We start from the raw sequence: 115,343 nt of genomic DNA on the forward strand, positions 1-115,343 counted from the left end.
TTGCTTTTAAAAAGCCCAAATTATAATAAGCGTGGCACAGCAGATTATCGTCATTTACCTGCTGGGTTTTCCTGATGATTTCTATGAAAAGCTGTTCAGCCTCATCATAGCGCTCTTGATCAATATAGTTTACAGCGAGGAGCAGTTTGCAGCTGATCACCTTTTTGACATAGCCGAATTGATGCAAGTAGATATTTAATGCTTTTTCAACATATTGGATGGAAAGCGGCGGTGATTTCATCAAGTAATAGGCGCCGGCGGTTTGATAATAAAAGTCGGCGGCTTCAAATGCGTTTTGAATCGCGTGCAGGTATTGTTCAGCTTTTTTAAAGCCATTCACCGCATGCTTCGGAGCGGTTTTGACCATTTCGTATAATCCTGAGAAAAAATGCAGATAATATTTCAATTCATCATCCATTTTGTCTTCTTGTTCATATAACTCATGGAATAATGAATCCATCCCGTCCTGGTTTTCAAAAAGGAGCTGGTGGCGTGCGAAGAACAATTGATAACGCATCCAAAGTTTTGTGTTCTTTTTAAGTTTCGGAAGGTGCTGGTCGATTTTCTCTTTCAGTGCTGCTGCGTCATCCATTTTACGTTTGCCAATAGCGGTATACCACTCGTCTAACATTTTTTGAATTCTTTTTTCAATAAACTTCGAAATCATTTTCCTACCTCTTTATGATGGTAAAATCTATAATTATCATATCACAACTTTTGACGGCTCTCATTGACAGTTGGTTACACTTTGGGCGCCGGTTGAAAAAGAGGTTCATTCATAATATACTTTTCAAATGTACAGATTAGATCATACATGATTGCTATACATACTAACGCAGATGAAGGAGATGTCAAGAGAATGCTTGATACTCAGCAAATTAAAGAAATTATTCCTCACCGCTATCCGTTTTTGCTCGTAGATCGGATTACGGAAGTTGAAGAGGGCAAACGGGCAAAAGGCTATAAAAATGTAACTGCTAATGAAGAGTTCTTTAACGGACATTTTCCACAGTATCCGGTAATGCCCGGCGTATTAATTGTAGAAGCGCTTGCTCAAGTCGGGGCTGTTGCTATGCTGATTAAAGAAGAAAACCGCGGCAGATTGGCGTTTTTTGCAGGCATTGACAATTGCCGATTTAAAAAACAAGTGAAACCTGGTGACCAGCTTCACCTTGAGGTGGAAATCACTCGTGCGAGAGGCACAATCGGGCGCGGAAAAGGCGTGGCTCAAGTTGACGGCGAAGTGGTTTGCGAAGTTGATCTGACTTTTGCCCTCGGCGAGTAAGTGAAAAGAGACAGATGGGCAGCGGCACATTTGTCTTTTTTTCTTTCAAAACAAAAAAAGCAGGTGATTGTATGTGGAAAGAGTTTAAGACCTTTGCCATGCGCGGGAACATTGTTGACCTTGCGATTGGTGTTGTAATAGGAGGAGCGTTCGGTAAGATCGTCACATCGCTCGTTAATGATATCATTATGCCTTTAGTTGGCTTGCTTCTGGGCGGGCTTGATTTTTCGGGGCTGTCCTTTACATTCGGTGATGCGGTCGTCAAATACGGCAGCTTCATTCAAACCATTGTAAATTTCTTAATCATATCGTTCTCTATTTTTATCGTGATTCGGACTTTGAATCAATTGAAGCGCAAGAAAGAAGCGGAAGAAGAGACTGAGGCGGAAGCGGCGGATGCGCAAGAAGAGCTGCTGAAAGAGATCAGAGATCTGCTGAAGCAGCAAACAAGGTCATCGGAATAAAAAAAAGACTGCCGTCTGAGACGGCGGTCTTTTTTGATAGGCCAAGGTATTGCGTATTGTTTATTGTCCCTCTGCATCCGGAGACGAGCCTATGAATTTAGGAGAATCTGCGGTTTCATTAATGTGTATCACCATCGAGACAGCTGTGCCGGCATCCGGAGTGCTGCGGATGTTCAATTCACTGCCGCAGAAATGCTTGAGCCGCTGGTTGATATTTTTCAGTCCGACGCTGCGATCGAAGTCTTCAGACAGGATATCTTTTTGTTTTTCCGGCGCAATGCCAACACCGTTATCTTCAACTTGGACGTAATATTCGTTGCTGCTTTGTTTTTTTGCTGTCAGCTTAACCCATCCTCCGCCTCTTTTTTTGCTGATGCCGTGATGGACGGCGTTTTCCATCAGCGGCTGAATCATTAAAGGCGGAAGTATAAAGTCAATGTCTTCATCAATATCGAAAAGGGTGTTCAGCCGGTCGCCAAAGCGTGTCTTTTCTATAGATAGATAGGAACTGATGAGAGAAAGCTCATTTCTGAACGAACTGATGGCCGATGTGTTTCGGAAATCAAAACTCATCCGTAAGTAGTTGGTGAATTCAGCCGTTACTTCACGCGCTTTTTCAATATCCAAATGACTAAGAGCAATAATCGTGTTTAACACATTGTAAAGAAAGTGTGGCTTGATTTGCGATTGCAAAAATGCCATCTCCATATTTGTCGCCTGGTTTGCTGTATGTTTCATCATAATCAGGTTTTTAATACGCGCCATAAATTCAGAGTAATGATAAGGTTTTTGCAAAATGTCATTGGCCCCGGCATGAAAAGCTTTGTACTTGTCATGGCCGATAATGGCTGCTGTAACGATCAGGACAGGAAGGTCAACCATGCTGAATCGTTCCCGAATGGTCATGCAGACTTCGAAACCAGTCATATCCGGCATCATCAGATCCAATATTACCAAATCAAGCTTAGATCGGGATACTACTTCTAACGCCTCTTTTCCGTTTTTTGCTGCAATTACGTTATAAGGAACACCTTGGAGCATATCGTTTAAAATTTTTAAGCTTTCGATATTATCATCGACAATCAAAATCGTTGCAGCATCAATTTTCTCAGAGTAAAAAGGCGTACTCAAAGAGATATCTGACATATCTCTTCCGGACGGCAATTCAGGCAGCCAATCTTTTATTTCAGGCACAACATTACCTTGAACGGCAGGCAATGTGAAATGGAATGCCGATCCTTTCCCCGCTTCTGATTCTACCCAAATGTCTCCGTTTTGGAGTTTTACCAGCTGTTTCACAATGCTGAGGCCCAGGCCGGCCCCGTTGTCTTTATTCATCTCAGCCTGCTGAAAAGATTCAAATATGGTTTGGCGATCGTTCTCTGGAATGCCGATTCCGGTATCCGCTACTGTCATCTTGATCGTTCTATCATTGAGTCTGACAGCGGAGAGTGTGATTTGTCCCTCAGGTGTATACTTTATAGCATTGTCTACAAGGTTGGTTAAGATTTGCCGAAAACGGTTTTCATCCGCAAGTACCATAGGAAGGCCGGCTGGTACATGGTTCACAATGTTGAGTTTTTTATGTTTAGACAAAAGCCGGTAAAAGTTCATTTCGGAACAAATCACAGTATGAATGTCAACGGGAACCGGATGAATCTGCAGCATGTCTTGCTTTATTTTTTCTAGATCGAGGATGTCATTCACCAGATTGGAGAGCCTGTAGCCCATGCGGATGACAAGCTGCATATTATCTTTCTCTTCTTCTATCGTTCTTTTTCTTCTGCCGGCCAGCAGGGTCTGGCATATATTAATAATGCTGTTCAGCGGCGTTTTAAATTCATGCGACGTTTTGGCAATGAACTCATCCTTTAGCCTGTCAATATTGAGCAATTTCCGTGTCAGGACTTCATTTTCGCGGAAAGCGCCGGCGAATTGCTGCGCCATCAAAAGAACAATCGCCAGCAAAGCGATGACTGTGGGCACTGAATAAATCGAATTAAATGAAAAAGCCGTTTTGCCGCTGTAAGCGGAAATGGTGGTTAAAATGACAAAAGAGCTCATGGATATAGATGCAATTGTAAGATATAAGCTTCCTTCCATCTTGCGGATCGCAGCAATTGTAAAAATATACGTAATATAAATCAGAGTCGAAACGGCTAATACAGAATGTAATATGTATGAGACATGGTCTATAAAACGCCCGGATAAAAAGTCTGTGGCCAGAATGATTCCAGAGACAACAGTCGCTGCGAGTATAAATCTTTTTGAAACAATCTCCCTGTAAGCAAAATAGAGGTAAAGAAAAACAGCAATGCTGACAAGCACCGTAGTAACTGCCGTCAAAGATTTATACAATACAAATGAAATTGAGGGGCAGAGAAGATACAGGACCCGTTCTTTTCCGATCAAAAGAATAATGAACGAAAAAAGAAGACACATCACAGCAAAAAACAATAAATGCTTATCCTTTTTTCTTTGCAGGAAAAAACCGAGAAAATATAATCCGGTGATGAAAAAAGCCGTAATCATAACAGAATCATTAAGAAAGGAAATCTTATTTTCACGTAATATTTGCTCCTGGGTTCCAAAAGTGATCGGCTTTGCAATCCCCCATCCCGGTGATTTTCCGAAATTTGAGTATTGTAAAATGAGTTCATTTTCGCCCTTATGTATCTTAAAATAGGTCGTATACGGTCTGTTTTGCGCCGTAAAATCTGGTTTGTTTGCAGGGCTGCCGCTTTGGCCAATTAACTCTCCATTAAGATAGATACGATTTGAACTGTAAATAAAAGACGTGCTGATTCCGAACATCTGATTGTCTTGATTCGAGCGGATGATTAGCTTATATGTGCCATAATCCACATTGATACCTTGTTTCACGATTTCTACATTGCTGGGGACATCGACAAATATTGGGTCCTTCCCTTTGGCTGAATGGATATCTTTTGGCGACAGCAGCTGATTTGGATATAATGTCCACTTTCCGTTCAGCTGTATGTTTCCATCCTTCTGAAAATTCCAATTCTCCAGATGAATAACCCCATCTCTCGCTTCAGGAAGGGTTGTTCCAGACAGGTGATTCATAACCGTAAATAAAATAAAGAAAGCTGCATAACCTGTAATAATCGAAATAAATATATATTTCTTTTTCAACATTAAGTCCCCTTTTCAAATAGGATCATTCCTATTCCCATTTCTTTGTAAATATTGTAATCTCAAGCTATCAAAAACTACAATAGAAAGAAAAATAATTCAAATAAAGGGTCTATTTGGCATGATATAATAGAATTATTTACTGATATTTCGATTTGCATATAGGGTGGGATGTGTTTTTGAACGCGTTAATTGTTGATGATGAGCATCTGGCATTGCTTCATTTTAAGAATATGCTTGAACGGACAAACGCTTTTCAAACCATTATGGCATTTCAAGATCCGCTTGAAGCTCTGGAGCATGCGGCGATCTCTGCTGTAGATGCAGTGTTTCTTGATATTGAAATGCCCGGAATAAATGGCATTGAGCTTGCTGAAACAATTCAATCGCTGAATGAAAACGTCCAAGTCGTTTTTATCACGGCTTATAATGAATTTGCTATAAAAGCGTTTGAATTGAATGCCATTGATTACTTGCTGAAGCCTGTAAATGACAAGCGGCTGGAGACAACCGTTGAACGTATCAGAACGAATAACATGCTTAGAACACCAGCAGAAAATACCGAGGCGCATTTTTTCATTCAATGTTTTGGAAGCCTGCAGTTTCATCAAACCTTAAAGGGTGTCAAAATAAATATTCCAGTCAAGTGGAGAACGTCCAAGGCGCGTGAAATCTATGCTTTTTTACTTCATAATCAAGGACGTGTAGTCAGTAAAGACGTGTTAATCGACCTTTTTTGGCCCAATTATGATGTTTCAAAAGCAAGCACCCAGCTTTACTCAACCATTTACCAAATACGGAAATTAATCGGACAGGTTCCTTTCAGCCAATCAATCGAGAAGACCGACACAGGATATATTCTTCGATTTTCAGGCGTGAAAATTGATGTTGTTGAATGGGAAAAATCACTGAAAGAGGCTCCGCCGCTTAATACAACTACATTAAACCAGCACATAGATATGTTAATGTCATACGAAAATCATTACTTTATGGAGCACGGCTACTTGTGGGCAGAACCGGAGAAAACGCGTCTTGCCCAACTGTGGATAGGCAAGGCTTATGAACTGATTGATTTTTTCATGCATGAAATGAACTACAGTCATGCGTTGGACATTTGCCTGCAGGTTGAGAAAATTGAACCTTTCGATCATAAAATTATGCAATACAAAATGCAGGTATTTAACAAAAACGGGAAGGTAGAAGAGGCGATAAAGGAATATCAGCGTTACAAACAAATAAAAGATCAGATTAATTAAATAAGCAAAAAATATATCTAAACCAGTGCGTGTCGATTGCCTTTCGATACACACTGGTTTTTTTTGTACATGTCATCTAAAGGGAAGGCCCTCGTCATATGTCGAAACTTCAAATCCTCAATTTACTTGATTCACTTTTTTGATGTACAGAATTTGTATAGTTCCATTTCATACAATGTAGTTTGGTTCGGATGGCAAATCTTCGTTTTGAAACTCATTCGGCATTAGCAGTTCATTTTGGGGGATGAGACATGATTTTATGGTCTCGCGTATCAATCGGCAAGTGAAAAATAGATATGAAAGGGAGGAATGAAAAGGTGAGAACGAGGAGTTTTCCCTTAGGGCTGAAAAAAAGCGGGCGGATCGTTATGATCATAAGCCTTGCGATCTTTTTCTTCTTCAGCCAGATCGCCAGCTATACTCTTACCGCACAGGCTGTGGATGTAACGTCAAGTGACAGCCGCTTTTTCGATTCAGTGACGGTCAAGGACGGTAAGAATCAGATTGTTGACGGGTCAAAAGGAAACGAACCGGCATTAACGCCGGGGGATGAAGTGACACTGACATATGAATGGTCATTGAAAAAAGATAAAGAAGCAGACAGCGAACAGGGTATCAATGTGGAGATACCTGAGAGCTTTACATTTGATAAAGGTGCAGAAGGTCAGATCAAATCAGCTGATCAGGTCATCGGCAGCTATCAAGTGCCGGCGGGCAGCAGCACCATGACGGTAAAATTAACAACTGCATCCGCGGATTCCCCTGATGCCCAGGGGACCATTACACTGTCAGCTAAATTTACTGCAGATGTAAAAGATGATGAACATACAGCAGCCCTTTTTCATCTGGGGGGAGGCAAAACCCAGCAGGTGATCATCCCTGTTAAGAAAGAGGAGACACCAGATGCCGAGGCGGAAGAGCCAAAAAGCGACTCTTCTGATACTGCGGGTGATCAGGAAGGGACAGATGACAAATCTGCACCTTCAGTCAGCAAGGATCAAAAAGAGAAAGAACAGCAGCCGTCAGATGACTCTAAGAGCGGCGAATCCTCGAAGAGTGATGATTCAAAAAAAATGTCATCCGCAAGTCAATCAGCTTTCAAAAGCTTGCAAACTGAAGAAAAACAAATCACACAACATATTTTAACCGGCGTGACATTGACGGACGCAAACGGCGAGCCATATGACAAGGGCAATCGCGCCGATACGAATTCTCCGGTGAAAATTTCAATTGATTGGGCCATTCCTGACGATTTAGGAAAAACAATCAACGCCGGCGATAAATATGAATTTGATTTGCCTAAAGAATTTGTTATGCATAATGACATTGTGAACCTGCCGTTAAGCGCCGGCGACACCACCTACGGGACATTTTCTATTGATACGAACGGACATGTGGTGATGACATTTAACGGCGAGGTAAAAGACAGTTCTAATGTCAAAGGCACATTGGTTATCAATACGCAGTTCAACGAGAAAAAAATAACGGGATCGACAACACAAAAGATTCCATTCCCTGTAAATTCCGATACTCCTGAAACAACGGTTTATTTTAAGCCAAATGTGAGTAAAACCATTGATAAATCAGGTGTACTGGATAAAGGGATCAACCCCGGTAAAGTAACATGGACGGTCGATGTCAATAAAAAGTTGGATCAAGTCAAGAATGCCAAACTCACGGAAAGCCTTCCAGATGGCGTAATCTACCGTTCAGTTAAAGTGTATGAACTCAATGTGAACATTGATGGTTCTGTCAGCAAAGGAAATGAAGTTTCTTCCGGCTACAGCGTTGATTCTAAAGGAAATGTCACATTTGACGGGACAATTGATTCAGCCTACCGACTTGTATACGAAACCGACATTGACAATAGTGCAAAGCCGAGTGAAGGCGGAAATCTAACGCTGACGAACAAGGCAGCATTCAGCGGAGACAACCTGGAACCCATTTCTGCCGACGCCACTGTTGCGGCCAAATATGGAAAAATGATCGCGAAATCATCAACAGGCTATGATGGAGAATCTCAAACATTCAGCTGGGCTCTTGCATATAACTACGGTGAGAAACAGATCGATCAATCCAAGGCCAGCATTAAGGATTCTTTTGGAACTAGCGATTTGCACCTCGTGAAAGACTCTTTGAAGGTTATTCCTATTACCTTTGGACAGAACGGGAGCGAGCAAGCGGGAACGCCTTTAAAGGAAGGCGAGGACTACACGCTGACCGATAATGGAAACGGATTTGAAATCAAATTTAATAAAACCGTTACCAGCGCTTACAAAATCACATATCAAACAAAGGTCAACAGCGGAGTGATCATTGATAAATCGACAACGTACACCAATAGCGTTGTGACCGGAACAGGGGATTCAAAAGAAGCTTCCGGCATAGCCATTCAGCAGAATCTCATCAAAGGATATTCAAACGTAGATTATGAGAAGAAGACGGTTGATTGGACGATCACAGTTAATAAAAACCGCTATACAATGAACAATTGGACTTTAGATGATCAATTCGACAGCGGCGGGCTGGCGTTAATTGACGGGTCATTCAAGATTCAAGACACAACCAATAACAAAACTTTGCAGGAAGGCAAAGACTACACCTTCACAAAAAAACCGGATCATAAAGGCTTTACTTTGGCATTGATCGGGGATTACGCAAAAACAGACAGTCAATTTAAGATCATTTACAAAACAACATTCAATGCCGATTATTCTAACGAAAGTGTTAAGAATACAGCTCAGTCGACATGGACTGATCAAAACGGCAATGAGCGCACGAATAAGGTATCAAGCGGTTTTACGCCGAATCATCAGACTTCAAATAATGGTTTCAAAAACGGTTCATACAACGCGGTTTCAAAGGAAATCACATGGAAAATCGGCGTCAATTATAATGGCGAGCCGACGAAAAACCCTTATATCAAAGATGCCATAACAGATCCGCAGCAATTTGTGCCAGGTTCCGTTGTGGTTAAGAGTTATACGATCAATAAAAACGGTTCCATCACAGAAGGAGACGCGCTTGACCCTTCCAAGTATGATATCGAAGAGCCTTCTTCGAATAATGAACGCACTCTGACGGTACACCTTAAAACAGGTGATTCTGTACCATATCTGATTGAGTTTAAGACATCACTCAAAGGACAGGTCATTGATCAGAACCAGTACACAAACAAGGCAACATACTATAATAACGGTCATGCAGACCGCACGTTGACGGGTTCTGTTTCGGTTGCGAACGGAGGAAACCTGGTTTTCAAAGGCGGCAAACAAAATGGCAGCTACATTGATTGGAATATCAACGTCAACTCCAGCCAATCAACGCTGGATGACGTGAAAGTTATTGACACGCCGGATGATAATCAAATACTAGATGCAGATTCTTTTAAAGTGTATCAAGCAAAATATGATGAAAACGGAGTGGTCAAAGACAGCAGCGGAAATCTGACCGCGGGCGATGTCGAGCTCCAAAAAGACAAAGACTACACGGTAGACATCAAAACCGACAATACAACAGGTGAACAATCGTTTGCCCTGCAATTCATAGGCAGCTATAAACAAATTGACCGTGCCTATGTGATCAAATACCGGTCTCTGATTAACATAGCCGGCACGAGCGGGCACGTTAAAAATAAGGTGTCCATTTCTGGAACAAATGTGAAGGAGCAGACTCAAGAAACCAGCAGCTCGATCTTTGTTGCCATTTCAAGCGGCGACGGTTCCGGCTCTGGAGAAAAAGGAAGCCTGACGATTTTAAAGACAGGAGAGAACGATAAAGCGCTTGGAGGAGCAGAGTTTCAGTTATGGTCTGAAGACGCCAAGCAGCTCCTGCGCAACGGCACAACAGGTGCCGATGGTAAGCTTACATTCGGAAATATTCGCTACGGCTCTTATGTATTAAAAGAAGTAAAAGCGCCTGACGGATATACCATCAGCGATGCTTATGCAAAAGGAGTCTCTGTTAAGATAGACAGCAACTCATCCAAGACAGGAGCGCTGTACAAAGTCGTAAATCAACAGAACAAGGTGACGCTTATCAAAAAAGATGAACAAAAAAATCCTTTAGCTGGTGCTGTTTTCAAGCTGGAGAAAAAGGCGAGCAACGGCACCTATACTTTGATAGAAACGGATATCAAAAGCGATAAAAACGGAAAAATCGAAATGAATGGTTTGCCGGCGGGCTATTACCGCCTGACAGAAACGAAAGCCCCTGCTGGCTTTATCGTAAATACGAAGGCGATTCATTTCTCAATCGCAAAGAATGATAAGAATCAAGTGTCTGACGTAGAATTGGGAGAAATGGTCAATTATCAAGGAAGGGCCTATTTAGCGAAGGAAGATGCCAAAGGACAGAAACTTGAAGGGGCCGTCTTCAAGATTATTGATGACGAAGGCCATACAGTTCAAGAAGAGCTGACTTCGGATAAAGACGGTAAAGTAGAGGCTTCGGGCCTTGCGCCGGGACGATACGCCTTTGTCGAAACGAAAGCCCCGAACGGATATGTATTAAACACCGAGAAACGAGAATTTATCATCTCTGAATCAGCAGAAGGAAAGCCGGAATCAACTGATGCCGGGATAGCCGTTAACGATAAAGGCTCCGCTCAGCTGGTGAAGGAGAATGCCGAAGGGCAGAAACTTGAAGGAGCCGTCTTCAAGATTGTCGATGACGAGGGCCATACGGTTCAAGAAGGGCTGACCTCGGATAAAGACGGAAAGATCATAGCTTCAGGCCTCGCACCGGGACGATACGCTTTTGTTGAAACGAAAGCGCCTGAGGGTTATGTACTGAACACGGAGAGAAAAGAGTTCACCATCTCTGAATCAGCAGAAGGAAAGCCGGAATCAACTGATGCCGGGATAGCCGTTAACGATAAAGGCTCCGCTCAGCTGGTGAAGGAGAATGCCGAAGGGCAGAAACTTGAAGGGGCCGTCTTCAAGATTGTTGATCATGAAGGGCATACGGTTCAAGAAGAGCTGACCTCGGATAAAGACGGAAAAGTCACAGCTTCAGGCCTCGCACCTGGGCGCTACGCCTTTGTCGAAACGAAAGCGCCTGAGGGATATGTGCTGAATACAGAGAGAAAAGAGTTCACCATCTCTGAATCAGCAGAAGGAAAGCCAGAACCAGCAGATGCCGGGATAGCCGTTAACGATAAAGGTTCTGTTCAGTTGACGAAAGTAGATCAAGGCGAAAAAGGATTAGCGGGTGCAGTTTTCAAAATTGTTGATCACAACGGAAACACGGTAAGAGCTGACCTTGTCTCAAAAGAAGGCGGTAAAATTAAGGTTGCAGGTTTGGCTCCGGGAAGTTATCAATTTGTTGAAGAACAGGCGCCAGACGGCTATCTCCTATCCGAAAGCCCGGTGCCGTTCACCATTAAGGCTGAACATGGCGGCCAACCAGAACAAGTTGAAGTAACAGCTGTTAACACCGAGAACCGTGTCGTTCTCACAAAAGTGGATCAACATGATAAAGAGAAAGTTCTTCAAGGAGCGGAGTTTAATCTGACTGATGCCAACGGCAAAGTTTTGAAATCCGGTCTCACCACTGATGACAAAGGACAGATTAGCGTACACGGTCTCAAAGCAGGCAAGTATCAGTTTGTCGAAACAAAAGCGCCAGTGAATTACAGTTTGGATAAAACGCCAATACCGTTCAAGATCACCAATACTGAAACAAAGCCAGTTGAAATCACCGCAGAGAACATACTGGCACCAGGCGACGTGAAACTGACAAAAGTGGATCAAGACGATAAAAAAGCCGTTTTAGAGGGTGCTGAATTCAAGTTATTGGACGCCAACGGCAAGCCTGTAAAAACTGATGGCTACGGCAAAGGCAACTCTAAATTATGGAAAACTAATGCAAATGGACAATTCACTATTAAAGGCCTTGCACCGGGGCGCTACCAGCTTATCGAAACGAAGGCGCCCGATGGCTATAAACTGGATGACACACCAATTGTGTTCACAATTGAAAAAGGACAGTCAAACCCTGTTGAGGTTGTCGCTTTTAATCAAAAATTAAAAACGCCAACGCCGAGCAAGGATACACCGGATAAAAATATGAAGGGAGATGGACAGCATCCAAAAACCGATGGTACAGATGGTCATGTGAAAACAGACAATTCACATCCAAAAGCCGATGATACAGCTGGCCACACAAAAACAGACAATTCTCTTCCAAAAACCGGTGATACAGACAGTACGGTGCCAGTTATGATCGGCATTCTTCTGCTCTTAGCAGGCGGAACTTTGGCTCATGTCTCAAGAAAGAAACAAAGAAAGGCATAAATGTGATGGCACCTGATCATTGAAGATTCGATCAGGTGCTTTTTTAAACAGATCATCCCTCATAGCATGACACATAAGAAAGGAATGTACTGCATGTATAAAAAGATAATCATTGCGGTGTTTATTCTTTCCGGCCTGCTGCTTATCTTTTCTCCTTTCATAAAAGGAAGTCTCATCGCCTACCTTAGCAAAAATCAGTATGAGTCGGAATTGACTGTGAAACAGCTGCAAGAAAATAATGAGAAAGAAGCAGAATTTGATTTCGATTCTATACAGCCGCCCACGCTATCGGAAGCTATAAATGCGGGCTTCAATCGTGATCCGAAGACAATAATCGGCAGGATCACCATTGAAAGTGTGGATCTGGAGCTCCCCATATTAAAAGGCACCACCAATGAAAACCTGTTGATCGGAGCGGCAACAATGCGCCCGGATCAGAATATGGGCGAGGGAAACTATCCATTGGCAGGCCATCACCTGAAGCAGAAGAGCCTTTTATTCGGACCTCTGGCCAACATAAAAAAAGGCGCCAAAATTGTAATCACAGATTTCAAAAAAGATTATATGTACTCTGTGACATCAATAAAAATGATTTCTGAAATAGATGCAGATGTGATTCAGGATACAAAAGAAAAGGAAATTACATTAATCACATGCGACAAAGCTGTGGAAACCGAAGGACGTCTCGCAGTGAAAGGAAAATTGATTGAGACTGTCGGTCATACAAATGACAAATCGATTAGCGGAATGTGATGATGTGTGTGTATGAGCAATTTTCCAAAACGGCTGCAAATCGTTCTTTTGATTATAGGAGAATGGGAAAGCCTGCCTTGTGATAAAAGGCAGGCCCGACAATAGTCAGATTCTTTGCTTTGATGAGGAGCGGGTTCTACACTAAAGCCTATTCTTTTACACTCAATAATTTCCCCTGTTTACAAGAAACCAGAACAGCGGCCGCTACAAAGCGTTCTACAAAAACAAACACCCCATAAGCGAAGCTTTAGGGGTGTGTTCTTATGAGGGTTTATTTTAAAACAAATATTTTTTTAAATACAGACAGAATAGTCGGCCATAGTTTCTTTTCATTGTTTTTCTTTTCTAAAGGAATGTCATTATAGTCGATTCTTTTGTCATTCTGAATTTCAATCTGATTGTCGGGGTTCTTGACTTGATCATTGTTAGCAACACTCTTCACTACTTCTTTTTTATCAATCTTCAAATCCTTCTTAGGTTCCTGAACTGAAGATTTCGAAATTTGAGGTTGGTTAAATGGCTTTAAATGACTTAATATCGTTTCGGGATCCACTTTCTTTTTTGATAAAAGAAACCCATTGTCCACAATTTGATTTCGTTCCACATCCATAAACAAATGAAAAGCAACAAAGTTGTTATGACGCTTTGCTTTCTCTATCTTAAAGAAAGCGGAAGGAAGGATCGGTTTTAATTCAACAAAGAGATTTTTACTCTTGCTGTACCCGTATCCATAATACAGATTTTTCTTGCTATATATTGAGTCTTTTCCTAATTGACACAAAAATAACGACTCATTATTGTCTCTCCGTATCACGTTGTTAAACTTAAAATCCATTTTCACAGGAAAGAAGCTATATTCACAAACGATTTTTGTCTTAGGCGATTTTTTGCCGGAGCACTTTTGGATAAATCCTTTATTATCCATCACAAATAGAGAATCTAAACGAAGCATCTCCACTAATTCATAAGGGATCTGTTTTCGCTTTTTCTCAGTGTGAAATTGTTTGTATCCAAATCTTTGGATGTGGAAGATCCAAAGCACAGGATGACCAAGTTTATTGTAATCCTGAGTTCGCTCTTTGACTTCTTGGAATTCTATTTTAGACGCTTGGAACTCAACAACAAGAGTATGAGACTGACCACGAATAATCATATCAGCTCTTCTATTTGGAACCAGACATGACTCCAATTCAATTTTTAGATTAGGATATTTCTTTTTCAAAAAATCATAAAATCGCTTTTTCATTTCGTAGTGCTCTTTACTTTCGTTCTCTCCAGAAAAAGGGCAGTCCGCTAAAGTTTTATGAGCAAAATGCGGGTGGTTAATTTCACCCTTCCTATATCTCATTTCATTGTTGCAATGCGGGCAATAATAAGTTTCTCCTTTGGATAACTCTTCCCATGCATTTACAACCTCTCCAGCTACATTTAGCGCTTTAATTTGCAGTGTTTTTCCCTTCCTTTCTGCTAACGGGCAATGCAATAGCAACTTATCCGCTCTAGAATAGTAATCTTCTTTCTCTTTAATATATCACCAAGTAGGAAATCGCTCTATGCCGCCTCATAGCAATACAGAACAGCGGCCGCTATCCCCTTTAAGGCCGATCCTACTTTGTGCCTGTTGTTTCTCTGAATTTTTAGATACTATAACTAGTGAAACAAAGTAACTAATAACCATTGAGGCATACACCCAAAATAAATAATTTATTTGTGAAAACATCAGTGAATCAGCCAGCTTTAAGACTAATACAACCACCATTGAAAAGGTCAACGCTATATATGAAGATATCATCTTAGCTAACTTGAAACGTTCTTTGTTTTTTGTTTCTTTATACACAAAATAAATCAGAAGGGAATAACAGACAATATCAGTGTGTAGCTTTCGACCGATTTGCTTAAAACCACGTCTATCAAACTTATTACTAAAAGCAAAAAACCAACGACCAGACAGTGTACTTCTCTCAATATTCCCCCACCTTTTAAGAACTAGCTCCTCACTGTATCAGCTGTTCAAGTCATGCTGATAATTATGTAAGAAATCGTAGAGATGAGTACTAATGTAATAATAACAGTGAGAGCTATTTGCTTGATAAATGATTTGTTTGGTGTCCCTTCATTATTGTTTATTCTCATTTTCCTTATCCAAGTGACAACCAAAAATAAAATTATAAAAATTGGCAGAGTGTAGCTTACAATAAATTCCCTCATCAGTGCATCCCTCAAGCCGTTATTTGACATATGAACTTAAAAAGAGGGTTAAGTTAACTCAACCCTCTCCCAATTTATTTCATATTCCTCACCATTAATATATACACCGGAGACTTTCTATGACCTTATTTTTTCGGCTTTTACAAAGAATCTCCAGAGCGTATATGTACCTAAAGACAATAAACCAACACCAAACAAAAAGGTTAAAACCAGACCGCCAAAGAAATAAAATCCACCCATGAATCCCACTCCTTTTTAGCGTCAGTTAATGCAGAACATATTTCTTCAAAATATCCATTGTCATGCTTTTCGCTTCTGTGCCGGTACCGTCAATGTTCGTCACGAAACTGTACACTCCGTTTTCGGTTTTGACAAAGCCTGCATACCAGCCGATGCCTGAGCCTGAACCGGTTTTTCCATAAAGCGTATAATGATCCTCATCTTCCTGAATCATCATCCGCTTCACCGTCTTCATTACGCTTTTATCAAATGGCAGTTTTTCTTTGTATAAGGCTTCCATAAAGTCCGTTTGTTCCAGAGGAGAAATCTTAAGCGTGCTGCTCAGCCAAAATTGGTCAATGCCGCCGCTGATATCTTGATTGCCGTACGCTATTTTATCAATCCATTCCTTCATTCGCTCTTCTCCGATGTCTCGTGCCATCGCTTGATAATACCAAACAACAGAGTATCTCATGGCAGATCCTAGCGTGTGATCCAGATTCCATACATCGAGCTCACGTTTTACACCGTCCCAGTATTTGATGTCATATTCATCTTTAACGGCGCCTGTTTGTAATCCAATGAGCGCGTTTGGGACTTTAAAAGTCGATTGCGGCGCAAATCTTTGTGTCGCGCGTTGATCGCCGTAAACGAATGTTTTTTCGTTTTTCAGATCACGTAAGATAAAAGTTCCGTCGTGATCAGTGAAAAACTCATCGACATTCATTTTCTTTAGGTTGGGACTCTTCCCGGCAGCAACAGCTTCTCTAGGTGTTTGCAAACTTGATGTCAAAAGGACAGCTGCGCCGATAAGTGATAAAACAACCGTTTGAATTTTTCGCTTATTCATACGTGCCACCTCAGCAAATGTAAAATAAGAGAGGGGATGATTTCCACTCTCTTTTATATCTTCTGCTTAAACGCCTCGATCAGCTTCGCTCCTGTATAGCCCTCTTTTACAAGAGATTCCAGGATGGTTTCAGTGCCTTGCTGTTTTCTTGTCACCATTTGTCCGTAAATTAAAACCGAGATGCTTTCTTCCAGTTCAGCAATATTCTTCACAGCTGCAGTCAGCTGGGCGGGGCGGTTGCTTTTTTTCGTAATCGTCACAAACACTTTGACTTCAGTTTGTTTTTTTTGAAGCTGGTCAAAAAAAGACAAGTGCTCCTTCGGAACAAGCGCTTCAATCAGCCAGTGATTTTCGCCGTCTTCTTTATTGATAATCAGTCCGTCAATAAGGGGAAACTGTTCAATTGACTTTTCTTCCTTGTCCACTCGTTCCACGTTCAGGTCAACCAGTTTAAAGGTTTTCATTTTTATCTCACCCCATTTACTTACAAAGAATTCTTAAAATGAATTATAACACATATTCATTTTTCCGTGAAAACGCTGTAATGTTGGGGACAATTTATTTTGTACTTGCACAACATTTAATAATTTCTATTTTTTCATTATACTGTAACTGACTATGGATTACGGAGAGGTGTGTATGAATCGATTTCATTTAAAGGAAATTTATATTGACGGCACTCCGGCGGATCAGCGTTTGATTCAAACGAACGAAGCTTATATGTTAAGCCGTAAAGATATTTTTGAGGTTCATCTATATAGGAAAGAGAGGATGATATTTTTATACGAAACTTATGATGGGATGGAACAGTACAAAATCCAGCTGTCGCTCCCGGAAAGGAAGCTCAGCTTTCAGTGGTTTGCATGGGACGGCTCCTCTTATGTCTGTATGAATACGCAGCATTGGCTGACATCTAAATTGTTTTTCCGGTTTTTAAAAAATACATATTTCTTTAGAGGGAAAAAACAAAAGCTGTTTTTAGCTGAGGGAAAAATGAAAACGAAAGATAAAAACAGAGGCTGAAATGCGATTTTGAGCGTTTTTCTTTACTCGTTGCATCGTCTACAATATGTGTAACCGCAAGGAGAGGGGGAATCGCAATGTTCAATCAGGTCATGCTTGTCGGACGTTTAACAAAAGACCCTGAGCTTCGGTACACTTCCGCAGGCGCGGCAGTCACACACATTACGATTGCAGTTAACCGCAGCTTCAAAAATGCTTCAGGAGAAGTTGAAGCGGATTACGTCAATTGCACGCTTTGGAGAAAAACGGCCGAAAACACGGCGTTATATTGCCAAAAAGGCTCTCTCGTCGGCCTAAGCGGACGTATTCAGACAAGGAGCTATGAAAATGCGGAAGGTGTCAAAGTGTATGTAACTGAAGTGATGGCTGATATTGTTCGTTTTATGGACCCTAAACCTCGGGAAAAAGCTGCCGATTGACATCTCCCTGTTCCTCCCGCTTTAAATCCCATTCACGATTACTTTTCTTCGCATCATCCCCTCAGAATTGACCAGTCGACCAGACTGGTTTTTTCTTTCTGTTTGAGATAGGAAAAATTGGTTCTTGTGATGCATTTTTACTTAATTTCACTTAATAATATTGATTATTGATATATAAAAACTTATAATCGCTTAAAGAGTACGTCATATGAAAAGGAATGAGGGCGTGTACCAAGAAGAAAGATTAGTAGCGATTGTGGATCATCTAAAGGAGCATAACCGCATTACAACCGAGCAGATCTGTACGCTCCTTCAGGTGTCCAGAGATACAGCACGGCGAGATCTTGTGAAGCTGGAGGAACAGAATGCCATTATTCGCACAAGAGGCGGCGCCATTCTGCCGTCTGTGCACCAGAAAATTCAGGGGTATTCCGGCCGGCTGAAAACAGTGTCCGAGGAAAAAAACAAGATTGGCAAACTCGCCGCATCACTGATCCAAAATGGCGACCGGGTTATTTTAGACGCGTCTACAACCGTTCAGGCGTGCGCCAAGCACTTGAATGCAGACGACTGTACGGTTATCACCAACTCCATCAATCTCGCGGAAGTGCTCTCAGACAAAGAGGGTATTGAGATCTATCTTCTCGGAGGCAAGCTTGAAAAGGAGCACCGTTTCTTGTACGGCGCCTCTGTAATTGAAAAGCTTTCAAGCTATCACGTCGATAAAGCGCTGATCGGTGTTGTCGGTATTTCGGAACACGGCATTACGATCGCGCATGAAGAAGATGGGCTGGTGAAGCGAAAAATGATTCAGCAGGCGAAGCAGGTGATCGCCCTTGCGGATTATTCGAAGCTGGGAAGCACCAGTTTTTATCAGTACGCTGAGCTGAGTGAAATTGATCTCTTGATTACAGACCGGCTGCCCGATCAGGCGTTTTGCGACTTGCTTGATCTTAATGGCGTCGAACTTCTCGTGACAGAGCAGGATGAAAGAAAGGGCTGATAAACGTGAAATTGATTGCGATCGACTTAGACGGAACCTTGCTGAACAGCAAGCATCAAGTAAGCTCAGAAAATGAAAATGCTCTGCGGCAGGCGCAGCGTGACGGGATTGAGGTTGTTGTATCAACGGGACGCGCTTATTTTGATGTCGTGTCAATTTTTGAACCGCTCGGGATCAAAACGTGGGTCATCAGTGCGAACGGCGCTGTCATTCACGACCCTGACGGCAGGCTTTATCATTCGGAAACAATCGGTAAAAAACGGGCGTATGACATCCTCTCGTGGCTTGAGTCAGAAAACTATTATTATGAGGTTTTTACAGACTCAGCTATTTATACGCCGCAAAACGGCAGGCAGCTCCTTGATGTTGAGCTTGACCGGGTCAAAAGTGCGAATCCAGAGGCTGACCTTTCTGTTCTGATGCAGGCAGCCGAGGTGCAATACAGTCAATCGGGCTTCGCTTATATCGACACGTTTCAAGAGCTCTTTGAGGAGGATAAACAGATTGATTTTTACAACATTCTTGGCTTTTCTTTCTTCAAAGAAAAGCTGGAGGCCGGCTGGCAGAGATACCAGGAGGATAAAGGTCTGACACTTGTCAGCTCTGCTGATCATAACTTTGAGCTTTCCTCCAAAAAGGCATCCAAGGGGCAGGCGCTGGAAAGGCTGGCAAAGCGGCTTAACATCCCAATGAAGGAAACAGCAGCCGTGGGCGACAGCTTAAATGACAGGTCTATGCTGGAGGCTTCCGGAAAAGGCGTAGCGATGGGCAATGCGCGGGAGGACATCAAAGCGATAGCCGACGCTGTAACCCTGACCAATGATGAACATGGCGTTGCCCATATGATTCGGCACTTGCTGTAAGGTTTATCTTTTGAAAAAAAGTGCATGCTGAACATAACCGGCGTAACGGATTCTGTGAAATTCGGCGTGACGGCGATGAACGGAAAAAAGCTGGCTCTTTTTAGGAGACAGCTTTTTTGTGATTATTGTGCCTGCGCTGAGGCGCTTAATGTAAATAATTCTTCGAGCTCATCTGTGGACAGCTCGGTAATCCAGTTTTCGCTTTGGATAATTTGGTCGTTCAGCGTTTGCTTCGTTTCAAGCATCATATCAATTTTTTCTTCAATTGTACCCGTTGTAATCATTTTATGAACGTGGACAAACCGCTCCTGCCCGATGCGGTATGCCCGGTCAGTGGCTTGGTTTTCAACAGCCGGATTCCACCATCTGTCATAATGAATGACATGGTTGGCGGCTGTCAGATTGAGACCGGTGCCGCCCGCTTTCAGCGAAAGAATCAGTGTCGGGTATTCTTTCTTTTGAAATTTCTCAACGAGTGCATCGCGGTCTTGCTTAGAAAGACTCCCGTTCAAAAACTGCACAGGTTCGCCGAAGGTTTTTTCAAGCAATCGCTTCATCATGTTCCCCATTTGAATATATTGCGTGAAAATGAGACAGCTTTCGTTTTGGGCGCGGATCGCTGTCATCAGCTCAAGCAATTTTTCAAGCTTGACCGAACGTCCGGCCAGCAGTTCGGTTTGATCTTCCTTCAAATAAAGCGCGGGATGATCGCATATTTGTTTAAGCCGTCCGAGCATGCTGAGGATCAGTGCTTTTCGCTGCATGCCTGTCAGTGACGTCATATGTTCAAAAGTGTCTTTCACCAGCTGCTCATAGAGAGACGCCTGTTCGGCTGACAGCGGAATAAATTCTTTTTGCTCCAGCTTGTCGGGAAGGTTTAATGCGACGTCCTCATCCCGTTTTGTCCGCCGCAGCAGAAACGGCCGGATTAATTGCTGAAGCTGTCCGATTCTTTTTTCGTCCCGGTCCTTTTCGATCGGCAATACATAGCGTTTATGGAAACCGGTCAGACTGCCAAGGTAGCCTTTATTCATGAAGTCGAAAATCGACCATAGCTCAGTCAAGCGGTTTTCCATCGGAGTTCCGCTCAGCGCGATATGGTGAATGCCCTTCAGCTTTCTGATTGCGCGTGATTGCTTCGTGTGCGCGTTTTTAATATTTTGTGCTTCGTCAAGACAAATTGTGTTCCATGTCACCGAAGAAAGCTCTTCAGAATCGGCATGCGACAGCCCGTAGGAGGTTAAGACAACGTCCGCGTTTCCGTAATAGCCGGCGAAGTCTTCCCCTTTCGGACGGCGCGGGCCGTAATGGAGAGCGACCGACAGATTGGGCGCGAAGGTTTGAAGCTCCCGCTGCCAATTGCCGAGTACGGATGTCGGCGCGATGATCAGATTCGGCGTGTTTTGCCGTCCGCTTTCCTTCACATGAAGAAAATATGCGATCATCTGAATGGTTTTCCCAAGCCCCATGTCATCGGCCAGACAGGCGCCAAAACCGCTTTGCCGCAGAAACAGCAGCCAGTTCATGCCATATTTCTGATACGGGCGGAGCGTGCCTTGAAAGGAGGGGCTGACCTCATGCTCCGGCAGATTTTCCGCTGTTGTCAGCTTTCGAATCAGTGATCTGAGCTGTTTTGACAGGTCGAATTGAATCCCGGCAAAAGCGGATGTATCCATGATGTCTGAGTCCTCAAGCCCGCCTTCCTGCTGATCCATCAGCTCTCGTGCCAGAATGTCAGACATATGGAGCCCTTCTGATTCCGCCTTCTCCATCAGCCGTTTCATCTGTTTGATAAACTGCGGATCTATTTTCACCCATTGCCCGCGAATATTGACGAGGCGCCTGTTGCTCGCGACAAGCTCGTTAAATTCATCCTCTGTCAGCTCAATGCCGTTTGTCGCAAACCGCCAGTTAAAGTCAAGCAGCGCATTCATGCCGACAAATGATTCGCCGCGGGGGGCGGAAGATACTTTTGCTTTAAGCATCATGCTGCTGTCTCTGACAATCTGCCACCAGGATGGCAGGAGGATTTCAACGCCCATATCGACAAGCGTCTCACTTGCCTCTGACAGGAAAATCCAGGCTTCTTCCTCTGAAATCAGCGTGGTGCCGGAATCAAATGACAGCCACGGAACCGTTCGATGAAAGCGGTCCTGCTCGCGTGCGATTTTATCGCTGTAGGCCTGCCACGATTTTTTGAGGCTCTTCAGCCCGTCAAAAAATACAACAGCGCCGCTCTTTTTATCGCGTAAAAACATTTCGATTTTCCAGTCATCGCCGTCAAAGTCTGGTTCGTTCAAGCGGAGGCCAACCGTAAACGGGGTTTGATCGTCAACCCAGCCGATGCCTTCGAGAAAATCCTCTTCATCCAGAAAATGTCCGCGAAATGTTGTGACCGCAGGTGATTTTTCTTTGATATTTTCCCATTTTTCACGCAGTTCGTCGTCATATTGAATATAATCATGCACCGCGGCTGAAAACCATTCCGCAGTAAAGCCATCCAGTATGCCGTCCCGATCCTTCCAGCGGAAAACACCGTTTGTCCATGCTTCGTAGTCAGGCAGGAAATCTCCGTCCGCGATAAATTCGTAAATGGTGGACGCTGCCTCAATCAGCGGTTCCGTTTCTTCTGTGAGCTGCACGGAGCTGAATGAGTTGAACGAGTTTTTGCCGAGAAGCTCTACAGTCATCCATGGAGAAAGCAAAACCGCGGTTGTCCCGATGAAGCTGACATCCTCAAGGAAGGTTCCGTAAAATGAGGATTCGTGCCATTGAAACAAATGCTTTTTCATGTGGCTGTAGGGAAGGGGCTGCTCATTCTCATCAAAGGCTGAGAGCGTGAATGACCCGTCTTCCATTTGTTCGACGTGAATAAGTATTTCTTTAAGACTCGCCATCAATCAACTTTCCTTTCTGCAGTTCTTCTTGAAGGGCGCGCAGGCGCTTGTAATGTGAGCTCAGCTGCTGAATATAGCGTTCCCATACCTTCAGTTTTTTCGCTTTTTTGTAGAGCGTCCGCAGTTTTTTCAAATACCGGGCCGCTTCCTTGTAAGAGCTGCGGTTTTTCTGGTCGATAAAAAAGGCCACTTCTCTGTGGTAAGCGGGTATAAGGGCCTCGGGATCGCTCGCCGCGATTTCTTTGAGCATCGTTTTATCTATTTCATAAATTGAAAAGCCAACAAGGCTGTGGATTTCGATCCACTCGGCGTAACGCTTTTTCTCATACAAATGATGGCTGTATTCTGTGAAAGTATAAGGCAGACAGCCTGCCGCATAGCGTTCAAACAGCGCCTGATCATTGGTTTGCTTCACATACGCGTTCAGCAGAAGAAACAGCTCGCCAATTACGTCGCGAATTTCTTTAAACGGCTTATCCAGCTTCGTATAACCAATCGCAATCGATTCAATCCGGAGGTACCATTCCTTGAGCCGTTTCCAATCCTTTTTCGCGGTGATTTCACTCAGCCATTGGAACGTATACGGCAGCGCTTCCGGCGGAAATTGGTCGGTTTCCGCAAAAATCGCGTCATCATGTTTCTGCAAAAATTCTAAATGAAGACGCCCGAATTGCAATTCAGGAGAAAACCGCCGCCCGGCTTCTTTTTGCAGGATCTCTTGCTCACGCGCCACCCATTTCGTCCGCGGCAGCAGCGCGCTCCAAATTTCACCGAAAATGCGGATGCGTTCATATTGAAAAATATCTTCCTTCAATAAGAGATCCCGAATGACATCCGGCGTTTTCTCCAGAAAGGGATCGAGTGCAAACGACAGCGCGTACGTTTTTAATTTATCAATTGAGCTGTAGATCGTGTCCATCAGCTGTTCGACATAAGGATTGAGGGAATAAAAATCATGCTCGGGGTCCAGTTTTCCATCTTCAATCAATGTAAACATGCGAAGCCACACCGCGATCGCTGAATGAATCTGATACAGGCTTTTCAGCTCCGGCTTGTTGGGGGCATGCTTTTTCAAAGCGGACAGATAGCCGTAATAGAGGCCCTGCATGTTTTGGCTGCCTTCAGCCGTGCGTGCCTGCCAAAGAGAAAACTCTGAATCGAAAAAAACAAGCCAGCTTGAAAGCGACTCTTCATTAGGCAGCACCTTCTCTTGGAATTGACGCCGGACGAGCTCTTTGCTTTCTTCGAGCTTTTCCCTCTCCAGCCAGTGTTCTGTAAAAGTTCCCACTCGTTCAAACATTGCATATACATATAAAAAAACAGCCAGCTTATGGCGGCAGATTCTCCCAGACGGACATGAACAGCCGCTTTTGGCTATGACAAATAAGTTCAATGTGACCCGCACAGGCACAACATCCTGCACGTAAGCCGTAACTTCCGTCGGACTCACTGCTTGTAAACGATAGACTGAATCCTGCCGATATAAAATAAGGGCTTTTTTGATCAGCTGAACATTTTCCTCGCTGTAAGGAAGAAGCTCTTTTAATTGTTCAGCCGATGCCAGCACATCGTCTTTAGAAATCATATTCTGAAGCATGATTATCGCTCCTAACCGAGTCACGTAATAAAAAGATCCAATTTCTCTATTATATCGCAACACAGCGGCATGAAAAAGTTTTTCCTAAAATAGGACATAAAAAATGGGATGTGTCGAATGATGTATTAGAGATTGCAAAACGAGAGCCAGCATCATATAATAATCGTGTTTTCAACTTAATGGAAGCTGAAAGGAATAAAATAATGAGTGAAAAGAAATTGAATCAAGAAGAATTTCTGAAAATTTTGATGCATGCACATGATATTGGTGAGCAGTCATCTGAGATGACCACAAAGGAAATGCTTGAAAATTTGATTTCTCATATTAAAAATGGATACGCAACATAAAAATCCCGCAGGTTTTTGGCGGGATTTTTTTCTGAATAATGACCGGAAGGGGAAAAAGATTCAGCTCTGGCAAGACAATAAATAGAGCGCTTACATGATAGAAGCTGAAAAACTATTTTTGTAAATTTTTGTCGAATATTGTCACGTGAAAAGATGGAGAAATGCTGTTTTAACGTTGTATAATCGTATGGAAAAGGATGTTATAAGCTGATTTGGAGGTATCATGGGAGAATCTACTAGTTTAAAAGACATACTATCAACGTTAAGGAAACGCATACTTATGATTATGATTGTCACCGCAGCTGCGACTGCTGCCGGCGGATTCATCAGTTTCTTCGCACTTACACCCATCTATGAAAATTCAACTCAGATCTTGGTCAATCAATCGAAAAACGACCAAAAAGAAGTCCAATTTAACGATGTCCAAACCAATCTTCAATTAATCAATACGTACAATGTCATCATTAAGAGCCCTGCTATCTTAGACGAAGTGATTAAAGAGATGGGCTTGTCGATGACATCCCAAGAGCTGAATGAAAAAATTACTGTTTCCAGCGAGCAGGATTCCCAAGTGGTCAATATTTCTGTCAGAGACGGGAGCGCGGAAACAGCGGCTCACATTGCCAACACTGTCGCATCTGTCTTTAAAGACAAAATCACTTCGATTATGAATGTTGATAACGTAAGCATTCTGTCAAAAGCTGAGGTTTCTGGACATCCGTCGCCTGTATCGCCAAAACCGCTGCTCAACATCGCCATCGCGTTTGCGGCAGGATTGGCAGGAAGCATCGGACTGGCCTTCCTGCTTGAGCATTTGGATAATACGATCAAATCGGAAGAGCAGCTCGAAACGTTGCTGGACATACCGGTATTAGGGACGGTTTCCACCATTGCGAATGAACAGAAAACAGCGAAGAGCTTAAAAGGCATTCAATCTGATAAAGCGGGGAGTGGACATTTTGGCGCTTAGAAAAAGCAAGGGCTCATGGAGTCGCAAAAATGTCATTGCGCTGACAGAGCCGAAATCCTTAAATTCAGAACAATATCGAACGATTCGAACAAATATAGAGTTTTCTTCAGTGGACCGCCAAATGAAATCTGTGATGATCACTTCGGCGTGCCCTGAAGAAGGGAAGTCTACCACAGCTGCTAACCTTGCTGTTGTATTTGCACAGCAGGGAAAAAAGGTTTTGCTCATCGATGCAGATTTGCGAAAACCTACAGTACATACCACGTTTCAACTAGAAAATATGACAGGCTTAACATCCGTTTTACTGAAAAAATCCTCACTGAAACAGGCTGTGCAAACGTCTCAGGAACAAAATCTTGATGTGTTGACGAGCGGCCCGATCCCGCCGAATCCGGCCGAGCTGCTTTCCTCCAAGTGGATGGAGGAGCTTGCGGATGAAGCGTGTGCGGCCTATGACATGGTGATTTTCGATACGCCGCCTATTCTCCCTGTAGCAGACGCGCAAATTTTAGGGAACGTCGCAGACGGTTCCGTTTTGGTTATTTCAAGCGGAAAGACGGAAAAAGAAAAAGCCGCAAAAGCAAAAGAGGCGCTCGATTCGTGCAACAGCAAGCTCCTCGGAGCCATTATGAACGGCAAGAAACGCTCGAAGCACTCTGACTACGGATACTACGGACATGAAGACAATTTCATACAAAGATAAATAACGTGCATACTGCCCGTTATTTATTTTTGCGAAAAAAGGAGGCTTAGAAATGATTGATATTCACTGCCACATCCTCCCGTCAATGGATGACGGGGCAAGGCACTTGGACGACAGCATCGAAATGGCCAGGGCGGCTGTTCGTGAGGGAATCAGAACCATCATTGCAACCCCGCATCATAAGAATGGTTCATATGAAAACGAGCAAATCGCTGTCAGAGAAGCGGCAGACCTGTTAAACAAACGTTTAATGAAAGAGGAAATCCCGCTCACCGTACTGCCGGGACAGGAAATCAGAATCTACGGGGACTTGAAACGGGATTTGGATGAAGGGCTGCTGCTGTCACTGAATGACACGAAATATATCCTGATTGAGTTTCCGTTTGATCATGTTCCGCGATATGCCGAGCAGCTCTTTTATGATTTGCAGCTGAAAGGATACGTTCCGGTTGTCGCGCATCCCGAACGCAATAGCGAAATTCGCGAAAATCCGTCCTTGCTGTATCATCTTATAGAAAAAGGAGCGGCATCTCAGTTGACAACCGGAAGCCTCGCAGGAGTTTTCGGGAAACAGATGAAAGCATTTTCGCTGCGGCTGGCTGAAGCCAATCTGATACACTTCTTAGCCTCAGATGCTCATAATCTGAAAACAAGAGACTTTCGCTATCAGGAGGCTCTCCGTGTTCTTGAGAAAAAATTCGGTACGGAATATTCTTATATGCTGACAGAAAATGCTGAGCTTCTTCTGCAAAATCATGCGATTTACAGGCAGGCACCGAAGCCGGTCAAAAGAAGAAAACGATTCGGGCTCTTTTGATCTGCAATTCTCATTTCCCCACTTTCTTTGTGAGAACGATATAATAGTATATTGTATGATTGAATCATATTTCAGAAATCTGTACAGGCTGTTTCCGGGAGATCATCCGCATTCATGTCAGGATATTCTCATACGATAATACGGAAGCTGTAAAGCAGCAATTTAACTGTTGGAGGGAAACAATGAATATAACAGTCATCGGAACAGGCTATGTCGGTCTTGTGACAGGTGTTTCTCTTTCTGAGATTGGCCATCATGTAACTTGCATTGATATTAACGCTCACAAGATTGAAGAAATGAGAAAAGGGATTTCCCCTATATTTGAGCCGGGTCTTGAAGAGCTGATGAGAAAAAATATAGCTGATGGGCGGCTGAGCTTTGAAACGAGCTACGAGAAAGGCTTAGACCAGGCAGAGATTATTTTTATAGCGGTCGGCACACCGCAAAAAAACGACGGACATGCGAATCTGGAGCATATTACAGATGTGGCCAAGCGTATTGCCCGGCACGTGACGCGAGATGCGATCGTCGTAACGAAAAGCACAGTGCCTGTCGGAACAAATGATTGGATTTACGAGCTGATTACCAAACATCTTGCGGAGCCTGTCAGTATATCGATCGCATCCAACCCGGAATTTTTACGTGAAGGGTCAGCCATCCATGACACGTTTCATGGAGACAGGATTGTGATCGGAACAGGCGATCAGGACACCGCCAGAAAACTGGAAGAGCTCTTTCTTCCGCTCGATATCCCGGTTTACCAAACGGATATCAGAAGCGCCGAGATGATCAAATATGCCTCAAATGCCTTTCTGGCCACTAAGATCAGTTTTATAAATGAAATTTCAAATATATGTGAAAAGGTCGGCGCTGATATTGAATCTGTCGCGTACGGCATGGGACAGGATAAGCGGATCGGGAGCCAGTTTTTAAAAGCGGGCATTGGCTACGGCGGCTCTTGTTTCCCAAAGGATACGAACGCCCTCGTGCAAATTGCGGGCAATGTCGAGCATGATTTTGAGCTGCTGAAATCGGTCATCAGGGTCAACAACAATCAGCAGGCGATGCTGGTTGATAAAGCGCTGAACAGGCTTGGCGGAGTGACGGGAAAAACGATCACCCTTTTGGGGCTGTCATTTAAACCGAACACGGACGATATGAGAGACGCGCCGTCGATTGTCATCGCTAACCGCCTCGCCGCACTAGACGCCCATATCAAAGCCTTCGATCCCATTGCCGTCAGCCATGCGAAGCATATTTTGCCGCAGGATGTGGAATACAAAAAAACGATTGCGGAAGCCGTTAAGGGGGCAGACGCCGTCATGATTTTAACGGACTGGGATGAGATTAAACAATTTTCATTAGCAGATTATCAAGATTTGATGGAGCAGCCGCTGATTTTTGACGGCCGAAATTGCTACTCATTAGAAGAGGCCGCCGCCGCCGGAGTGGAATACTATTCTGTAGGCCGGAAAGCGGTTGTTCCGGCAGGTGCGATGTCATAGATGTAAAGGAAAGACTGGCGGGATGCCGGTCTTTTTTTGTATCCATCTTTTATTGTATACGATGGATATATTCGCTGAGGTTTATCTATTGTTTGAAACTAGAGGGTGCTGCCTACAGATTTTCAGTTTGAGCAATACGCGGGCATGGGGAAAAAAGAATTCTTTGATTATTTCGGTTGGGATACGCGTATAAAGAACATCCCATCATGCTTTTATAAATTGATATAGACGATGATATTGATTTGTTGTGGGGTGACGTGGGCATCGCAAATTTTTTCAACACACCTGATGATTTAAGGAGAAAAGACTCTTCAAACGTTCTGTACAATGGGGACTGCAGCTAATACAAGCTTTTGATCCAAAGGGTCACCACAGCCGCCAATAGCGTCAGAAGCGGAAATGAAATAAGCCAAACAATAAAATCAGGCGCGGCTGAGTCAATACAGAACATAAATATGACCAATAAGCAGAGCACTGTAAGAGGCATTGACCAAAGCCGTGTTTTCTAAACAATAAAGTGCCTGCCATTCCAAATACAAAGAAGGACAGAAAAGGAAAAACCACGAAACATAACATCATCGGACTGAAAAAACTCATTGTCATCCCTCCGTTTCACCTCTTGATCTTACAAGATTTTACCACATGAGAAAATGAACAGATCATCAAAATCTGCCTCTTTCAAGTGTCTTTTTGACTAAGACTTTAGAATTTCTCACCATATAAAACGCTCACATTGATCTTATAACGAACAAAAAAGAGACTTTAGACCTCCGTATTCAGAGCATTATAAGCCTAAATTAAGCCGTTTACCCTATTTAAGCCGCCTTCCGGCTATTTTAAAATATAATATATGGAAATAAAGTATGGAAAAGTCTATCTTCATCAGCCCCTCCATACGACTTTTTGAGTATTAAGAGGTGATACAGATGGGTTATGAAAGTATGCTGGCGGATATCAAAAGTTCGCTCAACGGAAAAATTTCCGACGTGGAAGACAAGATCGAAAAGCTGAAAAAAGCAAAAAAGGACATAGACACACTGCAAGAAGAGGCAATCACTGAAATCAAAGAAATTGTGAAACCGGAATTGGGCAAGCATTGGACAGGAACAAAAGCGGATGATTTCGACAAGGGAAGAGAAGAGGCGAAATCGGAAGCATCTAAGATTGTGAATGATAAATATAACGAGTATATGGCTTCGATTAACGGAAAAATTTTTGATCTTGAATGGGATAAAGCTAAATATGCATCGGAATTGTTTGTAGCAAATGGTGCAGCAGATCTTCTTAAAAAGGGAGAAGAGTTCGCGGAAGAAGTCGGAAATACAATTAGTAAACTAAAATGGTGGTGATCTTTTTTTATGTCAGAAATTAAGCTGAAGTACGACACAGTCATCAAAACATTAGATTCTGTCAAAGATGCGCTTGCTGACGTATCAATCGGCGCCGCGGGGTCCAATGGGAAAAACAAACTCGATTATACCAAAAAATATCATGAGCGTGAGGAGAACATCAAAACCATGCTCGGAGACTATAAAAAAGCGGTACAGAAAAATATCGAGGATACAAAGGATAATGTTGATTCACTCAAAGAGCAGGACGAGGCGATCGCGGTAAAATAGAACAGAAAGGGCAGTGCGATGAGTAAAGTATTTGAATCAAAATCTTTAATCGAAGAAGCGAAGAGCAGAAAAAAGCAATATGAGACGCTTGAAGAGCAGCTGAACACGCTGAAAAAAGCGTTTCAGGAAGTGGCGGATTTAGGCGACAATTTTAAAGGAAAAGGCGCGGACAATATCAAAGATTTTTTTCAGGGACAGGCAGAAATCGTTGAAAGCTGGCTGACGCTTGTCTCTGCTCAAATTGCGTTTTTAAACGGCATTTCGGGAGATATTAAAGATCAAGAACTCAGTGATTCATATGTGGAGACTTCATTTTTGGATCATGAGCTGCCCAATGGAGACCTGAAAGCCTCAGAGATAGTCTCCGCTCATAAAGCAGAAATCGATACTATTTTGTCAGGCATCAGCGATATTATGGATCTCGACATGTACACGCTTGACGACTATGCAGATAAGATGGGCGATGCCCAAAAAATCAGGCGTGACACGATCACGGCGGTTGATAAGCTGGATGAATCCCTGACCACTGAATATCAAAATTTAGAATCTCTGGACAACGCAGTGCTCAGCAAATATTCTGTTCTTATGCAGGCCACCAGCAACGGGAAAAGCGCATCCCCTATGTACTATGACAAAAAAGCCTTCCACAGCAATGAAGTCTACAAAAGCGCCATTGAAGTGGAAAAACAGGGAACAACATATATCGATGCAAAGACCCAGCAAGCAGAAGCAAGGCGGCTTCAGGAAAAAGCCGAGGAAGAAGCTAACAAACCGTGGTACGAAAAAACATGGGATGGAGTTTGCACCTTTACTGGAGAAGTCACTGGCTATTATGATTATAAAAGGGCAACCGAAGGCGTTGATCCGGTTACCGGAGAAAAACTCTCCGCCGCAGAACGTGTGACAGCAGGAGCTATGGCCGCAGCCGGATTCATCCCAGTCGTCGGCTGGGCAGGCCGCGCCTTCAAAGGCGGAAAAGCGATCTACAAAACCGGAAAAGCAGCTATCGCGGCCGAACACGCTTTAGATGCCTACAAAACAGGCAAGTCTTTAGACATTCTCAAAATGTCAGAAATGGGCGCATACGGTCTTGTTGCTTCTAACGGATTCTCAGAAGCTGTTACTGGACGAGATATGTTTGGTACCGAAGTGTCTGAGGAGAAGCGGAAGCAGGGGGCGTTGGAAGCGGCTTTGAGTTTAGTTGGTGCAGGGGCACTGGCGAAACATGTAGATAAAGGCATACCGCTTGCAACTCATTCAAAAGTTCAAAAAGCTAACAAGACACTAGAAAAAGTAAAACAATTCAAAGTCCCAACCAACGTCCGCGTGTATGCAGAACGCCCTGTAACTCCGGATGGCTTCACGTTCGGAATTCCGACAGTTCGTGTAGATGTGGAAAAGATGGCTGTGAAGGATCTTGGAATTGTGAAGATGGCTAGTAGTGGTAAAGGTATTAAGGGTATTGTTAAACCTGTTTCAAATATGAATGAGTTTTTTGATATGGAATTTGGAAAAAAAATAAGTAATTCCTTATCAAAATCAAAAGTAAAGTACGATGGACAATCAATTTATAAGGTGGAAAAGAAAACTGATAACCAATATCTGAAAAAGGGTTATGGAGTTTATCTTGACGCATTACACAAAGACCATTTAGAAGTAATAGATAAGACGGGAAATGTGAAATACGTATTGAATTTAGATGGTACTTTAAACCCTGACAAGACTAAGAAAGCACTTGGACGAGTAGTTAAGGGATGGAAATAAAAGTGGAGGAATTTATATGGATAAAAAGTTAGAAGGAATATTGGACATACTAGATAAACTTAATTCAAGTATTAATATTGTAAATAAAGAAGATTTAGATGAACAGTACGAGAACCTTGAGGATTTTAGGGTGTTAACTAGAGATTTAGATATTATATTAAACAATTTTGGTTCATTGGATAAGAATGATGGTGATGAAATAGAGAAAATGTTATTTGAACTTCATAGAATTCTAACGACGTTTGAATGGCATTTCTCAGAAATCAGTGATTTAAACACAACAATTTTAAAAGTTTATAAAGACAAAGTCAATAACCTCTAGTAATGAAAAGCCTTAAAAGATTTTTATTTTCTTTTAAGGCTTTTTTAGTGGGGGTGAGTGCCGAATAAACTGTTTTCTATTTCCTGATGCAGACAAAAAAACCTTGATTGGCTAGATGCCATTCAAGGTTTTTTGGCTTTAAGAACTTTATTAGTTAAAAAATATAACTTTTAGAATCAAAAACTCATGATGGTTAACAGAATTACAACCACACTTACTACTCGATTTAAAATTACACACGAGAACGACAACGCTCGTAGCGATTACGGAAATTAATTTATGTAACGGGAGGGCAGAACGCCCTGTAACTTCGGATGGCTCGACATTCGGAATCCCGATAGTCCGTGTAGATGTGAAAAAAACGGCTGTGAAGGATCTTGGGATTGTGAAGAAGCTAGTGGTGGTATAGGTAGTAAGGGTACGGTGTAGAAGTTCCACCTGCTTTTAGGCAATCTGAATTTGCTAGTTAGTATGAATCTAGGATTAATCAAACACCTTCATAGATTTAATCCAAAGATATTGAATTTGAAGGGGTTAGGGGAGAATCTTTAAGCACGCTTAAACCTCCACCAGACCCTAAATTGAAAAGCATATTAGATGAGGATGGTATAAAAGGTATTCAATAGCAAAGCACAAGTTGAAATCAATGCTTGGAGGAAAAGGGACTTATGGGGGGAAAGCCAGACAAGCTAATTTTGTTCAATCAGATCAAAAATTAGATAACCATATTAATGACTCATCTGAGTTAGCAAGTCAATTTGGGATGGAATCTGGTAAAATTAGTGCAAGAGATATAAAAAAATATCGAGAAAAAAATAAATTAACATGGCATGAATTAAATGATGTTAGAATAATGCAACTTGTGCCAACAAAAATAAATAGTGAATTCGGACACCTTGGTGGTGTAGGAGAAATAAACGCAGGAGCTTTTAAACCTGGAGGGTTTGCTAATAAACCAAAAGAGGAGATATAAAATGGCTATAAACGATCCAATTTTTGGTGAACTTGAATATGAGTATGGTTGGGTTAAGGATACCATTATTCGTTTTTTTGGAAAAGAATCTGAGATCTCTTTGATGATAGATGGTGAAGAAGATGGAGAGTTTGAAGAAGAACAGTATATGGCATATCAAGCATTAATGCAGAATTGGGAGGATTTACAGCCGAATTTATTGCAATCAATATTAGACTATTACAAACAGAAGCGACATGAACTGGGTTATGATATTGAATTAAATGAAAATTATCCATTAATTGAAACACCTGATCAAATACTAGAAATGATAACTTTAGATGGAATTGTTATTCCATATGCGGATATTTTTGAAGGACGAGATGTTGGAATTACATTTAACTGTTCATGGGATACAGAAAATGGATTAGGGCTTCGTCTATTAAATGAAAAAATAATTGAAGTAGGTTATCAGGATGTTGCGATTTAAAATAGGCTGCTAAAAGTAAAAACTCCATGATGGTTGTACCATCATGGAGTACTGTGTGCAATGATAGAATAGAAAACGTATGGGAAAAAGATAAATACGTTAATTTAGGAAAGGGCATGTTCATGTTGTTTCATCTGGATTTGATTTCTTTTTTGATGATTTAAAGGATAATGATTTTATGAATGATGAATTAATGTGGGAACCTTATCCTGAAGCTAGTAGAATATACGGTAAACCTGATTATGACGAATGTTTCGGATACACTCCTTTACTAGGTTTAGGTGGATCTGAAATAGTAGAGAATCTAGAAAAAAATTAAGAGAACATATTCTTATTATTACTGAATTTATTGGGCCAATTGAATAGGATTGGTGTTAAGACAAGCACTTGATTTGCACTTAAGGCATCAAGTGCTTCTTTGTATGTAACAGGAATAGCTGAACAAAAAATAAATGTTTGCTTTCCAAGGAGGTAAAAAAAGTATATGTCTGAATTTGAATTTATAAATCATTTAGAAAATAAAACATATAAGGTACCTGAAGAGGATATATTAAAAGCTGAACAAAGAATGAACGTAGATATTCCCAATGATTTAAAACAATTATATTTAGAAGTCGGTTATGGTTTTATTAAAGGTGAAAGTGATAATGCAATTAATAGGATATTGGGGCCAGGGGCAGTAGCCGACATTAGACTAAGAGAAGGAATTTTTGAGTTTGACCCAGATTTAGATGAACTTTATGATGATGAAAATAAACTTATTTTTTTTGAAGTAAATGAGGGTGTTTATATTTCTATAGATTTAAAATTGGAAAATAATTTAATATTTTATTTTGACACTCAAATAGCTGAATCGTTAGAGGATTTTTTTAAAAAGTTCCTCAATGAAAACGAATATTATATTGATTTAATTGAGGATTAGACTTAAAAATGGGATAGTTAGAAGAATTAATTGACCTTGATTAGCTAGTGAAGCCTTTCAAGGTTTTTTTCCAAATGAATTGTTATTTTCTGTTTAAGATGACTTAAATGTCTGTGGGGCTATGAACCTGTCACAGGAGAAAAACTCTCCACCGCAAAACGCGTCACAGCAGGAGTGTGAACCGGTGAGAAAAAAAGGCGATAAGTATGATGCTCACCATATTATCGAAAACAGTTTTGAGGGAGAACATGAGTGGTGGAATATTCACCCAGCTAAGTTTCCTAATGAGCATCAATCTGGTATTCATGGGACGGGTTCACCTGCTAATGAACTATTCAAAGGAGGTAATAATTGTGAAATATGATTTTGTTAAAAATTACAAAGAAAATATATTATATCCAGTAAACGAGAATGAAATTATAGAAATGGAAAATAAGTTAGGTTTAAGGTTACCTTATGATTTGAGACAATTTCTTCTGAGGTTGGCTACGGCTTTCTGAAAAAATCAGAATATAAATTAATCGCATTCTTGGACCTGCTTCAATTAGAGACGCAAGATTAAAAGTTAATGACTTTGAATTTTATCCAGATATTGAAGTTTATGAGGAACTTGAAGAAGATAAAGTGATTTTTTTTGAGGCAAATGAAAGTGCTTTGTTACTAATTGAATTAGGCAATGAACAAAACAATTCAATATATTATGATGATATAAAAGTTGCAGATTCATTAGAAGAGTTTTTAAAAGAGCTTATGAAAAATGATAAGTATTATATGGATTTAATAGAGGATTAGACTTATAAGAGAAAATGGTTAGAAGAATAAAAAACCTTGATTGGCTACTGAAGTCTTTCAAGGTTTTTTTATAAATGAATTGTTTATTCTGTTTTATTATTTCTAATAACTTGTTTGACTTTACTACGACCCTGTCACACGAGAAAAACTCTCCAAAGCCGAACGCGTCACAGCCGGCGCCACGTCAGCCGCGGGATTCATCCCAGTCGTTGGTTGGGCAGGCCGCGCCTTCAAAGGCGGAAAAGCGATCTACAAAACCGGAAAAGCAGCTATCGCGGCCGAACACGCTTTAGATGCCTACAAAACAGGCAAGTCTTTAGACATTCTCAAAATGTCAGAAATGGGCGCATATGGCTTTGTTGCTTCTAACGGATTCTCAGAAGCTGTCACAGGAAGAAATATGTTTGGTAACGAAGTGTCTGAGGAGAAGCGGAAGCAAGGGGCGCTGGAAGCTGCACTAAGCTTAGTTGGAGCAGGCGCATTGGCGAAAAATATTGATAAAGGCATCCCGCTTGCAACCCATTCAAAAGTCCAAAAAGCAAACAAGACACTCGAAAAAGTAAAACAATTCAAAGTCCCAACCAACGTCCGCGTGTATGCAGAACGCCCTGTAACTCCGGATGGCTTCACGTTCGGAATTCCGACAGTTCGTGTAGATGTGGAAAAGACGGCTGTGAAGGATCTTGGAATTGTGAAGATGGCTAGTAGTGGTAAAGGTATTAAGGGTACGGGTGAAACGCTTAAGAAGATAGGTGATATTAATAATCCTATTAGAACATATCGTGGTGCTGAGTTAAGTAAGCTAGAGGCTAAATATACTGCAGATCCTCGGTTAACTGTTGAGATGCCCTATGTTGGTAAAGGGCAAAAAAACACCAATGCAGAGGGTTGGTTACGCGATAAAGATTTTTATTGGAAAGAGATGTTAGAGAAGTACCCAGAAGCGTTTAATAGGTCAAATAGGCAAAAAATAGAATTAGGATTCTCACCTACAAACAATCCAACGTTTAGAAAACATTTTCCTCAATATGATTTAAAAGAATTATATAATGACACTTTAATACATCATCACATTGGTGGTGGAGGTCAAGCTGTGGCTGTACCCTCAAAACTACATCCAGGTTTAGGAGGGATACATAATGCTGAGAAAAACGCAGGAGTTTGGGGAAATGACCAAAAATATGCTGAACTATTAGAAAAATTCTTAGAAAAGTAAGGGTGATTATTTTGGTAATGAAGGATGTTATGAGAAAATATTTTAATTTAAGAAAAGAATACTTTGATAAAGGATTAGATTTTTTATTTAAAACGCCATATAATGAAGAAGTTGATTCATTTATATATCAGGGTGAAATGGATGAAGAAGAAGAAATTTCATGGAAGCCTATTGAAAAAAATAATAAGAATGATTTAACGACGATTGAAGAAAGATTTGGAATTAAACTACACACTTCGATTGATGACTATTTTAATTCTTTTTGGTTTGCTGAATTAGATGGATTTATTGGTAATCATTATATTAGGTTAGAACCTGTATTACCAAATATTGAATTGGATTCCTTCGAAAGTAATTTAGAAGGATATAAAAATAATCATAATAAGGTTGATAAGATTCCCATAGGTGTAGAGGGGAACGGTTTGATAGTTGTTTTAAATAATGTAAGTGGTAAAGTTGAGTTGGAGGATTTTGAACGAGGTTCGTTTGAAGAGATTTCGAATAGTCTAGATGAGTTAATTTCTAGTTTAAAGTTACAAAAGTAATATACTAAGAACATTTATATTAAAAAATGTCTGGTATGAAGTGTAGCTCGAATGTTAGATACAATTGGACTCCAGTTTTTTATAGACAGATGTATATATGGTAGCATAAAGTCAAGCTAAGACCTACAAAATTTACGCTGCTTAAAAACATATAATTTAAAGCACTTGATTGTCTATGAAAGGCAACAAGTGCTTTTTTGCGTTTTGATGTGTAAGTTTAAAAGAGGACAATAATTTTATAAGTGCATGCATTAATTATTAAATTTTATAGATTGTAATGACTATGAACAGCTTAAACATGGGAAGTGAGCACCATCAGGAAAGTATATGGCTTAATTTGAATTAATTAATCATTTAGAAAATAAAACATATAAGATATCTGAAGAGGCTATATTCAAAGCTGAACAAAGAATGAATATGGGTATTCCCAATGATTTAAAACAATCATATTTAGAAGTCGGTTATGGTTTTATTAAAGGTAATAGTGATAATGCAATAAATAGAATATTGGGACCTGGGGCTGTAGCTCAAATCAGACTAAGAGAAGGAGTTTTGAATTCGACCTAGATTTAGATGAACTTTATGATGATGAAAATAAACTTATTTTTTTAAAAAGTAAACGAAGGTGTTTATATTTCTATTGAATTGGAATTAATCAACAGTCCAGTATTTTATTTTGATACTCAAATAGCTGAATCATTAAAGGATTTTTTTAAAAAGTTTCTCAATGATAATGATATTATTTTGATTTAATTGAGGATTAGACCTATTAGCCGAAAAACAAGTAACAGCAAGGAGTTAAAGTGTCAATATGCTATTACCTAAAGAATTTAATCGAAACTGGGATATTAATAAAAATGGTCCGTTATTAAAGTTTTCATATGATGATCTAATAGAGATTCCTTTTTCGGAGGATTTTAAACAATTTTTATCTTTGGGAGGCTTACCTGAAACACCTCCTCCATATTTAGATTTTATTTCCTCTCAAGCATCATTTACACCAATTACAAGTATTTTTGATATGCCTGAAGCATTCCGATAATATTGGTTGTTAGGCTCCACCGGTTCTGAAGATCCAGTATGTATCATTGAAAATAACGAGAGCATCGTTTATTTAGATAAGGGTAATGAATATAAAGAAGTATTTATTAACTCTTCAATAAATCAATTTGCAGAATGTATATTACTTTTCTCAGAAATGATTGACAAGGCTATTCAAATGAATGGTGAGGATGCCTTTATCGACAACGATATTCCCGAAAATGTAATTGAATGGTTGAAAAAAGAATTGAAAAGGATAGACTCCAACTGTATAAAGGATGGAAACTTTTGGAGAATTGAAACGGAAAGTTTATATGAATAATGAATTATTACTTTAAAAGGAGGAGACCTAGTCAACTAATGAACAATATAAAAAAAGTTGACCTATCTAATTTAAAGGATATTATTACACCTAATATAGTTAAAGTAGACGATTGCTTTATTCTAGATCTAGAGGATGAGTTTACTGATAGTTCAACTATAAATTGGAATAGAATTTTAAAAATGTATGGGGATAAAACGGGGTATGAAGCATCATGTAATGAGCTCCGGATTAACGATTATTTAGACTACAATGATTTGTCCGATGAAGAAATATTACTTTATGCGCTTCAGGTAATGGATGGTTGGGAACACCATTTAAAAGAAAAATTCCCTGAACATAAATTTGTTGTGATTATAAGTATTGATGAAGGTTTTGCGACCCTTAGATTTTATAAATATAGAGAAGAGGAAAGCAGTTGGCTAAAGCCGGACATTGAAGAGTACAGAACCGAAGCTATCCTTGTAAAAGAAATTAACTTTGTTACGGAGGAGGAGCTACAAAGGAATTATAGGAAAGGTGGTTAAATAAATGAGTACTTACGGTAAATATAGCGATTTAGTGGAAGAGGTAATTGACTATATTAAGCACGGAGAATTATTTAAGAATAATAATCGGAATTTATCGGATATTACACTTATAGAAGATTTTGAGGTAGCGCAACAATTAGCATGGTCTCAAGATACAGATGAAGTTGAACTAATTTGGCAAGATGTAAAATCAAATGAAAGCGGACAGTTGCTTGATATAATTTTTAGTAATGATCATTTAAAAACAATAGATGAAGAATTGTCGAATATTTTCAATTCTGACGATAACTATTCTGAAGATTTCATTCCTATGGATTTTTGGGATATTGCTGAAGAAGTAGAGTCAGATCTGTATAAATGTGCAATCAATCGTCTAGTAAACGGTACTAAAGACAATCTTTTTGAGAAGATGTTTCAAGTGTATAAATCAGGCGGATGGTCTTGTGGATGGAAAGGTACATATCCTGAAGGTCAATTAGTCGCTTTTATACCCCCTAAAGATATGATTGATTAGTGTATTTATTTGGGTTGTACCCAGGAGGAAATTTAAACCGGAAGTTATAGCATTGAACCTTATAAATATAGATTAGGAAATTAATAGTTACTAACAGAGGTCTTCATGGTAAGAAAACATATTAAATTAGATGTTCCAAAAGCTAATATACATCCCCTAAGAATAACACAAGGTTGGAAAGTGAATTATAATCATTTTGTTGAAATAGATCCAAGAACTTTAGAACCGAATGATGATTCCTGGTTTTTGTTCACAGACAGTTTGTTGCAGCTTTATCATGAACAATCCTCAATAACGCTTGATTTAGGCTGGGTTCCTGACATTTCTCCTGAAGGTAACTATCTGGTTTTAATAGTCAAAAATAATGATTGGGAGGAGTCTATTAAAGAATTTTCATCAGACGACTATAAAAAAGTGATTTTATATATTGAATATCATTTAAAACAAGTAACAACTACTTGGTGGAAGTAGTTAAATAACAAATGGATTAATGGATGGAATGGTTACTATTATGGAACATGGAATCAGATTTATTAATGAATATCCTGAAATTGGTGAGTTGCTTCATCGTCTATTTATGAATAGGGAATTAGACGAATGGTATAAGAACAAATGTGAAGAGAAAATAAAAGTGCCTGATGAATTTAATCAAATAAAAGGTTTGAAAAAAATTGAAGTTAGAGTTTTAAACAATCCTTCAGGAGAAGTCAATATCCATTTGCAAGATCTTTCTGGGGAAAATGGATTTCATCTAGAACAGCAAATCAATATGAAAGTATCTAAATTGGTGCCTGTTTATGTACTGAATTATAGCTATTCCCTTAGACACGAATTAATTGACGGCGCTTATGATATTGAAGGAACCGCTGAATCTTTAGAATTCATTCAGGGAACGAACTATATCAATAAAATAATGCATGAGAAAGGGTTTATCGAACTCAGTTATTTGTATGATTACTACGATACTGTGTATGAGTGGAGTGAATTGCCACATATACAGCCTTTCAACAGGAGATTAACATTAGGAGATGCCTTGTTTACTGATGTATTAGAGTTGCTATAGTTAAAAACTTGCCGTGTTGTCATAGGCAAGTTTTTTTACAATAATGAGGCTTTTTAAAGATAGGCCAACGAAGTACAAGGAGAAGCGGGATGGACAGAGATCATATTTCTCAATTACAGCCATTAAAAATCTGTGATGGCTGGTCTGTAGTACTGAACAATTTAAATTCAGAAAAAATAATGGAAGAAAAATGTGAATTACTAATACTGCAAAATGAAAAACGTAACGCCTTAATTAAGGTAATTTATGAAAGTGATCAATATCATATCAAAATTGTAGCTTAAAAAAGGATAAGATTTATGAAGAAGACTCTTTTGATGAAATAGAACAATTATTAGAAGAGTTAGAATATCAAATCTGGAGTGTGGGAAGCGGGGGTTTAGAGGATTTGAAGCCACTAACCCAACAGATTCCCAATTTCTTAAGGCTAAAGATACCAGCTGGTTGGACTGTTGATTATATTACAGTAAAAGATACTGATCCTGAGTCTCTAGAAGCAAATGATGATGCTTGGTTATTTGACTTTAATCAAGATCTCTTACAGATTTCTCATAAGACAAAAAATTTGCTGCTTGACGTAGGGTGGTACCCAGAAGGGGATCCAACCGGAAGCTATGGCATTGAACTTATAAAAAATGAAGATTGGGACAATCCACTAGAGGATGTAAGGTGCAGTAAAATCATTGAGTTAAGCTTCATTTTGGAATCTATTTTTGTTAAAGAAATTAACAACAAATATTAAAACAAAGTTGCTAGTATCGGAAAAAATGGTTGATATACAAACTGGTTCTTTTTATTCGACCAGATTAAAAAGTGATTCCCTGAAAACAGGATTATTAATGAAAAGGTGTTTAATTGATGAAAGTTTATTATTGTGATGAATGGTCGGACATCAAAAAACAGCCGTGGAATATTCTTGATGAACGTACCGCATATTTGCATCATCAAAATCATGAACCATATACTGCGGTGTTAATCGAAGATGAAAAACCTAAGTATATTGTAAATGTAACAAACGAATGGGTTTCGGTTGGTTTTTATGATGACCTGAATCGTAAGTATCTGAATTATGATTTTGAAGTTATAAGCCACGGTAAGATCTTCTTAAGAACAGCAATGTATTGGGAATATGATGATGCAACTGAGATTGAAATCAGCAGTTTGATTTTAGGCTTCCGTGAAGATGGTCATATAGTAATGGAGAAGACAGATTTTAAGACTGGTTCAGTCGAAGAACGTGATACTAGCGACAGTCTAGAGAATAACTGGGATGTGTTCCCTGAGTTTGGTGAATACATCCCCTTGTGCAGAAAGGAAAGATAATGTGGGATACGGGGCAACACATGTCCTCGTAATGGTGAAATCAGCTAACATTGAGAAAAAAGAAGAACATCATGTTATACATCTTTCCTATGCTCAAGATATATTTAGGAGTCATTTTCAAACAAGTCATTCAATGGTATGTGACTGATAAGGAACTATGATTTTTAGATACTGAAAAGTTGGAAAGAGCTTTTTTTATATTTCATCAGATACATAGATAATGAAAGAGCAGGCAGAAAAGGTTACAGGATGATTGAACAGAGAAGACTATTTTAGGAAGTAAAGAGAGGAAAACAAGTGAAATGAAAGTACATCAAATTCACGATTTTCATTTAAAAGATGAATCGGATTTTGTTCAAACACAACAATCCCTTATACATAAAATCAACCTATCACCCTCCATCACCCCAGACTCGATCAAAACCTGCGCAGGCGTCGACCTTGCCTATTGGGAACAGGACGGAGAACCGTATGGAGTGTGCAGTATCATCGTCATTGACGCTGATACAAAAGAAGTCATTGAAAAAGTGCACAGCATGGGGAAAATCAGTGTGCCGTATGTGTCTGGTTTCCTTGCGTTTCGCGAGCTGCCGCTGATCATCGAGGCGGCCAAAAAGCTGGAGACAGAACCGGATGTGTTTTTGTTTGATGGCAACGGGTATCTGCATTACAACCATATGGGCGTTGCCACCCATGCGGCTTTTTTTCTCAATAAGCCGACAATTGGGATTGCGAAAACCTATCTCAAAATCAGAAGCTGTGATTTCGTCATGCCTGAAAATGGAGTCGGTTCATACACAGATATTATCATTGACGGCGAGGTGTATGGCCGGGCACTGCGGACGCGGCGGGATGTGAAGCCTATCTTCTTGTCTTGCGGAAATAACATTGATTTAGAAAGCAGCTATCAAATCACGATGAGCCTGCTTAATAAAGAAAGCAGGCTGCCGATTCCTGTCCGCCTGGCTGACCTTGAAACACATGTCTTACGAACGTTTTATCAGAAAAATTACGGGTAACACTTGGGGCTCTAAGCCATCAAGTGTTTTTTGTATGCTGTGTGCTTTCCTGTTTTATCAAAAACCTTGTCGTCCTTGCAGAGAGGTTTTATTTGTATGTTTTCCGCGTCAAATCGATAAAAGCCTTTAATGGTGCAGACATCCACTTGTCCTTATGCCATGCTAGTTGAGTAAAAACGGGGCAGTCGTTTTGCCAGTGGAGTTCTTTCATCCGGCCTTCGGCAATATCGTCTTTTACTGTCATTTCAGGCAATAGTCCAATTCCAAGTCCGGCCATCACGCATTGTTTGATGGCTTCTATGCTGACAAATTCTAATTTGTTAGGGTAGACACCGGCGTCGTGTAAGGCGTCCTCAAAGAGCGTGCGGTATGAGCAGCCGTCTTCTGTCAGGAGAAGGGTTTCGTTTTGAAGATCCTTCAATGTTACTGGTGAGTCTGCTGGAAAAGGATGGTCATTGGCGGCTACCATTTTGATCTCATCCTGAATCAGAGATTCAACGTGCAGTGCGTCTTCCATCCGGTTCACATCCAAAATGAAGGTAATATCAAGCTGGCCCTGTAAGAGCTGTTCTTTCGCTTGTTCGTTGGAAATATACGGTTTGAATATGAGCTTTACTTGAGGAAAAGTCTGTTTAAATTCTTTTATGATAGGGGGAAGGCGATATGTGCACTGGCTTTCCGTCGCCCCGATTTTCAAGGTTCCGGTTGTTTCTCTTACTTGATTTGCGGCCATTTTTGCTTCTTCTGTTAACGCAATAATCTTTTCCGCATAGGATTTGAATGTTTTGCCGGCTTCTGTCAGGATGAGCCGCTTGCCGAGCCGTTCAAATAAAGGAGTCCCGATTTCTTCTTCAAGTGATTTGATCTGAGAGGTAACGCTTGATTGTGCATAGTTAAGCATCTTGGCGGTAAGGGTGAAGTTTACATGTTCTGCTGCCGTAATAAATGTGATCAGCTGTTTCAATTCCATTTGTTTTCGTCCTTTCTAAATCGGTTTTATCGATTGGAATAATCGAAATAATCATCTGTATTGATTGATGAATCCATTATATGATGGAGAAAATCATTCGTAAACAAAGGAGCAGATGCATCATGAAAATTGCGGTCATTAATGGCGGAACGAGGCCTGGCGGAAATACGGATATTCTTGCGGAGAAGGCTGTTCAAGGATTCGGTGCGGAGCACATTCATTTGCGGAAATATCAGATCCAGCCGATTGAGGATCTGCGTCACGCTCAAGGCGGCTTTCGTCCTGTTCAAGATGACTGCGATTCTATCATTGAGCGGGTATTGCTGTGCGATATTCTTGTATTCGCCACCCCCATTTATTGGTTCAGCATGTCAGGAACGTTAAAGCTGTTCATTGATCGCTGGTCACAGACGATGAGAGATCCGCGATTTCCTGATTTTAAAGAGCAAATGTCGGCAAAACAGGCATATGTGATAGCAGCCGGAGGAGATAATCCAAAGATAAAGGGGCTGCCGCTGATAGAACAGTTTGGTCACATTTTTGATTTTATGGGAATGTCATTTGAAGGCTATGTGCTGGGAGAAGGCAATCGTCCCGGCGATATTATATTTGATCAGCAGGCAATAGAAACTGCGGGCAGGCTATTGAAAAGAAGTGATGCCGTGTGAAGCTGCTGTTGTCCGTCATTGTTGGAATGCTTATTCTAGGATTCTATTTATCTTGGAAAATGCCGCGATCTGAGGAATGGATACACGTCAAAACAAACTCGTCTCAAGAGAAGCAATTTGCCAGAATGTCAGGAAACACGCTGCAAATCAAAAACGTGATCAAAAATGATGCAGGCAAAGAAACAATTTATATGACAAATGGCATTTCTGGCCCAAAATAAAAGCACCCTTTGAGGGTGCTGTTTTCTATAAATGAGGAACTACAAGCCCTCCATATAAAAATGCGGCGATAATCAGGAAAGCCGGATGCAGTTTGAATTTTGTCATGCAAAGGAGGGAAATGCCCGCAATCACTAAGGATTGAATCCAGCCGATGGCTTTGATGCCGTCTGCGCCGATTTGCCAAGTGAGAATAAGCATCATGACAGCGATAACAGGCTGAACAGACAGCGTCATGCCTTTGATCACGGGGGATTGGCGAAAGCGCTGAATGATGCGCAGCAGGACGATCAGCGCGAACGCGGACGGCACAACAGTCGCGATCAGCGCAATCAGAAAGCCGGACCAGCCGCCTGCGCTGTAGCCGACATAAGCGGCGATTTTGGTTGCGATCGGGCCCGGCAATGCATTCGCAAGTGCGAGCATGTTAGAGAATTGGTCGTTTGACAGCCAGCCGTATCTGTTTACGACTTCTTCAAACATCAGCGGGATAGAGGCTGGGCCGCCGCCATATCCCAGAACGTTTGCGATAAAAAATGCTGTGAATAAAAACATAATGATCATGAGGCGGACATTCCTTTATCTTTTGAATGTTTATTTGTGATTTTGTCTTTCAGTTTAAAATGAAATGCTCCGTAGGCTAAGAATATGATAATGACAATGCCGGGGTTGATCTGTAACAATTGCAGTCCGATAAAAGCGATGATAAAAAACAGGATTCCGGTGACCCAGCCAAATCCTTTGAGCGCTTTTTGTCCAAACTCATATGCCATAATACCGAGCATAACGGCGATAACCGGCGTCACGGCGCCAATCATGCCGGCGACAACCGCCGAGTGGCTTAAGACGTTTACAGCCGCAAATAAGGCAACCATCGCAAGGCATGTAGGCAGAATGTGGGCAAGAGTAGCGACAATTGCGCCTAGCGTGCCTTTTAGTTTGAATCCCAGATATGCCGCCATCTTGGTGGCGATCGGTCCGGGGAGTGCATTGGCGATGGCTAATATTTCTCCAAATTCATCATCATCTATCCATTTATATTTATTCACCGCTTCATGGCGGATCAGCGGAATCACCGATGGCCCGCCCCCGAAGCCTAAGATTCCGGTGCGCACCATTGCGGCCGTCATATCCCGATAAGGGTGGTTTTTCATTAGTTTCTCTCCTTTACAGCTTCATTCCCATACGGCTTTTGTACCGTTTGATCAGCATTTGGCAATCAACGCTGACGACACCCTGAAGCGGATACAGCCGTTTCGTTAAAAACTCTTCCATTTCCTGATCATTCGCGAAGATTCCGTGCATGTGCAGCTTGCTCGGGCCAGTCATGTGATAAAGGCTTGTGACCGCGGGTTCTTCTTCAAGCTTTAGAGCGACTTCTTCCAGGAATTGCGGCTCTACCTCGACATTAAAAAACACGGATACATGAATGCCGATTTTAGCTGGATTGATCACCGCTGTGAATTTTTCAATAACGCCTGCTTCAATCAGCTGATTAATACGTGATTGAACTGCAACACGTGATAAATCGACTCTTTTGCCAAGATCCGTATAAGAAATCCTTCCTTCCTCATGCAAAATGGTAAGGATCTGTTTGTCTATCTCATCAAGAACAAGGTTGGGGATTTGATATTCATTGCCCATTTGTTCCACCTGCTTTCGTTTGACTTTTAGTCAATATTTTATCATATAAGTTTCATTTCGTAAGACATAATTTAAATTTATTTTCACAATGAACGAGAAAATATTTTTATGTTTACGAAAAGGAGAAAGTTCGTCAGCTTTTCTTCCGGGTCAGTAGATGCGAAAACTCAGGCTCTCTATACTGAAGAAAATCTCTTGCAAAGGAGACTTGTGATGAACAGATCTATTATCGGCACTAAGCAAATGGTCGTCAGTCCGCATTACCTCGCATCACAAGCGGGAAACCGCATTCTGGAGAAGGGAGGAAACGCATTTGACGCCGCTGTCGCCGTGAGCGCTTGTCTGGCGGTTGTCTATCCGCATATGACGGGGCTTGGAGGAGATTCCTTTTGGCTGACCTTTCATCAAAAAACAAAGGCGGTAAGAGTGTACAATGGCAGCGGCCGTTCAGGAAAAAATGTGACGAGAGATGTGTATAAGGAGAAAAATGAGATCCCGCTGCGGGGGATCGACAGCGCAATTACCGTGCCGGGAATGGTCGATAGCTGGGATGCCGTCCTGAAGACATACGGACGGATGTCGCTTTCTGACGTATTGGAGCCTGCGCTCAATTATGCTGAAAATGGTTTTCCTGTATCAGCAGATCAGTGCCGGCATACAGCGGCGAATCTTGAACTGCTGGCGTCAACACCACACACCGCTGATATCTTCACCAATAACGGCAAAGCACCGGTCCCCGGTGAACGGTTTGTGCAAAAAGAGCTTGGGAACAGCCTGAACATGATTGCTGAAAGAGGAAGAAGCGCATTTTATGAAGGTGATATCGCTCAGCGGATTGTCTCGTATTTACAGCATAATGGCAGCTATATGACGCTTGATGACTTTACAGCACACAGGGGTGAGTGGATGGAGCCTATATCCTGTGATTACCGGGGGTGCACCGTCTATCAGGCGCCCCCAAATTCTCAAGGTTTTACGGGTTTACTGACGCTGAATATTCTGGAAAACTATGATTTCAGCCAAATTGAACATGGTTCATTTACCTACTATCATGTGCTCGTGGAGGCACTGAAAAAGAGTTTTCTGGATCGGAATGCTGTTCTGACTGATCCGGTGTTTGCTGATATTCCGCTGGAAAGGCTTTTGGACAAAAGCTACGCCAAGCAGCTGGCGGAAGAAATCGGTTATATAGCTGAACCGGCGGAAAGCAGACCGATAGGCAGTGATACCGCCTATGCTGCGGTGATGGATTCGGATGGCAACGCGGTGTCATTCATTCAAAGCCTTTACTTTGAATTTGGCTCGGCTGTTACTGCCGGAGATACAGGTATTCTCATGCAGAATCGCGGCTCATTTTTCTCATTAGATGAAAATCATGTCAACACACTTGAGCCGAGAAAGCGCAGTTTCCATACGCTGATGCCGGCTATGGTCTGTAAGAACGGGAAACCGAAGATTCTGTACGGTACGCAAGGGGGCGAAGGCCAGCCGCAGACTCAGACCGCGATTATCACCCGAATGCTGGACTATGGAATGCATCCTCAGCAGGCAATCAGCGAACCGCGCTGGGTATGGGGCAGAACGTGGGGCGAGGATTATGAAGGTCTCAGAGTTGAGAACAGAATCGCAGAGGAGACGGTCGACATGCTAAAAGAAAGCGGCCATCTCGTGGAGACAGTCAGTGAATATGACCCGCTGATGGGTCACGCCGCAGCAATCGCAGTGGATGAGGAGGGCTTTCTCCAAGGAGGAGCCGATCCAAGGGGAGATGGAGCGGCTGTTGGGATTTAAGATACGAAGAAGAACATACTCATATAAATAAAAATGACCAGAAACAGTGCCGCACCAAATAATGAGTGTACATATTGTTTTTCTTCACGCTCATATTTCCATTCCATAAGAGCGCGTAAACAATTAATGACCAAAAGATATAAAATGAGCATATACTCAGGCGGAAAACGCAAAAGAGAAAATCCCAGTAAAATGAGCAGAACGATTTCCAGCACCCCTTGTATACTGTTCACCGGTTTATACCACCAACGGGGTTTGGGAATGCCGCGTTTACTGGCGAAAATATAAAAAGATGTACTGAAAGCAGCTGTGATCAGTATTAAAATTAAAAAATGAGTGCCTGTCATACGAATCCCTCCTAAACTCATCTCTTTATACGTTCGTGGGAGAAAAATGTTTCATAGAAAAACACCCGGGGATTACTCCGGGTGTTGCATTTTTATAGGATGTGTCTGCTGTTGAAAAATGTTTTTCATTTTATCCCATGCGATTTCTGTGTTTTCATCGAGATCAAAGAGGCCTGAATTGCCGATGATAAAAATGTCATTCCCAGCTTCCGCGAGCATGCGGAAGGTTTTTTCATTACAGGAGCCGTCAACTTCAATGGCATACGTATAATGATTTGTTTCTCTCCACTCTTTAGCCGCACGGATTTTTCCAGTCATTTCTGCGATAAACGGCTGCCCGGCAAAACCCGGATCAACGGTCATAATCGTCAGTTTATCAATCAAATGCACATAAGGGCTGATCCACTCTAGCGGAGTGGCCGGGTTCAATACAATCCCGACCTTTGAACCATGATCTTTGATGTTGTGTATTAGCCGAAATGCCGAACGGTTAATGGTTTCGGCATGCACGCTAATGTAATCAGCACCGGCCTCTGCTGTCATATCGATAAAATCCTCCGGCCTTTCAACCATCAGGTGGGCATCAATCGGGAGAGCTGTCATCGTTCTGAGCTGGCTGATGAAAAATGGAGACAGCGTAATGTTTTTGACAAAATGGCCGTCCATGATGTCAACATGATACATATCGGCACGGCTGTTTAGAATGGTGATCTGCTCGTTGAATTTTGTTAAATCCATACACATCAGAGAAGGTGAAAATAAATGGTTCATGACGCATACCTCACTTTAATTGAAGAATTGTATGATCCAGCCAAGAAGAATCCCGATAATGCCAAAGTCTGAATCGCCGTAAGTCGTGCCTTCAAATCCGAGCGAGCCAAGAACCGGCAGCAGAAGCGCAGGCAGAAAAGAAATGAGAATGCCATTGGCAAACGCACCGAGTACAGCCCCCCGCACTCCGCCGGTTGCATTTCCGTAAACTCCCGCCGCCGCTCCTGTAAAGAAATGCGGTACAAGTCCCGGAACAATAACACTGAGACTGAAGACTGGAAGAAGAAAAATGGACACAATACCCGCCAGGAAGCTGGATAAAAATCCGATAATCACAGCGTTGGGCGCAAAAGGAAAAACCGTCGGACAGTCAAGGGCGGGTTTGGCGCCTTTCGCTAGCTTCTCAGCGATGCCTTTAAAAGCAGGGACAATTTCCGCGATTACCATCCGAACCCCCGCCAAGATGACATATACCCCAGCAGCGAACGTAATGGCCTGCATAAAGGAATAAACGAGAAAATGGCTTCCGCCGCTCAACGATGATTCAATATACTCCTTTCCGGCGAAAGGAGCGACAATAAAGAAAAGGAGTGCCATCGTTAAAGAAATGGAGACTGACGTATCCCGCAGAAATCCTAATGATTTCGGAACTTTGATATCCTCAGTCGAATGAGATGGATTGCCCGCATGTTTACCGATGAATCCAGCAATAAAATAGCCGGCAGAACCGAAATGGCCGAGTGCGAGATCATCGCTTCCTGTAATTTTTTTTGTATACGGCTGAAGGATGGCGGGTGACAGCACCATCAGCCCCCCAAGAATAATGGCGCCCGCAGCAATGAGAGGAACACCGCTGATGCCGCCGGTAATCAGCACGGCGGAGATCAATGAAGCCATGTAGAGAATATGATGGCCGGTTAAGAAAATATATTTAAATGGCGTAAGACGCGCCAGCAATATGTTAACAATCATTCCGAAAATCATAATGAGTGCTGTTTCCGTACCAAACGTTTTTTGAGCAATGGCTGATATTGCATCTGTATTTGGTACGACGCCTTTAATGTGGAATGCTTTTTCGAACATGCTGCCGAACACGGCTAGTGAATCTGAGACAATCGCCGCCCCGGCGCTGAGAATGACGAATCCCATTGCCGTTTTCAGTGTGCCCGATACGGTATCCGCAGCGTTTTTCTTTTGCAGAAGCAGACCGGCTAAGGCAAAAAGTCCAATTAAAATAGCAGGAGTTCCCAGGAAATCGTTAATCAAAAAATCAAGCATCAGATGCACCCCCGTCGTCTATGTTTTTGTGTGTTACAAGTTGGTAAGGATGGCTTCTTTGATTTCTTTCTGGTCCAGCAGGTTTTTGAGTCCGACAACGTTACGAGTCCCATCGTCAAGACCTGACACAATATCGGCTGATCCTAGATACAGATCCGCTTGCTCCGTTTTGCTTGAAGTGAGGTCTGTATGTGTAACATCAGCGCTGATGTTCAGTTCATCAATGATTTTTTTCACATTCATTTCAACAATAAAGCTTGATCCGAGTCCGTTTCCGCAAACAATTAAGATTTTTTTCATTCGAATCACTCCTAGTTTGAGTATTTTTGAATCATTGGCAGCACATCTTCTGCCGATTGAGCGTTAATCAGCAATTGAATGTTTTCCGGTTCACCCAGCATATTCGTGAGCTGGGAGAGGGCTTTCAAATGGGTGTCATTGTCGATTGCCGCGAGCACGATAATCAGCTGGACTGAATGCTCGGGCCGGTCTGAAAAGGAAACGGCTTGGTTCAGTCTCAGAAAGCTCATGCCGATTTGATTCACGCCGTCTTCAGGCCTTGCGTGCGGGATGGCTACATTCGGCGTAATGACGATATATGGGCCCAGTGTCTGAATCGTGGCAATCATGGCATCGACGTATGGCGGGGTAACAGACCCGTCATCCAAAAGCGGCTTTGCCGCCATGCGGACGGCATCCTCCCAACAGGGGGCAGAGTCGGCCAGCGTTATATGGTTAGGTGTCATTAATTAAGCAAGCATTGGTTTGCGGTTCGCCTCCTTTTCATGTTTGTGCGGCTGTCCTAAATACTCGGTCAGTTCTTGCATCAGCGCTGTTTTATGAATGTTGCCTTCTGCATGCTTTTCGATGATGCTCATGATGTCATGAACACTTGGATGGAAATGGGGAGCGCTGTTTGAGAGCGCATCTACTTTTTTCAGCAGGCTGATCTTTTCCTTGCTGTTCAGTATGGGATTAACGATGAGCACAGGCACCCCTCTGTCTGGGAGCGGAACAGTTGAGATCAGGACATCCGTTTCAAGCGTCATTGTTTCGTAGACACGGCTTGACACGGTCTTCAGAATATCGACATTCGGGAGAAGATCTTCAATTTGGCTCTGCAAAATTTTTGAAGTACCGATGCCGCCCGGACAGACAATAACCGCTGTTTTTCTATGTGAGGGCGCGACCCCTTCACGTTTCATCCAGCCTCCGAAATGCATGGCGATAAAAGCTGTTTCTTCACTGCTGACAGGTTTTCTTAATTCTTTTTGAAGGTGATGAACGACTTTTTTCGTTAAGCAGAAAATATCACTGTATTTCGTTTTGATGGAGGCAGCTACATCACTCTCATGAGGAGTGATATCATATTTAATCCTGTAATAAGCTGATTTCAAATGAAGCACCAGATGTTTTTTTAGATGTTCCGGGTCCTGAAAAAGCACGCAGGCGTAACGCTGGAAATCGACAATCATTTGGTCCGTGATATCATGTATTGCATCCAGCCCACCTGCAATGAGACTTGAAGCGGGGAACTGACTGATTTTAGCCCCTAACAGATGGATCGTGAAGTAGCACATCTCTTGATCAGAAATAAAGGCATTTTCCGGCAGTTCTGCAGCCGCCGCCCGAACGGCCGCTTCATATTCCTTCGTTTGCCTGATGGCGGATTGCTCTTCTTGTTCTAGAGTGATTTCTTTTCCCGCCTTTAATCTGATTAGAAATAACGTAAAGTGCACACTTAAGCCCGCGAGAACATGATCAGCAAATTTCATGTGAAGAAGCTTTTCGAAAGTCAGCAGCATAGACCGCATGGTTTGGATCTGCTGTTCACAAGCAGCCGGATCGGGACAAAGATCGGTAACGGCCGCAGTGCTGCTGCTTTTTTGCATGAGCTGATTTGCGTATTCTGCCAGCAGTTTTCGCTTTTGCTGCTCTATTCCTGAGAAGAAATACCCTTTTTCTTTGGTAAAGGAAAGAACGATGCCGAATGTCTTCAGCTTATCGCGAATATGCTTCATATCCTGAATGGCGGTGTTGCGGCTGACATGATTTTCGTCAATGAAGTTCTGCAAGAGTAACCGTCTGTTTCTCGTTAAAATGCGCAGGATCACTCTTGCCTGCCTTTCTGAGGGAGAAAATTCATAGCTAGAATTTGTCAGCGTTTTCATTTCTGATGTCAGCATTTTTTTCGTTTGGTCTTCTAAATAAAATCCTGCTGAACGTCTTCTTTTGATCGGTGTCAGTCCGGTCTCTTTCAGCCAGCCGTTAATTTTTTCAATGTCATAATACAGTGTTCTCCTTGAAATTTTTAATTGCTCTGTTAATTCGCCGCAAGTAACATAGCTGGTTGTGTTGAGAACCTGATGAAGAATGGCTGATCTTCTTTGGTCTAAAGGCATGCCCATCAGCTCCTTATGTGCAGGTGATATCAGTCTGCCGTCCTTCTCTTCGTGCGGGCCTATATCAATTGTAATGGGGAGTATCTGAATTGATAAGACCAAATCAGTGCAAACGGTTTGTGCAAATATGATTCTTACAAACAAAAAAAGCCAAGCACATGCTGTGCCGGCTTTTTTAAATAACGGTGTCTTTTTGACTAGTTTCTTCTATATAAATAGTCCTTTTATGAACTCGGACGAATCAATGTAAATTCTTCACCGAGTTTTGCATAATGGTTTCCGGCTAATCTGGAAGCCGGCTTTAATTCGTCCGTCAAGATATACCCTTTTTCTGCGTCATACACCTTCTCATCGAGGTGAAAACAGACAACTCTGCCAATAAGCAGATCAGCAGCGGTCACACCATGATCATTGTCGAAGGTGATATGCCGTTCGAGCTTGCATTCAAAACGAATGCGGGCTTCTTGAATGCCGGGCACCGAAACAGTCGTGCTCTCTACAGAATGGAGAGAGGTGCGTGTCATTTCACTTTCGTCCGGCCCTAAACTTGCCGCCGTTTCATTGATGTCTTCAATGATGGCTTCATCACTGACATGGACGACAAATTCACCGTTTTCTATCGCGTTTCTGGCTGTGTCTTTTTGCCGGCCTTCTGATCGGTTAACAGAAATACTGAGTAGCGGAGGATCTGAGCTGACCACGTTATAGAAACTGAAAGGTGCCGCATTGATTGCCCCTCCTGAAGAAAGTGTTGTGACAAATGCGATCGGGCGCGGAATGACGGCTCCTGACAGCAGCTTATACGTCTCTTTGGCACTAAGCTCTTCTGCTTGAAATATGTACACAACAACACCGCCTTTATTGTAAGAGTACCATGATTATAACGAAATCCATTCAAGGAAACCAAATGATGCGGGTTGCATATGCTATGTCATGACATATAACTGATATTGGGGAATTAGAAAATAGGCTTCCGTACGTATGCCGGAGCCTATGATGACAGTTTCATTATCTATATTTCTTTTTGACTACCCAGCAATTGCCGTCTTTCCAGAACTCTTTTTTGCTGTCGTAATCATCTTTTTTGCGGTGATGGTCATTTTTGCAGTGTTTTTTGTAAGGCTTTTTCTTAAAAGAACAATAAGATTTTTTGTGAGAACGGTACGACTTTTTGTAGCTGCGTGATCTTTTCTTGTGAGAACAGAATGATTTTTTGTAGCTGCGTGATCTTTTCTTGTGAGAACAGAATGATTTTTTGTAGCTGCGAGATTTCTTGTGTGAGCAGTATGATTTTTTGTAGCTGCGAGATTTCTTGTGAGAACAGTAAGATTTTTTGTAGCTGCGAGATTTCTTGTGAGAACAGTAAGATTTTTTGTAGCTGCGAGATTTCTTGTGAGAACAGTAAGATTTTTTATGGCTGCGAGATTTCTTGTGAGAGCAGTAAGATTTTTTATGGCTGCGAGATTTTTTGTGAGAGCGGTACGACTTTTTATGGCTGCGAGATTTCTTGTGAGAGCGGTGCGACTTTTTATGACTGCGTTTTTTTCCACGAGGCTCTTGGTATAAATAAGTTTTTAAACCTTCTTTTTTTGCGGATTTCACCGCTTCTTTGATATCAGAATGGGAATAGTGGCCCAATTGAAATCCTCCTTTTTTTAATTGTTTTTAAGGATGAAGATCCTTACTACACACATAGTACGCAGGATTGTAAAAAGTGTATAAGTGTTCCGCTGAGATCTCACAAAAATAAAAGCCTAATTTTGAAGGGGGACTACGGATGAAGAATCAATCAAATTTGCCTCTGTATCAGCTGTTTATTCATCCAAAAGACTTACGGGAATTAAAAAAGGATATATGGGACGATGAACCGGTTCCGGCTGTGCTGAAAGTGAATCAGAAAAGGTTTGATATCGACATCGCTTATCGCGGATCTCATATTAGAGATTTCAAAAAGAAGTCGTACCATATTTCCTATTATCAGCCGAAAACATTTCGCGGCGCCCGTGAGGTTCATTTGAATGCGGAATATAAAGATCCTTCCATGATAAGAAACAAATTGTCTCTCGATTTTTTCGCAGAGCTGGGGACGCTGTCTCCAAGGGCAGAATTTGTGTTTTTAAAGATAAATGGGAAGAATGAAGGAGTGTATCTAGAGCTTGAATCCGTCGATGAATATTATTTAGCGAAAAGGAAGCTGGCGGACGGAGCGATTTTTTACGCGGTTGACGATGATGCTAATTTTTCTCTCGTGAGTGATTTGGAGAGGGAAACGAAGAAGTCGCTTGAGCATGGGTATGAAAAGAAGACAGGGACTGAGGAAGATGATTTTTATTTACAGGATATGATCTTTAAAATTAATACTGTCCCTAAAGCTCAATTTAAATCAGAAGTGACAAAGCATGTGAATATCGATAAGTATTTGCGCTGGCTGGCCGGCATTGTGTTCACCTCAAACTATGACGGGTTTGTCCATAATTACGCTTTGTACAGAAGCGGGGAAACCGGATTATTTGAAGTGATTCCTTGGGACTATGATGCCACCTGGGGCAGGGATATCCATGGAGAGCGGATGGTTGCAGATTACGTAAGAATTCAAGGATTTAATACATTGACCGCCCGCATTTTGGATGAACCCGAATTTCGCAAATCCTATAAGCATCTCCTAGAAAAAACACTCCAATCTCTCTTTACAATTGAATATATGAAACCAAAAATATTGGCGCTTTATGATCAAATCAGGCCGTTTGTCCTGATGGACCCATATAAAAAGAGTGATATTGAACGTTTTGACCGTGAGCCGGAAGTAATTTTTGAGTATATTAAAAACCGTTCACAATACATCAAAAGCAATTTAAGTATTTTGTGAATCCATGATTATAGGTATTCGCTGAAAATCAGACAATTAGGCTATTCAATTAGTTCAAGAAATAACTGTGACACGTATATATGCAATATATTTATCATCTATGTATAAATGACTAGGAGGGTAATGAATGAGCAAGAGGAGAATGAAAAATCATTCAAATCATGATATATCTTATTATCATTTTTTGCATTCAATGCAAGATAAAATTGTTACTGTATATCGAGGAGGTCCCGAATCTAAAAAAGGAAAATTGGTAGCTATAAAATCAGATTATATCGCTTTGCAAACTGAAAAAAAAACCATTTATTATCAATTGGATCATGTAAAAAGTATTACAGAGGATACCAATAATAGCACAACAACAATTGAGACGGCAGAAATGGCTGATGCTGATGATTTTCACAGCTTAATCGGACAGTTAATGAACCAATCCGTTCAATTAAATCAAGGCGGTCCGGAATCTAAAAAAGGAAATTTGGTATGGCTAGGTGATGATTACGCTGCGTTAGACACAAATGAGGATGGAGTAGTTTATTTTAATATTCATCACATCAAAAGCATAAGTAAACATGAGTCCGCTTTAGATAAAGAAGGGCATAGGCCAGGTGTCTTGGAAGCTGATAACCTAAACGAAGTTTTTAAGAGTTTAACTCATAAATGGGTTTCGATTAATCGAGGAGGACCAGAAGCAATTGAAGGTATCCTCGTAGATAATGCGGATGGTCATTATACTTTAGTGAAAAATCAAGAAGTGCTTCGCATATATCCTTTTCATATTAAGAGCATAAGCTTAGGTCCAAAAGGCTCTTACAAAAAAGGTGATCAAAAGAAAGAACATGATGATAAAGAAGAAAGCAAAAATGATATAGACCAAAAACAAGCAGAAGAGGGGGACAGTAGTTCGTTAACCTCTTCAAAATCATATAGCTCATCAAGTTCGTCCAAATCATATCGGTCACCAAGATCTTCAGGTTATCAATCATCAACATATGATCGTTCATCAGACACCAAAAGTTCGTCCAAATCATATTGGTCACCAAGATCTTCAGATTATCAATCATCAACATATGATCGTTCATCAGGCACCAAAAGTTCGTCCAAATCATATTGGTCACCAAGATCTTCAGATTATCAATCGTCAACATATGATCGTTCATCAGACACCAGCAGTTCGTCCAAATCATACCGGTCATCAAGATCTTCAGATTATCAATCGTCAACATATGATCGTTCATCAGACACCAGCAGTTCATCCAAATCATATCGGTCATCAAGATCTTCAGATTATCAATCGTCAACATATGATCGTTCATCAGATTCCGGCAGTTCATCCAAATCATATCGGTCACCAAGAACTTCAGATTATCATAGCACCGGAAGCCAAAAGGAAGATTATAGCTATGAAACGATTGTCAAAACGATAGACTATCATTGGAAGCGCAAATTTTAATAGATAATGAAGGTGCATCAATAAAGTGATGCCCTTTTTCATTCAATTAAAGGGGGAGAATGGTGAAAGGTTTGAATCAATTTCTTGGCGCAGATGTTGATGTTGTCATTTCAGGAGATACAAGATTTGTCGGCACACTTATAGATATTGGACAGGATATTTTTGTTATATTTAATGGCTGCAATTATCTTTATATTCCCTTGCTGCATCTCCATCAAATGAACAAAGCAATAATAAATACTAATACTGGGGAACCAATTTTAAGAGACCCGGAAGATACCATAATGCAGGCGGATAATAATAGTTTTTCTTACAGAAACACATTAAACAATGTGAAAGGCAAATTTATTGAAGTTTATGTAACTGGGGATCGGTCGATACATGGATATGTTACCAGTGTTTTAAATGATTATATTGTATTTTTTTCACCTGTATTTAAAACACTTTTCATATCTATGCATCACTTAAAATGGTTTACCCCTTATTCAACAGAGCAAACGCCGTACACTCTCGACAACTCTCAATTGCCTGTCGTACCTTCCAGTGTTTCACTTGTTCGTAATTTTGAGGAGCAGATCAAAAAATATGTTGGCCAATTGGTTATATTTGATATGGGGGAAGTGCCAGAAAAAGTCGGTCTGTTAAAAGATGTATCTAATAATATCATTGAGCTGATTAACGCAAGTGGAAAGTCAATCATTTGGAAGTTAAATCATCTAAAGACAATGCATCTCCCCTAGTAGCCTCTACTGAAAATAAACTGCCCTCGAATAGCAGAAGGCAGTTTTTTATTTCATACACTGCTAAAGAAATAACCAACTGATCCAAAAATATAAACATGTTAACGTAAAAAGAACAGTCAGCGGAATGATTAAAATGGTTGTTTTTAAATATTCGCCCCAAGAAATACTTTCATCATGCTGTTTTAAAATATGCATCCAAATAAGCGTTGCTAATGTTCCTATAGGTAATAATAAGGAACCAATATCACTGCCAATAATATTTGCCAAGTAGATGATTTTTGCTGTAGAAGGATTCAGGCTCATTTCTGTTAAAGTAAAAGTACTGATCATTAAAGCCGGATGGTTGTTGAATAGATTCGAAAAAACAGAGGTAGAGATACCAGACGCGAAAGTAGCATGGGCGAGGCTTCCAGAAACCACAGGTTCGAAATGATTCACAAGTAAATCAGTGAATCCTATATTATGCAGCCCATAAATGAGGACATACATAGTAAAAGCGAAAATAAAAATGTGCCAAGGTGATTTGTATAACAAGTCTCTGGGAGAGGTTTTGAAATAAATCCATCTCCAGGCCAAAAGGATAATTGATCCGATGACAGCGACAAGAGGAACGGAGATACCGGTATATGACGCGGCAAATAAGCTGATTCTGACGAGAAAAACAAATGCGAGTACAAATAACATTATCTTTGTTTGATTTCGTTCCGGTATCGGAGCTGATGGCGAATGAAGGGGATGATACCTTCTGTGTCGCAGAGACTGAAAATGGTTCGGTATATCCGGCAGGCTTTTAGGAAGACGTTTATAAAAGAAAATAAACAGTAGAAAAGCCATAAAAACGAGCCCCATCATACTAGGGACAAACATCATGGCAGTGTGCAGGTATAAATCCATTCCAACCATTTTGAGAGAAATTAAATTTACAATATTACTTACGCCGATTGGTGCGCTGGAGGCTGTAGCTATTAAAACGCCGCTTATTAAATAAGGGGTTTTTTGATGTTTTTTCAAACCTAAATATTTTAAAACCAGCAAAAGGATGGGGGTTGTGATCAAAACGCTCCCATCATTATTTAGGAAAATGGTCATTAAAAAGCAAAGTGAATTGGTTAACCAAAAAAGCTTGATGCCTGATCCCCTGGATTGTTGGAGCAGCTTTGCAGCCACCCAATAAAAGAACCCAAAGCTTTCCAATGCAATGGCCATGATCATAGTGGCAAGAATTGTGACCGATGCACCCGTGACTTTTGATCCTATTTCTCCTAAGTCGGTCAATGACACACTTCCGCATAATAACACCAGTAAAGCGCCTATTGTCGCGGGGATAGCTTCATTTAATCCTTTCGGCCTCCAGAAAATAAAAATCATTGTTATGAAAAAAGCGAGCAATGTTAATATACTCGTGAACTGTGTAATATATTTCACCTCTCTATCTATCATTCTAAAATCAAACGATTGTCATGCGCTTACTAGTATCCTTGCCAACTATTTGTACTGTATGTATACGTATACTGATATGAAGTTGTACTAAGCGATTATATTATATTAATTAAAATTCCATGAGAATCCCAAAAGAAAAAAGAGTTCGCAAGTATCATTTCAGGTACTTGCATCACTCTCTTTAGTTCTTAACTGCTGACAATTTGAAATATTAATAAATTGCTTCAAAAGCGGATTTTGATTGTCTTTGCGATAGGCGATAACCCATTCGGCATTCAGCTGTATTTTATCTATTGTTCGATAAGTCACATCCAAGTTAAATAATTTTTTAGCTGAGGAAGGTACAAATGTAATCCCGATGCCGGCGCTGACTAATCCAATTACCATTTGATATTCAGTCGCTTCTTGTACAATGTTTGGCTTAAAGCCAGCCTGCTCACAAAATTGGATGAAATCAATGTATAAAGTAGGCCATGCTTCCTTGGCTACAGTAATAATCGGTTCATCTCTCAAATCTTCAATTGTAATGGCTTCCTTAGATGTTAACGGGTGTTGTTTAGGCAAAGCTAGAACACAAGGGCTGCTTTGGGCGATTTCAGTATGCAATGCTGTGTGCTGTAAAGGAGGATGAAGTATACCAATATCAATGTTGCCCTTTAGCAGCTCCTCCTGCTGCCTAAACGAGGATATTTCACGTAATTCTATTTTTACTGATGGGAATTTTTTACGATATTCCCGGACAATCGGTGGCAGAAATTCATATGTAGCTGATCCGACAAAACCGATAACGAGATGGCCGTGCTCGCCGCGAGCCGTCCGCTGTGCCAATTCAATCGCTTGATCAATTTGCATCAAAGCCGTGCGGCAGTGATTTAAAAATATTTCTCCGGCTGCGGTTAGCTCCACAAATCGTTTTGTCCTCTTCAGAAGCATCACCCCGACTTCTTTTTCCAGCTGTTTGATCTGCTGGCTGAGAGGAGGCTGTGTCATGTTCAGCCGAAGCGCAGCTTTCCCGAAATGAAGCTCTTCGGCAACTGCGATAAAGTATTGAAGGTGGCGAAGCTCCATCAATATGCATTCCTTTCTTAGGTTAATAATTCGTAATACATATTAATCATAAGTCGAATTGATATTGGAGGTCAATTTCCAAAGAGTGTATAGTGAAACGTATCACAAGATTTATTTAAATTTTTATGTTTAAAATGCATAATAAGGAGTGAGGGTGTTGACAAAAGCAACAAAAGAACAAAAATCCCTTGTGAAAAACAGAGGGGCGGAGCTTGTTGTTGATTGCTTAGTGGAGCAAGGTGTCACACATGTATTTGGCATTCCAGGTGCAAAAATTGATGCGGTATTTGACGCTTTACAAGATAAAGGGCCTGAGATCATTGTTGCACGGCATGAACAAAATGCGGCATTTATGGCGCAGGCTGTAGGCCGTTTAACTGGAAAACCGGGAGTCGTTTTAGTCACATCAGGACCGGGTGCTTCTAACCTGGCAACGGGACTGCTGACTGCAAACACTGAAGGTGACCCTGTCGTTGCGCTTGCTGGGAACGTTATCCGTGCCGATCGTTTAAAACGGACTCATCAATCATTGGATAATGCGGCGTTATTTCAGTCGATTACAAAATACAGTGTAGAGGTTCAAGACGTAAAAAACATACCGGAAGCTGTTACAAATGCATTTAGAGCAGCGTCAGCAGGTCAGGCTGGGGCCGCTTTTGTGAGCTTTCCGCAAGATGTTGTGAATGAAGTCACAAACACCAAAAACGTGCGTGCAGTGGCAGCGCCAAAACTTGGCCCTGCACCTGATGATGCAATCAGTGCGGCTATCGCAAAAATCCAAACAGCAAAACTTCCTGTTGTTTTAGTCGGAATGAAAGGCGGAAGACCTGAAGCGATTAAAGCGGTTCGCAAGCTTTTGAAAAAGGTTCAGCTTCCATTCGTAGAAACATATCAGGCTGCCGGGACTCTTACAAGAGAGTTAGAGGATCAATATTTCGGCCGTATCGGTTTATTCCGCAACCAGCCGGGCGATCTGCTGCTTGAACAGGCTGATGTTGTTCTGACAATCGGCTATGACCCAATTGAATACGATCCGAAATTCTGGAATGTCAATGGAGACCGGACGATTATCCATCTGGATGAGATTCTGGCTGATATTGATCATGCTTACCAGCCTGAGCTTGAATTGATCGGGGATATCCCATCTACTTTGGATCATATCGAACATGATGCTGTAAAAGTGGATTTTGCGGAACGTGAGCAAAAAATCCTTTCTGATCTAAAAGAATATATGCATGAGGGAGAGCAGGTGCCTGCAGATTGGAAATCAGACAGACTGCATCCTCTTGAAATCGTTAAAGCATTACGAAATGCAGTCGATGATAACGTCACAGTGACATGCGATATCGGTTCCCACGCGATTTGGATGTCCCGTTACTTCCGCAGCTACGAGCCGTTAACATTAATGATCAGTAACGGTATGCAAACACTTGGTGTTGCGCTTCCGTGGGCAATAGGTGCTTCATTGGTGAAACCGGGAGAAAAAGTCGTTTCTGTCTCTGGTGACGGCGGTTTCTTATTCTCGGCAATGGAGTTAGAGACAGCGGTGCGCTTAAAAGCTCCAATTGTACACATTGTATGGAACGACAGCACATATGACATGGTTGCATTCCAGCAGTTGAAAAAATACAATCGTACATCTGCAGTCGAGTTCGGAAACATCGATATCGTGAAATATGCGGAAAGCTTCGGGGCAACCGGTTTGCGTGTCGAATCACCAGACCAGCTGGAAGAAGTTCTGCGTCAAGCCATGAATGCTGAAGGCCCTGTTATCATTGATGTCCCAGTTGACTACAGTGATAACGTTAATTTAGCGAGTGACAAGCTCCCAAAAGAATTTGGAGAACTGATGAAAACAAAAGCCCTCTAGCACTCTGCGCACCAAGACACTGTTTTCGAAGAACAGCACATTACTAAAGGAGTGAAGGGAATATGAAACAAGAAAGCAACATTCAAATGCTGAGCCGCGGCAAAAAAGAACAGCCCGTTAGCCAAGTTTATCAAGTATCAACAATGACTTCTCTTTTAGACGGAGTATATGACGGCGATTTTGAACTGTCAGATATTCCGAAATACGGAGACTTCGGTATCGGGACTTTTAACAAGCTTGATGGAGAGCTGATTGGATTTGACGGCGAATTTTACCGTCTTCGTTCCGACGGCACTGCGACACCTGTGCAAAGCGGAGACCGCTCTCCGTTTTGCTCATTTACGTTCTTTACACCGGATATGACGCACAAAATTGATGCGAAAATGACACGTGAAGAATTTGAAAAAGAAATCAACAGCATTCTGCCAAGTAAAAACCTATTTTATGCCATCCGTATTGACGGATTGTTTAAAAAAGTGCAGACAAGAACGGTGGAACTGCAAGAAAAACCATATGTGCCAATGATTGAAGCGGTCAAAACACAGCCGATTTTCAACTTCGACAACATCAGAGGCACAATCGTTGGTTTCTTGACTCCTGCTTATGCGAACGGAATCGCCGTTTCAGGCTATCACCTGCACTTCATTGACGAAGGACGGAATTCAGGCGGACACGTCTTTGATTATGTGCTTGAGGATTGCACGGTTACGATTTCTCAAAAAATGAACATGAATCTCAGACTTCCAAATACAGCAGATTTCTTTAATGCCAATCTGGATAACCCGGATTTCGCCAAAGATATCGAAACGACTGAAGGAAGCCCAGAATAAAAAAGCAAGCCCGCACATGTGCAGGGCTTGCTTTTTATTTGGCACTTTACCTGATTTTAGTTAAAATAACATTAAAATGATAAAGGTGTGGGTCTCATTGAAAATACTGGTTTTGGCTGTTCATCCTCAAATGGAAACCTCAGTCGTCAATAAGGCGTGGGCAGAGGAATTAAGTAAACATGACAATATCACTGTACGGGAGCTTTATAAGGAATATCCGGATGAAGCCATTGATGTTGCCAAAGAGCAGCAGCTGTGCGAGCAATACGATCGCATTGTTTTTCAATTCCCGCTTTATTGGTACAGCTCTCCGCCGCTTCTTAAAAAATGGCAGGATCTTGTGCTGACATACGGCTGGGCCTTCGGGTCAGAAGGGAAAGCTCTGCATGGCAAAGAGCTGATGCTGGCTGTTTCCACAGGAAGCGAAGCGGAAAAGTATCAGGCGGGCGGAGGGAATCATTATTCAATCAGTGAGCTCCTGAAGCCGTTTCAGGCGACAAGCAATCTGATTGGCATGACATATCTCCCGCCATATGTGTTTTATGGCGTGAAATACGCAAATGCTGAGGATATTGCGATCAGTGCAAAACGGTTAGCTGATTATATCCAGCAGCCTTTTTCTTAAAAAGAAACGCCCTGTCCGGAATGAGACAGGGCTTTCTCTATTAAAAATCGGGTAATTCAGATAGGTTATTATCCTTTATGCCGTCTGGTTCACTTCGTAAAATGTCACGTCCGTATTTATGAAATACATCAACGTGAGCGATCTTTCCCGCTTTTGCTTCTGATAGCGCAGTGGGGTAGTCTAGTTCTCTTCCTGTGTTCGTTTTCACCGCGATAATATTGTCTTCCTCATTTCTTCTTACTGCGATAATATCTTCTTTTCCGGACGTATCAACTGGCTGATCGATATTTGTTTGTTTGGATTTATACGATTCATATGCAGCTTCAAATTGATCCATTTTTCCACCTCCATCCTTTAACGTAAACAAAAATGCTGTTGATCATGTATAGGTTTCGACATGGCATACGACAATATTTCCTGAGAAATATTTTGAAGCGACAATTCAATCCATCATTAGCGAAGAAAAAAGGGATTCCGTTCTGTAAACGGAATCCCTTTCGGTTATTTTGTCATCTGCAGGTCCTTTGTTTTGATATAACCTGTCTTACCGCCGTAATCTGCATAGACCCAATTAAAGTCAAAGCCGCCTTTTTTTGTTTTACTCCAGCCTAAAAAAGATACGCTTGTGTTAGCCGGGAGTGTCTTGACGCTTTTTCCTTCAGCGGATGTATATGCTTTCGTCTTTGTTTTGGTTTTTACCGTTGTTGCTGCCTTTACAATGTAATGAGTGGAGACAAAGCCTGTCTTTCCGTTTTTGTAATGAACCTTTGCCCAATCAGCGTTTGAAAACGAAATGAGCTTTAAGCTGTCGCCCAGATGAAGTGTGTCGGCTTTAGAGCTTGTAGCGGAGGCCTTTGTTCTGACATTCAGAGCCTCTGCTGAAACCAAGTAGGAATCAATCGGATAGCTGTATAAATCATCAATGCTTACGTTTGTTTCTGGCTGTTGTGCATGAATTGTGTTTGCGCCGCCGGCAGAAGCCGCAGTTATTCCGGCTGCAAGTGCAAGTGTAGACAGTATTTTCGAGGGTTTGTTCATTGCGTTCCTCTCCTCACATAAGAGAAATAATCATTTCTATTATTCTTTTCACGTTTTGGCCGGTTGCTAAACATAAAAAAGGATCAGATAAAGATCTGATCCTTTGCATTATGTTTTCGTTTCCAGTTTCAGAGGTGCTGATATTGTTTTCTTAACTTTCTTTCCATGTAAAATCTGATCCGCTGCTTCCGTTGCCAGTTTACCGATCAATTCAGGCTGCTGAGCGACAGTGGCTGAGAGCTTACCGTCTTTAATCGAAGAAATCGCATCCTTATTTCCGTCAAAACCGACGACTAAAATATCTTTGCCGGAGCTGTTAATTGCTTCGAGAGCTCCAAGCGCCATTTCATCATTATGAGCGAAAACCGCTTGGATATCCGGGTGTCCTTGGAGCAGATTTTCCATCACAGTCAGGCCTTTAGTGCGGTCAAAGTCAGCTGATTGTTTTGTGACAACGTCCAGCTTTTGATCTGCGATTTTGTGAAAGCCTGAACCGCGTTCTCGTGTAGCTGAGGCACCCGGAACGCCTTCAAGCTCCGCCACCTTAGCATCTTTTCCAAGCTTGTCTGCGATGAACTCTGCGGCCATTTCTCCGCCTTTTACATTGTCTGAAGCCACGAGGGTTTCTACTTTGCCTTGTTCAGCGGACCGGTCGATTGAGACGACAGGCACACCAATCGAATTTGCAGACTCTACTGCCATTGAAATAGCCGAAGAATCAGTTGGATTGATTAACAGGGCATCAACGCCTTGCTGAATTAAGTCCTCCACATCACTTGTCTGCTTGGAGGAATCATTTTGTGCATCGACGATGATGACCTTCATTCCGCGCTTTTCCGCTTCTTTTTCAATTCCCTTTTTTAAAGAAACAAAAAAGGGATTGTTAAGCGTTGAGATCGACAAGCCGATGGTAAATTCCTTTTTCTTATCTGAGTTTGACGGCTTCGCCCATTGGGGAGGCTCAAGCGAACAGGCGCTCAATATAAACAGTGACAGCGCCAAAATGACGGATACAGCCTTTTTCATGTAAAACCCTCCTATGCTGACTTTTTGCGGTCTAATAATACCGCGATTAAAATGACAATCCCTTTAACAACCAGCTGATAAAATGATGAGACGCCAAGCAGGTTGAGTCCGTTATTGAGTGTGCCGATAATCAGCACCCCGATTAACGTTCCGACAATGCGCCCGCGGCCACCGGAAAGACTCGTTCCGCCTAAGACAACCGCCGCGATGGCATCCAGTTCATATGATTCTCCAGCTGTCGGCTGTGCTGAGTGGAGACGGGAAGTCAAAATCGCGCCGGCAAGGGCGGATAATAGACCGGCTAAAGCATAAATCATGACTTTTACACGTGTGACTTTTATGCCTGAGATGAGTGCCGCTTTTTCATTGCCGCCAATTGCGTATGTACGGCGCCCGAACGGCGTTTTGTGTAGCAGCACCCAAAGGATAACAAAGGCGAGAACCATTGTAATCGCAGGTACTGGAATCCCTAAGAAATAACCGCGGCCGAACAGCTGAAAGGCATAGTTAGTGCCAAGCCCTGTGATCGGGTTTCCATCTGTATACACAAGAGTAAGTCCGCGGAAGACAGTCATGGTCGCAAGCGTCGCGATAAAAGGGGCCATTTTCCCTTTCGTGATTAACAGTCCGTTGATCATCCCGAGAAGAGCGCCAATCAGACAGCCTATGATGACGGCGAGAATCGGGTCGGCACCAGATACAATCATACCCGCGACTAAGGCGCTGGACAGGGCGAGAATAGCCCCGACAGAAAGATCAATGCCGCCAGTTAAAATAACGAAGGTCATGCCGAATGCGATCAATCCGTTAATCGCCACCTGCCGAAGCAGGTTTAAAATATTCAAAGGCTCAAGAAAGCTCGGGTTTAAAATCGATACGATCATAACGAGAATAAATAAACCGAGAAACGGGCCGAGCTTCTGCATGACGCCATCGAAGTGAATCTGTTTTTTTTCTGATTGCTTCAGTTGTTCCGTTTTCATGTTACCGCCCTCCCGTGGCAAGTGTCATAATTCGTTCTTGTGTCGCTGCACGCGCTTCGATGTCTCCGCTGATTCTGCCTTCATGGACGACGATGATTCTGTCACTCATCCCGAGTATTTCCGGCAGCTCTGATGACACCATAATGATGCCGACACCGCGTTCAGTGAGCTCATTCATCAGCGTATAGATTTCCCGTTTCGCGCCCACATCCACGCCTCTTGTCGGCTCATCCAATATGAGCACTTTTGGGCCGATACCGATCCATTTGGCAATCACGACCTTTTGCTGGTTGCCGCCGGACAAATGGCGCGCGTGCGTTTCTGGTGAAGCCGTTTTGATGGTCAGGCGTTTTATGAGAAGGTCTACAAACGCTGCTTCCCGCTTGTGATCAATGATGCCCTTTGGAGAAAAACTGGCCAAATTGGGCAGCGCAATATTTTCCCGAATCGATGTGTCGAGCAGCAGTCCTTCATCCTTGCGGTTTTCCGTAATAAAACCGAGCCCTTTTTTCACAGCATCATACGGATTTTTAATCGCAGTCTTTTTTCCTGCAATCCAAATCTCACCCGAATCGAGCCGGTCAATGCCGAACAGTCCTCTCATTATTTCTGTTCGTCCGGCTCCCATTAAACCGGAAACGCCGACAATTTCACCGGAACGGACATAAAAGCTGATATCTTCAAAGCTTCCTTTTGAGGAGGCGTTTTTCACCTCAAATATTTTGTCTCCGAGTGAAGGGACGCGTTTAGGATACCGTTCCGTCAGCTCACGTCCGACCATTTTTTTCACGACCTCGTCAAAATTGGTTTCTGAAATGTTTGTTGTATCAACGGTTTTTCCGTCACGCATAATGGTGATTCTGTCGCAAATCGTAAAAATTTCTTCCATTCGATGTGAGATGTATACAATGGATACACCGTTCTTTTTTAAAGCCGTAATGACGTCAAACAGCTTGCTGATTTCCCGTTCAGTCAAAGCCGCGGTAGGTTCATCCATAATGATCACCTCGGCATTTGTCATGAGCGCTTTTGCGATTTCAATCATCTGCTGCTGTCCGACGGAACATTCACCCGCCTCTTGATCAAGTGAAAGTGAGACGGATAGTTTATCAAATTGTTCTTTTGCTAGCGCTTTCATTTTTCTGGTTTGTAAAATACCAAATTTCGTTGACATTTCTTTTCCGATAAATAGATTCTCAAGTACGGACATGTCCGGCCAGATATTCAGTTCCTGATGGATGAAGGCGATTCCGTGCTGCTCAGCTTCTTTCGGATTGGAGAAATACGTCTCGTTACCGTTTATGGTGATCCGTCCTTTCTCCAGTTTGTGCAGACCAGTCAGGATGTTCATCAGGGTGGACTTGCCGGCGCCGTTTTCTCCCATCAGTGCGTGAACTTCGCCAGGCTTGAGCTGAAAAGACACACCTGAAAGCACCTGGTTTTTTCCGAATGCTTTATGAATGTCATTCATTTCGATTTGCATATCGGTCCTCCTTTCTAGAAAAGCACACCCGCCTGCAGGATGCAGTTGGCGTATGGTGTGAATTCTCCTGTTCGTATGACAGCTTTAGCTTCTTTGGTCAGCTCCTTAAATTCCTCGTGGGGAAGGCAGTCAACTGCCTCTTTAGAAAAAAGGGTTTCTATAAAACTCGCATTCTCTGGATTGGATACCTTTATTTCGGATGCGACAATTACTTTTTCAACCGCCATTTCATCTGCCAGCATTGCGGCTACATCCCGGAAAGCCGGGAAACCCGGCTTCAGTGAGAGATCAATTTTCAGGACGCCGTCAGGAACGGGAAGCCCTGCATCAGCGATGACAATTTTGTCAGTATGGCCAAGGTCAGCCAATAGCTTGGCAAGATGACTGTTCAGTATACCGTGTTTTTTCATGACAGCAGCTCCTCTACTTCTTTTCTGGACGGCATCCCGCCTTGAGCGCCGAAAGAACATACAGATAGGGAGGCGGCGCGGTTTGCAAACCGTAATGCAGCTTCAATATCTTTTCCCTCCGCCAGGGCCACTGCAAGAGCCGCGTTAAACGTATCACCCGCCCCGGTTGTATCGACAGGCTCAACAGGGAAGGAAGGGATGATCCGCTCTTTGCTGCCGGATGAATAGCGGACGCCTTGTTTGCCTTCAGTGATAAAGAGCTTCGCTGGATAAAGCGCCAATGCTTCAGAAACCGTCAGCTCCGGAAATAAGATCGCTGCCTCATGTTCATTCGGCGTAAGATAGGTGGCATGGTCAATGGTTTCCTGCTTCAGCGGGCGGGCCGGTGCTGGGTTAAGCATGATCGGGATGTCGTGAGAATGGCAGTATCTGCACACTTCATCAACCGTTTCTTCCGGGATTTCCTGCTGAATCAGAACCATATCGATATTTTCAAGCTTTTCAAGAGCGTCTATCGCATAAGATGGGGTGATCTCATCATTCGCGCCTTTAACGACGACAATACTGTTATCACCTTCGGCAAGCACAATGTGGGCGGTGCCGCTTTCTTTATGTGTAACCGGTTCCATATAGTCGGTGCGAACACCATTTGTTTTTAAATTATCCATGATGGCTGTTCCATAATGATCGTCACCAACCTTGCCAATCATAAAAACATTGGCGCCGAGCCTGGCGGCGGCAACAGCCTGATTCGCGCCTTTACCGCCCGGCACAGTTTGAAATGAAGTACCCAGTACGGTTTCGCCCGCGTTTGGGCGTTTATCTGAGGTGACCACCAAATCCATAGAACAGCTTCCAATCACACAAATATTACGCATCGTTTTCTTCCTTTCTTGTCGTGTTTCTTCTTATATACATGACGGGCATTTGAATCGCCGTTTCTGCGAGAGGCTGTTTTTTTATGATGCTCAAAAGAAGTTTAGCCGCTTCTTTACCCATGTCATATGCCGGCTGTTTAATCGTTGACAGCGGCGGAAACAGCAGCTCGCTTTGGGGAATATCATCGTAGCCGATAATTTGAATATCCTCGGGCACTTTTTTCCCGCGCCGCAAAGCTTCATGCAAAACAGCCGCTGCTTGAATGTCATTACTGGCAATTACCCCGTCTGTCTCAGGATATAAGACAAACAGCTCCTTTGCCAGTGCCTGTGCATCCTTAAAAGAAAAGGACGCCGTCTCAATGATCTGAAAATCAACACCCGCCTGTTGTAATACCTCTAAAGCGCCGTGAAAGCGGTCTTGGGCAGTCGGCAGGTGAGCAGGGCCCTTTAGGAGCGTAATGTGTTTGCTTTTTCCATGAACAATGGCTTCCGCTGCTAATGTTCCTCCGGTATGTCCGTCACTAGATACAGAAGGAGCGCCTTCAGGTGTTCTGTCCAGGAAAACGACTGGCTGGCCAATGCCGCTGTATTCCTCAAGATGCGGATAATTTGTTGCAGCAATAATACCTGCGACATGATTTTGTTTAAAGGTTTGAAGGTATTCAAGTTCTTTATTTAATTCCTCGTCACTGTTGCCGAAAATAAGCCGATAGCCTTCCCGGTTCAATTCATCCTCCACGCCGCGGGCAAGCTGGGGGAAGAAAGGGTTTGTAATGTCCGGAAGCAAAAGCCCGATCAGCCGGGATTCTCTTTTATATAGAGACCTGGCGACTTCATTCGGATAATAGTTCAGCTTCTCCATGGCGGCCATCACACGTGTTCTTGTTCTTTCATGCACATAGCCGTTGTCATTCAGAACGCGGGAGACCGTTGCAACTGAGACACCCGCGGCTCCCGCGACATCTTTAATTGTAGCCAACACAGCTCCTCCTCATTTATGTAACCGTTTACATAGATAGATTATCATGAACATTCCGTTATTGGCAATAAGAAAAAAATAAAACATGGCGATAGAGCAAACCGAACTGTAAATGGTGTATAAATATGAGAATTTAAAGATCATCACGCTTTTTTTGACAAAGTCTTCACAAATCTGGATGAACATTTCATGAACGAATATTAAGTTTTATTAAAATTGTTTCAAAGTCATGCGTTTAGACCTGTAAATAGGATGAAACAGATTAGACTATCCGCCCAGGAAATGTTTAATTATGTTAGAGAACCTGGACCTGTTTGTTTGCCGTTTTTATTGCAGGGGCCATTAGTCAATTTGGAATGGGCCTAATATTGTCTATTCCGTGCAGAAAGGATGACATTATGACCTTATCCTTAAGAAACAGGCAGAAATAATTTTGTGTTCATAAGAACCGGAAACACGCATTGTATCAGCAAAAGCCTGATATACCGGGCCGGAAAAAAGATTGATTTGAAATGCATATTAAACTGAACATCCAAGGCGTGACTAAACGTCCAGAAGGAAATCATTTGGTAAATGAAAGCGCATTCGTTTTTAGTATTAAAAAAATCAGTAAGATGTAAGTCCTGCCGATTTCCAAAAATAGAAAACACTTTGTAGGTACAAAATCTCTTTCAAAAGAGAAGTTTGGCTCAGTAGATTAGGAGAGATTATGTTACATAATGCCGATTGAGAATTCATAGTGATTCTATATACTGATGAATGAATTTACAACAATATAGAAGGAGATGTCGATAAGCAATGTGGTTACTCATTATAGCCTGTGCTGTCATACTGGTCATCGGAATATTAGAAAAACGGCGACATCAGAAAAACATTGATGCCCTCCCTGTTCGAGTGAATATTAACGGCATCCGAGGAAAGTCCACTGTGACAAGGCTGACAACCGGAATATTAATTGAAGCCGGTTACAAAACTGTCGGAAAAACGACAGGAACGGACGCAAGAATGATCTATTGGGATACACCGGAGGAAAAGCCGATTAAACGGAAACCTCAGGGACCGAATATCGGCGAACAAAAAGAAGTCATGAGAGAAACGGTAGAAAGAGGAGCCAACGCCCTCGTCAGTGAATGTATGGCCGTTAATCCGGACTATCAAATTATCTTTCAGGAAGAACTTCTTCAAGCTAATATCGGTGTCATCGTAAACGTGCTGGAAGATCATATGGATGTCATGGGGCCGACGCTTGATGAAATTGCGGAAGCGTTTACTGCTACTATTCCTTATAATGGCCATCTTGTCATTACAGATAGTGAATATACCGAGTTCTTTAAACAAAAAGCCAAAGAGCGAAACACAAAAGTCATCATTGCTGATAACTCGAAAATTACTGATGAATATCTTCGTAAATTTGAATATATGGTATTCCCTGATAACGCTTCTCTCGCACTGGGTGTGGCTCAAGCACTCGGCATTGATGAAGAAACAGCGTTTAAAGGAATGCTGAATGCGCCGCCAGATCCGGGAGCAATGAGAATTCTTCCGCTGATCAGTCCGAGCGAGCCTGGGCACTTTGTTAATGGGTTTGCCGCAAACGACGCTTCTTCTACTTTGAATATATGGAAACGTGTAAAAGAAATCGGTTATCCGACCGATGATCCGATCATCATTATGAACTGCCGCGCAGACCGTGTGGATCGGACACAGCAATTCGCAAATGACGTGTTGCCTTATATTGAAGCAAGTGAACTGATCTTAATCGGTGAAACAACAGAACCAATCGTAAAAGCTTATGAAGAAGGTAAAATTCCTGCAGACAAACTGCATGATCTGGAGTACAAATCAACGGAAGAAATTATGGAATTGTTAAAGAAAAGAATGCACAACCGTGTCATATATGGCGTCGGCAACATTCATGGTGCCGCAGAGCCGTTAATTGAAAAAATCCACGAATATAAGGTTAAGCAGCTCGTAAGCTAGGAGGAAATGCAGACATGTTCGGATCAGATTTATACATTGCACTCATTTTAGGTGTACTACTCAGTTTAATTTTTGCGGAAAAAACAGGGATTGTGCCGGCAGGGCTTGTTGTACCGGGGTATTTAGGACTTGTGTTTAATCAGCCGGTCTTTATTTTACTCGTATTGTTAGTCAGCCTGCTCACCTATGTCATTGTGAAATTCGGTTTATCCAAGTTTATGATTTTGTATGGACGCAGAAAATTCGCTGCCATGCTGATCACAGGGATCGTCCTGAAAATTGCCTTTGATTTTCTATACCCGATTGTACCATTTGAAATCGCAGAATTTCGAGGAATCGGCATTATCGTGCCGGGTTTAATCGCCAATACCATTCAGAAACAAGGATTAACAATTACGTTCGGAAGCACGCTGCTATTGAGCGGAGCGACCTTTGCTATCATGTTTGTTTACTACTTAATTTAATGTAAGGTGTGTCAAACGATGAAAAAAGAACTGAGCTTTCATGAAAAGCTGCTGAAGCTGACAAAACAGCAAAAAAAGAAAACCAATAAGCACGTATTTATCGCGATTCCGATCGTTTTTGTCCTCATGTTTGCTTTTATGTGGGCAGGCAAAGCAGAGGCGCCAAAGGTTAAAACCTATTCAGATGACGTTCTTTCAGCCTCATTTGTAGGTGATATTATGATGGGGCGCTATGTTGAGAGAGTAACGGAACAAAAAGGGGTAAGCAGTATATTTCAATACGTTGAGCCTATCTTTAAAGCATCAGACTACGTAGCCGGAAACTTTGAAAACCCGGTAACTTATAAAAAGAACTATAAGGAAGCAGAAAAAGAAATTCATTTGCAGACAAACAAGAAATCCGTAAAAGTCCTGAAGGATATGAATTTCACGGTCCTTAACGGCGCGAATAACCATGCCATGGACTACGGCGCACAGGGCATGAAAGATACACTTGAAGAATTTTCGAACCATAACCTCGATATCGTTGGGGCTGGATACAGCTTGAGCGATGCGAAAAAGAATATCTCATATCAAGAAGTAAATGGGGTAACAATCGCAACCCTTGGATTCACGGATGTATCCGGCAAAGGTTTCGCGGCTAAAAAGAATACACCGGGCGTGCTTCCCGCAGATCCGGAAATCTTTATCCCTATGATTTCAGAAGCGAAAAAACATGCGGATGTCGTAGTTGTACAGTCACACTGGGGACAAGAGTATGATAATGATCCGAATGACCGTCAGCGCCAATTGGCAAGAGCTATGTCTGATGCAGGTGCCGATATCATCGTCGGCCATCACCCGCACGTCCTTGAACCGATCGAAGTCTATAACGGGACCGTCATTTTCTACAGTCTGGGGAACTTTGTGTTTGACCAAGGCTGGACAAGAACCAGAGACAGTGCGCTCGTGCAGTATCATTTGAAGAAAAACGGAACGGGACACTTTGAGGTAACGCCGATTGATATCCATGAAGCGACACCTGCCCCGGTTAAAAAAGGCAGTCTGAAACAGAAAACAATTATTCGCGAACTGACGAAAGACTCTAATTTTGCATGGAAAGTAGAAGACGGAAAACTGACTTTTGATGTCGATCACAGTGACAAACTAAAATCTAAATAATGGAGTGATATAAGATGAAATTTGTCAAAGCCATCTGGCCGTTTGTTGCCGTTGCAGTCGTGTTTATGTTTATGTCAGCTTTCAAATTCAACGATCAGCTGACTGATCAGGAAAAGCAGAAAATCGATACAGAAATTCATAAAATTCAACAGCAGGAAGAAACGGCAAACGCCGCTAAATAACACACAAAAAAAGAGAGTGTCTTACGAGACATTCTCTTTTTTTATTTGCCATTTTGAAAGCCGGCATATTCATTCTGTAAAAATATGAAAAAGTCTCTTAATATATCTAGAAAAATACCGATGTTAAAACTGCAAATAGAGGAGGAGATAATAAAAGTGAACACACTGGCAAACTGGAAGAAGTTTTTGCTTGTGGCCGTTATGATTTGTTTTTTGGTTCCTATTATGACAAAAGCGGATATTGCGGAGGCTGATGCAAAATCTGACCTGATCATCAGTGAAGCAACGAAACTGCTTGGGTATAAGTATAGATACGGCGGTGAAACACCGAAAGAAGGTTTCGATTCATCTGGATTGATTCAATATGTTTTCGGTCAGGCTGATATTCATCTGCCGAGATCTGTGAACGACCAGTCAAAAGTCGGAACGGCAGTAAAGCCGGCAGATCTAAAACCAGGTGATATTTTATTTTTCAAAAAAGCGGGAAGCAGCGGGACTGCACCGACACACGCCGCTCTTTACATTGGAGACGGGCAAATGATTCACAGCACCCTATCAAAAGGGGTTATCGTCACAAACTACAAAAAAAGCAGCTATTGGGGCGGCTCTTACATTGGAGCGAAACGAGTCGCTGCCGATCCGGAGACTGCTGATGTGGCTGTTGTGCAGGAGGCCGAAAAATACCTCGGCATTCCGTACGTTTTTGGCGGAAGCACACCGTCAGAGGGCTTCGATTGCTCAGGGCTTGTGCAATATGTCTTTAAACAGGCGCTTGACATCTATCTGCCGAGATCAGCAGAGCAGCAGTGGGCAGTAGGTGAGAAGGTGGCGCTTCAGAACATGAAACCCGGTGATGTCATCTATTTCAGCAATACGTATAAAACAGGAATTTCGCATGCCGGCATTTATGCAGGAGGCGGAAGGTTCATTCAGGCGAGCCGGTCTGAAAAAGTAACCATTTCCTACTTATCAGAGGATTATTGGAAATCTAAGATGACAGGCATCCGCCGGTTTAACAACCTGACAATTCCGAAAGAAAATCCGATTGTGTCGGAGGCGACGCTCTATATCGGGGAAGTTCCTTACAAAAAGGGCGGGGTTTCTCCAGAAACAGGATTTGATACTTCTGGCTTTATCCAATATGTTTACCAGAAAGCGGCAGGCATTTCACTGCCCAGATACGCGACGAGCCAGTATAAAGCGGGAACAAAGGTTGATAAGGCTGACCTGAAACCGGGAGACATTGTCTTTTTCCAATCAACAAGCTTAAACCCGGCCATCTATATCGGAAATGGCCAAGTCGTTCATGTCACATTAACAAACGGTGTAACCATTACCAATATGAATACGAGCACGTATTGGAAAGATAAATACGCGGGAAGTATTCGGGTGCAATAAAAAACAAAGACTCCAGAATCTCTGGAGTCTTTTTCTTTATGCATATTGGCCGGATAGAAGCTGGTCTATAAAGTGGGCCACACCATTTTCATCATTGCTTTTCGTCACGTAAGTGCTTTTTTCTTTCAGTTCATCAATCGCATTTTCCATTGCGATTCGGTGTCCTGCCACTTCGAACATGGATAAATCATTCGGACTGTCACCAATCGCATAGATATCTTGCGTCTCAATTCCGTATTTGCCGGCAAGCTCAGTCAGCGCGCGCCCTTTGCCGGAAGAGGCCGGGAGAATTTCGATAATGTGCTTTCCGGAAGAGGTTTGCGCCAGTTTTTTATGATGCTTCAGTTCTTCCTTCGCATGTCTCAGTTTTTCCATATCAAAGGAGAAGCAAAGGAGCTTGTAAATGTTTTCGCTGCCGTCGAAAATCGATTCGATATGCGGGATCGGTTTGATGCCGAACTGCTTGAACTGGGTCATGGCCCCTTTCCACAATTCGTCCGTGTTTTCATCTGGATTTGCGCTTTTTAAAATATCAAGCTCTGCTTGAAGCTTAGATTCGCCGTCAAAAGGAGAAAGCAGATGGTCATCTGTATAGACCTCGAAGTAAATATTTTTTGAGAGCAGGTAATCAGCGATCGCTTTGCCGGCCTCTTGATCCATTAATGTCCGGCTGATCAGGCGGTAGCCTCTGTCATGAACCGTTCCGCCATTTGCCGCGATGATAGGGATATCTAAGTCTTCCAGCAGCGCTTTAACATCAAACGTTGCTCTTCCTGTGCAAATGGTAACGAGGATACCCGCATCAAGCGCCCGCTTGATAGCCGCTCTGTTTTCATTAGAAATGATGCTTTCCTTATTCAGCAATGTACCGTCTAAATCAATCGCTATTAATTTCATATGTAGGGGAAACCTCCTTAATAATGAAGCTGCTTCGTGTAGTATGTTCAGCTTTCATACGAAACATAAACCATATAGGACAAGGCTAAACCTTACGATCCTATTTTTCAACAATGAAATATGTAAAACGGGATGGCTGCACGCCATCCCGTTCATTATACACCTAAATCGTTTTGCAGCTCTTCTTTCACTTCCTGCAGTTTTTCCTGATTCAATCTGAAATAGTAGACGCCGCCAGGCTCATAGTCATAGCCTGTCAGCTGGATGGATTCAACCGACTTCAGTGAAGTGATAAACGGGAACAAGCCAATGGCATCTTTAAGAGATAGATTCATTTTTAAGTTTTCTCCCATTGTATCCACAATATCATCATAAGCCGGAATGGAGCTAAGTGATTTTGATTTATCGATAATGGCTTTCAGCACTTCCATTTGTCTTTGTCCGCGTAAAAGGTCACTGTCAGCTTTACGTGTTCTTACGTAAGCCAGCGCTTCCTCTCCATCAAGTGTGTGTGTGCCTTGTTGAAGGACAACTTTTCCTTTTGTATCCTTTTTGATTTGCTGGATGACTTTATCGCTTTTTACGTTGACTGTGACGCCATTCAGCTCATTTACCACGTCTTCAAACGCAGTGAAGTTGCTTTCGACTACATAATCAACGGGAATATCAAGCATTTCTTCAACTGTTTTTACACTTAGATCTACGCCGCCATAGGCGTGGGCATGCGTAAACTTATCATAGCCGTGGCCTGGAATATTCACATAGGCGTCACGCGGAATGCTCAGCATTTTGGCTGTTTTTTCTTTGCGGTTAAAGGTAATCAGTACATTCGCATCACTTCTGGCCTGGTCTACCGTCTCACCGTTTTTCTCCCTGGCATCAATCCCTAAAAGCAATACAGAGAAAGAATCCTTTCCAGGATCAAACTCTTTAATCCGTTTTACAGATTGTTCTCCGCGGGCAAGACTGACGTGAGCTTCTTTAGAAGCGTTGTTCAGTTTGACATAAGCGTATGTGCCGACAGAACCTGCGGCAATAATGAGAAAAGCCATTACACCGGCTAATAATTTCACCCATTTTCTCAGACGTCTCTTTTTCTTCTTACGCTGTGATCGTTCTTCCATATCAATACCTCACGTTTCATTAATATTTGAAGCGTACCATTCATTTTGCCGTAGGGCAACTGCCGATAAGACAATATTCGATAAAAATTCCTATATTTATATGTTTTTGTTTTTAGAGATTTATGCTGATGTGCTGAATCACCTTCTATTGGACGCCACTGGGGAAAAAAATGTTTCGGTGCAGTTGAAAAAAACGCCAGTAAATTAATGGATATTAGATGTCTGTACATCTGCATAGGTTTATTTGCCGGAAAAATAGGCTAAAAGATTTCTAAAAAACTCCGTGGACAGTACCATTAGATCACTGATTGGAGAAAGGGAGTCATTTCTATGAAGAAGCAGTCAAATATATGGCTTTATTTTTTCGGCGCTCTTGGTGGCGCTTTATATGGCTATGATACCGGCGTCATTTCGGGAGCCATTTTATTTATGAAAAAGGATTTAGGCCTCAACGCCTTTACAGAGGGACTTGTTGTCAGCTCTTTATTAATCGGAGCGATACTCGGTTCCGGAGCGGCTGGCAAGCTGACGGACCGTTTTGGCAGGAAAAAAGCGATTATGGCTGCCGCGCTGCTGTTTTGTATAGGCGGATTGGGAGTTGCGCTTGCGCCAAATACAGGAGTGATGGTGCTCTTTAGAATCATTCTGGGACTGGCAGTCGGAACATCGACAACGATCGTGCCGCTGTATTTGTCTGAGCTGGCGCCAAAAGAGAAACGGGGTGCGCTGTCGTCCCTCAACCAGCTGATGATTACGGTCGGTATCCTGCTTTCCTATATCGTCAATTACATATTTGCCGATGCGGAAGCGTGGCGCTGGATGCTTGGATTGGCTGCCGTACCATCATTGCTCCTGCTCATTGGTATTTTGTTTATGCCTGAGAGCCCGCGCTGGCTGTTTACAAATGGTGAAGAGGGCAAAGCGAAGAAAGTTCTTCAAAGATTGCGGGGAACAAAGGATATTGATCAAGAGATCCATGATATTAAAGAAGCGGAAAAAGAGGACGAAGGCGGTCTGAAGGAGCTGTTCGATCCGTGGGTGCGCCCGGCGCTGATTGCCGGATTGGGACTGGCGTTTCTGCAGCAATTTATCGGTACGAACACAATCATTTATTATGCGCCGAAGACCTTTACAAACGTCGGGTTCGGAAACTCCGCCTCTATTTTAGGAACGGTCGGAATCGGAACAGTGAATGTTCTTATGACTCTTCTCGCCATTAAAATCATTGATAAAGTTGGAAGAAAGCCGCTACTGTTATTCGGGAATGCCGGCATGGTGATCAGCTTAATTGTCCTGGCTATGGTGAATCTCTTTTTCGATAACACCCCGGCCGCATCATGGACGACAGTCATTTGCTTAGGCGTGTTTATCGTTGTGTTTGCCGTCAGCTGGGGCCCGGTTGTCTGGGTGATGCTTCCTGAACTATTTCCGCTTCATGTGAGAGGCATCGGGACTGGAGTCTCCACCTTGATGCTGCACGCTGGAACTTTGATTGTTTCACTAACCTATCCAATTTTAATGGAAGCGATCGGCATCAGCTATTTATTTCTGATTTATGCTGCGATCGGCATTATGGCGTTTCTATTTGTCCGGTTTAAAGTAACAGAGACGAAAGGAAAAAGCCTTGAAGAAATCGAGCAGGATTTGCGCGATAAAAACGGCCAGGGAGGATCGGCAGGTAAACAGCAGACAGCGGGAACGTAAATCACATTCAAAAGGGTGCTGCCAACAGGCGCACCCTTTTTGCTGCTTACCTCCCAACCGTTCCAAAATTAATGATTTTGAACGAAATATCGTATGTGAACTCTGCCTCAGTGAACGTTTCATCCCAATGCCCTTTTACTTTATTCCAGTAATCCGGGTATTGAATCCGAACGTAGTCAGATAAAAAGATAGGGTCTGCTTTATACGTATGCTGCAGCTGATCCATAATCTGCTTGATATCGTGTTTCAGCTTTTTCTCAAAAATGTTTTCCAGCTTACGCAAATAGCTCTCGCTAAAAGAATTTTCTCTTGGACTTTGATCTTCTGTCAGAATGCCTGTTGTTTTGACAGAAATATGAAAGACAGGCTTTCCATTCTGAATGGCAGGTTTGATTTTTGATTTGGACTTCTTAATCTCAAATGTAATCGGATAGCCTTTTTCTTCCGCCGGCATGACGCCGCCTTGGATCGTCCCCATTACCCACGTCAGCGCTTGTGTTTCATCCGCTGAAAGAAATCCGGCGAGTTTATTGCTGCCGCTTTTAATAATGCCAGCCCCGTCATACTTTGCTTTTCCCTTTTGGTTTTTCACGGCTTGAATGAGAAAACTGTAGCCGTTTTGGCAATAGATAGAAGCTCTTCCGATCCTAAGCGGTATCATAATTTTCCCGTTATATCCGCTGTTGTTTGTCAGATCAATCAGCTTTTCGGAAGGCATCGGCAGCTGCTGCTTTGGACTTCCTTCCGTGAAAATGTCTCCAGCTTCCCCTCTGGCTGCCATCAAATAGCTGCTTCTCCTCAGCTCATCATCCCGGATAAAATGGTTGAACAATTGATCGATATTTTGATTTTTCATTAGCTTTTCTCCCAAAAGAATCACTTTCAAATGATCGCTATAGATAGGAGGGTCCTTGATGGATACATCACTGATCGCTTCGAGAATGGTTTTCCCGCGGGAGGTCACATTGACAAATTCCGGTTTTCCTGATGATTGGCTGTCTTCACTTTGGGGAAGAAGGTTTTGATAGGTTAATTTATACTGATGGTCTTCAGTTTCATCGATAGCAAGTCCCCTGGCGAAAGACAGTTTTTCAATATTTTTGACATCCCAGCATCCGCAGAGCAACTGCAGCATCAGAACCATTGCTGCGAGCTTTATTATTGTCTTCATTGCAGCTGACCCCTCCCCAGCTTCTTCTGTACCCAGCTCAAAAACCAGATGAGAAATGGTATGATAATGACACCTAAAAATGCATATCCGAGAAGTGAACCGTAATAAAACACGGCATTCAGATCGTCAGGAAGCATTGTGAAGAAAAATGTAACAGCCAGCAGTGCAGTAAGCAGCCACGGATTGTTTTTATTTTTTAGGTGAAAGACATCTGTTAATCCAATATGCGCGCCTTTAAAGGAGCCGAGCATACATGCAAATTGCTGAGCTGTCCAAGTCAACTGTAAAAACAGGTCAAATCGTTCAATAAAAATCCCTGGGATTTCTAATGCGTGGATGAGTGAAATGGTTGGCCACGTCACTGTTTTAGCTTCAGCCACACTCATACAGCCAATGACAATAAACAAAGTAATGCTGTAAAAAACAGTTGAAGTTGCAATGCCCAAAGCGACAGCTTTTTTAACCTTCTTCGGATCTTTCATAAAGGGAATGAGATACAAAATGACTTCAAATCCTGAAAAATATAAAAGGGTTTTAGGAAATAAAGAGAAAAAACTTTGATAGCCGCCTTCAAATACGGGTCGGATAAAATCTAACTGAAACAAACGAAAGCTAAACATCAGAAGCATCAGAAAAATAATAATAGTAATAGGAAAGATATACGCATATACCTTCGCAATGGGGTAAACGCCTCCGGCCACATGATAGATGGCAACCGCCAGAAAAATAATGACGACAACAGCCATCGGCGTGTTTTTTAATAGAAAGAATGCGACAACCTCTCCCAAGACCCGGGCTTGAAAGCATACGATACCGATAAAATAAAGGGTAATAAATAAATTCAAAAAGAAACCGATCAATTTTCCGGCTGCAATGCTGTTGAGCTCAAAAATCGTTTTTCCGCTGTTTCGTTGAAGAAAAGGCAAAAAAAGCAGAGCATAAGTAATAAAAATAACGCCCTGAAGCAGGATCATAATCCATCCGCTCGGACTTTCGGTTTCAGCGGCTGAGCGGGGAAGGGTTAAGACACCGGCACCGATCATTGTACTGCTTACCATAATAAGCGTCTGCATAAATGTAAGCTTGTCCTCTGATTGCATCATAGCCATCACCTTTGTCTGATTTTATCTTTTGTGTCTTTACGGGTAGGTCTCCTTTTTAAAAATAGGGTAGGCATGCGAATCACAGTGTCCTTTAAATCTTGTCCGGGCTGTGCCATTATGGGAATAATGTAATCTTGGCCAAAGCTTTTCAGTCGCATCAAGTGGCCGATCACAAACAGAAAGACCATGATGACGCCATACATGCCGAGCATCGCGGCACTTATCATACCCGCGATGCGAATAATCCGCAGCGGAAAGTTAAAGGCGTATGAAGGAACGGTGAATGATGCCAATGCGGTAATGGATACAACTATGACCATTAGTGCGCTGACGATTTGCGCCTGTACGGCTGCCTGTCCAATGACAACGCCTCCAATAAGCCCAATCGTCTGCCCGATCGGTTTTGGCAGCCTTAAACCGGCTTCCCTGATCAGTTCTATCGTAAATATCATAATAAAGGCTTCGACAAAAGGCGGAAAGGGTACATTCAGCCTGCTGCCCGCAATCGAAATGGCCATTCTCGTCGGCAAAAGACCGGTGTGGAAGGAAACGAGAGAAATATATAAGCCGGGCAAATAAATGGTAATCAGGATGCTTGAATAACGAAGCAAACGAATAAGAGACATTGTAATCCAGCGCTGGCTGTAATCATCCGGTGAATGAATAAATTCATCCACCGTTGCCGGTACAATCAATGCAAATGGTGTACCATCTACTAATATGGAGACTCTTCCTTCTAACAATGAGCTTTCTACACGATCAGGCCGTTCTGTGCTTAAAATCGTGGGAAAGATTGAAAAGGGTTCATCTTCAATGAGCTGTTCAAGTGTGCCTGATTCCGGCAAATCATCTGTCGTGATGGATTTCAGCCGTTTAAATACTTCTTTTATGACATAATCAGGTGCAATATCCTGAATATAAGCGACAGCTATCTTTTTTTTCGTCCTTTTGCCTATGGTCATTTCTTTTATGACGAGATTAGGGTCACTCGTCCGCTCTCGCAAAAGCGCCGTGTTTGTCCGCAGTTTTTCAATAAAGCCAATCTTCGGCCCGCGTTCCACGATTTCTGAGGAAGGCTCTTCAAGGTTGCGCGTCATTAACGTTTTCGTATCAAATGCCAGCCCCGCGCTGTAACCATCGGCCAGCAAAATGGTATGTCCGGAAAAAATGAGCTGCTGTATTTCTTTTATTGTAGAAACAACGCTGTGATGATAGCCGAAAAAGAAAGCGGATAAATCTTCAATCAAGCCTTCTTTTTGAGCTAACGATTCTTTTTGTAAAGGAGAAATGACGTATTGCGCCAGAAGCTTATTTTCTGTCAAACCGTCAATATACAGCAGGCAAGCCTTCTGTCTGCTGTCTCCGAAAGAAAACGTATAAAACACGATATCGTCGTTTTGCCCCAATTTTTTTTTCAATGTTTCTACATTGCGCTGGAGATCAGAGTCGATTTGCATAGTGTCTCTCCTTTATAAAAACATATTGACGGTTTTTCTTAATTTGTATCAAAAAAGGAGAATTATTCTTCATAAGGAAAAGGCTGAAACAAACCTTCTTGTGAAAGTGATATAATAAAAAGGAAGCGTTTTCTAAAAAGGGGTCATTGATACATAATGCTTTGTACATATGTTGTCATTGAAAAACAGACAGACATGGGGGCGTTTGTAGGGGGCACGCATCGGGAAAATAATGATCAGCCATATAAAGGGGAGGGGTACGGATCATGACGCAATCACCGATTTTTTTCAAGCCAGTGTTTAAAGAAAGAATCTGGGGCGGCACCGCTTTACGCGATGTCTTCGGGTATGACATTCCATCAGAAACAACAGGGGAGTGCTGGGCCATTTCCGCTCATCCAAAAGGACCGAGCACTGTTGCGAATGGCCCGTATAAAGGAAAGACATTGACCGAGCTTTGGGATGAGCACCGGGAATTGTTCGGAGGCGTGGAGGGAGACCGGTTCCCGTTACTGACGAAGCTGCTGGACGTAAAAGAAGATACGTCGATTAAAGTCCATCCCGATGATTATTACGCTGGAGAGAACGAACAGGGAGAACTCGGCAAGACGGAGTGCTGGTATATTATTGACTGCAAAGAAAACGCAGAGATCATTTACGGACATACGGCCCGCTCAAAAACTGAGCTTGTCACAATGATTAACAGCGGTGACTGGGAAGGCCTGCTGCGAAGAATCAAGATTAAGCCGGGTGATTTCTATTATGTGCCGAGCGGTACGATACACGCTTTATGCAAAGGGACGCTTGTGTTAGAGACCCAGCAAAATTCAGATGCCACATATCGGGTCTGCGACTATGACCGTCTCGAAACAAGCGGCAAGCCAAGAGAGCTTCATTTTGCAAAAGCCATTAACGCGGCGACCGTTCCCCATGTAGACGGATATATAGACGAATCAACCGAATCAAGAAAAGGAATAACAATTAAAACGTTTGTCCAAGGGGAATACTTTTCCGTCTATAAATGGGACATTAGTGGAGAGGCTGAGCTTTCGCAAGATGAGAGCTTCTTGATATGCAGTGTAATAGAAGGAAGCGGTTCGCTAACGTATGGAAAAGAAACATGCCCGCTTAAAAAGGGAGATCACTTTATTTTGCCTTACAATATGTCCGACTTCACAATTAAAGGCACATGCACATTGATTGTGTCACACATGTAAACTTAATCTCACTTAGAGATTAAGTTTTTTATTTTTCAAAAATGGAATGGATTGACCTATAAATAGAGCATACGCGTGCCGATAAATAAACTAGTTTTATATACTCATTGAATAAGAAAGAGGAGAAGGAATGAAAAAGAGATTAATCGCACCGATGCTTCTGTCCGCCGCGTCCCTTGCCTTTTTTACCATAACCGGCTCTGCACAGGCTGCAGCGTATACGGACTACTCGATTTATAAGGTGGAGCCGGCAAAAACATTCAGTACAGAAAGCCAAGCCTCTCAGGCCGCCGCCAAATTGGAAAAAGACACAGGCTGGGATGCCTCCTATCAGGCTTCAGGAACAACAGCAACCTACCAAATTACCGCTACAGGCATACATAGCGAAGCACAAGCTAAAACCGTGCTGAGCGGACTGACAAAACAGACAGCCATTACAGGCACATCCAGTCCAGTCGGCAGCAAACAGCCGTATATGACCATCACGTCCGGCGCAATATCAAGTGAAAAACAGGCCAACACCTTGCTGGCCAAGCTTAAGCAGGAAACAGGGGTATCCGGCGCTGTGAAGATGTCCGGCACAGCCCAGTTTTACATGAACGTGGTTACCTCGGAAATAGCAGATGAGACGAAGGTCAAGGAGCTTATCCAAAGCCTGGCAAAGAAAACGGGGATAAAAAGCACGTACCAGCCCGTTACTCATGAAGTGTCTGTAACAAGCATTCAATCAGGTGCTATTATCGGAGACAGCAAGGCTGCCCAAGTCAAAAACGCATTTCAAAAAGAATCGGGACTGAAGGCATCATTAAAAGAAACAGCGAAAGGCCAAGCCTATTACACGTTTACAACAGCCTCTATATCAGGTGAAGCAAACGCCAAGACTTTGTTACAGCAGCTGAAACAAAGCACCGGAATTACGGGAAGCTACAAGTCAATCAATCAAAAAACAACAGCAGACGTATACAATGTCCAATCGGCTTATTTCAAAGGGCTGAATACAGTGAAGGATGCCATCAGCCAAATCAAGAAAAACACTGGGGTGTCCGGATATTATCAAAAGGTTGGCAAAAGCACATCATATACGGTAAACATGAAGAATTTGACAAAACAGCAGCTTCAAAAGGTCGACGCATTCTTCAAAAAGAAAAAATGGCATTACACGTCATCTGCCGTGAAAAAAACGGCAACGTCATCTGCCTATCAAATTACGACTGCACAGATTTTAGGTGAGCAGCAGGCCAACAAAGCTGCGGCCTTCTTCACACAGAAAAAAGTAAAGGCAACGAAAAAAGCGACTGGAAAAAAAGCCGAAAACCAATATCAGCTTATTTCTGAAGAAACAACAGACCAAGCAAAAGTTACGAAAGGTTTGAACATTTTAAAGAAGAATAAGCTAAGTGCTGCAGCAAAAACAGTAAAAAAACAAACTGCCAACACGTTTAAAATTACAACTGAATCTCTGCTGGGTGCGGCAAAAGTCAATGAAGCCTTAACGTTCTTTAAATCGAATCAGATTTCAGCCGCAAGCAAAAAAACGGGTCAGACAGCAGGAAGTAAATATCAAATCACCACTGAGGCGATCATCAGCCAAGAGGACATCGATCGTGTACTTGCTTTTTTCAAAAAAAATAACGCCTCTGGCACAGCCGTGAAAACAGGCGCGACAGCATATACACAATACAAAATTCTGACATCTCAGCTCAGCAGCAAAACAGCATTGAACAATGGACTGAACTATTTTAAAGCTCAGCAGTTAAGCGCGAACTACACGACCAAAAGCAACACGCTTTATAAAATTAGCCTTAACGAGCAATTCACAGGCAATAGCGCAGCTTCCGCGGCATCAGCGAAGCTGAAACAATTATATGGATGGACATCATCCACTGTAAAAATAAAAAACGGTCCGCAAATCATGAAAACGAATTATAATCTCTCGCTTCGTGATATGGTTCAAAAACAAATGAAAGTCAGCCCGCAAACCGACGGTGCAGCTTACGTATCACTCGCGTATATCAATACAGCAACCTCAACGGTTACCGCTGATGTACTCAACATCCGGTCAACGCCGGCAGTCAGTCCGACGAACGTCATCGGCCAATTAAAAAAAGGCGATAAAGTGAAAATCATCGGCCAGACAAACGGCTGGGCTAAAATCAATATGGGATGGAGAAACGCTAGCAGCGATGAAGTAGGACAATACGTTGACCCGAACAACTTTTCCAAGGACAGCAAATACTACTTCCAATTTCTTAAGCTGTCACAGACAGCCGGACTCAGCGTTGCCGAGGTCAATCAGAAAGTGCTTGCGGGCAAAGGCATCCTGACAGGGAAAGCAAAGGCATTTATCGATGCCGCAAATAAATACAGCATCAACGAGCTATATTTAATCTCACATGCTCTCCTAGAAACAGGAAACGGAACATCCGATTTGGCCAATGGTTTAACCTATAACGGAAGAACCGTTTATAACATGTACGGAATCGGTGCATACGATAGCAACCCGAACTACTACGGCGCCAAATACGCATACGAGCAAGGCTGGTTCACACCAGAAGCCGCCATTATCGGGGGCGCCAAGTTCATAGGCTCATCCTACATTCATAACACAGCCTACAATCAAGACACGCTATACAAGATGAGATGGTCAGCCACAGCTGCACACCAATACGCAACAGATATCGGCTGGGCGTACAAACAAGTAAACCGCATGTACAGCCTGTATTCATTACTGGATGGGTACACATTGTATTATGATGTTCCGGAGTATCGATAAATAGCAACTGAAAAACTTATGGATCGGTATGCAATCTCTATTTGTTATCTTTTTACTTTTTCTAAAATAGGCTGAAGCTCTTTATGCTTCAGCCTATTTTTAATTTCATACTTCAATCTTGTCAGCAACAATCATAAATACGCTCATTCTTGAACCATTTGGAATGGCAGCATCATCAGGTCTGATTTTTGTGTTTCCTTTGATAAAACCTATCTCAAGAACATTTGATTTTTCACCGCCGGCAAAATACCAAGACCCCATGCGGATATCCTTCTGTTTTAAACGAAAATCTCCCTCTATTGCTTGATGAAGTAAACTGATATAGCGTTCATTTAAATTAACTTGGAGGTTTCCCCCTGTATTGATAGTAATATTTTGGACTACATTTGATGTGTATGATGGTAAATAACCTGAAGATGGAATCACCCATTTTTTATTTTGGGCATTATATTCTAATATGAATGTTTGAATAAAAGGTTGGAATCTCTCTGGTGATTTCTCTTGATGACCGACCGTTTTTAATAAAGGAGTCCGAATGATAGGTACGTGATTCATAAAATTTTCATAAGAGTGGTAGGCATAAATTCTGCTTATTCTACTGCCTTCTTTACCGCTGGTGATTCCTACCATCAGAGATTTTGCTCCAGTTTCGGGATTAGTGTACATGCAAATCCCTTCAGGTTCACGGAAATTATTTTCATATCGATAAGAAAGGTCACTGCCAACAGTAATTTCTTTCTGTAACAAAATCTTACCGGAAGTATCGAACACAGTAATGAGGTTGGGATACGTTTTGCTGTTAGTATCTCCTGTATACCAATATAAATAGCCGTCATCTAAAAAGAACCCTTGTAAGTAATGAAGTTCTTCAGGAATGTTAATCGTATATAGAGGGTTATTTTTATTTGCTATTGCATCGTCCAGGTTAAAGACTGTAACCCATTGTTTATTATTGACTGTATCATATTGTCTGACTGCCAGCTGTCTATTTTTCATATCAAGTGCAGGTGTAACCCTATGATTTAAAGGGAGATTAGAGAAGCGCTGAAGTTCCTTGGAATTTTCGTCTAAAGTAGCACCAGCTTTATATGGAAAACAAACTAAATCACTTTTATCTGTTTCATTCGGTCTATCGTATAGTGACCAGATATAAATGGTGCCGTTTCGGTTTTCAATCCCGATATTTGTACCGTGTCCTCCATGTTTCAATAGCATGCTGTCTAATTGCAATCCCTCAAAAGAAAGACGGGTTATCCGAAAGCTTTGAGGGCTTCCGCCTCCCATCCCGGTTGCCACTTGTGTCGTATAAATTTGATGATTTTTTTCGTCGAAATTAAATGATTGAAGGACCGTTTTGTCAGCAACACGAAGTTCAGTAAATAATTTTGGAGTTATTTTTGTGAAATTAAACAGTTCTTTTTGGGCCATATGTTCATCACCTCTATCAATTTTTGCTGCCACCAAAAGCAACTATTTATATTAAAGCAAACATATGTTCGGTAGTCAAGAGAAAAAAGAACACTTGTTCTGTTCCTGAACAAGTGTTAAACAAATGTATTATATTTGATCTTTTATAAATTGTAATAGGTTCTTACTGGAATTTCCTCTAGAATACATATTCCACTTTGCTGAAAAATCTTTAATTTCGGGAATATTAAAGGAAGCTCTGAGGATTTCATTCAGCAATGATTGACTGTCATAACAGGCTCTTCCCGGTATGACTGAAAGATAATTATCAATCAACCCACGTTCTTCATTATATTTCTTAAAATCATATGTGTAGAAAAGAATCGGCTTATTTAAAATAGAATATTCAAATGGAACGGAAGAGTAGTCAGTGATTAATATGTCTGCCGTTATGAGCAAATCATACAAAGAGTAATCTGAAACATTTTTAATATAATGACTAGAAGAGGTAAAGGCTATATTGTTTTGAACTGCGGGATGCAGTTTAACGAATAAAACATATTCTCCGTTTAACTCATGAATGAGTTGCTCTTCGGTTAAAGGCAGTTGTATTGCGTTCATATCATAATCCCTAAAAGTCGGTGCGTAGAGAATGATTTTCTTTTTGTTTTTTTGAAAATCAGCATTCTTCTTTTTGCTATCAGTGTAATATGGATCAGTTAAGGGCACACCTGTTCTTAATAGTTGATGATCCTTTACTCCAAAAGATTTCTTAAAGATATCTGCCATTTCTTCAGAGCCAACGGTTATATAATCAAAAGACTTGTATACCTTTTTGAACCTTTCCAAATCAGTTTGTGTTCGTTGCAGGTTTGTTATATCCTCTAAACCAAATTTTTTTAAAGAGCCGTTTGCGTGCCAGACTTGGATACACTTGGTTTGAGGCCGTTTATTTAACACGCTTGTTAACAAAAAGTAATTATCTGCAAGAACGATTTTGCTGCTAAACATGAGATAAACGGCTCTAAAAAGATGAAAAGGACTTTTTTCTTTTAAAGAATATGTTTGGATCTGAGAAAATCTCTCGGCTATAGAGGATGCCTGGTGTGTATATAAAATGTTTAAAGTGAATGGGTACTGTTTTCGTTCATATTCCTCCAAAATCGCTTTTGCGTTTGCTTCAAACGAGATAAGCAGTGTTACATTATTCCTTGGTTTAACCCATTGCAGAAAAAAGGCGATTGCTGATAACAAATACAGATAGCAATTCGCCAATAATGATCTTATTTTCATTTTTATCAATCCACTTGTTTATATATTTTCGTTTATAACTGTTTTGTATGATCTTTTTCAGGTTTCGGATAAAAAGTCTTTCCGGTTTTTTCTTCCTTTAAAACAGCTAAAGCGTATTTTGGAATGCTGAGCATTCTTTTCCAGCGCCACGGATTTGTCACTAAACGATAAAGCCATTCCAAATTCAAACGAATCATCCAGGAAGGAGCCCGTTTGACATTGCCGCTAAACACATCAAAGCTTCCGCCGAGACCTATTGAAACAGCCTGAGGGAATAAATGTCTGTAGTTATGAATGAACTTTTCCTGATGAGGATATCCTAATGCTACGAATACCATATCTGGCTTTGCATTTGCAATTTGTTTTGCTACTTTGGCTCTGTCTTGGACATATCCATCTGAATAGCCCGTGATTTGTATATTTGGATATTCAGAAGAAATTTTGGATACGACATTCTCTATAACATCTTTCTTCGCACCGTATAGAAATATACGTTTTTTCTTTTTGTTAGCAATGCCGAGCAACTCTTTAAACACGTCGTATCCTGCGATTCGGGATTGAAGTCTGCTGTTAGTCAATCGGGACATCATGACTACTCCAATGCCATCAGGCAAAATAAAGTTTGAAGAGGACAATACATTAAAGTAATCTTTATCTTTAATAGCCGCATATCCTATTTCGGGATTTACCGTAGAAATAAATGCCCCGATTTCCTGATCAATATAATGTTGTTCAAGGTGATTCATGAAGGATGTGAGGTCGCTGTTTACATAAGAAATATGATGAATAGTTTCAGTTTGCATGTCCGGATCCTCCTTCCCTTAATAAAATCTACTTATATAGTTAAAATCCCAAGAGATAAAAAAACAAAATAACCTAACGTATATTTTAACATAAAACCCGAACAATGGCTTAACATTATCTTTACATTAAATTTAAATATGTTTCCATTTTTACAATTGGATGAACGGATGAACGATAATCCTTGCTACCAAAGGAGTTCTAGTTTGTTTACATATTTTGGATTGCTTTTCTCTGCATGAGCACTTAACCTTTTGTGGGCTGTATGCTATAATTAGTGATCAGTGAAGACATACGAGAAATATGTCGATATAAGGAATGTAAACAAAATAGTTGCCCAGGGTATTTAGAATTCAATCGCTAACGACGATAGTGTTTTTAATATTGTTTTTTAACATTAGGAAGGAGAGTTTCTCTAAATGAAGAAAGTCATCACTTACGGAACTTTTGATTTATTGCATTGGGGTCATATTAAATTGCTTGAACGTGCAAAGCAACTTGGTGATTATTTAGTTGTTGCTATTTCAACGGATGAATTTAACTTACAAAAGCAAAAAAAGGCTTATCATAGCTACGAGCACCGTAAATTAATTTTAGAAACTATTCGGTATGTTGATGAAGTGATTCCTGAGAAAAGCTGGGAACAAAAAAAGCAGGATATTATTGATCATAATATAGATGTTTTTGTTATGGGGGATGACTGGGAAGGTAAATTCGACTTCCTTAAAGATCAGTGTGAGGTTATCTATCTTCCTCGAACTGAAGGCATCTCTACAACAAAGATTAAAGAGGAAATTGCTGGTATGTAATTTAGGGTCCTGATATCATTGGCTTAATATCTAAAAAAGTACTTCTTATTGAAATAAGAAGTACTTTTTGATGCTTACATTGATTTTTATACAAATGTATACGGGAAAGATATCAATTTCAATGAACATACATTCTAGGGAGCCGAAGGGAGTAAGAAATGTCTTTACATGCGGTGAGTGAATTTAATATAAAACAAAAAATACCTGACATGAATTATTATTTTATTTCTGGCGGCCTGCCGAGTAATTATGGCGGTCTGACTAAGTCACTGTTATTGCGTTCAAAATTATTTGGAGAAGAATGTAACAGAAAAACATTTTTTTTAACGTTTCGCTTTGATCTTGAATTGGCTTCTAAAAAGCAGGATTTGTATAAAAACGGTAAGATCGATGAAAAATATACCAGCGTTATAAATCTATATGATGATTTCTTAAGTGTGAAAACAAATGGGAAAAGATCATATGAGGAAAAATTAGGGCTGGAACAGATAAAAAAGCAAGCTGGTATGGGGAAATTCGCCAAAACTGTATCGAGGCTATTTGGCAAAGGAAACAGTGAAATTTCCGTAACTTATTATGCTGACGGAAAGACAATCCGTTATGTTGATTATTCGAATGATAAAAGTCAGCTTATAAAGCGAGAAGAATATACAAAAAACGGCGGTCTAGCACTTGTTACTCATTATGATGAGCAATTAAATAAGATGTTTTTGCAGGAATATGTCAATAATAAAAATCAAGTATATTTAGACAAGCACTATGTATGGAACAGTGAAGAGAAGGATATTCAATTCTCACATTTCACTTGGTATTCTTTAGAGGGCGAGAAAAAAGTTAAAGACGAATCGGAATTGCGTCAATTTTGGATAGATTATTTACAAAATGAAAACGATGTACCGAAGCTGTTCCTAGTTGATAGCCGGCCTCAGGATAAGCATGTTTTCAAAGTGAAGAAATCACCTTCTTCTTATTATGGAGCTATCATTCATAATAAACATTACGGCAATAATAAATACCAAATTAAAGGCCGTTACAAAGAAGTATTCAGTCAAATGTATAATCTGGATGCCATCTTTTTTATAACTGAAGAGCAAATAGACGATTTCAGATTAATCTCAGGAGATCAAGAGACGTTTTTCTTTACTCCGCATACAATCGATAAGCCGCTTAATCCTAATGTATTGAATGTGCCGAGTGAAAAATACAAAGCTGTCATTATTTCAAGACTCGCATCAATGAAGAATCTAACACATGCAGTAAAAGCTTTTAGCTTAGTAGTGAAAGAAATTCCCGAAGCTAAACTAGATATATTCGGATCTGGTGAAGATTTTGAAAAAATAAAAAAAGAGATTGAAGAGCATAAACTTCAGAATAACGTCTTTTTGAAAGGTTATACAAATAATCCGGACTTGGAGTTTCAGAAAGCGTGGCTTACGATATCAACCTCCCACTTTGAAGGATTCGGCCTCTCAAATATGGAGGCGCTAAGCAATGGGTGTCCTGTTGTAACGTATGATTATGATTATGGAGCAAGGAGTCTTGTAACTGACGGAGTCAATGGATATGTCATTGAGCAGTATAATATAGAAAAACTGGCTGAGGGCATCATCACTTTAATGAGAGATGAAAAAACTCATCAGGAATTCTCAGAACAAGCTTTTAAAATGGCTGAGAAATATTCAAGATCCAACTATATTCGAAATTGGGGTTATGCATTGAACCGAATGATTGAGGTTCGTGAAGAAAAAGCAATGCTCTTTAAAAAGATAGGGAAAAAAGAGCTGCCAATCAGTTCATATACTAAGGATCAGGATGAGGTTAAACTTGAACTTGACCCTCACACTCAGGAAGACTTAGTAAAACAAATAAGCTTAGTGGGCATGGACAGAAAGAACAAGGCTGAGATTATTAATATTCCCTTACTAAATGACAGTCATTTTAGAATTGACCTGAAAAAAGATATAAATATTGAAAAAATAGCAGCTAACAAAACTCAGGTCATTGATTTTTATATTCGTTTTATTGGAACTAATCATATAAAAATCATACGCAGGGTTTCGAGTGAAGAAATAAAGTTTGACAGGAATCATGTGATGACGGATCTTGGTTATTGCATAGAACCCTATACAACAGTAAAAGGTAATTTCTCTTGGAAATTAACGGAGCTGAAAGAAGGTTAATACCCTTAAAGGATGCAGTGCTGTTATTGTGAACCTTTTATAAGGAAGCAGTAAGGTAAGAGCTTTTATACAGAGGAGCAGACAATAGTAATGAGTGAAAATACTGTGATTAAATGTATTTTGAAAAGCTTGAAAAACAGATTAGGTAAACTGGAATTATCGATTGTTATTGATACTGAACAACAACTTTTAGAGAATCAAGAATTATTTTTAAAGTTAAAAGAGAGACGTTCAGGTACAGAAGCTGAATTTATGCTTCAAAATACTGATTTATTGGAGTACAAAGCAGATATTGATGTTCATCTTTTGCCTATGCCGCTTGAAATGGGCCAAACGTATGACTTTTATGTAGTATTTGGCGAAAAAAACGAAGATACAGAACCGCAACAGTCTCAAGAAAAGCGTCTTTCTGCTGTAGTAGATACGGTTGAGCTTGCATTTCATATTGATCAAACAACAGGACTTTTGGTTTTACCATATAAAACCGATAAAGGCAATTTTTCAGTAAAGGTAAAAAGGGAAGCTAAAATTGTAAGATTTGACGACATAGGGATTAATTCTGAAGAAATTACCCTAAAGGGTTATGCGGGTTATCTGAGTTCTGAAAATCAATATCAAATAAAAGACATGAATCTTATCATGAAAAAGGGCGGAGAAACGCCGGTTGAGGAAAAGTTTCCTTTGCAGCTTGAAAGAAAAATGCAAGGGATTGACCAAATCAGAGAAGACGGTTTTATGCCGCAATTATATCATTTTGAAGTGAAAATTCCTTTAAAAGAAATTCCTTTCTCCATCGAAAAACGTTTTGTTTACCGTTTATTTATGGAGTATGTATGTACTGATGAAGAAAAAGCGGAAATTGTGTTTAACAGCACTGCTTTGGTTTTAGGGGACCGGAAAAATAAACTAAAAGGTTTAGTGAGCGTCGTGAAATCGGAAAACGGACCGATTCGTTATGAGATTTTCAAGAAGAAAAAGAAACAAACTGTATGCATCAGAGTAAACGACTATAGCATGAACACAAGGATTAAGTACTTTGTTAAAGGCAAAAAGAAACGGTTTGTATCAAAAATCAAAAAACTAACAAAGTTGAGAAACAGGTTCATCACTAAAACTTACAAATCACTATTTATGATGGCCAGCAAGATGCCTGTTAAACGAAAAACAATTATTTTTGAAAGTTTTAACGGAAAACAATACAGTTGTAATCCGAGGGCAATTTATGAATATATGCGGGAAAACCATCCGGAATATAAAATGTACTGGAGTGTAAATAAACAATATTCAGCTCCATTTGATGAAAAGAAAATTCCTTATATCAACCGACTTTCGATAAAATGGCTTTTTGCTATGGCGAGGGCCGAGTACTGGATTGTTAACAGCAGGCTTCCATTATGGATTCCAAAACCTGAACACACGACATATGTACAAACATGGCATGGAACGCCGTTGAAAAGACTGGCAATGGATATGGAAGAAGTGCATATGCCTGGAACAAATACAAAGAAATATAAGAGGAATTTTATAAGGGAAGCTTCTAATTGGGACTATTTGGTTTCCCCTAATGCATATTCATCTGAAATTTTTGCCCGGGCGTTTCAGTTTAACAAAACGATGATTGAGTCTGGTTATCCAAGAAATGATTTTCTTCATAATGATAATAATGAAGAAACAATATCAGCGATTAAAAACAGAATGGACATTCCTAGTGATAAAAAAGTAATTTTATATGCCCCTACATGGAGAGATGATCAATTCTATGCAAAAGGACGCTATAAATTTGACCTTGATTTAGATTTGCATCAGCTTAGACAAGAACTTGGAAATGAATATATCGTTATTTTAAGAATGCATTATCTTGTAGCTGAGAATTTTGATTTGGGGCCTTATGAAGGTTTTGCGTTTGATTTTTCTGCTTATGAGGATATTCGTGAATTGTATATGATTTCTGATTTGCTGATTACTGATTATTCTTCTGTATTCTTTGATTATGCAAATTTAAAACGGCCAATGCTTTTCTTTGTACCTGATATTGAAACTTACCGTGATAAGCTGAGAGGTTTCTACTTTGATTTTGAAAAGGATGCACCGGGTCCATTAGTGAAAACAACTGAAGAAACCATTGAGGCTATTAAAGAAATTGCATCACCTGATTACGAATTACCAATTTCATTCGGACCTTTTTACGATAAGTTCTGTTACTTGGAATCAGGACGTTCATCTGAAAAAGTAGTAAATACTGTATTTAGAGCTGAATAAATACTGGCATTTTTTAATATCTGAAAGCTGTCGAAGTCTCGGCAGCTTTTTGACACTTATTGAGAAGTGAAAAAAAATGCAGGATCTGTTACAATTATCAGCGGTGCTTTCAATTTCTTAAACAGAAAGATTTCCAAAAATCAACTAAGTCTAAGGAAGATAAAAAATGAATGATTTATTGCGAATACTGAGAGAGCAAATAACGTCATTTCCTTTAATTTTAAGATTGGCGGCTTATGAAACGAAATCTAAATATCAAATGAATTACTTGGGTGTTCTTTGGCAGTTTTTAAATCCGCTTATCCAAATGCTGGCCTACTGGTTTGTATTTGGCATGGGAATTAGAAAAGGCGGGCCTGTTGCGACCGCAGCCGGTGAAGTGCCTTTTATTGTTTGGATGCTGGCAGGATTAATTCCCTGGTTTTTTATCAGTCCAACTATACTAGATGGTTCAAACAGTGTATTTAAGCGGATTAAGATGGTAGCAAAAATGAATTTTCCGATTAGTTCTCTGCCTTCAGTGGCCATTGCTTCCAACTTATTTAGCTATTTTATTATGCTGGTGATTTATATCATTGTACTGTTAGTTAACGGAATATATCCAAGTTTGCATTGGTTACAATATATTTACTACTTTATTTGCTTGATTGCCTTTATGTTTTCTTTTAGTTTGTTTAATTCAACAATCAGTGTGCTGGTAAGGGATTATCAGTTTTTACTTCAAGCTGTAACAAGGCTTTTGTTTTTCTTGTTACCAATTTTTTGGGATATTAATTCAAAACTCGGTCAGAATCATCCAGAATTATTACCTGTTTTGAAGCTGAATCCGCTATTCTATATTATTGAGGGTTTCCGGAACAGCTTCTTAGACGGCCAATGGTTCTTCCAAGACATAAAATACACGCTGTATTTCTGGCTGTTCACTTTTCTTTTATTAACAGTAGGTTCTATCCTGCACATGAAATTCAGAGACAAGTTTGTTGACTTTCTTTAATACGTAAGGAGATTGTACGATGAAACTAAAAGTTTCGTTTCGAAATGTTTCAAAGCAGTATCATTTGTATAAAAAACAATCGGACAAGATTAAAGGATTGTTTTTTCCGGTTAAGGATAATGGTTTTTTTGCTGTGCGGAATGTCTCCTTTGACGTGTATGAGGGAGAAACAATCGGCTTTGTAGGGATAAACGGGTCGGGGAAATCGACCATGTCTAACCTGCTGGCTAAAATTATTCCGCCGACCAGCGGGGAAATTGAAATGAACGGCCAGCCGTCGCTGATTGCGATCGCGGCCGGTTTAAATAATCAATTAACGGGCCGGGACAACGTCCGGCTCAAGTGTTTGATGATGGGCCTAACAAATAAAGAAATTGATGACATGTATGACAGTATCGTTGAATTTGCGGAGATTGGCGATTTTATTAATCAGCCGGTTAAAAACTATTCCAGCGGGATGAAATCTCGTCTCGGTTTCGCGATTTCCGTTCATATTGATCCGGATATTTTAATTGTTGATGAAGCGCTCTCCGTAGGAGACCAAACGTTTTATCAGAAATGTGTAGACAGAATTAACGAGTTTAAAAAGCAAGGAAAAACCATTTTCTTTGTCAGCCACTCCATCGGCCAGATTGAAAAGATGTGTGACCGCGTCGCTTGGATGCACTACGGCGAGCTTCGTATGTTTGATGAAACAAAAACCGTTGTGAAAGAGTACAAAGCATTTATTGACTGGTTTAATAAGCTCTCGAAAAAAGAAAAAGAAACATATAAAAAAGAGCAAACGGAAGAGCGGAAGAAAGAAGATCCTGAAGCGTTTGCCCGTTTCCGCAAAAAGAAGAAAAAGCCGAAATCACTTGCTAATGCTATTCAAATCGCTATTTTGTCTATTCTGACAGTTTTCATGGCGGGAACGATGTTCTTTAATGCCCCGCTTCGTACAATTGCTTCGTTTGGCGCGATTCCGCAAAATGAAGTGAAGAAGCATCACAGCAATACAAAGGGTAAGGCTGAAGAAAGTTTAACCGCAATCAACCAACAAGGGTTTATTGTCGATACAAAAGCAGCTCTTTATAAAGATCCAGACCTGAAAGAGAAAATCAGTAATACACTTTCATTCGGTACTGAAGTGACTGTAATGGCAAAAGACAAACAAGCAGCAAAAATAAAATTTGAAGGAAATACTCACTTTGTGAAAGAGAATGCTGTTGTGAGTGATGTCAAGAAAGCGGAGTTGCAGGCATCTGCTTTTAAACCTTATGTTCAGGAAAGTGGCAGAGCTTCCTACGAATATTTTCTGAAGTTCCTCGGAAACAGCAGAGACAGTATTCAATCTAAATTAAATAATTTCACAGAAGGAAAAACAGCTGACGGCAGAAAGACTTTGGATTTTGATTATGAAAAGATCAGCTATGTATTGGAAGATAATAAAGCTTCACAGCTTATCTTTCACAATATTTCTCCCGTTACTCCAGCGTCATTATCATTAAGTGATGGTGATGTATTATATGACAGCAGCAAGAATCGTTTTCTTGTGAATACAGCAAATCAGATCTTTGCAGTTGATAATGAAGAACATACGCTGACCCTGATGTCGAAATAAGAAAAGGCTATTGGATGAATCTCCAATAGCCTTTTATGTTTAGATTTCTTCTTTGTTTAATAAGTTTTCCATGAACGGAACGAGCTGTCCGCGGAGTTCTTTATCCTGCATCGCAAATTCAAGAGTTGTTGTGATAAAGCCAAGCTTTTCACCAACATCATAGCGTTTGCCTTCAAAATCGTAAGCAAACACTCTTTGAATTTCATTCAGCTTTTGAATGGCGTCTGTCAGCTGAATTTCTCCTCCTGCGCCAACCTGCTGCTCCTCTAAGTACATAAAGATCTCAGGCGTAAATACGTAACGTCCTAAGATGGCAAGGTTAGAAGGTGCTGTGCCTTTAGACGGCTTCTCAACAAAGTTTTTCACCTGGTAACGGCGGCCTTCACTTGTCAGCGGGTCGATAATACCGTAGCGGTGAGTTTCTTCTTCAGGCACTTGCTGAACACCTATAATAGAAGAAAGTGTTCTTTCATACTCATCCATTAACTGGCGCAATCCTGGTTTTTCCGCCTGGACAATATCGTCTCCAAGCAGAACCGCAAAAGGTTCATCGCCGATAAAGTTACGCGCGCACCACACAGCATGTCCAAGTCCTTTAGGCTCTTTTTGGCGGATGTAGTGGATGTCAGCCAGATTGGAAGATTTTTTCACTTTTTCAAGGAGTTCAATCTTTCCTTTTTCTTCAAGGTTTCTTTCTAGCTCAGGAGAGTAATCAAAATGATCCTCGATCGCACGCTTGCTTTTACCTGTTACAATAATAATGTCCTCAATACCGGACTCAACAGCTTCTTCAATTATGTATTGAATGGTTGGCTTATCTACGATAGGAAGCATTTCTTTCGGCATTGCTTTCGTAGCCGGGAGAAAACGCGTTCCTAGTCCTGCTGCTGGAATTATCGCTTTACGTACTTTTTTCATTTAAAGGCACCTTCCTTATTAACGAAAATATTTATGGCTAAAACTATTTTCTATTTACCCTGTTCATTGTGGTTTCACACATTTTTTATGATATAGGATAAACCAATTTTAAACAAGTTTTATCCTTAAGTTCCCTAGCAATAAAGTTCACTTGACCATGAATAAGTGAATAGGAAATGATTTAAAATGAAACAAATTCATGTAGAATAAGGAGTATGATTTTATTTTTTGCAGAAACCAGGTGACAATTATGAAAAAACTAAAAGTCATGACCGTCTTCGGAACCAGGCCGGAAGCGATAAAGATGGCGCCGCTCGTGCTTGAATTAAAAAAATATCCTGAAATAGAGTCCTATGTAACGGTGACTGCCCAGCACAGACAAATGCTGGATCAGGTGCTTGAAGCGTTTCGGATTAAGCCTGATTTCGATTTGAACATTATGAAGGAGCGGCAGACGCTGGCAGAAATTACGTCCAATGCGCTTGTGAAATTGGACGAGCTGTTTAAAGACATCAAGCCTGATATTGTGCTTGTCCACGGTGATACGACGACGACATTTGCCGGAAGCCTTGCCGCGTTTTATCATCAAATTGCTGTCGGGCATGTGGAGGCCGGTCTTCGCACAGGCAATAAATATTCTCCGTTTCCTGAAGAGCTCAACCGCCAAATGACCGGTGCTATTGCTGATTTGCATTTTGCACCGACAGGACAGGCAAGAGACAATTTGTTAAAAGAAAACAAAAAGGCCGATTCTATTTTTGTAACGGGCAATACAGCGATTGACGCGCTTCGCACAACAGTTAGGGAAGGGTATTCACACCCTGTCCTTGACCAGGTTGGTGAGGATAAGATGATTTTACTGACGGCTCATCGCCGTGAAAACTTAGGCGAGCCGATGGAAAACATGTTTAAGGCCATCCGCAGAATTGTAGAGGAATATAATGATGTACAGGTCGTTTACCCTGTGCACCTTAACCCTGTTGTCCGGGAAGCGGCTCAGAAGCATTTTGGCGACTCTGACAGAGTGCATCTGATTGAGCCTTTAGAAGTGATTGACTTCCATAACTTTGCGGCAAAATCCCATTTCATTTTGACTGATTCCGGCGGAGTGCAGGAAGAAGCGCCATCGCTCGGGAAACCGGTTCTTGTGCTTCGTGATACGACTGAGCGCCCTGAAGGAGTGGAAGCAGGGACGCTTAAACTTGCGGGGACAAATGAGGAGAACATTTATCAGCTTGCAAAAGAGCTCTTAACTGACGCCGATGAGTATCAGAAAATGTCCTATGCTTCAAATCCGTATGGTGATGGACAGGCCTCCCGCCGGATTGTAGAGGAATTGCTGTTTCACTACGGATATCGGAATGAACATCCGGACTCTTTTACGGATAAATAAAAAAGAAGCTTTGCACATAGGTGCGAAGCTTCTTTTTGTTTTAGTTTTTTAAGCTTTCTTTCAGTTCATTTGTGATGTCAGCTAGCTCGCTCTCATCTGCTTTATAGTAATAGACGTCATTGATTCTTGTGCCTTCGCCTTTCAGTTCGTGCTGCTTGATATGTTTTCGGGCGCCTTTGTAATCGGACTGGATATCCCACATATTATCAAACGTCAAATTGGTTTTCACATTATTTTCAACGACCTTAAACATATCTCCAAACTTTGTAACGGAAGAAATATTTGCCCCTTTGTTAATGATTCCTTCGATCACTTGGCGCTGACGGTCCTGACGTCCGAAATCTCCTCTTGGATCTTCTTTTCTCATTCGTGTATACGCTAATGCTTCTTTTCCGTTCAGTGTGATTTCTCCTTTGCCGAATGAATAACCGTCATAGCTGAACGCAAATGTGCTGTTAACTGTGATGCCGCCGAGTGTATCAACCACGTCTCTAAAGCTTTCCATATTGACTTTTACAAAATAATCGACCGGAACATCGAGGAAGTTTTCAACCGTGTCAACTGTCATTTGTGTACCGCCATATGCGTACGAATGGTTGATTTTATCCATCGTGCCTTTTCCGATAATTTTTGTATAGGTATCACGAGGAATACTGACCATATCTGTGGTGTTCGTTTTTGGGTTAACGGTCATATAAATGAGTGTATCGGCGCGTCCTTTATCGCCTGAACGTTCATCCACCCCCATAATTAAAACAGAAAACGGGTCTTTTTTATTGATATTCACCTCTGTATCTCTCTTTTTGGATTTATCAATACTTTCATGAATACTTGCCACAGTTGAAGCGGCTTTATGCCATAAGTAGTATGCATAACCGCCTGTCCCTAACACAAGGATTCCAATAATAGTTAATATCGTCAGTAATAAGGTTTTTTTCTTTTTTCTGCGTTTACTTCTCATTCTTTGCACCCCATCTGTTCAGTTAATTTGATTATGATTGAAATTTCCAGTAAATACAACTCTTTTTAATAGAAGAACAAAATCCTATAATAGTCGATTTTTATAAAAAAAAGTTTCACTGTTTCTTAATTTTTCTTTAAAATATTAAATGACTGACGATAAAACATAATGAGGTGAAAAAAATGAAAAAATTGATTGGTTTAATGTTCTTTATACTGCTCCTTGCAGGTTGCGGGGCTGATAATCAAAAGAGCCAAGGTGAGGATGTGTCAACAGACAGTAACATCGAAACAGCAGAGGGTGTTTATGTAGGTTTAGCAGATACCCACACAATTGAAGTAACTGTAGATAACGAGCCAGTTGTTCTTGATATTACTGAAGAATCAACAAGTGAGCTTGAAAAATTCAATAATGGCGATAAAGTTACGGTGAAATATGAAGAAAATGGCGAGGGTCAACTTCTATTAAAAGATATTGAACGTACCAACTAAGTTATGAGGAGGAACCTGAAATCTTGAATTCTTGCAAACGCTTGATCTTATGTTCACTTGCTGCACTCTTACTATTTATTCCAACAGTAACTTTTGCAGCAGACTCAAACATTTCAGTTAAATTGTCAAACTATATCGGTAATAAATCAAGTATCAGTCTATCCCCAACAGGATTTTATAAAGTAACTGGAGATAATGTTGCTGTAACAGATCGTTTTGCAGGTGCTTCACGATACGAAACCGCGACTCTTGCATCCGGCAGTCAGTGGAAAAATCCTAATACAGTTATTTTGGTAAATCGGGATATATTTATTGATGCATTGCCTGTTATCCCATTAGCAAAAAAACTAGATGCACCCATCTTATTTACTCAGCCTGATACGTTAACGAAAACTACTGAAAAACAAATCGCTAAATTTAACCCGGACAATATTTTAGTCATTGGGGGAGCACGCAGCATTTCAAAAGATGTAGAAAACAAGCTCAAATCATATGGCTCAGTTAAAAGGATAAGCGGAAAAAATAGATATGTATTATCTGAGAATATCGCTAAACAGATGGGCAGCTATGATAAAGCTATCGTTGTAACCGGAAAGGTATTTCAAGATGCGTTAGCCATAGCTCCTTATGCTGCGGCACAGGGATATCCTATTTTGCTTACTGAGAAGGATAAACTTCCGGATTATGATTTGCCAAAACAAGTGATTATAATCGGCAGTTCATTTAGTGTCAGTGAGAGTGTAGAAAATGAAATAAAAAAAACTTCAACTGTACAGAGGATACCTGGATCAACCAGATATGAACTCACAGCAAATATTATTAAACAATTAAAGTTGAAGGCTGATAAAGTCGTAATGACGAACGGAACAAAGTACGCAGACGTATTAGTAGGTGCTTCGCTTGCTGCGAAGAAAAACAGCCAAATTTTATTTATTAAACAAGATAGTGTTCCTGCGGCAGCTAAAAGCATAACAAAAGAAAAAGCCACATATTCATACGACTTTATTGGAAGCACCAGTTCAATTTCTGTAGAAGTCGAGAATTCACTTGCCGATGAATTTTATTTAGCCGGCGGAAGCAACTATACCCTGAAAATCAACAACGGGAAATTAAATCTCGAAAATATAAAAACATATAGTAACTCTCTGAGGATTAAACCTGAAAAGTACTCGACTTCTAACAGAATAAGTCTTAACGGAAATCAGTATCTTGGAACGGTTAATTTCTCTATTGAATCTACTAAATATATCAGGCCGGTTAACGAAAATATTCCATTTGAGGATTATTTAAAAGGGGTTATTCCAAATGAAATGCCTGCCAGCTGGTCACTTGAAGCCCTAAAAGCACAGACTGTGGCTGCGAGAACCTACTCCATAACAAAAACGGGAACTACTGTACCTGATACAACAGCTTTTCAAGTTTATGGAGGATATAGTTGGAATTCAAACACCAATAAAGCGGTTGAGCAGACAAAAGGAAAAGTTCTCAAATATAACGGATCTCTTATAACAGCAACTTATTCTTCAAGCAATGGCGGTTATACAGAAGCGAGCAACGAAGTCTGGTCATCAAGTGTACCTTACTTAATTGCGAAGAAAGATTCTAAGGATCCTCAAATAGGCTGGACGCTTACACTCTCAAAACAACAGCTGAACACGAATTCGCTTGATTTAAATAAGCCATCTTCTTGGTGGTCTTCAGCAACTGAAACTGATGCTGCGAGGTTATCCGGAGTTAAAAATTGGATCTTGAAAAATAAAGAAACAGGAGCTGCTTCTGTAAAAATTGCGAGTATAGAAGATTTGAGCTTTAGCGGTACAACACAGGGGCAGCGTGCAAAAACAGCATCTATGAAAGTTAAGTATTTTGTTAAAAGCAGTACTGGCTCCTACAATTTAAGTAAAATTACAACAATCACTGTTCCGACAACTCAGCTAAGAACAATGATTGGTGGAACTGTTTTTAAAAGTACTTATGTGACTGTAAAAAAAGACAATTCAAAGTACACAATCAGCGGCAAAGGTTACGGTCACGGCATCGGAATGAGTCAATATGGAGCTAAGGCAAGAGCAGAAGCAGGAGATTCATATAGTTCAATTTTGAAATTTTACTATCCTGGGACAACTCTGACAAGTTATTAATTATTTTAAGGTGCTAAAGGCCATTTAAGGAGGAAAAGTAATTGCGTTCTTATATAAAAGTCCTAACAATGTGTTTTCTGGGGCTCATTCTTTTTGTACCAACAGCATTGGCCGATAACTCGGTAAAAAGAGTCGGGGGAAGCAATAGATATGGCACTGCTGTTCAAATATCAAAGCAGATGTACTCAACAGCGAGTACAGCGGTTATTGTTGGCGGAAGTTCATACGCAGATGCCATTTCAGCGGCACCTCTTGCTTATCAGAAGAATGCACCGCTGCTTTACACAAATGCTGATAAGCTCTCTTCTGAGACGAAAACAAGGCTAAAAGAAATGCGAACAAAAAATGTAATTATTGTAGGTGGTACACCAGCTGTTTCCTCTAATACTGCCAATCAGATCAAAAGCTTAGGCATCAGTATTAAACGAATTGCTGGAAGTAATCGCTATGATACAGCTGCACGGGTCGCAAGAGCAATGAACGCAACCTCAAAAGCTGTCATTTTAAATGGGTTTTTATATGCTGATGCTCCAGGGATCATCCCTTATGCAGCTAAAAATGGCTATCCTATTCTGTTTACAAACAAAACCTCTATAAATAGTGCGACAACAGCAGTGATGAAAGATAAGAGAATTACAAGTACTGTGGTTGCAGGAGGTACCGGAAGTATTAATAATTCGGTGTATAACAAGTTGCCTTCTCCTACAAGAATTAGCGGTTCAAACAGGTACGAGCTTGCTGCTAATATTGTACAAAAACTAAACCTGTCAACGAGCACAGTATATGTAAGTAATGGTTTTAGCTATCCAGATTCAATCGCAGGAGCCACTCTGGCAGCAAAGAACAAGCAATCTCTTATTTTGACTAATGGTGAAAATTTATCTGGCGGCACCCGAAAAATTATCGGCAGCAAAAACATGTCAAACTTTACGATAATCGGAAATACTCCAGCTATAAGCACTAAAGTAGCTAATCAGCTAAAGAATCCTGTTGTAGGTGAAACAATTTTTATTGACCCAGGCCATGGAGATCAAGACTCGGGGGCAGTAGGAAATGGACTGCTTGAGAAAGAGGTAAACCTTGATATAGCGAAAAGGGTCAATACGAAGCTAAATGCTTCTGGTGCTCTTCCGGTAATGTCAAGATCTAATGATACGTTTTATTCTTTACAGGAAAGAGTAAGTAAGGCAGCCTCTGCCCAAGCTGATTTGTTCATCAGTATTCATGCGAATGCCAACGATAGCTCATCTCCAAATGGCAGTGAGACCTATTACGACACAACATATCAGGCAGCAAAAAGCAAACGATTAGCAGATCAAATTCAGCCGAAACTTGCAGCTAATCTCGGGACAAGAGACCGTGGAGTCAAGCAAGCCGGATTCTATGTTATCAAATATTCTAAAATGCCAAGCGTTTTAGTTGAGACTGCTTTCATCACAAATGCAGCCGACGCAAGCAAACTGAAACAAGCCGTTTATAAAGATAAAGCCGCCCAAGCTATTCATGATGGTACAGTTTCATATTATAGATAAAAATGAAGAGACAAATCTAAATAACAGATTTGTCTCTTTTTTTTATCGTTTACATGATTAAAACAAGGGCTTGTACATAAAATAATAAAGAACATTAATATAATTTATCAGAAAAAACACGTAATTCACACTTCTTAACAATCCATTTACAACCAATTAACATCCGTCTGCTAAACTGACTGGCATAGGTCATCATAACATCCCAAACAAATCGTGAGGTGTGTGTCAGTGGGTGCAGAAAAAAGCATGAAGGTGAGTCGCGAATTCTCAGTGCAGCAAGCATCATTTGCATTATCTGAAAAAACGGCTCGTTATTTGGCAGTAAAGCGCGTGATGGATATTTGGTTTGCGCTGATTGGATTGGTGGTTGCGCTGCCAATGATTGCGGTATTTTCAATATTGATTTGTTTGGAGACGCCGGGGCCTGCCATCTATACGCAGGAGCGTGTAGGAAAAGGCGGGAAACCGTTTAAGCTTTATAAGCTTCGTTCCATGAAAATAGATGCCGAGAAGTCTGGGGCGGTTTGGGCGCAGAAGCAGGATCCGCGGGTGACACGAATTGGAGCATTTATCAGAAGAACGCGAATTGACGAGCTTCCTCAGCTGTTTAATGTGCTGAAAGGCGATATGAGCATGATTGGACCTCGCCCGGAACGTCCAGTGTTTACGGAAAAGTTCCAGAATGAGATTCCGGGGTTTACACAGCGTCTGGCTGTCAAACCGGGATTGAGCGGCTGGGCGCAGGTGAACGGCGGTTACGACATGACGCCGAAGGAAAAGCTTATATTTGATTTATATTACATTCGCAATCTGACTTTCATGTTGGAATTAAAAATTATGTTAAAAACTTGTAAAGTAGTCTTGACAGGTGATGGTGCAAGATAAACATCTGCATTCGCCATCAAACTGAGCTTAAAAAGAAGTAGGGAATATGATGCCAAGTATTACAAAACAAATCATGAGCGGCGCAAAGTGGACAAGTGTTTCAACAATCTGTATTACAATCATTCAAATCGTTCAGTTTGCCTTGCTTGGAAATATGATGACCTTAACGGAATTTGGACTCGTCGGCATGATCACAACGGTTACAATATTCGCCCAGATTGTGCTTGATATGGGTTTTGGCGCCGCGTTAATTCAAAGAGATGACGCCACGGAGCGCCAGCTGTCAACATTGTATTGGCTGAACATTATGACCGGCATTTTGCTGTTTGTGCTTTTATATGTGTGCAGTCCCGTCATTGCGGGATTTTATCAAAGAGAAGAGCTTGTGTTTCTCATCAGGATTTTGGGGATTATGTTTTTGGTAGCTCCGATCGGACAGCAGTACCAGTATATGCTGCAGAAGGAGCTGCAATTTAATACGTTAAGCAAAATAGAGATTTTTTCAAATGTATTGTCCTTCGGATATTTAGCGATAGCGGTTTTTATGACGGATGCGATTTTGGCGTACGTGGTTTCTCAGGTGCTGCTGCAGTCCAGTAAAGGGATTTTATTCTGGGCTGTATACCAAAAAAAATGGCGTCCATCCTTTGTTTTTGATCTAAGGGGAATGAAGGAGTTCTTCTCCTTTGGAGCCTTTCAGCTTTCATCCCGTCTTGTGAACAGGCTGGGAGCGAACATCGATATGATCTTAATCGGCCGGTTTATCGGTGCCGAAGCGCTGGGCATTTATAATCTTGCCTACCAGATTGTCACCATTCCGGTTTTGAAAATTAATCCGATTGTGACGCGGGTCGCGTTTCCTATTTTCGCCAAAAACAAATACGAAAACAGCGTGATCAGAGAAGGCTTTCTGAATATGACAAAAATGCTTGCGCTTGTATCGTTCCCGCTGTTAATCGGGCTCGTATCCGTGTCAGACGCCTTTATCGCAGCTGTTTTCGGAGAAAAATGGCTTGCTGCTGTCCCTGTTCTGAATGTTCTTGCCATCGTCGGGATACTCAGGGTGCTGATGAATCCGAATGGTTCTGTGCTTCTTGCTAAAGGAAGAGCGGATTTGGCTTTTTATTGGGACTCCGCCGTCATGCTGCTGTATGGTTTATCGCTGTTTGCAGCTGTTCAGACGGGCAATCTTCTGACTGTCGCTTGGGTATATGCCGTCATCAGCGTTTTCAATTTTCTAATCGGCCGCTGGCTGCTAGCATATGTCATTAAGCTCAATCTTTCAGCTTATTTTAAAGCCGTTATGAAGCCGTTTCTGATCACAGCGGGTATGGCCGTTATCGCGTTCGGCGCGAGTTTAGGAACAGAACGCTTCAGCATGCAGGCGGAAATGAGGCTGGCAATTTCGGTGGCGGCCGGGGCGCTCTGCTATCTCTTTCTTTTGGGTAAAGCGTACCCTCAGATGAAAAGCAAACTACTAAGAAAAGGACGTTTGTCATGAAGATTTTGTGGATCACAAGCGTATATCCAAGCAGTCTGAAACCCGGCGAGGGAGTGTTTCATGAAACACAGGTGCAAGAGCTGCTGAAGCTCGGGCTGGATATCACCGTGATATGCCCAAGACCTTTTCACCCTGCGCCTGTCCGTATGCTGAAAAAGGCATACCGAAAAAAGGATGCCAGACCAGAATATGAGATACGGAAAGGAATCCCGGTTTACCGGCCTTTCTATCCCGCTGTTCCCGGCCAGCTGAAATGGGCTCAGCCACACCGGCGCATTGGGGCAGCTGTTTTAAAAACCATTAAACAGCATGACTTGAACCCTGATCTGATCCACGCGCACTTTGCTATGCCGTCGGGCGGGGCTGCGGCAGTCGTCTCAAAGACAATCGGGATTCCGTATATTTTGACTTTGCATGGCAGTGATGTGAATGTCTATCCGCACTACAGCAAAGGCGCGTTTAAAGCCTTCAAAACGGCGGTTGGTTCCGCATCTGCAGTTCTTGCAGTCAGCGAAAAGCTTCAGGAAGAAACCAAAAAACTTTCTGGCTTTGACAGTACGGTTTTGCCGATCGGGATACAGCTCAGCCGTTTTCAGGAAAATGATCAGACAAAAGAAGAAATCAGAAAAAACCTCGGGCTCCCGCTTGACCTGCGCCTTGCTGTCTATGTGGGCAGGCTCGTTAAGGAAAAAGGCATTTTTGAATTGTCAGAAGCCATTGAGATGATGGAGGAAGCGCCTCGAGCTGTTTTTGTCGGAGACGGCCCCGCAAAATCTTTGCTGATGCAAAAGGGACATATAGTAACAGGCCAAGTGCCGAATCACAGGGTGAGAGAGTATTTGCTCGCCGCAGATATGTTTGTGCTCCCTTCATATAGCGAAGGCATGCCGACAGTTGTGATCGAGGCGCTGGCACTGCGGGTTCCTGTCATCTGTACAGATGTCGGTGGAGTGGCTTCATTATTCGGAAAGCACCGGGATTTGCTGATTGAACCGAAATCAGCTCAAGCCTTAGCAAACACGATCTCTTTATACGCGCAAGATCAAATATGGCAGCCGGAAGTGGCGGATGAATTATATCAAATCATTCACACTCAATATGACGCCGGGAAAAATGCCAGGGCGCTGCATGATCAGTATCAGATGGTTCTGAAAACACCTGTTTAATCGTAAGTAACTGCGACCAATATAAATAGGAAGATGAATTTACAGGAGAGGGATGAGGGCTGTGAAAAAAATTGCTGTCATTGGAACAGGATATGTAGGACTCGTATCAGGCACCTGCTTTGCGGAAATCGGAAATAAAGTGATTTGCTGTGATATCAACGAATCAAAAATCAGAAGTCTGAAAAACGGAGTAATCCCAATCTATGAACCAGGACTTGCAGATTTAGTTGAAAAAAATGTGTTAGAACAGCGCCTGTCTTTTACTAACGATATTCCGTCTGCCATTCGGGCTTCAGACATTATTTATATTGCAGTCGGGACCCCGATGTCTAAAACAGGTGAAGCTGATTTAACGTACGTCAAAGCGGCTGCGAAAACGATCGGCGAACATCTCACCGGCTACAAAATCATTGTCAATAAGAGCACAGTCCCAGTCGGTACCGGAAAACTGGTTCAATCTATCATTCAAAAAGCTTCGAAGGGAAGATGCTCCTTTGATGTTGTATCCAACCCTGAATTTCTTCGGGAGGGATCAGCGATTCATGACACGATGAATATGGAGCGTGCCGTCATTGGATCAACCAGTCATAAAGCCGCTTCCATCATAGAGGAACTGCATCAGCCTTTTCATGCTCCTGTTATTAAAACGAATGTAGAAAGTGCAGAGATGATTAAATATGCCGCAAATGCATTTTTGGCTACAAAGATTTCGTTTATTAACGATATCGCGAACATTTGCGAGCGAGTCGGCGCGGACGTCTCAAACGTTGCTGACGGCGTCGGGCTCGACAGCCGGATCGGCAGAAAGTTCTTGAAAGCGGGTATTGGGTTTGGCGGCTCCTGCTTTCCTAAAGATACAACCGCACTGCTTCAAATTGCCAAAACGGCCGGCTATCCATTTAAGCTCATAGAAGCCGTCATTGAGACAAATGAAAAGCAGCGCGTTCACATTGTAGATAAGCTTTTAACTGTGATGGGAAGCATAAAAGGGAGAACCATTTCCGTGCTCGGATTGGCCTTCAAACCGAATACAAACGATGTGAGGTCCGCTCCAGCTCTCGATATCATTCCAATGCTGCAGCAGCTGGGCGCACAGGTGAAAGCATATGATCCGATTGCCATTCCGGAGGCATCAGCAGTCCTTGGCGATCAGACCGAGTATTACACAGATGTGTATGCTGCGATGGAGGGAACCGACGCGTGCCTTATTTTGACCGATTGGCCGGAAGTAAAAGAAATGGAGCTTGTAAAAGCAAAGGTGCTTTTAAAACAGCCAATCATCATCGATGGCAGAAATATATTTTCACTCGAAGAAATGCAGGCTGCGGGATACATTTATCACTCCATCGGCCGTCCTGCAGTTCGGGGAACAGAACCTTCCGACCGCTACTTTCCGGCTTTGCCAATGGAAGAACTGGCTAAGGATTTGGGGAGTGTCAATTTATAAAAAGAAAAAGGGTTACTTGTTTGAAGTGCCGGCTGCTTAGGCTCGGCCGCCGGCTCCTGAAACATCAGGAAAGGGGTTAAGCATGTGAGTATCAAACGTTCAGCGGTTCATACGCTTGCGTTACTGGCCGCTGTCATATTGGGGATCGTCCTATTGCTGGGAGCCATCCGCACAGATACAGGTTTTACGCAGATGGCTGCCGTTCTCGCTGTATTGGCTATCGGCCTGTTTGCGCTGACGCTTGCAGCATCATTTACAACAAAAGAACAGCTGTTTATGGCCGTCATCTATATTTTGATTGCCTGCACTTTTTTAAATAATGCTTTTTTCGCGATTCATCTTGGATTCTTTAGTTTGTTTCTTTATCGGCTTTTGCTCATCGCCGCCGGCTGCCTCCATCTTGTGGGGGTACTGCGGAGCCGAACACATATTGAAAGGTGGAACGGGCTGCAAGTGAAAGGGATTTTGCTCTTTTTCGCCTTTTGGTTTGTATATGGTCTTGTTTCCTTGCTCTGGGCCAAATCAGTTACAGACGGTCTGAAATATTTAGCACTGCTGGCGATGGGGATATTTTTTATTTATCTTATTGTGATGTATGTGCAAAAAGTGGAACGTCTGATGATTATTTATTCCATCTGGCTGGTGATGACGGTATTTCTGATGATCATCGGTTTTTACAATCATATCACGCATCATCATCTCCCGAGTTCGACTTTGTACAGCGGACCGGAATATAAGCAGCATTATCCGACCTCAGTCTTCTTTAATCAAAATGATTTTGCGACATTTTTGTCGATCAGTTTCTTTTTTTACATCGCAATGGTGAAAAACATAAAGAACGGTTACTTAAAGGGAATTGGCCTTGTGCTCTCGCTTGGTGCATTGTATTTAATCTTTGCGACTGGTTCCAGAGCCAGCCTGCTGGGCGTTTTTGCGGGAATAGCCGTCTACATTTTTATTGTCTTGCCGCCTGTTCTGAAAAAAATCGCTCTTTGGCTGTCGGCAGCAGGAATTGCGGTCTTTGCGGCTCTTTTTGCCAGCCGGATTTTCGCAGTGTTCTGGAAGCTGTTCCTGGCTCCTCAGACGTCTCATTCATTCCAAGAGACGCTTCCGTCCAATGTGGCCAGAGCCAATCTGTTAAAAAACGCATGGCACTTCTTCCTTGACTCATACGGATTCGGAGTGGGCGCAGGCAATGTGTCTTATTATCTTGGGCATCATGCTTTATATGATACTGACAATGTGACAGAGGTGCACAATTGGCTGGCAGAGATTCTGGCAAACTTCGGCTTGCTTATCATGCTCGGCTATCTGGCCATTTATTTATACCTGATGTGGGTGCTTTACAAGTTTTATGAAAGAAAAATGGAAAATCAGTCAAAACTGATCACAGAAGGGCTTATCACAGCTATGGTCAGTTTCCTGGTATCCAGCATCAGCCCAAGCTCTGTCTCAAATTTATTTTTCCATTGGGTATTTCTGGCGCTCGTCATCGCCGCGGTGAATGTCTTAAGGCGATCCAGACAGCAGCTTGAGCCCATATACCGGTAAACAGACTACAAAAAAGCAGGGAGACTTATATGAAGGATATAGTGATAAGATTAGCCCGGCGCATAAAGAAAAATATCATCTGGATTATATTAGTGCCGCTTATTTTAGGTGCGGCGGGATATATACTGCCGTCCCAAATCGCGGATAAAAAGAGTTACACAGCTGAGGTTACTTTAGCTGTGGGGAGCTATGATCATCCCATTTATAACAGTACAGAAGAGATCCCGCTCCTGCTGAGAAGTGATGCTTTTTTGAAGGAGGCGCTTCCTGACGAAAAAGATGAAGATCTTGCGGAGATCAAAGAGAAGCTCACCGTGAAATCGGAGTCTAAGTCTTTACTGTCTTTGAGCTATGCCGACCAGGATCAGGAAAGAACCGAATCGGTGTTAAACGCTGTTTCCTCCACCTTTCTCAAAAACGACCAAAAGCTGTTTGAGGAAAGAGAAGCCGTCATCCGCCGCAGCATAGACGCGCTGGAAGGTGAAACGGTGAGCGAGGATTCCAAGGTGGATAAAGAAAGATTTTTGTATGAGCTGAAAAACACACAGCTTAATCTGAAAGCGGCCAGTGTCGTTGATTCTGAAACCGTAAGTGAGGCATCAGGCGGAGGAATGTCCCCGAAAAAGAAAGCGGTTCTGGGTGTTCTGATCGGCATAACGATTGCCTTTATGTTCGTTGTCATTCCTGAATTTTTCAGAGAGTCCTTTTAAAATCATACGATGGAGATGTGATCATGACCAACTGGAAACCTCTCGTATCTGTCATTACACCTTCTTATAATGCGCGTGACTATATTGAAGACACGATTCATTCAGTGTTAGATCAGAGCCACCCTCATTGGGAAATGATTATCGTGGACGATTGCTCAACGGACGGCACACGCGACATTTTAAAGCAGTATGAGAAGATAGATGAAAGAATTCATGTGATCTTTCTGGAAGAGAACAGCGGAGCCGCGATAGCAAGAAATAAAGCGCTGGAACATGCGCAAGGACGCTATGTGGCATTTTTGGACAGTGATGACAAATGGAAAAAAGACAAACTGAAAAAGCAGCTTAATTTTATGATGGAGCGGTCCTGTGCGTTTTCCTTTACAGGCTACAGTTTAATGTCGCAGGACGGGGTGCCGATGGATAAATTCATTCATGCTCCCGAAAGCCTGACATATGATGATGCTCTTAAAAATACCATTATCGGCTGTCTAACGGTGATGATTGATAGGGAACAAACGGGACAGATCCAAATGCCGAATATTAGAACGAGGCAAGACTTGGCAACATGGCTGTCTCTTTTAAAAAAGGGTTTTACAGCTTACGGAATGAATGAGTGTTTAGCTGAATACCGGCTTGTCAATAATTCGATTTCAAGCAACAAATGGAAGGCTGCAAAGAAAACATGGTTTGTCTACAGAGAGATCGAACGGCTCCATTTAATGAAAGCGACATGGTGTTTTGTTCAATATGCGAAAAACGCGGTGAAAAAAAGACTGTAACCGCAAACAGAGAGAAAAGGTGATGAAGGTGGAAACAAAAGCAATGATTCACGTCATCGTGGCTACTGCTGAATGGGGAAAAGATCAATTGAGGTACAGACGGCATCGATTGGCTGAATTTTTAGCTGCTCAGGAAGAAACAAAGGAAGTCATCTGGGTCTGCCCGGCTCCGCGCACCCAAAGGATGGAATTTCAGCAAGTTCAATCCGGCATCCGGCAGTTTGCCGTAAAGGACTTGCTGCAAAAGAAAATGTTTCGCTTCGGACGCTATACCGATGTGTTTTATAAGCATAAGCTCTCACCTTTATTAGAAGAGCTGAAATCCGCTTCAGCCAGAGGTGAACGCTGCTGCTTATGGTACACGTTTCCCGGATTCCCGCTGCTGTCTTCACTGTATCCTTGGGATCAGGTGATTTATGATTGCAGTGACTTGTGGGCGGCGCCGATCAGCGGACGTTCCAATATGCTTTCCGAGTTCAGGCGGAAAGTCATCAAAACAGCGGAGCTGCGAATTATCGAGCGTGCCGATTCCATTACTTGTTCATCGGAGTACCTGCACAATGAAGTTGACAAAAAGCTGACAGCGGGACAAGAAAAGGTTCATACCGTTGAAAACGGTGTTGAATATGACCTGTTTTCAGAACATAAAGCGGTTCCCGATCGAAGCATCTTGCAGGGAAGAGAAGGGGCAGTACTGGGGTTTATCGGGGGGATTAAACCAAAGCTGGATTTTAAATTGATTGAAGAAGCGGCTCTGAGAAAACCTGATTGGACATTTTTATGGGTCGGCCCGGACGCCACCAATGGTGACACAGCGTTTCAAGAGCTTCTGAAGCTTTCCAATGTGATATGGACGGGGCCGGCAGATCCGAAAGAAGTTCCGCACTTTATGGAACTGATTGATGTCGGTATTATGCCTTATAAAAAGTCATCCTATAACCAAGCGGTTTTCCCGCTTAAGCTATTTGAATTTTTAGCAGCAGGAAAGCCGGTCGTCGGCTCTAACCTTCCGTCAACTTCTAAAATGCAAAAGCCGTATAT

At 41.6% G+C, this 115,343-nt stretch carries 103 protein-coding genes and 8 pseudogenes (2 of these 111 cut by a window edge); 70 read left to right on the forward strand and 41 right to left on the reverse strand.

Annotated features, from left to right (window positions below; all coding sequences use genetic code 11):
* Nucleotides 1–667 carry the 5' portion of a response regulator aspartate phosphatase gene (locus tag M1D69_RS02745; protein WP_458104662.1) on the reverse strand. Its footprint begins 398 nt before the window's first position, so the window shows 667 of its 1,065 coding nt (coding positions 1–667); the start codon lies at nt 665–667; its stop codon lies beyond the left edge, outside the window.
* Nucleotides 668–859: 192 nt separating this feature from the next.
* Here M1D69_RS02745 and fabZ point away from each other — a divergent pair, with 192 nt between their 5' ends.
* Both fabZ and mscL read left to right on the forward strand, forming a co-directional pair.
* A complete protein-coding gene (gene fabZ / locus M1D69_RS02750; RefSeq protein ID WP_106295318.1) occupies nt 860–1,285 on the forward strand; it encodes a 3-hydroxyacyl-ACP dehydratase FabZ in 426 nt (141 codons plus the stop codon).
* Between the two features lie 71 nt (nt 1,286–1,356).
* Nucleotides 1,357–1,749, forward strand: a complete 393-nt coding sequence (gene mscL, locus M1D69_RS02755; RefSeq protein WP_106295532.1) for a large conductance mechanosensitive channel protein MscL — start codon at nt 1,357–1,359, stop codon at nt 1,747–1,749.
* 60 nt (nt 1,750–1,809) lie between these two features.
* Here mscL and M1D69_RS02760 read toward each other — a convergent pair whose 3' ends face one another.
* Together M1D69_RS02760 and M1D69_RS02765 are read right to left on the reverse strand one after the other, a co-directional pair.
* A complete protein-coding gene (locus M1D69_RS02760; protein ID WP_458110428.1) occupies nt 1,810–2,895 on the reverse strand; it encodes a response regulator in 1,086 nt (361 codons plus the stop codon).
* 123 nt (nt 2,896–3,018) lie between these two features.
* Nucleotides 3,019–4,908, reverse strand: a pseudogene (locus M1D69_RS02765) (sensor histidine kinase); the annotation flags it as partial.
* A 176-nt stretch (nt 4,909–5,084) separates the two neighbouring features.
* Between M1D69_RS02765 and M1D69_RS02770 the strand changes: the two are divergent.
* The 3 genes from M1D69_RS02770 (at nt 5,085) to M1D69_RS02780 (ending at nt 13,210) form a co-directional block, all read left to right on the forward strand.
* A complete protein-coding gene (locus M1D69_RS02770; protein ID WP_458104661.1) occupies nt 5,085–6,161 on the forward strand; it encodes a response regulator in 1,077 nt (358 codons plus the stop codon).
* Between the two features lie 317 nt (nt 6,162–6,478).
* A complete protein-coding gene (locus tag M1D69_RS02775) occupies nt 6,479–12,457 on the forward strand; it encodes a SpaA isopeptide-forming pilin-related protein (RefSeq protein WP_458104660.1) in 5,979 nt (1,992 codons plus the stop codon).
* 93 nt (nt 12,458–12,550) lie between these two features.
* Nucleotides 12,551–13,210, forward strand: coding sequence for a class A sortase (locus M1D69_RS02780; protein ID WP_458104659.1), 660 nt, complete (start codon nt 12,551–12,553; stop codon nt 13,208–13,210).
* 271 nt (nt 13,211–13,481) lie between these two features.
* On the opposite strand, the gene M1D69_RS02785 is transcribed toward M1D69_RS02780, so the two are convergent.
* The 4 genes from M1D69_RS02785 to M1D69_RS02800 form a co-directional block, all read right to left on the reverse strand.
* Complete coding sequence (locus M1D69_RS02785) at nt 13,482–14,693, reverse strand: competence protein CoiA (protein WP_458104658.1); 1,212 nt, start codon at nt 14,691–14,693, stop codon at nt 13,482–13,484.
* Between the two features lie 842 nt (nt 14,694–15,535).
* Nucleotides 15,536–15,658, reverse strand: coding sequence for a hypothetical protein (locus tag M1D69_RS02790; RefSeq protein ID WP_458104657.1), 123 nt, complete (start codon nt 15,656–15,658; stop codon nt 15,536–15,538).
* Between the two features lie 25 nt (nt 15,659–15,683).
* On the reverse strand, nt 15,684–16,487 hold the full coding sequence (gene blaOXA, locus M1D69_RS02795) for a class D beta-lactamase (protein WP_458104656.1): 804 nt from the start codon (nt 16,485–16,487) through the stop codon (nt 15,684–15,686).
* A 53-nt stretch (nt 16,488–16,540) separates the two neighbouring features.
* On the reverse strand, nt 16,541–16,951 hold the full coding sequence (locus M1D69_RS02800; RefSeq protein WP_458104655.1) for a YwpF-like family protein: 411 nt from the start codon (nt 16,949–16,951) through the stop codon (nt 16,541–16,543).
* A 175-nt stretch (nt 16,952–17,126) separates the two neighbouring features.
* Between M1D69_RS02800 and M1D69_RS02805 the strand changes: the two genes are divergently transcribed.
* The 4 genes from M1D69_RS02805 (at nt 17,127) to M1D69_RS02820 (ending at nt 19,795) form a co-directional block, all read left to right on the forward strand.
* Nucleotides 17,127–17,510, forward strand: a complete 384-nt coding sequence (locus M1D69_RS02805; RefSeq protein ID WP_458104654.1) for a hypothetical protein — start codon at nt 17,127–17,129, stop codon at nt 17,508–17,510.
* A 77-nt stretch (nt 17,511–17,587) separates the two neighbouring features.
* On the forward strand, nt 17,588–17,929 hold the full coding sequence (ssbB, locus tag M1D69_RS02810; protein ID WP_458104653.1) for a single-stranded DNA-binding protein SsbB: 342 nt from the start codon (nt 17,588–17,590) through the stop codon (nt 17,927–17,929).
* Nucleotides 17,930–18,155: 226 nt separating this feature from the next.
* Complete coding sequence (locus M1D69_RS02815; RefSeq protein WP_458106217.1) at nt 18,156–18,932, forward strand: DeoR/GlpR family DNA-binding transcription regulator; 777 nt, start codon at nt 18,156–18,158, stop codon at nt 18,930–18,932.
* Nucleotides 18,933–18,937: 5 nt separating this feature from the next.
* Nucleotides 18,938–19,795 (forward strand): Cof-type HAD-IIB family hydrolase, encoded by an 858-nt coding sequence (locus M1D69_RS02820; protein ID WP_458104652.1) that lies wholly within the window; start codon nt 18,938–18,940, stop codon nt 19,793–19,795.
* A 122-nt stretch (nt 19,796–19,917) separates the two neighbouring features.
* On the opposite strand, the gene M1D69_RS02825 is transcribed toward M1D69_RS02820, so the two are convergent.
* Nucleotides 19,918–22,692, reverse strand: a complete 2,775-nt coding sequence (locus M1D69_RS02825; protein ID WP_458104651.1) for a DEAD/DEAH box helicase — start codon at nt 22,690–22,692, stop codon at nt 19,918–19,920.
* Nucleotides 22,679–24,289 (reverse strand): SWIM zinc finger family protein, encoded by a 1,611-nt coding sequence (locus M1D69_RS02830; RefSeq protein ID WP_458104650.1) that lies wholly within the window; start codon nt 24,287–24,289, stop codon nt 22,679–22,681. Before M1D69_RS02830 ends, M1D69_RS02825 begins: the two co-directional genes overlap by 14 nt.
* 203 nt (nt 24,290–24,492) lie before the next feature.
* On the opposite strand from M1D69_RS02830, the gene M1D69_RS02835 reads away from it, so the two are divergent.
* From M1D69_RS02835 to M1D69_RS02965, 27 genes and pseudogenes are all read left to right on the forward strand, one after another.
* Entirely contained in the window at nt 24,493–24,636 is a 144-nt protein-coding gene (locus M1D69_RS02835; RefSeq protein ID WP_010332161.1) for a hypothetical protein, read from the forward strand.
* Nucleotides 24,637–24,859: 223 nt separating this feature from the next.
* Complete coding sequence (locus tag M1D69_RS02840; RefSeq protein ID WP_458104649.1) at nt 24,860–25,606, forward strand: YveK family protein; 747 nt, start codon at nt 24,860–24,862, stop codon at nt 25,604–25,606.
* Nucleotides 25,596–26,309, forward strand: coding sequence for a CpsD/CapB family tyrosine-protein kinase (locus tag M1D69_RS02845; RefSeq protein ID WP_458104648.1), 714 nt, complete (start codon nt 25,596–25,598; stop codon nt 26,307–26,309). The genes M1D69_RS02840 and M1D69_RS02845 overlap by 11 nt, the downstream gene beginning before the upstream one ends.
* A gap of 52 nt (nt 26,310–26,361) precedes the next feature.
* Nucleotides 26,362–27,126: a tyrosine-protein phosphatase gene (locus M1D69_RS02850; protein WP_458104647.1), complete on the forward strand. Its 765-nt coding sequence runs from the start codon at nt 26,362–26,364 to the stop codon at nt 27,124–27,126.
* 182 nt (nt 27,127–27,308) lie between these two features.
* The gene (locus M1D69_RS02855; protein WP_458104646.1) at nt 27,309–28,631 is read left to right on the forward strand and encodes a UDP-glucose dehydrogenase family protein; all 1,323 of its coding nucleotides are present in this window, start codon (nt 27,309–27,311) and stop codon (nt 28,629–28,631) included.
* Nucleotides 28,632–28,736: 105 nt separating this feature from the next.
* Nucleotides 28,737–28,975 (forward strand): annotated as a pseudogene (locus M1D69_RS02860) (DUF1963 domain-containing protein); the annotation flags it as partial.
* Between the two features lie 582 nt (nt 28,976–29,557).
* Nucleotides 29,558–29,980, forward strand: a complete 423-nt coding sequence (locus tag M1D69_RS02865) for a YwqH-like family protein (protein WP_458104645.1) — start codon at nt 29,558–29,560, stop codon at nt 29,978–29,980.
* A gap of 9 nt (nt 29,981–29,989) precedes the next feature.
* Nucleotides 29,990–30,250 (forward strand): YwqI/YxiC family protein, encoded by a 261-nt coding sequence (locus M1D69_RS02870; RefSeq protein ID WP_003227825.1) that lies wholly within the window; start codon nt 29,990–29,992, stop codon nt 30,248–30,250.
* 18 nt (nt 30,251–30,268) lie between these two features.
* On the forward strand, nt 30,269–32,014 hold the full coding sequence (locus M1D69_RS02875; protein WP_458104644.1) for a ribonuclease YeeF family protein: 1,746 nt from the start codon (nt 30,269–30,271) through the stop codon (nt 32,012–32,014).
* 16 nt (nt 32,015–32,030) lie between these two features.
* Entirely contained in the window at nt 32,031–32,336 is a 306-nt protein-coding gene (locus tag M1D69_RS02880; protein WP_458104643.1) for a hypothetical protein, read from the forward strand.
* Between the two features lie 292 nt (nt 32,337–32,628).
* Nucleotides 32,629–33,309, forward strand: a pseudogene (locus M1D69_RS02885) (HNH endonuclease); the annotation flags it as partial.
* 1 nt (nt 33,310) lies between these two features.
* Complete coding sequence (locus M1D69_RS02890) at nt 33,311–33,778, forward strand: DUF6985 domain-containing protein (RefSeq protein ID WP_458104642.1); 468 nt, start codon at nt 33,311–33,313, stop codon at nt 33,776–33,778.
* A 178-nt stretch (nt 33,779–33,956) separates the two neighbouring features.
* Nucleotides 33,957–34,097, forward strand: a complete 141-nt coding sequence (locus M1D69_RS02895; RefSeq protein WP_458104641.1) for a T6SS immunity protein Tdi1 domain-containing protein — start codon at nt 33,957–33,959, stop codon at nt 34,095–34,097.
* 165 nt (nt 34,098–34,262) lie between these two features.
* Complete coding sequence (locus M1D69_RS02900; RefSeq protein WP_458104640.1) at nt 34,263–34,700, forward strand: SMI1/KNR4 family protein; 438 nt, start codon at nt 34,263–34,265, stop codon at nt 34,698–34,700.
* A 184-nt stretch (nt 34,701–34,884) separates the two neighbouring features.
* Nucleotides 34,885–35,064: pseudogene (locus tag M1D69_RS02905) on the forward strand (hypothetical protein); the annotation flags it as partial.
* Nucleotides 35,054–35,492 (forward strand): annotated as a pseudogene (locus tag M1D69_RS02910) (SMI1/KNR4 family protein). The pseudogenes M1D69_RS02905 and M1D69_RS02910, both read left to right, overlap by 11 nt.
* A 127-nt stretch (nt 35,493–35,619) precedes the next feature.
* Nucleotides 35,620–36,708: pseudogene (locus tag M1D69_RS02915) on the forward strand (T7SS effector LXG polymorphic toxin); the annotation flags it as partial.
* Nucleotides 36,709–36,737: 29 nt separating this feature from the next.
* Complete coding sequence (locus M1D69_RS02920; protein ID WP_458106216.1) at nt 36,738–37,253, forward strand: SecY-interacting protein Syd; 516 nt, start codon at nt 36,738–36,740, stop codon at nt 37,251–37,253.
* Nucleotides 37,254–37,670: 417 nt separating this feature from the next.
* Nucleotides 37,671–37,820, forward strand: coding sequence for a hypothetical protein (locus M1D69_RS02925; protein WP_458110429.1), 150 nt, complete (start codon nt 37,671–37,673; stop codon nt 37,818–37,820).
* Between the two features lie 244 nt (nt 37,821–38,064).
* Nucleotides 38,065–38,616: pseudogene (locus M1D69_RS02930) on the forward strand (SUKH-4 family immunity protein).
* Nucleotides 38,617–38,654: 38 nt separating this feature from the next.
* Entirely contained in the window at nt 38,655–39,143 is a 489-nt protein-coding gene (locus M1D69_RS02935; RefSeq protein WP_458104638.1) for a hypothetical protein, read from the forward strand.
* A gap of 4 nt (nt 39,144–39,147) precedes the next feature.
* Complete coding sequence (locus M1D69_RS02940) at nt 39,148–39,660, forward strand: cytoplasmic protein (protein WP_458104637.1); 513 nt, start codon at nt 39,148–39,150, stop codon at nt 39,658–39,660.
* Between the two features lie 105 nt (nt 39,661–39,765).
* Nucleotides 39,766–40,131 carry a hypothetical protein gene (locus M1D69_RS02945; RefSeq protein ID WP_458104636.1) on the forward strand — a complete coding sequence of 122 codons (366 nt, stop codon included), beginning with the start codon at nt 39,766–39,768 and terminating at the stop codon, nt 40,129–40,131.
* A gap of 40 nt (nt 40,132–40,171) precedes the next feature.
* Nucleotides 40,172–40,723, forward strand: coding sequence for a hypothetical protein (locus M1D69_RS02950; protein ID WP_458104635.1), 552 nt, complete (start codon nt 40,172–40,174; stop codon nt 40,721–40,723).
* Nucleotides 40,724–40,812: 89 nt separating this feature from the next.
* Nucleotides 40,813–41,465, forward strand: a pseudogene (locus tag M1D69_RS02955) (hypothetical protein).
* 116 nt (nt 41,466–41,581) lie between these two features.
* Complete coding sequence (locus tag M1D69_RS02960) at nt 41,582–42,046, forward strand: hypothetical protein (RefSeq protein ID WP_010332149.1); 465 nt, start codon at nt 41,582–41,584, stop codon at nt 42,044–42,046.
* Between the two features lie 302 nt (nt 42,047–42,348).
* The gene (locus tag M1D69_RS02965) at nt 42,349–43,065 is read left to right on the forward strand and encodes an endonuclease V (protein ID WP_458104634.1); all 717 of its coding nucleotides are present in this window, start codon (nt 42,349–42,351) and stop codon (nt 43,063–43,065) included.
* Between the two features lie 88 nt (nt 43,066–43,153).
* Here the strand turns inward: M1D69_RS02965 and M1D69_RS02970 are convergent, their stop codons facing one another.
* On the reverse strand, nt 43,154–44,035 hold the full coding sequence (locus M1D69_RS02970; RefSeq protein ID WP_458104633.1) for a LysR family transcriptional regulator: 882 nt from the start codon (nt 44,033–44,035) through the stop codon (nt 43,154–43,156).
* A 122-nt stretch (nt 44,036–44,157) separates the two neighbouring features.
* Between M1D69_RS02970 and M1D69_RS02975 the strand changes: the two genes are divergently transcribed.
* Together M1D69_RS02975 and M1D69_RS02980 are read left to right on the forward strand one after the other, a co-directional pair.
* Nucleotides 44,158–44,703 carry a flavodoxin family protein gene (locus M1D69_RS02975; protein WP_458104632.1) on the forward strand — a complete coding sequence of 182 codons (546 nt, stop codon included), beginning with the start codon at nt 44,158–44,160 and terminating at the stop codon, nt 44,701–44,703.
* Entirely contained in the window at nt 44,700–44,924 is a 225-nt protein-coding gene (locus M1D69_RS02980) for a hypothetical protein (RefSeq protein WP_458104631.1), read from the forward strand. The genes M1D69_RS02975 and M1D69_RS02980 overlap by 4 nt, the downstream gene beginning before the upstream one ends.
* A 25-nt stretch (nt 44,925–44,949) precedes the next feature.
* Here the strand turns inward: M1D69_RS02980 and M1D69_RS02985 are convergent, their stop codons facing one another.
* From M1D69_RS02985 to chrS, 3 genes are read right to left on the reverse strand one after another with little or no spacing between them, the layout of a single operon-like run.
* The gene (locus M1D69_RS02985) at nt 44,950–45,486 is read right to left on the reverse strand and encodes a chromate transporter (protein WP_044159616.1); all 537 of its coding nucleotides are present in this window, start codon (nt 45,484–45,486) and stop codon (nt 44,950–44,952) included.
* On the reverse strand, nt 45,483–46,076 hold the full coding sequence (chrB, locus tag M1D69_RS02990; protein WP_024123093.1) for a chromate efflux transporter subunit ChrB: 594 nt from the start codon (nt 46,074–46,076) through the stop codon (nt 45,483–45,485). The genes M1D69_RS02985 and chrB overlap by 4 nt, the downstream gene beginning before the upstream one ends.
* Nucleotides 46,077–46,089: 13 nt before the next feature.
* Complete coding sequence (chrS, locus tag M1D69_RS02995; protein ID WP_024123092.1) at nt 46,090–46,566, reverse strand: chromate efflux transcriptional regulator ChrS; 477 nt, start codon at nt 46,564–46,566, stop codon at nt 46,090–46,092.
* A 213-nt stretch (nt 46,567–46,779) separates the two neighbouring features.
* Here chrS and ggt point away from each other — a divergent pair, with 213 nt between their 5' ends.
* Complete coding sequence (gene ggt / locus M1D69_RS03000; protein WP_458104630.1) at nt 46,780–48,357, forward strand: gamma-glutamyltransferase; 1,578 nt, start codon at nt 46,780–46,782, stop codon at nt 48,355–48,357.
* On the opposite strand, the gene M1D69_RS03005 is transcribed toward ggt, so the two are convergent.
* The 8 genes from M1D69_RS03005 to cotG all read right to left on the reverse strand — a co-directional run bounded on the left by M1D69_RS03005 (nt 48,354) and on the right by cotG (nt 54,793).
* Nucleotides 48,354–48,704 (reverse strand): DUF4181 domain-containing protein, encoded by a 351-nt coding sequence (locus M1D69_RS03005; protein WP_458104629.1) that lies wholly within the window; start codon nt 48,702–48,704, stop codon nt 48,354–48,356. The two genes, ggt and M1D69_RS03005, sit on opposite strands and share 4 nt — an antisense overlap.
* Nucleotides 48,705–48,776: 72 nt before the next feature.
* On the reverse strand, nt 48,777–49,475 hold the full coding sequence (gene alsE, locus M1D69_RS03010) for a D-allulose 6-phosphate 3-epimerase (RefSeq protein ID WP_458104628.1): 699 nt from the start codon (nt 49,473–49,475) through the stop codon (nt 48,777–48,779).
* 15 nt (nt 49,476–49,490) lie between these two features.
* On the reverse strand, nt 49,491–50,753 hold the full coding sequence (locus M1D69_RS03015) for a PTS ascorbate transporter subunit IIC (protein WP_458104627.1): 1,263 nt from the start codon (nt 50,751–50,753) through the stop codon (nt 49,491–49,493).
* A 33-nt stretch (nt 50,754–50,786) separates the two neighbouring features.
* A complete protein-coding gene (locus M1D69_RS03020; RefSeq protein WP_024123087.1) occupies nt 50,787–51,053 on the reverse strand; it encodes a PTS sugar transporter subunit IIB in 267 nt (88 codons plus the stop codon).
* 11 nt (nt 51,054–51,064) lie between these two features.
* Nucleotides 51,065–51,439 carry a PTS sugar transporter subunit IIA gene (locus M1D69_RS03025; RefSeq protein ID WP_458104626.1) on the reverse strand — a complete coding sequence of 125 codons (375 nt, stop codon included), beginning with the start codon at nt 51,437–51,439 and terminating at the stop codon, nt 51,065–51,067.
* A 63-nt stretch (nt 51,440–51,502) separates the two neighbouring features.
* Nucleotides 51,503–53,155 (reverse strand): BglG family transcription antiterminator, encoded by a 1,653-nt coding sequence (locus M1D69_RS03030; protein WP_458104625.1) that lies wholly within the window; start codon nt 53,153–53,155, stop codon nt 51,503–51,505.
* Between the two features lie 224 nt (nt 53,156–53,379).
* Nucleotides 53,380–54,000 (reverse strand): flavin reductase family protein, encoded by a 621-nt coding sequence (locus M1D69_RS03035; RefSeq protein WP_458104624.1) that lies wholly within the window; start codon nt 53,998–54,000, stop codon nt 53,380–53,382.
* Nucleotides 54,001–54,163: 163 nt separating this feature from the next.
* Nucleotides 54,164–54,793 (reverse strand): spore coat protein CotG, encoded by a 630-nt coding sequence (gene cotG, locus M1D69_RS03040; RefSeq protein ID WP_458104623.1) that lies wholly within the window; start codon nt 54,791–54,793, stop codon nt 54,164–54,166.
* Nucleotides 54,794–54,932: 139 nt separating this feature from the next.
* Here cotG and cotH point away from each other — a divergent pair, with 139 nt between their 5' ends.
* From cotH to M1D69_RS03055, 3 genes are all read left to right on the forward strand, one after another.
* Nucleotides 54,933–56,021 (forward strand): spore coat protein CotH, encoded by a 1,089-nt coding sequence (gene cotH / locus M1D69_RS03045; RefSeq protein WP_458104622.1) that lies wholly within the window; start codon nt 54,933–54,935, stop codon nt 56,019–56,021.
* Nucleotides 56,022–56,148: 127 nt separating this feature from the next.
* Nucleotides 56,149–57,471, forward strand: coding sequence for a spore coat protein CotH (locus M1D69_RS03050; protein ID WP_458104621.1), 1,323 nt, complete (start codon nt 56,149–56,151; stop codon nt 57,469–57,471).
* 62 nt (nt 57,472–57,533) lie between these two features.
* The gene (locus M1D69_RS03055; protein WP_458104620.1) at nt 57,534–58,211 is read left to right on the forward strand and encodes a DUF2642 domain-containing protein; all 678 of its coding nucleotides are present in this window, start codon (nt 57,534–57,536) and stop codon (nt 58,209–58,211) included.
* Between the two features lie 63 nt (nt 58,212–58,274).
* On the opposite strand, the gene M1D69_RS03060 is transcribed toward M1D69_RS03055, so the two are convergent.
* Nucleotides 58,275–59,603: an arsenic transporter gene (locus M1D69_RS03060; protein WP_458106215.1), complete on the reverse strand. Its 1,329-nt coding sequence runs from the start codon at nt 59,601–59,603 to the stop codon at nt 58,275–58,277.
* 210 nt (nt 59,604–59,813) lie between these two features.
* Nucleotides 59,814–60,722 carry an acetoin biosynthesis transcriptional regulator AlsR gene (gene alsR / locus M1D69_RS03065; RefSeq protein ID WP_264798207.1) on the reverse strand — a complete coding sequence of 303 codons (909 nt, stop codon included), beginning with the start codon at nt 60,720–60,722 and terminating at the stop codon, nt 59,814–59,816.
* 157 nt (nt 60,723–60,879) lie between these two features.
* Between alsR and alsS the strand changes: the two genes are divergently transcribed.
* From alsS to M1D69_RS03080, 3 genes are all read left to right on the forward strand, one after another.
* A complete protein-coding gene (alsS, locus tag M1D69_RS03070; RefSeq protein WP_458104619.1) occupies nt 60,880–62,592 on the forward strand; it encodes an acetolactate synthase AlsS in 1,713 nt (570 codons plus the stop codon).
* A gap of 62 nt (nt 62,593–62,654) precedes the next feature.
* Nucleotides 62,655–63,422 (forward strand): acetolactate decarboxylase, encoded by a 768-nt coding sequence (budA, locus tag M1D69_RS03075; protein WP_227598616.1) that lies wholly within the window; start codon nt 62,655–62,657, stop codon nt 63,420–63,422.
* Nucleotides 63,423–63,519: 97 nt separating this feature from the next.
* Entirely contained in the window at nt 63,520–64,047 is a 528-nt protein-coding gene (locus M1D69_RS03080) for an NAD(P)H-dependent oxidoreductase (RefSeq protein WP_044159591.1), read from the forward strand.
* A 40-nt stretch (nt 64,048–64,087) separates the two neighbouring features.
* Here the strand turns inward: M1D69_RS03080 and M1D69_RS03085 are convergent, their stop codons facing one another.
* From M1D69_RS03085 to M1D69_RS03120, 8 genes are all read right to left on the reverse strand, one after another.
* Nucleotides 64,088–64,384, reverse strand: a complete 297-nt coding sequence (locus M1D69_RS03085) for a DUF3892 domain-containing protein (protein ID WP_458104618.1) — start codon at nt 64,382–64,384, stop codon at nt 64,088–64,090.
* Between the two features lie 164 nt (nt 64,385–64,548).
* Nucleotides 64,549–65,085 (reverse strand): SH3 domain-containing protein, encoded by a 537-nt coding sequence (locus tag M1D69_RS03090; RefSeq protein WP_458104617.1) that lies wholly within the window; start codon nt 65,083–65,085, stop codon nt 64,549–64,551.
* Between the two features lie 108 nt (nt 65,086–65,193).
* On the reverse strand, nt 65,194–66,111 hold the full coding sequence (rbsB, locus tag M1D69_RS03095) for a ribose ABC transporter substrate-binding protein RbsB (RefSeq protein ID WP_458104616.1): 918 nt from the start codon (nt 66,109–66,111) through the stop codon (nt 65,194–65,196).
* Nucleotides 66,112–66,122: 11 nt separating this feature from the next.
* Entirely contained in the window at nt 66,123–67,094 is a 972-nt protein-coding gene (gene rbsC, locus M1D69_RS03100; RefSeq protein WP_099043470.1) for a ribose ABC transporter permease RbsC, read from the reverse strand.
* A 1-nt stretch (nt 67,095) separates the two neighbouring features.
* A complete protein-coding gene (locus M1D69_RS03105) occupies nt 67,096–68,577 on the reverse strand; it encodes a sugar ABC transporter ATP-binding protein (RefSeq protein WP_458104615.1) in 1,482 nt (493 codons plus the stop codon).
* A 14-nt stretch (nt 68,578–68,591) separates the two neighbouring features.
* Entirely contained in the window at nt 68,592–68,987 is a 396-nt protein-coding gene (rbsD, locus tag M1D69_RS03110; RefSeq protein ID WP_458104614.1) for a D-ribose pyranase, read from the reverse strand.
* Nucleotides 68,984–69,865, reverse strand: a complete 882-nt coding sequence (rbsK, locus tag M1D69_RS03115; RefSeq protein ID WP_458104613.1) for a ribokinase — start codon at nt 69,863–69,865, stop codon at nt 68,984–68,986. Before rbsK ends, rbsD begins: the two co-directional genes overlap by 4 nt.
* Nucleotides 69,858–70,847 (reverse strand): LacI family DNA-binding transcriptional regulator, encoded by a 990-nt coding sequence (locus M1D69_RS03120; RefSeq protein WP_458104612.1) that lies wholly within the window; start codon nt 70,845–70,847, stop codon nt 69,858–69,860. The genes rbsK and M1D69_RS03120 overlap by 8 nt, the downstream gene beginning before the upstream one ends.
* 798 nt (nt 70,848–71,645) lie before the next feature.
* Between M1D69_RS03120 and pgsB the strand changes: the two genes are divergently transcribed.
* The 5 genes from pgsB to M1D69_RS03145 all read left to right on the forward strand — a co-directional run bounded on the left by pgsB (nt 71,646) and on the right by M1D69_RS03145 (nt 76,032).
* Entirely contained in the window at nt 71,646–72,827 is a 1,182-nt protein-coding gene (gene pgsB, locus M1D69_RS03125) for a poly-gamma-glutamate synthase PgsB (RefSeq protein ID WP_019715925.1), read from the forward strand.
* A gap of 14 nt (nt 72,828–72,841) precedes the next feature.
* Nucleotides 72,842–73,291 (forward strand): poly-gamma-glutamate biosynthesis protein PgsC, encoded by a 450-nt coding sequence (gene pgsC / locus M1D69_RS03130; RefSeq protein WP_010332116.1) that lies wholly within the window; start codon nt 72,842–72,844, stop codon nt 73,289–73,291.
* Nucleotides 73,292–73,309: 18 nt separating this feature from the next.
* Nucleotides 73,310–74,452 carry a capsular polyglutamate synthetase PgsA gene (gene pgsA, locus M1D69_RS03135; protein ID WP_458104611.1) on the forward strand — a complete coding sequence of 381 codons (1,143 nt, stop codon included), beginning with the start codon at nt 73,310–73,312 and terminating at the stop codon, nt 74,450–74,452.
* A 14-nt stretch (nt 74,453–74,466) separates the two neighbouring features.
* Nucleotides 74,467–74,634, forward strand: coding sequence for an extrachromosomal elements maintenance protein EdmS (gene edmS / locus M1D69_RS03140; protein ID WP_010332114.1), 168 nt, complete (start codon nt 74,467–74,469; stop codon nt 74,632–74,634).
* 156 nt (nt 74,635–74,790) lie between these two features.
* Entirely contained in the window at nt 74,791–76,032 is a 1,242-nt protein-coding gene (locus M1D69_RS03145; RefSeq protein ID WP_458104610.1) for a C40 family peptidase, read from the forward strand.
* 36 nt (nt 76,033–76,068) lie between these two features.
* On the opposite strand, the gene M1D69_RS03150 is transcribed toward M1D69_RS03145, so the two are convergent.
* Both M1D69_RS03150 and M1D69_RS03155 read right to left on the reverse strand, forming a co-directional pair.
* Nucleotides 76,069–76,929 (reverse strand): Cof-type HAD-IIB family hydrolase, encoded by an 861-nt coding sequence (locus M1D69_RS03150; RefSeq protein WP_458104609.1) that lies wholly within the window; start codon nt 76,927–76,929, stop codon nt 76,069–76,071.
* 155 nt (nt 76,930–77,084) lie between these two features.
* Nucleotides 77,085–78,053: an LCP family protein gene (locus tag M1D69_RS03155; protein ID WP_069486829.1), complete on the reverse strand. Its 969-nt coding sequence runs from the start codon at nt 78,051–78,053 to the stop codon at nt 77,085–77,087.
* 330 nt (nt 78,054–78,383) lie between these two features.
* Here M1D69_RS03155 and M1D69_RS03160 point away from each other — a divergent pair, with 330 nt between their 5' ends.
* Complete coding sequence (locus M1D69_RS03160; protein ID WP_227598621.1) at nt 78,384–79,757, forward strand: sugar porter family MFS transporter; 1,374 nt, start codon at nt 78,384–78,386, stop codon at nt 79,755–79,757.
* A 46-nt stretch (nt 79,758–79,803) separates the two neighbouring features.
* Here M1D69_RS03160 and M1D69_RS03165 read toward each other — a convergent pair whose 3' ends face one another.
* From M1D69_RS03165 to M1D69_RS03175, 3 genes are read right to left on the reverse strand one after another with little or no spacing between them, the layout of a single operon-like run.
* Nucleotides 79,804–80,928 carry a Ger(x)C family spore germination protein gene (locus tag M1D69_RS03165; RefSeq protein WP_458104608.1) on the reverse strand — a complete coding sequence of 375 codons (1,125 nt, stop codon included), beginning with the start codon at nt 80,926–80,928 and terminating at the stop codon, nt 79,804–79,806.
* Nucleotides 80,925–82,031 carry a spore germination protein gene (locus M1D69_RS03170; protein ID WP_458104607.1) on the reverse strand — a complete coding sequence of 369 codons (1,107 nt, stop codon included), beginning with the start codon at nt 82,029–82,031 and terminating at the stop codon, nt 80,925–80,927. Before M1D69_RS03170 ends, M1D69_RS03165 begins: the two co-directional genes overlap by 4 nt.
* 5 nt (nt 82,032–82,036) lie before the next feature.
* Entirely contained in the window at nt 82,037–83,488 is a 1,452-nt protein-coding gene (locus tag M1D69_RS03175; RefSeq protein ID WP_458104606.1) for a spore germination protein, read from the reverse strand.
* A gap of 266 nt (nt 83,489–83,754) precedes the next feature.
* On the opposite strand from M1D69_RS03175, the gene manA reads away from it, so the two are divergent.
* Nucleotides 83,755–84,705, forward strand: coding sequence for a mannose-6-phosphate isomerase, class I (gene manA / locus M1D69_RS03180; protein WP_458104605.1), 951 nt, complete (start codon nt 83,755–83,757; stop codon nt 84,703–84,705).
* A 130-nt stretch (nt 84,706–84,835) separates the two neighbouring features.
* Complete coding sequence (locus M1D69_RS03185) at nt 84,836–87,478, forward strand: glucosaminidase domain-containing protein (protein WP_458104604.1); 2,643 nt, start codon at nt 84,836–84,838, stop codon at nt 87,476–87,478.
* Nucleotides 87,479–87,583: 105 nt separating this feature from the next.
* On the opposite strand, the gene M1D69_RS03190 is transcribed toward M1D69_RS03185, so the two are convergent.
* The 3 genes from M1D69_RS03190 to M1D69_RS03200 all read right to left on the reverse strand — a co-directional run bounded on the left by M1D69_RS03190 (nt 87,584) and on the right by M1D69_RS03200 (nt 90,981).
* Entirely contained in the window at nt 87,584–88,906 is a 1,323-nt protein-coding gene (locus M1D69_RS03190; RefSeq protein WP_458104603.1) for a phage baseplate protein, read from the reverse strand.
* A gap of 129 nt (nt 88,907–89,035) precedes the next feature.
* Entirely contained in the window at nt 89,036–90,178 is a 1,143-nt protein-coding gene (locus tag M1D69_RS03195) for a CDP-glycerol glycerophosphotransferase family protein (protein WP_458104602.1), read from the reverse strand.
* A 32-nt stretch (nt 90,179–90,210) separates the two neighbouring features.
* Complete coding sequence (locus M1D69_RS03200; protein WP_458104601.1) at nt 90,211–90,981, reverse strand: WecB/TagA/CpsF family glycosyltransferase; 771 nt, start codon at nt 90,979–90,981, stop codon at nt 90,211–90,213.
* Between the two features lie 417 nt (nt 90,982–91,398).
* On the opposite strand from M1D69_RS03200, the gene tagD reads away from it, so the two are divergent.
* The 5 genes from tagD (at nt 91,399) to tagH (ending at nt 98,824) form a co-directional block, all read left to right on the forward strand.
* A complete protein-coding gene (gene tagD, locus M1D69_RS03205) occupies nt 91,399–91,788 on the forward strand; it encodes a glycerol-3-phosphate cytidylyltransferase (protein WP_458104600.1) in 390 nt (129 codons plus the stop codon).
* Nucleotides 91,789–91,946: 158 nt separating this feature from the next.
* Nucleotides 91,947–93,968, forward strand: coding sequence for an alpha-glucosyltransferase N-terminal domain-containing protein (locus M1D69_RS03210; RefSeq protein ID WP_458104599.1), 2,022 nt, complete (start codon nt 91,947–91,949; stop codon nt 93,966–93,968).
* A gap of 90 nt (nt 93,969–94,058) precedes the next feature.
* Entirely contained in the window at nt 94,059–96,227 is a 2,169-nt protein-coding gene (locus M1D69_RS03215; RefSeq protein WP_458104598.1) for a CDP-glycerol glycerophosphotransferase family protein, read from the forward strand.
* 166 nt (nt 96,228–96,393) lie between these two features.
* Nucleotides 96,394–97,221 carry a teichoic acids export ABC transporter permease subunit TagG gene (gene tagG / locus M1D69_RS03220; RefSeq protein ID WP_458104597.1) on the forward strand — a complete coding sequence of 276 codons (828 nt, stop codon included), beginning with the start codon at nt 96,394–96,396 and terminating at the stop codon, nt 97,219–97,221.
* Between the two features lie 19 nt (nt 97,222–97,240).
* On the forward strand, nt 97,241–98,824 hold the full coding sequence (gene tagH, locus M1D69_RS03225) for a teichoic acids export ABC transporter ATP-binding subunit TagH (RefSeq protein ID WP_458104596.1): 1,584 nt from the start codon (nt 97,241–97,243) through the stop codon (nt 98,822–98,824).
* A 39-nt stretch (nt 98,825–98,863) separates the two neighbouring features.
* Here the strand turns inward: tagH and galU are convergent, their stop codons facing one another.
* On the reverse strand, nt 98,864–99,742 hold the full coding sequence (galU, locus tag M1D69_RS03230) for a UTP--glucose-1-phosphate uridylyltransferase GalU (protein ID WP_044159515.1): 879 nt from the start codon (nt 99,740–99,742) through the stop codon (nt 98,864–98,866).
* Between the two features lie 250 nt (nt 99,743–99,992).
* Here galU and wecB point away from each other — a divergent pair, with 250 nt between their 5' ends.
* On the forward strand, nt 99,993–101,135 hold the full coding sequence (gene wecB, locus M1D69_RS03235) for a non-hydrolyzing UDP-N-acetylglucosamine 2-epimerase (protein ID WP_458104595.1): 1,143 nt from the start codon (nt 99,993–99,995) through the stop codon (nt 101,133–101,135).
* Between the two features lie 40 nt (nt 101,136–101,175).
* Here wecB and tagU read toward each other — a convergent pair whose 3' ends face one another.
* A complete protein-coding gene (gene tagU / locus M1D69_RS03240) occupies nt 101,176–102,096 on the reverse strand; it encodes a polyisoprenyl-teichoic acid--peptidoglycan teichoic acid transferase TagU (protein ID WP_458104594.1) in 921 nt (306 codons plus the stop codon).
* Between the two features lie 182 nt (nt 102,097–102,278).
* Here tagU and M1D69_RS03245 point away from each other — a divergent pair, with 182 nt between their 5' ends.
* The 11 genes from M1D69_RS03245 to tuaH all read left to right on the forward strand — a co-directional run.
* The gene (locus M1D69_RS03245) at nt 102,279–102,587 is read left to right on the forward strand and encodes a hypothetical protein (protein WP_305935026.1); all 309 of its coding nucleotides are present in this window, start codon (nt 102,279–102,281) and stop codon (nt 102,585–102,587) included.
* Between the two features lie 23 nt (nt 102,588–102,610).
* Nucleotides 102,611–104,728, forward strand: coding sequence for a SpoIID/LytB domain-containing protein (locus M1D69_RS03250; RefSeq protein WP_458104593.1), 2,118 nt, complete (start codon nt 102,611–102,613; stop codon nt 104,726–104,728).
* A gap of 41 nt (nt 104,729–104,769) precedes the next feature.
* Nucleotides 104,770–106,260, forward strand: coding sequence for an N-acetylmuramoyl-L-alanine amidase LytC (gene lytC / locus M1D69_RS03255; protein ID WP_458104592.1), 1,491 nt, complete (start codon nt 104,770–104,772; stop codon nt 106,258–106,260).
* Between the two features lie 228 nt (nt 106,261–106,488).
* On the forward strand, nt 106,489–107,145 hold the full coding sequence (locus M1D69_RS03260; RefSeq protein WP_458104591.1) for a sugar transferase: 657 nt from the start codon (nt 106,489–106,491) through the stop codon (nt 107,143–107,145).
* Between the two features lie 49 nt (nt 107,146–107,194).
* Entirely contained in the window at nt 107,195–108,646 is a 1,452-nt protein-coding gene (tuaB, locus tag M1D69_RS03265) for a teichuronic acid biosynthesis protein TuaB (RefSeq protein WP_458106214.1), read from the forward strand.
* The gene (tuaC, locus tag M1D69_RS03270; protein WP_458104590.1) at nt 108,643–109,812 is read left to right on the forward strand and encodes a teichuronic acid biosynthesis protein TuaC; all 1,170 of its coding nucleotides are present in this window, start codon (nt 108,643–108,645) and stop codon (nt 109,810–109,812) included. Before tuaB ends, tuaC begins: the two co-directional genes overlap by 4 nt.
* A gap of 61 nt (nt 109,813–109,873) precedes the next feature.
* Nucleotides 109,874–111,259, forward strand: a complete 1,386-nt coding sequence (gene tuaD / locus M1D69_RS03275; protein ID WP_458104589.1) for a UDP-glucose 6-dehydrogenase TuaD — start codon at nt 109,874–109,876, stop codon at nt 111,257–111,259.
* 84 nt (nt 111,260–111,343) lie between these two features.
* Nucleotides 111,344–112,810 (forward strand): teichuronic acid biosynthesis protein TuaE, encoded by a 1,467-nt coding sequence (gene tuaE, locus M1D69_RS03280; protein ID WP_458104588.1) that lies wholly within the window; start codon nt 111,344–111,346, stop codon nt 112,808–112,810.
* A 29-nt stretch (nt 112,811–112,839) separates the two neighbouring features.
* Nucleotides 112,840–113,520, forward strand: coding sequence for a teichuronic acid biosynthesis protein TuaF (gene tuaF / locus M1D69_RS03285; RefSeq protein WP_199398087.1), 681 nt, complete (start codon nt 112,840–112,842; stop codon nt 113,518–113,520).
* A gap of 23 nt (nt 113,521–113,543) precedes the next feature.
* The gene (gene tuaG, locus M1D69_RS03290; protein WP_044159485.1) at nt 113,544–114,302 is read left to right on the forward strand and encodes a teichuronic acid biosynthesis protein TuaG; all 759 of its coding nucleotides are present in this window, start codon (nt 113,544–113,546) and stop codon (nt 114,300–114,302) included.
* 28 nt (nt 114,303–114,330) lie between these two features.
* Nucleotides 114,331–115,343 carry the 5' portion of a teichuronic acid biosynthesis protein TuaH gene (gene tuaH, locus M1D69_RS03295; RefSeq protein WP_082687855.1) on the forward strand. 178 nt of this gene lie beyond the right edge of the window, so 1,013 of the gene's 1,191 nt are visible here — the first part of the coding sequence; it begins with the start codon at nt 114,331–114,333; its stop codon lies off the right edge, out of view.

This window comes from Bacillus sp. PK3-037 (assembly GCF_054161355.1).

What these genes read in the sequence shown, in the direction of transcription:
- M1D69_RS02890 (WP_458104642.1), top strand. Translation starts at nt 33,311, where the DNA reads ATGGCTATAAACGATCCAATTTTTGGTGAACTTGAATATGAGTATGGT.
- M1D69_RS02835 (WP_010332161.1), top strand. Translation starts at nt 24,493, where the DNA reads ATGAGTGAAAAGAAATTGAATCAAGAAGAATTTCTGAAAATTTTGATG.
- M1D69_RS02895 (WP_458104641.1), top strand. Translation starts at nt 33,957, where the DNA reads ATGAATGATGAATTAATGTGGGAACCTTATCCTGAAGCTAGTAGAATA.
- M1D69_RS03030 (WP_458104625.1), bottom strand. Translation starts at nt 53,155, where the DNA reads ATGCCTTTAGACCAAAGAAGATCAGCCATTCTTCATCAGGTTCTCAAC.
- ggt (WP_458104630.1), top strand. Translation starts at nt 46,780, where the DNA reads ATGAACAGATCTATTATCGGCACTAAGCAAATGGTCGTCAGTCCGCAT.
- M1D69_RS02945 (WP_458104636.1), top strand. Translation starts at nt 39,766, where the DNA reads ATGGTAAGAAAACATATTAAATTAGATGTTCCAAAAGCTAATATACAT.
- M1D69_RS03190 (WP_458104603.1), bottom strand. Translation starts at nt 88,906, where the DNA reads ATGGCCCAAAAAGAACTGTTTAATTTCACAAAAATAACTCCAAAATTA.
- M1D69_RS02920 (WP_458106216.1), top strand. Translation starts at nt 36,738, where the DNA reads ATGAGAAAATATTTTAATTTAAGAAAAGAATACTTTGATAAAGGATTA.
- M1D69_RS02925 (WP_458110429.1), top strand. Translation starts at nt 37,671, where the DNA reads ATGGGTATTCCCAATGATTTAAAACAATCATATTTAGAAGTCGGTTAT.
- pgsA (WP_458104611.1), top strand. Translation starts at nt 73,310, where the DNA reads ATGAAAAAAGAACTGAGCTTTCATGAAAAGCTGCTGAAGCTGACAAAA.
- M1D69_RS02805 (WP_458104654.1), top strand. Translation starts at nt 17,127, where the DNA reads ATGAATCGATTTCATTTAAAGGAAATTTATATTGACGGCACTCCGGCG.
- manA (WP_458104605.1), top strand. Translation starts at nt 83,755, where the DNA reads ATGACGCAATCACCGATTTTTTTCAAGCCAGTGTTTAAAGAAAGAATC.
- M1D69_RS03015 (WP_458104627.1), bottom strand. Translation starts at nt 50,753, where the DNA reads ATGCTTGATTTTTTGATTAACGATTTCCTGGGAACTCCTGCTATTTTA.
- M1D69_RS02850 (WP_458104647.1), top strand. Translation starts at nt 26,362, where the DNA reads ATGATTGATATTCACTGCCACATCCTCCCGTCAATGGATGACGGGGCA.
- tagU (WP_458104594.1), bottom strand. Translation starts at nt 102,096, where the DNA reads ATGAGAAGTAAACGCAGAAAAAAGAAAAAAACCTTATTACTGACGATA.
- M1D69_RS02840 (WP_458104649.1), top strand. Translation starts at nt 24,860, where the DNA reads ATGGGAGAATCTACTAGTTTAAAAGACATACTATCAACGTTAAGGAAA.
- M1D69_RS02865 (WP_458104645.1), top strand. Translation starts at nt 29,558, where the DNA reads ATGGGTTATGAAAGTATGCTGGCGGATATCAAAAGTTCGCTCAACGGA.
- M1D69_RS02780 (WP_458104659.1), top strand. Translation starts at nt 12,551, where the DNA reads ATGTATAAAAAGATAATCATTGCGGTGTTTATTCTTTCCGGCCTGCTG.
- rbsD (WP_458104614.1), bottom strand. Translation starts at nt 68,987, where the DNA reads ATGAAAAAACACGGTATACTGAACAGTCATCTTGCCAAGCTATTGGCT.
- mscL (WP_106295532.1), top strand. Translation starts at nt 1,357, where the DNA reads ATGTGGAAAGAGTTTAAGACCTTTGCCATGCGCGGGAACATTGTTGAC.
- M1D69_RS02970 (WP_458104633.1), bottom strand. Translation starts at nt 44,035, where the DNA reads ATGGAATTGAAACAGCTGATCACATTTATTACGGCAGCAGAACATGTA.
- M1D69_RS03085 (WP_458104618.1), bottom strand. Translation starts at nt 64,384, where the DNA reads ATGGATCAATTTGAAGCTGCATATGAATCGTATAAATCCAAACAAACA.
- edmS (WP_010332114.1), top strand. Translation starts at nt 74,467, where the DNA reads ATGAAATTTGTCAAAGCCATCTGGCCGTTTGTTGCCGTTGCAGTCGTG.
- fabZ (WP_106295318.1), top strand. Translation starts at nt 860, where the DNA reads ATGCTTGATACTCAGCAAATTAAAGAAATTATTCCTCACCGCTATCCG.
- ssbB (WP_458104653.1), top strand. Translation starts at nt 17,588, where the DNA reads ATGTTCAATCAGGTCATGCTTGTCGGACGTTTAACAAAAGACCCTGAG.
- M1D69_RS03245 (WP_305935026.1), top strand. Translation starts at nt 102,279, where the DNA reads ATGAAAAAATTGATTGGTTTAATGTTCTTTATACTGCTCCTTGCAGGT.
- M1D69_RS02950 (WP_458104635.1), top strand. Translation starts at nt 40,172, where the DNA reads ATGGAACATGGAATCAGATTTATTAATGAATATCCTGAAATTGGTGAG.
- M1D69_RS03005 (WP_458104629.1), bottom strand. Translation starts at nt 48,704, where the DNA reads ATGACAGGCACTCATTTTTTAATTTTAATACTGATCACAGCTGCTTTC.
- M1D69_RS03150 (WP_458104609.1), bottom strand. Translation starts at nt 76,929, where the DNA reads ATGAAATTAATAGCGATTGATTTAGACGGTACATTGCTGAATAAGGAA.
- budA (WP_227598616.1), top strand. Translation starts at nt 62,655, where the DNA reads ATGAAACAAGAAAGCAACATTCAAATGCTGAGCCGCGGCAAAAAAGAA.
- M1D69_RS02825 (WP_458104651.1), bottom strand. Translation starts at nt 22,692, where the DNA reads ATGGCGAGTCTTAAAGAAATACTTATTCACGTCGAACAAATGGAAGAC.
- tuaB (WP_458106214.1), top strand. Translation starts at nt 107,195, where the DNA reads ATGCCAAGTATTACAAAACAAATCATGAGCGGCGCAAAGTGGACAAGT.
- M1D69_RS02935 (WP_458104638.1), top strand. Translation starts at nt 38,655, where the DNA reads ATGAACAATATAAAAAAAGTTGACCTATCTAATTTAAAGGATATTATT.
- M1D69_RS02985 (WP_044159616.1), bottom strand. Translation starts at nt 45,486, where the DNA reads ATGATCATTATGTTTTTATTCACAGCATTTTTTATCGCAAACGTTCTG.
- tuaF (WP_199398087.1), top strand. Translation starts at nt 112,840, where the DNA reads ATGAAGGATATAGTGATAAGATTAGCCCGGCGCATAAAGAAAAATATC.
- M1D69_RS03050 (WP_458104621.1), top strand. Translation starts at nt 56,149, where the DNA reads ATGAGCAAGAGGAGAATGAAAAATCATTCAAATCATGATATATCTTAT.
- pgsC (WP_010332116.1), top strand. Translation starts at nt 72,842, where the DNA reads ATGTTCGGATCAGATTTATACATTGCACTCATTTTAGGTGTACTACTC.
- M1D69_RS03175 (WP_458104606.1), bottom strand. Translation starts at nt 83,488, where the DNA reads ATGCAAATCGACTCTGATCTCCAGCGCAATGTAGAAACATTGAAAAAA.
- M1D69_RS02965 (WP_458104634.1), top strand. Translation starts at nt 42,349, where the DNA reads ATGAAAGTACATCAAATTCACGATTTTCATTTAAAAGATGAATCGGAT.
- galU (WP_044159515.1), bottom strand. Translation starts at nt 99,742, where the DNA reads ATGAAAAAAGTACGTAAAGCGATAATTCCAGCAGCAGGACTAGGAACG.
- M1D69_RS02790 (WP_458104657.1), bottom strand. Translation starts at nt 15,658, where the DNA reads ATGGGTGGATTTTATTTCTTTGGCGGTCTGGTTTTAACCTTTTTGTTT.
- tagD (WP_458104600.1), top strand. Translation starts at nt 91,399, where the DNA reads ATGAAGAAAGTCATCACTTACGGAACTTTTGATTTATTGCATTGGGGT.
- M1D69_RS02870 (WP_003227825.1), top strand. Translation starts at nt 29,990, where the DNA reads ATGTCAGAAATTAAGCTGAAGTACGACACAGTCATCAAAACATTAGAT.
- M1D69_RS03155 (WP_069486829.1), bottom strand. Translation starts at nt 78,053, where the DNA reads ATGGAAGAACGATCACAGCGTAAGAAGAAAAAGAGACGTCTGAGAAAA.
- M1D69_RS02880 (WP_458104643.1), top strand. Translation starts at nt 32,031, where the DNA reads ATGGATAAAAAGTTAGAAGGAATATTGGACATACTAGATAAACTTAAT.
- M1D69_RS03020 (WP_024123087.1), bottom strand. Translation starts at nt 51,053, where the DNA reads ATGAAAAAAATCTTAATTGTTTGCGGAAACGGACTCGGATCAAGCTTT.
- M1D69_RS02960 (WP_010332149.1), top strand. Translation starts at nt 41,582, where the DNA reads ATGAAAGTTTATTATTGTGATGAATGGTCGGACATCAAAAAACAGCCG.
- M1D69_RS03210 (WP_458104599.1), top strand. Translation starts at nt 91,947, where the DNA reads ATGTCTTTACATGCGGTGAGTGAATTTAATATAAAACAAAAAATACCT.
- M1D69_RS02830 (WP_458104650.1), bottom strand. Translation starts at nt 24,289, where the DNA reads ATGCTTCAGAATATGATTTCTAAAGACGATGTGCTGGCATCGGCTGAA.
- M1D69_RS03165 (WP_458104608.1), bottom strand. Translation starts at nt 80,928, where the DNA reads ATGAAGACAATAATAAAGCTCGCAGCAATGGTTCTGATGCTGCAGTTG.
- M1D69_RS03215 (WP_458104598.1), top strand. Translation starts at nt 94,059, where the DNA reads ATGAGTGAAAATACTGTGATTAAATGTATTTTGAAAAGCTTGAAAAAC.
- M1D69_RS03090 (WP_458104617.1), bottom strand. Translation starts at nt 65,085, where the DNA reads ATGAACAAACCCTCGAAAATACTGTCTACACTTGCACTTGCAGCCGGA.
- M1D69_RS02940 (WP_458104637.1), top strand. Translation starts at nt 39,148, where the DNA reads ATGAGTACTTACGGTAAATATAGCGATTTAGTGGAAGAGGTAATTGAC.
- rbsB (WP_458104616.1), bottom strand. Translation starts at nt 66,111, where the DNA reads ATGAAAAAGGCTGTATCCGTCATTTTGGCGCTGTCACTGTTTATATTG.
- M1D69_RS03025 (WP_458104626.1), bottom strand. Translation starts at nt 51,439, where the DNA reads ATGGCGGCAAAGCCGCTTTTGGATGACGGGTCTGTTACCCCGCCATAC.
- alsR (WP_264798207.1), bottom strand. Translation starts at nt 60,722, where the DNA reads ATGGAGCTTCGCCACCTTCAATACTTTATCGCAGTTGCCGAAGAGCTT.
- chrS (WP_024123092.1), bottom strand. Translation starts at nt 46,566, where the DNA reads ATGGGCAATGAATATCAAATCCCCAACCTTGTTCTTGATGAGATAGAC.
- wecB (WP_458104595.1), top strand. Translation starts at nt 99,993, where the DNA reads ATGAAAAAACTAAAAGTCATGACCGTCTTCGGAACCAGGCCGGAAGCG.
- M1D69_RS03185 (WP_458104604.1), top strand. Translation starts at nt 84,836, where the DNA reads ATGAAAAAGAGATTAATCGCACCGATGCTTCTGTCCGCCGCGTCCCTT.
- M1D69_RS02855 (WP_458104646.1), top strand. Translation starts at nt 27,309, where the DNA reads ATGAATATAACAGTCATCGGAACAGGCTATGTCGGTCTTGTGACAGGT.
- M1D69_RS02760 (WP_458110428.1), bottom strand. Translation starts at nt 2,895, where the DNA reads ATGTCAGATATCTCTTTGAGTACGCCTTTTTACTCTGAGAAAATTGAT.
- tuaC (WP_458104590.1), top strand. Translation starts at nt 108,643, where the DNA reads ATGAAGATTTTGTGGATCACAAGCGTATATCCAAGCAGTCTGAAACCC.
- M1D69_RS02900 (WP_458104640.1), top strand. Translation starts at nt 34,263, where the DNA reads ATGTCTGAATTTGAATTTATAAATCATTTAGAAAATAAAACATATAAG.
- M1D69_RS03160 (WP_227598621.1), top strand. Translation starts at nt 78,384, where the DNA reads ATGAAGAAGCAGTCAAATATATGGCTTTATTTTTTCGGCGCTCTTGGT.
- rbsC (WP_099043470.1), bottom strand. Translation starts at nt 67,094, where the DNA reads ATGAAAACGGAACAACTGAAGCAATCAGAAAAAAAACAGATTCACTTC.
- M1D69_RS03105 (WP_458104615.1), bottom strand. Translation starts at nt 68,577, where the DNA reads ATGCAAATCGAAATGAATGACATTCATAAAGCATTCGGAAAAAACCAG.
- tagH (WP_458104596.1), top strand. Translation starts at nt 97,241, where the DNA reads ATGAAACTAAAAGTTTCGTTTCGAAATGTTTCAAAGCAGTATCATTTG.
- M1D69_RS03170 (WP_458104607.1), bottom strand. Translation starts at nt 82,031, where the DNA reads ATGATGCAATCAGAGGACAAGCTTACATTTATGCAGACGCTTATTATG.
- M1D69_RS02875 (WP_458104644.1), top strand. Translation starts at nt 30,269, where the DNA reads ATGAGTAAAGTATTTGAATCAAAATCTTTAATCGAAGAAGCGAAGAGC.
- pgsB (WP_019715925.1), top strand. Translation starts at nt 71,646, where the DNA reads ATGTGGTTACTCATTATAGCCTGTGCTGTCATACTGGTCATCGGAATA.
- chrB (WP_024123093.1), bottom strand. Translation starts at nt 46,076, where the DNA reads ATGAAAAACCACCCTTATCGGGATATGACGGCCGCAATGGTGCGCACC.
- rbsK (WP_458104613.1), bottom strand. Translation starts at nt 69,865, where the DNA reads ATGCGTAATATTTGTGTGATTGGAAGCTGTTCTATGGATTTGGTGGTC.
- M1D69_RS03200 (WP_458104601.1), bottom strand. Translation starts at nt 90,981, where the DNA reads ATGCAAACTGAAACTATTCATCATATTTCTTATGTAAACAGCGACCTC.
- M1D69_RS02800 (WP_458104655.1), bottom strand. Translation starts at nt 16,951, where the DNA reads ATGAAAACCTTTAAACTGGTTGACCTGAACGTGGAACGAGTGGACAAG.
- alsE (WP_458104628.1), bottom strand. Translation starts at nt 49,475, where the DNA reads ATGAACCATTTATTTTCACCTTCTCTGATGTGTATGGATTTAACAAAA.
- tagG (WP_458104597.1), top strand. Translation starts at nt 96,394, where the DNA reads ATGAATGATTTATTGCGAATACTGAGAGAGCAAATAACGTCATTTCCT.
- cotH (WP_458104622.1), top strand. Translation starts at nt 54,933, where the DNA reads ATGAAGAATCAATCAAATTTGCCTCTGTATCAGCTGTTTATTCATCCA.
- blaOXA (WP_458104656.1), bottom strand. Translation starts at nt 16,487, where the DNA reads ATGAATAAGCGAAAAATTCAAACGGTTGTTTTATCACTTATCGGCGCA.
- M1D69_RS02975 (WP_458104632.1), top strand. Translation starts at nt 44,158, where the DNA reads ATGAAAATTGCGGTCATTAATGGCGGAACGAGGCCTGGCGGAAATACG.
- M1D69_RS03195 (WP_458104602.1), bottom strand. Translation starts at nt 90,178, where the DNA reads ATGAAAATAAGATCATTATTGGCGAATTGCTATCTGTATTTGTTATCA.
- tuaG (WP_044159485.1), top strand. Translation starts at nt 113,544, where the DNA reads ATGACCAACTGGAAACCTCTCGTATCTGTCATTACACCTTCTTATAAT.